This window comes from Propionispora sp. 2/2-37 (genome assembly GCF_001298735.1).
In the GTDB taxonomy this organism is placed as follows: Bacteria; Bacillota; Negativicutes; order Propionisporales; family Propionisporaceae; genus Propionispora.
In genome coordinates this window covers 1-115,343 of sequence record NZ_CYSP01000011.1, presented here as the reverse complement: position 1 = coordinate 115,343, position 115,343 = coordinate 1, and the positions used below count along the sequence as shown (strand labels likewise).

The 115,343-nt window shown below is 47.8% G+C and carries 106 protein-coding genes, 1 riboswitch and 1 other annotated feature (1 of these 108 running past the window's edge); of the genes, 91 read left to right on the top strand and 15 right to left on the bottom strand.

Annotated features, from left to right (window positions below; all coding sequences use genetic code 11):
- The 9 genes from P22_RS13015 to P22_RS21200 all read left to right on the top strand — a co-directional run.
- A protein-coding gene (locus P22_RS13015) for a methyl-accepting chemotaxis protein (RefSeq protein ID WP_054260679.1) crosses the window boundary here: on the top strand, positions 1-1,226 show its 3' portion. The gene continues 85 nt to the left of window position 1, outside the view; 1,226 of the gene's 1,311 nt are visible here — the last part of the coding sequence; the start codon falls outside the window, past its left edge; it ends in the stop codon at positions 1,224-1,226.
- 143 nt (positions 1,227-1,369) lie between these two features.
- Positions 1,370-2,032, top strand: a complete 663-nt coding sequence (locus P22_RS13010) for an MBL fold metallo-hydrolase (RefSeq protein WP_054260678.1) — start codon at positions 1,370-1,372, stop codon at positions 2,030-2,032.
- Positions 2,033-2,133: 101 nt separating this feature from the next.
- Positions 2,134-4,161: a nicotinate-nucleotide--dimethylbenzimidazole phosphoribosyltransferase gene (gene cobT / locus P22_RS19955; RefSeq protein ID WP_069972821.1), complete on the top strand. Its 2,028-nt coding sequence runs from the start codon at positions 2,134-2,136 to the stop codon at positions 4,159-4,161.
- A gap of 153 nt (positions 4,162-4,314) precedes the next feature.
- Positions 4,315-5,004 carry an HAD family hydrolase gene (locus tag P22_RS13000; RefSeq protein ID WP_054260677.1) on the top strand — a complete coding sequence of 230 codons (690 nt, stop codon included), beginning with the start codon at positions 4,315-4,317 and terminating at the stop codon, positions 5,002-5,004.
- A gap of 344 nt (positions 5,005-5,348) precedes the next feature.
- A complete protein-coding gene (locus tag P22_RS12995; protein WP_054260676.1) occupies positions 5,349-6,746 on the top strand; it encodes a PTS mannitol transporter subunit IIBC in 1,398 nt (465 codons plus the stop codon).
- Positions 6,747-6,816: 70 nt separating this feature from the next.
- Entirely contained in the window at positions 6,817-8,913 is a 2,097-nt protein-coding gene (locus tag P22_RS12990) for a BglG family transcription antiterminator (RefSeq protein ID WP_054260675.1), read from the top strand.
- 2 nt (positions 8,914-8,915) lie between these two features.
- Positions 8,916-9,353, top strand: a complete 438-nt coding sequence (locus P22_RS12985) for a PTS mannitol transporter subunit IIA (protein ID WP_054260674.1) — start codon at positions 8,916-8,918, stop codon at positions 9,351-9,353.
- A gap of 2 nt (positions 9,354-9,355) precedes the next feature.
- On the top strand, positions 9,356-10,504 hold the full coding sequence (locus P22_RS12980) for a mannitol-1-phosphate 5-dehydrogenase (protein WP_054260673.1): 1,149 nt from the start codon (positions 9,356-9,358) through the stop codon (positions 10,502-10,504).
- Positions 10,505-10,507: 3 nt separating this feature from the next.
- Positions 10,508-11,167 carry a metal-dependent transcriptional regulator gene (locus P22_RS21200; RefSeq protein ID WP_235814644.1) on the top strand — a complete coding sequence of 220 codons (660 nt, stop codon included), beginning with the start codon at positions 10,508-10,510 and terminating at the stop codon, positions 11,165-11,167.
- A 113-nt stretch (positions 11,168-11,280) separates the two neighbouring features.
- Here P22_RS21200 and P22_RS12970 read toward each other — a convergent pair whose 3' ends face one another.
- Positions 11,281-12,057: a FeoB small GTPase domain-containing protein gene (locus P22_RS12970; RefSeq protein ID WP_054260672.1), complete on the bottom strand. Its 777-nt coding sequence runs from the start codon at positions 12,055-12,057 to the stop codon at positions 11,281-11,283.
- Positions 12,058-12,075: 18 nt separating this feature from the next.
- Positions 12,076-12,321: a FeoA family protein gene (locus P22_RS12965; protein WP_054260671.1), complete on the bottom strand. Its 246-nt coding sequence runs from the start codon at positions 12,319-12,321 to the stop codon at positions 12,076-12,078.
- A 348-nt stretch (positions 12,322-12,669) separates the two neighbouring features.
- Between P22_RS12965 and P22_RS12960 the strand changes: the two genes are divergently transcribed.
- Both P22_RS12960 and P22_RS12955 read left to right on the top strand, forming a co-directional pair.
- Positions 12,670-13,521, top strand: a complete 852-nt coding sequence (locus P22_RS12960; RefSeq protein WP_054260670.1) for a YitT family protein — start codon at positions 12,670-12,672, stop codon at positions 13,519-13,521.
- Between the two features lie 437 nt (positions 13,522-13,958).
- The gene (locus P22_RS12955; protein WP_373432679.1) at positions 13,959-14,657 is read left to right on the top strand and encodes a L,D-transpeptidase family protein; all 699 of its coding nucleotides are present in this window, start codon (positions 13,959-13,961) and stop codon (positions 14,655-14,657) included.
- Between the two features lie 2 nt (positions 14,658-14,659).
- Here the strand turns inward: P22_RS12955 and P22_RS12950 are convergent, their stop codons facing one another.
- Complete coding sequence (locus P22_RS12950; RefSeq protein ID WP_054260668.1) at positions 14,660-16,228, bottom strand: 2-isopropylmalate synthase; 1,569 nt, start codon at positions 16,226-16,228, stop codon at positions 14,660-14,662.
- A gap of 83 nt (positions 16,229-16,311) precedes the next feature.
- Positions 16,312-16,539: a binding site (T-box leader), on the bottom strand.
- Positions 16,540-16,618: 79 nt separating this feature from the next.
- Positions 16,619-17,326 carry an ATP-binding protein gene (locus tag P22_RS12945; protein ID WP_054260667.1) on the bottom strand — a complete coding sequence of 236 codons (708 nt, stop codon included), beginning with the start codon at positions 17,324-17,326 and terminating at the stop codon, positions 16,619-16,621.
- A gap of 102 nt (positions 17,327-17,428) precedes the next feature.
- On the opposite strand from P22_RS12945, the gene P22_RS12940 reads away from it, so the two are divergent.
- The 6 genes from P22_RS12940 (at position 17,429) to P22_RS12915 (ending at position 25,425) form a co-directional block, all read left to right on the top strand.
- On the top strand, positions 17,429-18,115 hold the full coding sequence (locus tag P22_RS12940; protein WP_054260666.1) for a Crp/Fnr family transcriptional regulator: 687 nt from the start codon (positions 17,429-17,431) through the stop codon (positions 18,113-18,115).
- A gap of 82 nt (positions 18,116-18,197) precedes the next feature.
- Positions 18,198-18,749: a 3'-5' exonuclease gene (locus P22_RS12935; RefSeq protein WP_054260665.1), complete on the top strand. Its 552-nt coding sequence runs from the start codon at positions 18,198-18,200 to the stop codon at positions 18,747-18,749.
- Positions 18,750-18,851: 102 nt separating this feature from the next.
- Positions 18,852-21,008, top strand: coding sequence for a DNA topoisomerase 3 (locus tag P22_RS12930; protein WP_054260664.1), 2,157 nt, complete (start codon positions 18,852-18,854; stop codon positions 21,006-21,008).
- Positions 21,005-21,454, top strand: coding sequence for a YaiI/YqxD family protein (locus P22_RS12925; protein WP_054260663.1), 450 nt, complete (start codon positions 21,005-21,007; stop codon positions 21,452-21,454). Before P22_RS12930 ends, P22_RS12925 begins: the two co-directional genes overlap by 4 nt.
- A gap of 202 nt (positions 21,455-21,656) precedes the next feature.
- A complete protein-coding gene (locus P22_RS12920; RefSeq protein ID WP_054260662.1) occupies positions 21,657-23,381 on the top strand; it encodes a methyl-accepting chemotaxis protein in 1,725 nt (574 codons plus the stop codon).
- A gap of 145 nt (positions 23,382-23,526) precedes the next feature.
- The gene (locus P22_RS12915; RefSeq protein ID WP_054260661.1) at positions 23,527-25,425 is read left to right on the top strand and encodes an ABC-F family ATP-binding cassette domain-containing protein; all 1,899 of its coding nucleotides are present in this window, start codon (positions 23,527-23,529) and stop codon (positions 25,423-25,425) included.
- A 90-nt stretch (positions 25,426-25,515) separates the two neighbouring features.
- Here P22_RS12915 and P22_RS12910 read toward each other — a convergent pair whose 3' ends face one another.
- Positions 25,516-26,430, bottom strand: coding sequence for a DMT family transporter (locus P22_RS12910; RefSeq protein ID WP_054260660.1), 915 nt, complete (start codon positions 26,428-26,430; stop codon positions 25,516-25,518).
- Positions 26,431-26,604: 174 nt separating this feature from the next.
- Entirely contained in the window at positions 26,605-27,198 is a 594-nt protein-coding gene (locus P22_RS12905) for a peptidylprolyl isomerase (protein WP_054260659.1), read from the bottom strand.
- A gap of 175 nt (positions 27,199-27,373) precedes the next feature.
- Between P22_RS12905 and P22_RS12900 the strand changes: the two genes are divergently transcribed.
- The 5 genes from P22_RS12900 to P22_RS12880 all read left to right on the top strand — a co-directional run bounded on the left by P22_RS12900 (position 27,374) and on the right by P22_RS12880 (position 33,108).
- Positions 27,374-28,426, top strand: a complete 1,053-nt coding sequence (locus P22_RS12900) for a GNAT family N-acetyltransferase (protein WP_054260658.1) — start codon at positions 27,374-27,376, stop codon at positions 28,424-28,426.
- Between the two features lie 42 nt (positions 28,427-28,468).
- Complete coding sequence (locus P22_RS12895) at positions 28,469-29,839, top strand: amino acid permease (RefSeq protein ID WP_373432677.1); 1,371 nt, start codon at positions 28,469-28,471, stop codon at positions 29,837-29,839.
- 99 nt (positions 29,840-29,938) lie between these two features.
- Positions 29,939-30,119, top strand: a riboswitch (Lysine riboswitch).
- Between the two features lie 103 nt (positions 30,120-30,222).
- Entirely contained in the window at positions 30,223-31,650 is a 1,428-nt protein-coding gene (locus P22_RS12890) for an amino acid permease (protein WP_054260657.1), read from the top strand.
- A 234-nt stretch (positions 31,651-31,884) separates the two neighbouring features.
- Complete coding sequence (locus P22_RS12885; protein ID WP_054260656.1) at positions 31,885-32,550, top strand: TMEM165/GDT1 family protein; 666 nt, start codon at positions 31,885-31,887, stop codon at positions 32,548-32,550.
- Between the two features lie 129 nt (positions 32,551-32,679).
- Positions 32,680-33,108: a cysteine hydrolase family protein gene (locus P22_RS12880; RefSeq protein ID WP_054260655.1), complete on the top strand. Its 429-nt coding sequence runs from the start codon at positions 32,680-32,682 to the stop codon at positions 33,106-33,108.
- A gap of 56 nt (positions 33,109-33,164) precedes the next feature.
- Here the strand turns inward: P22_RS12880 and P22_RS12875 are convergent, their stop codons facing one another.
- Positions 33,165-33,680, bottom strand: coding sequence for a hypothetical protein (locus P22_RS12875; RefSeq protein WP_054260654.1), 516 nt, complete (start codon positions 33,678-33,680; stop codon positions 33,165-33,167).
- A gap of 301 nt (positions 33,681-33,981) precedes the next feature.
- Between P22_RS12875 and pgm the strand changes: the two genes are divergently transcribed.
- The 6 genes from pgm (at position 33,982) to P22_RS21395 (ending at position 41,445) form a co-directional block, all read left to right on the top strand.
- A complete protein-coding gene (pgm, locus tag P22_RS12870) occupies positions 33,982-35,634 on the top strand; it encodes a phosphoglucomutase (alpha-D-glucose-1,6-bisphosphate-dependent) (RefSeq protein ID WP_054260653.1) in 1,653 nt (550 codons plus the stop codon).
- Positions 35,635-35,759: 125 nt separating this feature from the next.
- A complete protein-coding gene (locus P22_RS12865) occupies positions 35,760-37,055 on the top strand; it encodes a hemolysin family protein (RefSeq protein ID WP_082378490.1) in 1,296 nt (431 codons plus the stop codon).
- 177 nt (positions 37,056-37,232) lie between these two features.
- On the top strand, positions 37,233-38,912 hold the full coding sequence (locus P22_RS12860; protein ID WP_216598077.1) for a spore germination protein: 1,680 nt from the start codon (positions 37,233-37,235) through the stop codon (positions 38,910-38,912).
- Between the two features lie 36 nt (positions 38,913-38,948).
- On the top strand, positions 38,949-40,193 hold the full coding sequence (locus P22_RS12855) for a Ger(x)C family spore germination protein (protein ID WP_054260651.1): 1,245 nt from the start codon (positions 38,949-38,951) through the stop codon (positions 40,191-40,193).
- Positions 40,194-40,210: 17 nt separating this feature from the next.
- Positions 40,211-41,317, top strand: coding sequence for a GerAB/ArcD/ProY family transporter (locus tag P22_RS12850; RefSeq protein ID WP_054260650.1), 1,107 nt, complete (start codon positions 40,211-40,213; stop codon positions 41,315-41,317).
- 2 nt (positions 41,318-41,319) lie between these two features.
- Positions 41,320-41,445, top strand: coding sequence for a hypothetical protein (locus P22_RS21395; protein ID WP_255351803.1), 126 nt, complete (start codon positions 41,320-41,322; stop codon positions 41,443-41,445).
- 59 nt (positions 41,446-41,504) lie between these two features.
- On the opposite strand, the gene P22_RS12845 is transcribed toward P22_RS21395, so the two are convergent.
- On the bottom strand, positions 41,505-42,269 hold the full coding sequence (locus tag P22_RS12845) for a DeoR/GlpR family DNA-binding transcription regulator (protein WP_054260649.1): 765 nt from the start codon (positions 42,267-42,269) through the stop codon (positions 41,505-41,507).
- Positions 42,270-42,638: 369 nt separating this feature from the next.
- Here P22_RS12845 and fsa point away from each other — a divergent pair, with 369 nt between their 5' ends.
- The 5 genes from fsa (at position 42,639) to P22_RS12820 (ending at position 46,044) form a co-directional block, all read left to right on the top strand.
- Positions 42,639-43,283: a fructose-6-phosphate aldolase gene (gene fsa / locus P22_RS12840; protein WP_054260648.1), complete on the top strand. Its 645-nt coding sequence runs from the start codon at positions 42,639-42,641 to the stop codon at positions 43,281-43,283.
- A 244-nt stretch (positions 43,284-43,527) separates the two neighbouring features.
- Positions 43,528-43,980, top strand: a complete 453-nt coding sequence (locus P22_RS12835) for an RpiB/LacA/LacB family sugar-phosphate isomerase (RefSeq protein ID WP_054260647.1) — start codon at positions 43,528-43,530, stop codon at positions 43,978-43,980.
- A gap of 204 nt (positions 43,981-44,184) precedes the next feature.
- Positions 44,185-44,919, top strand: coding sequence for an MBL fold metallo-hydrolase (locus P22_RS12830; RefSeq protein ID WP_054260646.1), 735 nt, complete (start codon positions 44,185-44,187; stop codon positions 44,917-44,919).
- Positions 44,920-44,945: 26 nt separating this feature from the next.
- On the top strand, positions 44,946-45,308 hold the full coding sequence (locus tag P22_RS12825) for a VOC family protein (RefSeq protein WP_054260645.1): 363 nt from the start codon (positions 44,946-44,948) through the stop codon (positions 45,306-45,308).
- Positions 45,309-45,588: 280 nt separating this feature from the next.
- On the top strand, positions 45,589-46,044 hold the full coding sequence (locus P22_RS12820) for a hypothetical protein (protein WP_054260644.1): 456 nt from the start codon (positions 45,589-45,591) through the stop codon (positions 46,042-46,044).
- Between the two features lie 159 nt (positions 46,045-46,203).
- Here the strand turns inward: P22_RS12820 and P22_RS12815 are convergent, their stop codons facing one another.
- Positions 46,204-46,578, bottom strand: a complete 375-nt coding sequence (locus tag P22_RS12815) for a helix-turn-helix domain-containing protein (protein WP_054260643.1) — start codon at positions 46,576-46,578, stop codon at positions 46,204-46,206.
- Positions 46,579-46,735: 157 nt separating this feature from the next.
- On the opposite strand from P22_RS12815, the gene P22_RS12810 reads away from it, so the two are divergent.
- The gene (locus P22_RS12810) at positions 46,736-46,993 is read left to right on the top strand and encodes a hypothetical protein (RefSeq protein WP_054260642.1); all 258 of its coding nucleotides are present in this window, start codon (positions 46,736-46,738) and stop codon (positions 46,991-46,993) included.
- Positions 46,994-47,208: 215 nt separating this feature from the next.
- Here the strand turns inward: P22_RS12810 and P22_RS12805 are convergent, their stop codons facing one another.
- Positions 47,209-47,748: a hypothetical protein gene (locus P22_RS12805; protein WP_054260641.1), complete on the bottom strand. Its 540-nt coding sequence runs from the start codon at positions 47,746-47,748 to the stop codon at positions 47,209-47,211.
- A gap of 275 nt (positions 47,749-48,023) precedes the next feature.
- Between P22_RS12805 and P22_RS12800 the strand changes: the two genes are divergently transcribed.
- From P22_RS12800 to P22_RS12695, 23 genes are all read left to right on the top strand, one after another.
- Entirely contained in the window at positions 48,024-49,055 is a 1,032-nt protein-coding gene (locus P22_RS12800) for a SpoIID/LytB domain-containing protein (RefSeq protein ID WP_054260640.1), read from the top strand.
- A gap of 197 nt (positions 49,056-49,252) precedes the next feature.
- Positions 49,253-49,690: a YwiB family protein gene (locus P22_RS12795; RefSeq protein WP_054260639.1), complete on the top strand. Its 438-nt coding sequence runs from the start codon at positions 49,253-49,255 to the stop codon at positions 49,688-49,690.
- Between the two features lie 4 nt (positions 49,691-49,694).
- Positions 49,695-51,365, top strand: coding sequence for an arginine--tRNA ligase (gene argS / locus P22_RS12790; RefSeq protein WP_054260638.1), 1,671 nt, complete (start codon positions 49,695-49,697; stop codon positions 51,363-51,365).
- A 77-nt stretch (positions 51,366-51,442) separates the two neighbouring features.
- Positions 51,443-51,796: a DNA-directed RNA polymerase subunit delta gene (gene rpoE, locus P22_RS12785; protein ID WP_054260637.1), complete on the top strand. Its 354-nt coding sequence runs from the start codon at positions 51,443-51,445 to the stop codon at positions 51,794-51,796.
- 152 nt (positions 51,797-51,948) lie between these two features.
- Positions 51,949-53,574 (top strand): CTP synthase, encoded by a 1,626-nt coding sequence (locus P22_RS12780; protein WP_054260636.1) that lies wholly within the window; start codon positions 51,949-51,951, stop codon positions 53,572-53,574.
- Positions 53,575-53,651: 77 nt separating this feature from the next.
- Positions 53,652-54,602: a signal peptide peptidase SppA gene (gene sppA / locus P22_RS12775; RefSeq protein ID WP_054260635.1), complete on the top strand. Its 951-nt coding sequence runs from the start codon at positions 53,652-53,654 to the stop codon at positions 54,600-54,602.
- Positions 54,602-55,186 carry a Yip1 family protein gene (locus tag P22_RS12770; protein WP_069972820.1) on the top strand — a complete coding sequence of 195 codons (585 nt, stop codon included), beginning with the start codon at positions 54,602-54,604 and terminating at the stop codon, positions 55,184-55,186. Before sppA ends, P22_RS12770 begins: the two co-directional genes overlap by 1 nt.
- A 27-nt stretch (positions 55,187-55,213) precedes the next feature.
- Complete coding sequence (locus P22_RS12765) at positions 55,214-57,544, top strand: hypothetical protein (RefSeq protein ID WP_054260634.1); 2,331 nt, start codon at positions 55,214-55,216, stop codon at positions 57,542-57,544.
- A gap of 161 nt (positions 57,545-57,705) precedes the next feature.
- The gene (locus P22_RS12760; protein WP_054260744.1) at positions 57,706-58,113 is read left to right on the top strand and encodes a response regulator; all 408 of its coding nucleotides are present in this window, start codon (positions 57,706-57,708) and stop codon (positions 58,111-58,113) included.
- Between the two features lie 126 nt (positions 58,114-58,239).
- Entirely contained in the window at positions 58,240-58,914 is a 675-nt protein-coding gene (locus P22_RS12755; protein WP_054260633.1) for a hypothetical protein, read from the top strand.
- 214 nt (positions 58,915-59,128) lie between these two features.
- On the top strand, positions 59,129-60,040 hold the full coding sequence (locus P22_RS12750) for a peptidoglycan DD-metalloendopeptidase family protein (RefSeq protein ID WP_054260632.1): 912 nt from the start codon (positions 59,129-59,131) through the stop codon (positions 60,038-60,040).
- 97 nt (positions 60,041-60,137) lie between these two features.
- The gene (locus P22_RS12745; RefSeq protein ID WP_054260631.1) at positions 60,138-60,515 is read left to right on the top strand and encodes a hypothetical protein; all 378 of its coding nucleotides are present in this window, start codon (positions 60,138-60,140) and stop codon (positions 60,513-60,515) included.
- Between the two features lie 29 nt (positions 60,516-60,544).
- On the top strand, positions 60,545-60,784 hold the full coding sequence (locus P22_RS12740; RefSeq protein ID WP_054260630.1) for an anti-sigma-F factor Fin: 240 nt from the start codon (positions 60,545-60,547) through the stop codon (positions 60,782-60,784).
- A gap of 113 nt (positions 60,785-60,897) precedes the next feature.
- On the top strand, positions 60,898-64,191 hold the full coding sequence (gene mfd, locus P22_RS12735) for a transcription-repair coupling factor (protein ID WP_054260629.1): 3,294 nt from the start codon (positions 60,898-60,900) through the stop codon (positions 64,189-64,191).
- Between the two features lie 105 nt (positions 64,192-64,296).
- Positions 64,297-64,863 carry a stage V sporulation protein T gene (gene spoVT, locus P22_RS12730; protein ID WP_054260628.1) on the top strand — a complete coding sequence of 189 codons (567 nt, stop codon included), beginning with the start codon at positions 64,297-64,299 and terminating at the stop codon, positions 64,861-64,863.
- Between the two features lie 143 nt (positions 64,864-65,006).
- Entirely contained in the window at positions 65,007-66,611 is a 1,605-nt protein-coding gene (locus tag P22_RS12725; protein ID WP_054260627.1) for a putative polysaccharide biosynthesis protein, read from the top strand.
- Positions 66,612-66,627: 16 nt separating this feature from the next.
- Entirely contained in the window at positions 66,628-68,103 is a 1,476-nt protein-coding gene (gene mazG, locus P22_RS12720) for a bifunctional methyltransferase/pyrophosphohydrolase YabN (RefSeq protein ID WP_054260626.1), read from the top strand.
- A 109-nt stretch (positions 68,104-68,212) separates the two neighbouring features.
- On the top strand, positions 68,213-68,485 hold the full coding sequence (locus P22_RS12715; protein WP_054260625.1) for an HU family DNA-binding protein: 273 nt from the start codon (positions 68,213-68,215) through the stop codon (positions 68,483-68,485).
- Between the two features lie 89 nt (positions 68,486-68,574).
- Positions 68,575-69,267, top strand: coding sequence for a response regulator (locus tag P22_RS12710; protein WP_054260624.1), 693 nt, complete (start codon positions 68,575-68,577; stop codon positions 69,265-69,267).
- 145 nt (positions 69,268-69,412) lie between these two features.
- Positions 69,413-70,168: a phosphate ABC transporter ATP-binding protein PstB gene (pstB, locus tag P22_RS12705; RefSeq protein WP_054260623.1), complete on the top strand. Its 756-nt coding sequence runs from the start codon at positions 69,413-69,415 to the stop codon at positions 70,166-70,168.
- A gap of 186 nt (positions 70,169-70,354) precedes the next feature.
- Positions 70,355-71,014 (top strand): phosphate signaling complex protein PhoU, encoded by a 660-nt coding sequence (phoU, locus tag P22_RS12700; protein WP_054260622.1) that lies wholly within the window; start codon positions 70,355-70,357, stop codon positions 71,012-71,014.
- A 67-nt stretch (positions 71,015-71,081) separates the two neighbouring features.
- Positions 71,082-71,213 (top strand): hypothetical protein, encoded by a 132-nt coding sequence (locus tag P22_RS21390; protein ID WP_255351802.1) that lies wholly within the window; start codon positions 71,082-71,084, stop codon positions 71,211-71,213.
- Positions 71,214-71,387: 174 nt separating this feature from the next.
- The gene (locus P22_RS12695) at positions 71,388-72,353 is read left to right on the top strand and encodes a metal ABC transporter substrate-binding protein (RefSeq protein WP_054260621.1); all 966 of its coding nucleotides are present in this window, start codon (positions 71,388-71,390) and stop codon (positions 72,351-72,353) included.
- Between the two features lie 103 nt (positions 72,354-72,456).
- Here the strand turns inward: P22_RS12695 and P22_RS12690 are convergent, their stop codons facing one another.
- Both P22_RS12690 and P22_RS12685 read right to left on the bottom strand, forming a co-directional pair.
- Entirely contained in the window at positions 72,457-73,842 is a 1,386-nt protein-coding gene (locus P22_RS12690) for a PhoH family protein (RefSeq protein WP_054260620.1), read from the bottom strand.
- 150 nt (positions 73,843-73,992) lie between these two features.
- A complete protein-coding gene (locus P22_RS12685; protein ID WP_054260619.1) occupies positions 73,993-75,795 on the bottom strand; it encodes a sensor histidine kinase in 1,803 nt (600 codons plus the stop codon).
- A gap of 216 nt (positions 75,796-76,011) precedes the next feature.
- On the opposite strand from P22_RS12685, the gene P22_RS12680 reads away from it, so the two are divergent.
- From P22_RS12680 to P22_RS12585, 20 genes are all read left to right on the top strand, one after another.
- Positions 76,012-77,166, top strand: coding sequence for an MGDG synthase family glycosyltransferase (locus P22_RS12680; protein WP_054260618.1), 1,155 nt, complete (start codon positions 76,012-76,014; stop codon positions 77,164-77,166).
- 24 nt (positions 77,167-77,190) lie between these two features.
- On the top strand, positions 77,191-77,919 hold the full coding sequence (locus P22_RS12675; RefSeq protein ID WP_054260617.1) for a zinc dependent phospholipase C family protein: 729 nt from the start codon (positions 77,191-77,193) through the stop codon (positions 77,917-77,919).
- A gap of 49 nt (positions 77,920-77,968) precedes the next feature.
- Positions 77,969-79,837 carry a GGDEF domain-containing protein gene (locus P22_RS12670; RefSeq protein WP_235814643.1) on the top strand — a complete coding sequence of 623 codons (1,869 nt, stop codon included), beginning with the start codon at positions 77,969-77,971 and terminating at the stop codon, positions 79,835-79,837.
- Between the two features lie 163 nt (positions 79,838-80,000).
- Complete coding sequence (locus P22_RS12665) at positions 80,001-80,873, top strand: phosphate ABC transporter substrate-binding protein (RefSeq protein ID WP_054260616.1); 873 nt, start codon at positions 80,001-80,003, stop codon at positions 80,871-80,873.
- 149 nt (positions 80,874-81,022) lie between these two features.
- Positions 81,023-81,931: a phosphate ABC transporter permease subunit PstC gene (gene pstC, locus P22_RS12660; RefSeq protein ID WP_054260615.1), complete on the top strand. Its 909-nt coding sequence runs from the start codon at positions 81,023-81,025 to the stop codon at positions 81,929-81,931.
- A gap of 1 nt (position 81,932) precedes the next feature.
- A complete protein-coding gene (gene pstA, locus P22_RS12655; RefSeq protein ID WP_054260614.1) occupies positions 81,933-82,811 on the top strand; it encodes a phosphate ABC transporter permease PstA in 879 nt (292 codons plus the stop codon).
- Between the two features lie 188 nt (positions 82,812-82,999).
- A complete protein-coding gene (locus P22_RS12650; RefSeq protein ID WP_054260613.1) occupies positions 83,000-85,054 on the top strand; it encodes a methyl-accepting chemotaxis protein in 2,055 nt (684 codons plus the stop codon).
- A 256-nt stretch (positions 85,055-85,310) separates the two neighbouring features.
- The gene (locus P22_RS12645; RefSeq protein ID WP_054260612.1) at positions 85,311-86,285 is read left to right on the top strand and encodes a SpoIID/LytB domain-containing protein; all 975 of its coding nucleotides are present in this window, start codon (positions 85,311-85,313) and stop codon (positions 86,283-86,285) included.
- Between the two features lie 125 nt (positions 86,286-86,410).
- The gene (yabP, locus tag P22_RS12640) at positions 86,411-86,692 is read left to right on the top strand and encodes a sporulation protein YabP (RefSeq protein ID WP_054260611.1); all 282 of its coding nucleotides are present in this window, start codon (positions 86,411-86,413) and stop codon (positions 86,690-86,692) included.
- Between the two features lie 31 nt (positions 86,693-86,723).
- Positions 86,724-87,458: a lytic transglycosylase domain-containing protein gene (locus tag P22_RS12635; protein WP_054260610.1), complete on the top strand. Its 735-nt coding sequence runs from the start codon at positions 86,724-86,726 to the stop codon at positions 87,456-87,458.
- Between the two features lie 199 nt (positions 87,459-87,657).
- Entirely contained in the window at positions 87,658-88,152 is a 495-nt protein-coding gene (gene yabQ / locus P22_RS12630; protein WP_054260609.1) for a spore cortex biosynthesis protein YabQ, read from the top strand.
- 91 nt (positions 88,153-88,243) lie between these two features.
- A complete protein-coding gene (locus P22_RS12625; RefSeq protein ID WP_054260608.1) occupies positions 88,244-88,534 on the top strand; it encodes an FtsB family cell division protein in 291 nt (96 codons plus the stop codon).
- Positions 88,535-88,642: 108 nt separating this feature from the next.
- Positions 88,643-89,092, top strand: coding sequence for a S1 domain-containing RNA-binding protein (locus P22_RS12620; RefSeq protein WP_054260607.1), 450 nt, complete (start codon positions 88,643-88,645; stop codon positions 89,090-89,092).
- A 272-nt stretch (positions 89,093-89,364) separates the two neighbouring features.
- Complete coding sequence (gene spoIIE / locus P22_RS12615; RefSeq protein ID WP_054260606.1) at positions 89,365-91,797, top strand: stage II sporulation protein E; 2,433 nt, start codon at positions 89,365-89,367, stop codon at positions 91,795-91,797.
- A gap of 180 nt (positions 91,798-91,977) precedes the next feature.
- Positions 91,978-92,736 carry a threonine/serine exporter family protein gene (locus tag P22_RS12610; RefSeq protein ID WP_235814642.1) on the top strand — a complete coding sequence of 253 codons (759 nt, stop codon included), beginning with the start codon at positions 91,978-91,980 and terminating at the stop codon, positions 92,734-92,736.
- A 20-nt stretch (positions 92,737-92,756) separates the two neighbouring features.
- Complete coding sequence (locus P22_RS12605) at positions 92,757-93,218, top strand: threonine/serine exporter family protein (protein ID WP_235814641.1); 462 nt, start codon at positions 92,757-92,759, stop codon at positions 93,216-93,218.
- Positions 93,202-94,626, top strand: a complete 1,425-nt coding sequence (gene tilS, locus P22_RS12600; RefSeq protein ID WP_054260605.1) for a tRNA lysidine(34) synthetase TilS — start codon at positions 93,202-93,204, stop codon at positions 94,624-94,626. Before P22_RS12605 ends, tilS begins: the two co-directional genes overlap by 17 nt.
- Entirely contained in the window at positions 94,619-95,158 is a 540-nt protein-coding gene (hpt, locus tag P22_RS12595; RefSeq protein WP_054260740.1) for a hypoxanthine phosphoribosyltransferase, read from the top strand. The genes tilS and hpt overlap by 8 nt, the downstream gene beginning before the upstream one ends.
- Positions 95,159-95,282: 124 nt before the next feature.
- A complete protein-coding gene (ftsH, locus tag P22_RS12590) occupies positions 95,283-97,205 on the top strand; it encodes an ATP-dependent zinc metalloprotease FtsH (RefSeq protein WP_054260604.1) in 1,923 nt (640 codons plus the stop codon).
- Between the two features lie 91 nt (positions 97,206-97,296).
- On the top strand, positions 97,297-98,292 hold the full coding sequence (locus tag P22_RS12585; protein ID WP_054260603.1) for an asparaginase: 996 nt from the start codon (positions 97,297-97,299) through the stop codon (positions 98,290-98,292).
- Positions 98,293-98,355: 63 nt separating this feature from the next.
- Here P22_RS12585 and P22_RS12580 read toward each other — a convergent pair whose 3' ends face one another.
- From P22_RS12580 to P22_RS12570, 3 genes are all read right to left on the bottom strand, one after another.
- Positions 98,356-99,033: a hypothetical protein gene (locus P22_RS12580; RefSeq protein ID WP_054260602.1), complete on the bottom strand. Its 678-nt coding sequence runs from the start codon at positions 99,031-99,033 to the stop codon at positions 98,356-98,358.
- A 106-nt stretch (positions 99,034-99,139) separates the two neighbouring features.
- A complete protein-coding gene (locus P22_RS12575; protein ID WP_235814646.1) occupies positions 99,140-100,546 on the bottom strand; it encodes a sensor histidine kinase in 1,407 nt (468 codons plus the stop codon).
- Entirely contained in the window at positions 100,546-101,223 is a 678-nt protein-coding gene (locus tag P22_RS12570) for a response regulator transcription factor (protein WP_054260600.1), read from the bottom strand. The genes P22_RS12575 and P22_RS12570 overlap by 1 nt, the downstream gene beginning before the upstream one ends.
- Before the next feature lie 216 nt (positions 101,224-101,439).
- Here P22_RS12570 and P22_RS12565 point away from each other — a divergent pair, with 216 nt between their 5' ends.
- From P22_RS12565 to lysS, 14 genes are all read left to right on the top strand, one after another.
- Positions 101,440-102,423 (top strand): biotin--[acetyl-CoA-carboxylase] ligase, encoded by a 984-nt coding sequence (locus P22_RS12565; RefSeq protein ID WP_054260599.1) that lies wholly within the window; start codon positions 101,440-101,442, stop codon positions 102,421-102,423.
- Between the two features lie 50 nt (positions 102,424-102,473).
- Positions 102,474-103,238, top strand: coding sequence for a type III pantothenate kinase (locus P22_RS12560; protein ID WP_054260598.1), 765 nt, complete (start codon positions 102,474-102,476; stop codon positions 103,236-103,238).
- Between the two features lie 404 nt (positions 103,239-103,642).
- On the top strand, positions 103,643-104,935 hold the full coding sequence (locus tag P22_RS12555; RefSeq protein ID WP_054260597.1) for an NAD(P)H-dependent oxidoreductase: 1,293 nt from the start codon (positions 103,643-103,645) through the stop codon (positions 104,933-104,935).
- Between the two features lie 439 nt (positions 104,936-105,374).
- Positions 105,375-106,337: a sugar-binding transcriptional regulator gene (locus tag P22_RS12550; protein ID WP_054260596.1), complete on the top strand. Its 963-nt coding sequence runs from the start codon at positions 105,375-105,377 to the stop codon at positions 106,335-106,337.
- A gap of 16 nt (positions 106,338-106,353) precedes the next feature.
- Positions 106,354-106,758, top strand: a complete 405-nt coding sequence (locus P22_RS12545) for a transcriptional regulator GutM (protein WP_054260595.1) — start codon at positions 106,354-106,356, stop codon at positions 106,756-106,758.
- 161 nt (positions 106,759-106,919) lie between these two features.
- Positions 106,920-107,447 carry a PTS glucitol/sorbitol transporter subunit IIC gene (locus P22_RS12540; RefSeq protein WP_054260594.1) on the top strand — a complete coding sequence of 176 codons (528 nt, stop codon included), beginning with the start codon at positions 106,920-106,922 and terminating at the stop codon, positions 107,445-107,447.
- Positions 107,448-107,534: 87 nt separating this feature from the next.
- Positions 107,535-108,506 carry a PTS glucitol/sorbitol transporter subunit IIB gene (locus tag P22_RS12535; protein ID WP_054260593.1) on the top strand — a complete coding sequence of 324 codons (972 nt, stop codon included), beginning with the start codon at positions 107,535-107,537 and terminating at the stop codon, positions 108,504-108,506.
- A 124-nt stretch (positions 108,507-108,630) separates the two neighbouring features.
- A complete protein-coding gene (locus P22_RS12530) occupies positions 108,631-108,987 on the top strand; it encodes a PTS glucitol/sorbitol transporter subunit IIA (protein ID WP_054260592.1) in 357 nt (118 codons plus the stop codon).
- A 196-nt stretch (positions 108,988-109,183) separates the two neighbouring features.
- Positions 109,184-110,149: a tRNA dihydrouridine synthase DusB gene (dusB, locus tag P22_RS12525; protein WP_054260739.1), complete on the top strand. Its 966-nt coding sequence runs from the start codon at positions 109,184-109,186 to the stop codon at positions 110,147-110,149.
- 225 nt (positions 110,150-110,374) lie between these two features.
- Entirely contained in the window at positions 110,375-110,896 is a 522-nt protein-coding gene (locus tag P22_RS12520) for a hypothetical protein (RefSeq protein ID WP_054260591.1), read from the top strand.
- An 11-nt stretch (positions 110,897-110,907) separates the two neighbouring features.
- Positions 110,908-111,813: a hypothetical protein gene (locus P22_RS12515; RefSeq protein ID WP_054260590.1), complete on the top strand. Its 906-nt coding sequence runs from the start codon at positions 110,908-110,910 to the stop codon at positions 111,811-111,813.
- Between the two features lie 14 nt (positions 111,814-111,827).
- Entirely contained in the window at positions 111,828-112,922 is a 1,095-nt protein-coding gene (locus P22_RS12510) for a shikimate dehydrogenase (RefSeq protein ID WP_054260589.1), read from the top strand.
- A 216-nt stretch (positions 112,923-113,138) separates the two neighbouring features.
- Entirely contained in the window at positions 113,139-113,615 is a 477-nt protein-coding gene (greA, locus tag P22_RS12505) for a transcription elongation factor GreA (RefSeq protein ID WP_054260588.1), read from the top strand.
- 61 nt (positions 113,616-113,676) lie between these two features.
- Positions 113,677-115,173, top strand: coding sequence for a lysine--tRNA ligase (lysS, locus tag P22_RS12500; RefSeq protein ID WP_054260587.1), 1,497 nt, complete (start codon positions 113,677-113,679; stop codon positions 115,171-115,173).
- Positions 115,174-115,343: the final 170 nt, after the last annotated feature.

Here is a 115,343-nt window from a genome sequence, read left to right as displayed (position 1 = left end):
GTTATTATCTGTCCAGCAGTGCTTTGACCGCCACCAGCATCCCTGAAGCCGAAGCGGCAGCCGCTATCGCTGCGCTGACGAATTCACTGCTGGTTGCGTCAGTGGTGCTGCTCCTGCTGGTGGTTGTATATATTACGGTGATGAGCAAGCGGCTGGCTGCGCCGATTGCCCTCTTACGGGATGAGTGCCTGCTGATTACGCAGGGAGATTTACGCGAGCGTCCGGCTAAAGTACAGTCCGGGGATGAGATCGGTCAGCTGGCTAAGGGCATGCGTGATATGCGGGCGGCCCTGCATTCTTTGGTGGGACAGGTATTGACGCAGTCCGAGCAGGTAGCGGCTTCCAGCGAGGAGTTGACGGCCAGCGCCCAACAGTCGGCCGATGCGGCCAACCAAGTGGCGGGCTCCGTTACGGAAATTGCCCAGGGAACCCAGCAGCAGGCCGATTCGGCGGAATATATCTCAATGATAGCGGAGGCCATGGTGGAAAGTACCAAGGAAATCGTTGCGGTTGCCGGCAAGGTTTCCGAAATTGCGCGTAATACCTCTGCCGAGGCTGAACAGGGCCGTCAGGTGGTGGAAAAAACGATTGAACAGATGAATGTAATCGGGGAGGGTTCGGAGGCCGTTCAGCGGGCTATTGCGGAATTGACGAAGGGTTCGAGGGAAATTGGTGAAATTGTCACACTGATTTCTTCAATTGCCGGTCAGACGAATCTTCTGGCACTGAATGCGGCTATTGAGGCTGCACGGGCAGGAGAACACGGCCGGGGATTTGCCGTTGTGGCCGAGGAGGTCCGCAAGCTGGCGGAAGAGTCGAATCAGGCGGCACAGCAAATCGGTACACTGATTCAGCATAACCAGGTCAATATGGATCAGGCGGTTAAGGCGACGGAGGCCGGAGCAACCGGCATTCAGCAGGGAATCAGCATGGTAAACGCCACCGGTGAGGCTTTCAGCAAAATTGTGGATTCCATCGTGGTTGTTTCCGACCAGATCAACGGAATTGCCGATTCCATTTCCAAGATGGCTGTGGGCAGCGAAGAGATGGGCGTAGGCATTCAGGATGTTGCCAGAATCAGCGCCAGTACTTCTGCTGAGACACAAAGCGTGTCGGCAGCAACGGAAGAGCAGTCTGCTTCTATGCAGGAAATTGCTTCAGCCAGTCAGAGCCTGGCACAATTAGCAGCCGATTTGCAAAATCTGGTTTCTAAATTCCGTGTCTGAGCCGTTTGTACGGTTTGACAAAAGCAGGGAACATGGAATATGATAAAAGCAGCACAACCCGCCAAGCCGCTTTTGGATGCGTGCCAGGGCGGGTTTGTTTTTAGACAAGCTCTATTCGGTACATACAGTAAGGCGAGGTTGCAATGGTTAAGATTCATACTCTTACGCTGGGGTTTGCCAATGCGTTGCTGGTGCAGGCGCAGGGGATTATTCTTGTGGATACGGGGATACGGGTTTCGCAGGATAAATACAGAGCGGCGTTTGTCGAACTGGGAATACATATGGAGGATATACAGCTCATTGTGATTACCCACGGTCATGCCGACCACTTTGGCCATGCTGCCGACTTGCAGGAATGGACCGGTGCACCGGTGATGTGTCACCGGCTGGCGGTTAAGGCTTTGGCGGGAGGCGAGCAGGCGCCGGTAGTGCCGCGTAATGCGCTGGGAGAGAGGGCCCTTAAATTGTTGCGTCCCAATTTGCCGCTTTTGGCGCGTCCGGTTCAGCCGGATCTTGTTATGGATGAGGCAGCGTTTGACCTGCATCCTTACGGTATACCGGGAGAGATCATAGCCACGCCGGGGCATACCGACTGTTCTCTTTCGCTGCTGCTTGACTCCGGAGAGGCTATCGTGGGCGATATTCTGGTTCCTTCGCCTTTTAGCGGGGAGCCGTGTCTGGCATATTTTGCCACAAATGAGCAGGCTTTGCTGGCCAGTATGAAGCGGCTTTTGCAGCAGGCCCATACCTTTTACGGCGGTCATGGCGGGCCATTTACAAAGGACGAAGTTTTAAAATTATTATGAAGGTCTATCCAAGCTCGTGGCGGATGGAAGGGGGAAATCCCTTTTCCTGGTGCGACGGGCTTTTCCTTATGGTTTTCAAGCATATTTAGCGGAGGTAGTGCATGAGTGTATTAAAAGAAACCCTTGCGAAAATAGGAGATATAGATCACCGGACGGCAGAAGCCGTTAAAGCCCGCTTAGAAGCAGGGGGAGCGGCGTTTGCCCAAGTCGGGAGACTAAAAGATTTGGTGGTACAATATGCCGGTATAACAGGGCAGGCGGAACCGGCACTGCCGAAAAGCTGTATGGTAATTGCCTGTGCCGATCACGGTGTGGCCAGACAAACTGTCAGTGCTTATCCGATTGAAACAACGGCGCAAATGACCAGAAATTATGTATGTTCACGGGGGGCCAGTGCCAATGCGCTGGCTAATTTCTGCGGTTCGGAAATGGTAGTTGCCGATGTGGGGGTTGCCGCAGATTTAGCAGAGGTTCCCGGTCTGTGGCACCGTAAAATCGCTTACGGCACCAATGACTTTACGCAGGGACCGGCCATGACCAGACAGCAAGCCGTACAGGCTCTGGAAACCGGCATTGAAATCGTCACCGACCGGGTTAAGGCGGGAATTACCTGTTTTAGCCTGGGGGAAATGGGCATCGGCAATACGACGGCCAGTGCCGCTATTGTTTCTTTATTTACCGGCATTTCGCCCCGGCAGGCTACCGGGCGGGGGACCGGGATTTCCGATGAACGGCTGGTAGTGAAAATCGGTCTGGTGGAAAAAGCGCTGGCGGTCAACAGGCCGGATGCGGCCGATGGCCTGGATGTGCTAATAAAAATCGGCGGGTTTGAACTGGGTACGCTTGCCGGGGTCATTCTGGGGGCTGCCGCCAATCACTGCATGGTAGTGATTGACGGTCTAAATACGACGGCAGCGGCACTGCTGGCCTGCGCTATTGCGCCGGACAGCAGGAAATATCTGGCTCCATCGCATCTTTCCGGGGAACCGGCGCATATTGTGGCATTGCGGTTCTTAGGCCTGACCGCTATGCTGGATTTAGGCATCCGCTTAGGAGAGGCTGTTGGTGCTTCCTTTGTTATTCATATGCTGGGATTTTCGGTTAAACTGCTGCAGGGCAAGTTGCAGGAGGAGCACGGCACCTCCTGGTTTACTAAAAATACCCAAAACCTTTTGGCGGGACCTTTGCCGCCCACTGTTCAACCGTTAAACAGGCAGGCCATGGATCGCTGCCAATTACGGATTGACAACCTGACCAAACCGCTGGGCTGTCTGCACGCACTGGAGCATTTGGCCTGTAAGTTGGCGGGAATTACCGGTCAGCCCAGACCGCCGCGTATGCTGAAAAGGAGTATTTTGCTGTTGCAGGAGAGAGGACGGGCTGGAGATTGCGGCTTAACAGCCGCTTGCATAGCCGCGGAGCATGTCGGGGCTAACCTGGTCATGGTTGAAACGAATCCGGCTTCCGGCTGCGTTACCGAATCCGATCTGAGGCGGGCTATTACTCAGGGAAGCAGTCTGGCGGCTGCTCAAACTGCAGCCGGAGCGCGCATTATCGGGATAGGAACCCTGCAAACGGCGGAGGTCGCTGCCGCCCTTGCTGTAATAGCTTATTGTACAGCTGCCGACATAGATACATTGACCCCCGAAGAACTTCCTCCCGGCGTGGCCGGCAGGGCAAAACAACTCTATCATACTTTGCAGGAAAGAAAACTGCCGCAAGACCCTGTTGCTTTACTGGCAGCGGTAGGCAGCCGGGAAATGGGCATTATGCTGGGAATCATTCTTGGCTCTGTGGCCGGAAAAGCGGCCGTGGTGCTGGACGGAGTGATTACGGCCGCTGCTGCGCTGCTGGCGGCCAGAATGGTACCGGCGGTACAGGCCTATCTGGTCGGGGCGCATTATTGTAAGTTGCTTGCGCAGAAGACCGCCTTGGCTGAGCTGGAAGTTCCGGCCTATCTATATCTGGATATAGGCTTTCATGAGGGGGTTGGCGCTGCTTTGGGTATAGGCATTCTGGATGCTGCCTTGCATATGCTGAACGATATGAAAACCTTTGGCGAGGCGGATGTTGCTGTCGCCCAGGACGGCATCGGCGCGGGAAGACAGGATAAAAATGTCCGGGATTAGCTTATGCCTGCCGATTCTTCGTTATTGACTTGGAGAAATGGGTACTTTATACTGTGAAATAAGAGAAAATGAGGGGGCCGTATTGGCGGTTACAGCAGCATGTTTACGAATCATCGGATGGTGCTGCTGCAGAGGATGAGATAGGAGAGTTATATGAGAAAAAAATACTCGGGAATTATTTTTGACTTTAACGGCACGTTGTTTTTCGATACAGATAAGCAAACCGAATCCTGGAGCGTGATGGCGGAAAAACTGAGGGGCTGTCCGGTAAGCGACCATGAAATGGCTACGTTTATAATGGGCAGGCCTAATAAGGTAACCATAGAGTATTTGCTTGGCAGGCCGGTGTCGGACGAAGAAGGAGACCGGCTTGTTCAGGAAAAGGAAATCATCTACCGTGAATTGTGCCGCCGGGATGCGTGCCATGTCAGGCTGGCTCCGGGAGCGGTAGAACTGCTGGATTATGTAACCGATCACCATATTGCCTGCACCATTGCCACCGGCTCGGAAATCAGCAATGTTAACTTTTATTTTGAAATGTTTCAACTGGAAAAGTGGTTCAGCTTTGATAAAGTGGTCTATGATGACGGACTGCTACCGGGAAAACCGCACCCGGAAATCTATATAAAATCCGCTGAAAATCTGGGACTGACCCCTGAACAATGCATCGTGTTTGAAGATGCGGATGCGGGTATTGAGGCGGCACGGCGGGCCAATATCGGCAAAATCATTGCCATCGGACCACAGCAGGTGCATGGACGCCTGCGCGAACTGGCCGGTGTGCAACTGGTGATCAGTACGTTTACGGAATTTGATAGAGAAGGTCTTTTAGCAGCAGGCTGATCAGGGGGCGTAAGCAGCGTACGCTAACGACTGCCGCCGCGCAGACGGATCTTTTCAAATTCCTGGTTTCTGGTGACTCCCAAAGTATTGATTATCAGGAATGGTGAACTGCCCCGATGAATGGAACATGAATAAAAAATCAGAGTAAGAGCAAAATATGGACAAAGTATGGTGCACCCTATATGACTGCAGGGTGCTTTTTTGTCGCTAATTTAAATTTTGTCAACAAGTTTTGTGACGAAAACCGATTTTCATTTGCTTGATAAGCTATTTAGAATAATTTATAGTTATAAGTGAAGGAGGCTATTAAATCTTGTCAACAAATTAAAGGGGGTAAATGAGAAATGCAGAATTCTTCCATTGTCCAGACCGAGCAAGCTGGGGCGCGGGTGGCCATTCAAAAGTTTGGCAGGTTCCTGAGCAGTATGGTTATGCCGAATATTGGCGCCTTTATTGCATGGGGGTTTATCACGGCTTTATTCATTCCTACCGGATGGATTCCCAATGAAAGTCTGGCAAAACTGGTTGGCCCGATGATTACCTTCCTGTTGCCGCTGTTAATTGGTTATACCGGCGGCAAAATGATTCATGATTCACGCGGCGCGGTCGTCGGTGCGGTGGCTACCATGGGGGTTATCGTCGGTGCGGATATTCCGATGTTTCTTGGCGCTATGGTAATGGGTCCGCTGGGCGGCTGGGCAATTAAAAAGGTGGATAAGGCCTTTGAGGGAAATGTCCGCTCCGGTTTTGAAATGCTGGTTAATAATTTTTCAGCAGGCATTGTTGGCGCAGTTTTAGCACTTTTAGCATATAATGGAATCGGGCCGGTTGTCGCAGGCTTAAGTAAGGCATTGGCTGCAGGCGTTGCGGTCATCCTAAATGCAGGATTATTACCGTTAGCCAATATTTTTATCGAACCGGCTAAAGTTTTATTCTTAAATAACGCAATTAATCATGGCATTTTAAGTCCGATCGGGCTGGATCAGGCAGCTAAAGCAGGCCAGTCTATCATTTTTTTGTTGGAACCAAATCCCGGACCCGGACTTGGTATTTTACTGGCCTATTGGCTGGTCGGCCGGGGCAATGCCAAACAATCGGCTCCAGGCGCGGTCATTATTCATTTCCTTGGTGGTATTCATGAGATTTATTTCCCGTATATTCTGATGAATCCCCGCTTGATATTAGCGGCTATGGGTGGCGGCGTAGCCGGCACACTTACTTTTCAGGCACTGGGGGCCGGTTTGGTGGCCGTTCCTTCTCCGGGCAGTATTTTTGCCTTGATTGCCATGGCACCTAAAGGCGGGTTGATGTCAGTGCTGGCCGGTGTTACTGTGGCTGCAGCCGTATCCTTCTTCATCGCTTCGGCTCTGTTGAAAATGGGTGGACAGGCTGAAGAAGAGAATTTGGATCAGGCTACAGCGAAAATGCAGGAATTAAAGGGTAAAAAAGTTCAGTCAGTATCGGCAAAAGCGGTAAATAAAGTAGTGTTTGCCTGTGATGCGGGCATGGGTTCGAGTGCCATGGGCGCTTCCATTCTCCGGAAAAAATTTAAGGATGCAGGTTTGAACATCACCGTGGTCAATACTGCCATTAATGAACTGCCGGCAGATGCCGATATTGTTATTACCCAAAAAACATTAACCGAGCGTGCTCAGGGGAAGTTGCCGGAGGCCGAGCATATTTCCATTGAGAACTTCTTAAACAGTCCGGAGTATGACGAATTAGTGAAACGCTTATCATAATAAAAAATCACGCTAGTTGTCTTTTTCAGCTAGCGTGAGCTCTTTTTATTTATTGGTGAGGTAGATTCTTATGAGCGTCAGTTCAAGACAACGCATGATTTTAAATATTTTGCTGGATGAACCGCGGGAAATCACGATCAAGGAAATTGCCGAGCGGGTTGAGGTCAGTACCCGTACGGTGCATCGCGAATTAAACGGAATGGAACCCTTACTGGCAACATATGGGCTGCAGCTCATAAAAAAGTCCGGCATTGGGGTCGTACTGGAAGGGGCTGCAGAACAGAAAGAGGAATTGCAGCTTTCTTTATATAATCAGACCGCGGTGGAATATCTGCCGGAAGAACGAAAATTACTGATTCTTTGTCAGCTTTTGGAAGCCACCGAACCAATTAAACTGATTTCCTTAGCCTATGACCTGAAAGTCACGACGGCAACCATCAGCTACGATTTGGATGAAATTGTGAAGTGGCTTGACCGCTATGATTTGTTGCTGATCCGGAAACGGGGCTATGGTGTCGAATTGACCGGAACGGAATCGGCCAAACGGAAGGCTATGGGCGACCTGATTGCTGAAAACCTTGGCGAGTTTGAACTCCTGGAGGTTTTAAAAGATAATATCCATGGCAAATCCATGGGAAATATTAATACGGTATCCGAGCGACTGCTGGGGTTAATTGAAAAAGAAAAGCTGATTATGATTGAAAATTCGCTGCGCAATCTGGAACAGGAACTGCCGTATCCGCTGGCAGACAGTTCGTTTATCGGGCTGGTTATTCATCTGGCCCTGGCCATTGAACGCATTGAAAAGGGTGAACAAATTACATTTGATGAAGTTTATTTGCAGGAACTGAAGGGGACATCGGAGTTTGAGATAGCGGAGACCATAATTCAGCGATTGCGCAGCATGTTTCAAATGGATATCCCCGATTCGGAAATTGGTTATATTACCATGCATTTACGCGGAGCCAAATTAAGAAGCTCCCATGAAGACTGGTTTAACTTTAAAAATCTGGAACTGGCGGCAAAAGTTAACCGGATGATCCGCTACTGTGAAGAACGGTTGGGTGTATCCTTTCATGAGGACACCACCCTGACTCAGGGCTTGCTTACTCACATTGAACCCGCCCTGTACCGTATTCAGAAAAACATGAAGATCCGTAATCCCCTGCTGGATGAAATAAAGGGCCGGTATAACCACTTATTTATGGTGTTAAAAGAAGCGGTGGAAGACGTCTTTGGCGACATCTCCGTCCCGGAGGAGGAAATCGGGTATCTGGTGATGCATCTGGGAGCGTCGCTGGAGCGTATGGGTCAGCATGCTTCCCGCTACCGGGCGCTGGTCGTTTGTTCCAGCGGGATCGGGTCTTCGAAAATTTTAGCCAGCCGGATTGAAAAAGAATTGCCGTATATCGGTCTGGCAAAAAATATATCTTTGTTTGATATCGATAAAATACCGGAACAGGATTATGATTTGATTATCTCCACCGTACCTTTGTCACTTAGGAAAAAAGACTATGTGCTAGTAACACCGCTGCTGACTAAGGAAGATATTCATAATATTAATCTGTTCCTTAGAGAGGTAACACAGCGGTCTCCGCAATGGAAAGCATCCGAAAATCCCGGCAGCGAACAGTTGCTGGGGGAATTGAAAGCCTGGCAGGCATATATTGCCCATACCTTCTCCGTTATTGAAAATTTTCGTTTTGATACAATCTGCAATCAAAACATGCATATAGAAGAAGTGGTTGACCGGATTTGCCAGCAACTACAGCAGGAAGGAAGCATCCGTGATAAAAATCAAGTGATTGCCAAACTGCTGGAAAGGCAGAGAATGGGCGGTCTTGGTATCCCCCATGCGCAAGTGGCGCTGTTTCACAGCAAAACAGAGGCGGTGGTTACACCGGTGGTCCGGCTCTATTATCTGGAGATGCCGCTGTCTGTCAAATCAATGGATAAGACGTGCATCGATGTAGATAAAATCCTCGTATTGCTGGCTCCGCAGAGTATTGCCAAAGAGGGGCTGGAAGTATTAAGCGAAATCAGCTCCCTGCTGATTGAGGAAGAGGTTGTGAAAGTGCTGGCATCAAGGGATGTCCGGCAGATTACGGCGTTTTTGGTAACCCAATTGCACAAATATATTTTAGCAAAGATAAAAAAGGAGCGATAATCATGAGCCAGATAGCGATAACCAAAGATAACATTAAATTAAATGCCAGTCCGGCCGATAAAAGGGAAGCCATTGCTCTGGCCGGACAGCTTTTGGTGGATGGCCGGCATGTGACCGGCGAGTATATTGAAAAAATGTATAAACGGGAAGAACTGACGACGACCTATATCGGCAACGGCGTAGCGATTCCTCACGGTACCAACGAATCCAAACCGTTTATTAAATCGTCCGGGATTTCCATTGTGCAGGTGCCCGGCGGCGTGGATTTTGGCGAGGGGAATACAGCCTATCTGCTGATCGGCATTGCCGGTGTGGGTGATGAACACCTGGAGATTTTGTCCAATATTGCTATCGTCTGCGCGGAAGAGGACAGTGTAAAAAAGCTTGTCCAGGCAACGACGAAAGAAGAAATTATCGAGCTCTTCGAAAGGGGAATGTAAGCATGCTGGCGGTTCATTACGGTGCCGGTAATATCGGCAGAGGGTTTATCGGGCAGCTGCTGTACCGGGCAGGCTATGAAGTTTGTTTTGTGGATGTTAATCAGGAACTGGTGGAAGAAATAAATCGGCGGAAAGAATATACCGTTATGCTTGCTGCAGAAGACCATGCCGCTTGTACTGTAAAAAATATCAGAGCGATTGACGGCAGGGACGAAGAGGCGGTTGCCCGGGAGATTGTGGCTGCAGACCTGGTAACAACGGCTATCGGTCCTAATATTCTTAAATTTATTGCTCCGATCATTGCCAGGGGGATTGCCCTCAGGCTGCAGCAGGGCGGTAAGCCCCTCAATGTAATTGCCTGTGAAAATATGATCGGCGGCAGTTCGACCCTTAAGTCCTTTGTCTATGGGGCATTAAGTGAGCAGGAGAAGAAAACGGCAGCGGAGAAAATCGGTTTTCCCGATGCTGCCGTGGACCGCATTGTGCCGCTGCAGAAAAATGAGGATAAACTGCTGGTAACGGTTGAGCCGTTTTATGAATGGGTTGTTAATCAATCGCAGGTCATCGGAAAAGTCCCGGCTATTGAGGGTGTTACCTATGTTGATGATTTGAAACCGTATATTGAACGCAAGCTGTTCACGGTGAATACCGGTCATGCAACAGTTGCTTATCTGGGATATTTATACGGTTTTGACAGTATCGACAGGGCTATTCAAGATACGCATATTTTGTCGCTGACAGAGAAAGTGCTTCAGGAGACAGGGGCCATGCTGGTGGCCAAATATGGTTTTGATAAAGAAAACCATCAGGCTTATATTAATAAAATCATAAACCGGTTTAAAAATCCGCACATCACTGACGAAGTCACTCGCGTGGGGCGTTCACCCCTCCGGAAATTGTCGCCAAACGACCGTTTGGTAAGTCCCGCCGTACAAGCGCTGCGTTATGGCATTTCTCCGTCCGGACTGGCAATCGTCATTGCCGCCGCCTTGTCCTTCGATTATAAACAAGACCCGGAAGCGGTGGAAGTACAAGTTTCGATCCGTGAAGCAGGCTTGGAAAAAACCATTGAAAAATATACGGGTGTTGCAGCGGATTCACCCTTATTTACGGACATCGTTGAAAACTATCAAAAACTGAAAGCCCGTTAAACGATGATTGGCAGCCTGGCAAAACAGCAGCATATAAGCTGCCAATATCCTTGTTTAAACCAACAAGTCCGGTTCGGTTCAGTTTCCGGTTCAGAACTGCATAGTGGCTACCGGCAGCATTCGCTGACGCAGTGTTCCGGGGCAAGGCGTGGGGGAAGCATAATTGTTGAAGCTTTTTCATATGTTGATAAAGGTGATGTAGAATCGCTGAAAGTGCGCTACTACTTTCCTGGAGGTGACATTATGCTCTCCCCCAGCTTAGAAGATTACCTGGAGGAAATTTACCGGTTTACCGCTAACCGTCATGTGGTACGTGTTACCGATATCAGCCATAAGCTCGGGGTATCCCTTCCTTCGGTGACGAAAGCCATGGGCAAACTGCGGACTGGCGGTTATATTACTTATCAAAAATACGGCATGATTGATCTCACCGATAAAGGCCGGCAGATGGGCTGTTATCTGGTTGAACGCAATACCCTGCTTCAGGATTTTCTGCGGACTTTGTGTGCCAACTGCGATGTGGCGGCCGAAGCGGAGGCGATGGAACATTATCTGTCCCAGGCAACGATTGTTTCCATCCGGCGGTTTATGGTTTTTATTCAGGAAAATCCCGATGTTTACCGGAGGTTTTTAGAGTATGTTCCGGCGGTGCGGCAATCGTAAATAATAATAAAGGACTGCGACGTCCCTTGGGGAGGTTGCAGTCCTTTATTCGTGAAAAAGACTTACGCAGGTTTGTTTGAAAGCAAAAGAAAAAGAAGGCAACGGACCAACCGTTATAAAGCGGCTACTTTAAGTAAACCGGGGGATTCCTGCAACTCGATATACTGATTAATGCTGGCGATAAACGATTTATCACCGTCCAAAAGCCGTAAGGCCACCCAGCGGGGATTGAGTTTGGTTCCGACCAGCCGGCTAATATCCGGCAGCAGTTGTTGTACGGCTTCTTCCACCTGTGAAGAGTAACGAAGCTGACGGGGCTTAGTTTTGCGCAGACCGGTACTAACCTGATAAACCGCATCCTTTAATGAATGCAGACCTTCGCCTTTGCGGGCGGCAGTAGCTACAACGGGCACCCCCAGTTCGGACTCCAGCCCCTGCAGGTCAATGGTGATCTGTTTTTTTCTGGCTTCATCCATCAGATTGATACATACAATGCACTTGGGAGTGATTTCCATAATTTGCAGCGCTAAATTTAGATTGCGCTCCAGGCAGGTGGCATCCAGAACCACCAGCGTGGCATCAGGCCGACCGAAGCAGATAAAATCGCGGGCAACTACTTCTTCCACCGTGTGGGCCAGAATGGAATAGGTTCCCGGCAGGTCAACCAGTAAAAAGGGCTGTTTCAGGTATTCAAAAGAACCCTGTGCATTATCCACGGTTTTTCCCGGCCAGTTGCCGGTGTGTTGATGCAGGCCGGTCAAGGCGTTAAATACGGTGCTTTTGCCGACATTGGGATTGCCGGCCAAGGCAACGACATATTGATCCGGCTCCGGATGTATTCCAAAAAGGCCGGGCAGAGCACGGGATATTTTCCTTGCTTGCAGATCCACCGTTGATCACCTCCGGCATTAAATGGGATGAACTCTAATCTGTCTGGCATCATGACTGCGCAGCGCTATCGTTGTGCCGCGCACGCGATAGGCAACAGGATCGCCGGCAGGACTGCGGCGAATGCATTCCACGGAGGTACCGGGGAGAATGCCAAGATCCAGCACTCTTCTTTTTAGTAGACCATCCAGATCAACAGAAGAAATTTTACAGGTCGTTCCAATGCAGATATCGGCTAACGATACCGGGTTATTCGTTTGATTCATGTGGCCATCTCCTTTTGCTGTTAGCTGTACTGGGCATCTTTAGGGTTTATGCCGGGGTTAGCTAAAGCTAACACTGTTTTTTTATCCCTATGGTATAGAATATGGCGCTGCCGGGAATTTGGTACCCAGGCCGGCAGGAATTTTTATCGCTGTGTCAGCCGGTGTTTTCCGGTATGAGGAGGATTAATGTATTGACAGAAAGAATTCGATAAGTGGTTATGTTGTAAAGGAAACCGGCATATTCCTGGACGATTTTTTCAGATTTTTGACGGAAGAGGTTTAAAGCGTATGGCAAGGTAGAACACTAACCAAGATAAAAGAAGAGTATGATAACCAACGGAGGAAAGTATGAAAAAAAAAGTATGGCAATATATTGCCATAGCCATTGGCTGTTTTATCTGCAGTATTTCCATCAATCTGTTTTTAGTGCCTCATCAATTGCTTAGCGGTGGAATCAGCGGGGTTGCCATCATCCTGTATTTATTATTCGGCTTGCCGATCGGGATACAGACCTTTGTGTTTAATATTCCCTTGATCTATGCCGCTTACAGGCAACTAGGCCGGACTTATACCCTGACAACCATTTATGGAATCATCGTTTTTGCTGTCGCGGTTGACGCCACCCAGTTTTTGAAAGGGTACCATCCTCTGAGTGATCCGCTGCTGTCGGCTATTACCGGCGGCTTTGTCAGTGGAATCGGGTCCGGACTGATATTCCGGGTGAACGGCAGCGCCGGTGGTCTGGACGTGGTTGCAGCCATCATAAAAAAGCATTATTCGTTTAATGTGGGAGTCGTTGGCTTCAGCTTTAACTTTATCATCATGCTTGTTGCCGCCTGGCTTTTCGGATTGCAGCTGGCTGTTTTAACCTTAATTTCCATGTTTATTGCCGCCAATATGACCGATAAAGTGATAGAAGGCTTTAACCGCCGCAAAGTGGTGTATATTATTTCCTATAATACGGAGGAAATTTCCCGCTCCATTTTGCAGGAAGTAGGGCGTGGCGCCACTATTTTACGGGGGGAGGGCGCTTTTACCCGTCAGGACAAGCAGGTGATTTTTGTGGTTGTCAGTCTGATGCAGATTGCCAAGCTGAAGTTTTTAGTACAAACAGCCGATCCCCAGGCATTTATGATTGTCAGCGATGCGGCGGAAGTGCTGGGCAGGGGCTTTACCCTGCCGGGGACCAAAGGAATTTGAACTGCTGCCAAAGAGAACATTTTCCAGGTGGACGGTTTCCCTTTTCCGGGTGTTTTGCGGTGTAATGGGTATACTAGGAAGGAAGGGAGTGACTCAATATCATAGCCAATGGAAAATACTCTCAGGTAGCATCCTATACCCTGCCGCCGGAAGAAGTAGAAAGGTTGCTGGCAGAAAAGTATGGCGACAAGCTGGAACCGGTGGATACCGTCAAACTGGCCCAACAAAATCTTAAACGGCAAAAAATGGAGCGATTTGCCCAATAGGTTTTTGGATTTATGAGAATGCAGCGCAGGAAAAGCCGCTAGCTGAAGCGGTTTTTCCTGCGCTGCGTTTTGTACTGGAAAATGATCGTTTAACGGAAATATCCTGACGGGACCACGCATATAGTTGTTAAAGAACGGCATAACGGTAAGGAAGTGTTGAATTTGCAGTCCATGCTGGTAAGAAAGAACCGTTTTTATTTTGCCATAGCTTCATTGATTTTTGTCAGTTTGCTCGCTAGTTTGATCGGGTTTGAATTTTGGGATGAACAGGAGCTCGCGGCCATCCCCAATCAGCCGGCAGTTCCCCCTGCCGGCAAGGTTTCCCTGGTGGTAAAGGTGCAGGAACGGATGCTGGAGGTATATGATGACGGTGTTTTATATAAACAATACCGCATTGCCGTAGGCGACAGCGATACGCCCACGCCGGTCGGCGACTGGACGGTAATCTGGAAAGCGCACCGGTCAGGTGATATCATGGGTACCCGTTTCATGGCACTTGACGTTCCCTGGGGAGGGTATGGTATTCATGGCACCAACCGGCCCTGGAGTATTGGACATTTTATCAGCAAAGGCTGTATCCGGCTGCGCAACCGGGATGTGGAAGAACTGTTCGAATGGGTACCGGTCGGGACTCCGGTGCGCATCGTGGATAAACCGCAGCGCATTGGGCGGATTTTGCGTTATGAGTCAATGGGAGCCGATGTAGTAGAGCTGCAGCGTAAATTAAGAGCGCTGGGATATCTGGAAGGGCGTGCCGACGGCTTCTTCAACCGGGATACCGAAACGGCTGTCAAGCGGTTTCAACATGACCGGGGACGGAAGCCTTCCGGCGTGGTGGATAAAGAAACCCTGAATTTACTGGGGCTTTGATATTAGGGCAGTGCAGCTTTATTTTCCTTTTTCCAGTTTTCCAGCAGCACCTGATTGAGGGCATTCAAATAGGCTTCGGCGCTGGCTTTAATAATATCCGTATCAACGGCTTTGCCGGAATGGATCATCCCCTGATGATTTATTTTTAAATGAACCCGGCCTAAGGCTTCATTGCCTTTGCTGATACTGCTGATCTTGTATTCCAACAGCTCTGCATCCAGGGCTACAATATTATTAATAGCCTGATACAAGGCATCGATAGGCCCGTCGCCGACGGCGCTGCCCATATGAAACTGATTACCGTATTTGAGTTTGATGCTGGCGGACGGGAAGAGATCGTTGCTGATTACCTGTAAATTGACCAATTCGTACAAGTTCTGGCTTGACACGCAAGGGCTTTCTTTCCGTGCGGCGAAATGGGCTTCGACAAGGTGGTATACGTCATGATTATAGACTTCTTTTTTCCTGTCTGCCAGTTTTAAAAAGCTTGCGAATAATTGTTCAAAATCGGTTTCGGGCAGTGGCTCCCGTAAAAACTGGGAAACGGCACTTTTAAAGGCATGACGTCCCGAACGGGCTGTCAGGATCAGTTCCATGCTTTCTACACCGACATCTTCCGGCCGTAAAATCTCATAGGTGCTGCGGTCTTTTAAGAGACCGTCCTGATGGATTCCGGAAGAATGGGCGAAGGCGTTATCACCGGTTACTGCTTTATTGACCTGCACCTCCAGACCCATTAAGTTGCTGACCAGGGTGGAGGTGTTTTTGATTTCTTTAGTTACGATATTGGTGTAGGCTCCGTAATAGCCGGAACGGAGCTTTATGCCGACAACCACTTCCTCCAGAGCCGCATTGCCGGCGCGCTCACCGATTCCGTTTAACGTACATTCGATTTTATCGGCACCGTTTTTCACGGCGGCCAGGGTATTGGCAGTAGCTAAACCGGTGTCGTTATGACAGTGGACGCTCAGCAGGACACTGTCGTTTATATTTTTCATGCGGTAGTTTATTTTCCGGATTAGCTCGCCAAATTCTTCCGGTACGGCGTAACCGACGGTATCCGGCACATTAATGATGGTAGCGCCCGCTTTTATGGCAGCTTCGATGGTTTTCCACAGGTATTCAAAATCGGCTCTGGTGGCGTCCTCGGTAGAGTATTGCACGTCGGGCAGTAATTTTTTTGCATATTTGACAGCCTCGATGCCCAGTTCCATAATTTCTTCTTTTGATTTTCGCAATTTATTTTCAATATGGGAATTGGAGACTCCCAGGACAATGTGGATCAGCGGCTGCTGTGCCTCTTTGATACTTTCGTAAACCGCGTCAATGTCGGCCTTGACGGCACGGGCCAGTGCCGTTATGGCCGGACCGTCGACGATTTCTCTGGCGATATGCCTTACTGCCTCGAAATCGCCCTGTGAGGAAATGGGGAAACCGGCTTCGATGATATCGACCTGAAGCGTTTTTAACTGCCGGGCGATTCGCAGTTTTTCCTGGATATTCAGTTTGGCTCCGGGAACTTGTTCGCCGTCCCTTAAGGTGGTATCCAAAACGGTAATTTTCCTTTGCATACGGGCATTCCTCTCTTCATTTTATATTTTTGCTCGGTTGGTGGTCAAATGAACAGGGCAGACACAAAAAACCCGTCTCTATGTATAGAGACGGGGTAAACTCGTGGTACCACTCTAATTGGTTCAGTTAAGAACCCTCTTTTTCGACGGCTAACACCATCTATCCCTGTAACGGTGGAACTCCGGCACACCCTACCTTATCGGGCTGCAGCTCACAGGTGAGTTCAAAGTTTACCATTTACCGAATCGCACCAACCTCCGGCTCTCTGAAAACATAATAAACCTCTACTAATCCCGGTCATTGCCATTTGCTGTATATCTTAGCTTACAGTCTAAAGCATACCGGAAAAACTGTCAATAGCTTCCCGGAAAATAAACTGGAGAATGGTGTCAGCATTCTTCAACAAGGCGGCCGTCAGTGCCGATAATGACAATACGCCAGGGAATCACCGCACCGCTGGCAGTCAGGGCGGCTTTAACCGCATTGGCCAGGCCGCCGCAGCAGGGTACTTCCATGCGCAGCAAGGTCAGGCTTTTAATGCTGTGCGCTTTCAATATGGCGGTTAATTTTTCGGCATAGTCGACGTGATCCAGTTTGGGGCAGCCGATCAGAGTGATTTTATTGCGCATGAAATCGTTGTGCAGGTTGGCATAGGCATAAGCGGCGCAGTCGGCGGCAATCAGGAGCTGTGCATTCTCAAAATAGGGAGCGTTGACCGGCACCAATTGAATTTGGCAGGGCCATTGCCTAAGCTGAGATGCCTGCTGTACGGCTACTGCCGGTGAAGGGGCAGCCGCTTCCTTGATGAGCCGGGCGCGGCTGCCGGGACAGGAAAAGGTGCCGGCAGCTTTTTCCTGTTTAGCGGCCAGGTGTTGTTTTACCAGAACCTCGTCAAAAGCAGCCGATTCCCGTTCTTCAATGGTGATGGCGCCGGTGGGACATTGCGGCAGGCAGGCTCCCAGCCCGTCGCAATAAGCATCGCCAATCAGTTGGGCTTTACCGTTAATAAGCTGCAGGGCTCCCTCGTGGCAGGCCTGAATGCAAAGTCCGCAGCCGTTGCATTTTTCTTCCTCTATAGCTATGATTTTTCTTAACATGGTCGACCTCCTGGCTGTCAATTGTTTTTGTAATCTCATTGTATTATACTATAGATAAAAAATCGGTAGCCGTGGCTACAGAAAACGGAGTGATTGTATCCTATGGAGAAGCAATTGTTGACGATATTGTCTCAAGCACCATTGTTTAGCGGAATTTCCCTGCCTGAATTGGATGCGATGCTTCGTTGTCTGCGGCCGGCGGTACGCAATTGCCACAAAGGCGGTTATTTGACGCGCGAAGGAGAAAGTCTTGACGGATTGGGACTCTTGTTAAGCGGTCAGGCGGCGGTAACCAAAGAAAATGCCGCAGGCAGCCGCAGTGTGATGGCCGTATTGCACCCCGGAGATATGTTTGGTGAAATGGTTGTTTTCTCCAAAGTGCGGTCATGGCCGGCCACGGTTGTGGCGCAAACCGATTGTTCGGCCGCTTTTTTGCCGCCGGAAAAAATGATGAGCGGCTGTACTGCGGTGTGTGGCGGCCACAGGCAGATGATATACAATTTGCTGCGTCTGCTGTCGGAACGGGCGCTGCAACTCAACCGCAAAGTGGAGTATCTGACCATCAGGGGTATGCGGCCCAAACTGTGCAGCTATCTTTTGGAACAATATAAACATTTTAGCAAAACGACCTTTGTTATGCCTCTTAACCGCAATGATCTGGCGGACTTTCTTCATGTTTCCCGTACGGCGATGTCACGGGAGTTGGGACGAATGCGGGATGAAGGTTTAATTGAATTTCACCGCAGTTCAGTTAAAATTAAGGATTTGGAGAGGTTAAAGAGGATGTGAGGAGTTTGTCGCGAATAATACCGTATAGCAAACTATTCAGAAAGGAAGGCAATTACCGTTCAGGAAGTAGCCGTTCAGTGAAATGAATGTTGTAGCCATAGATTTTGAAACCGCCAGCCGCAGCCGGTCCAGCGTCTGCAGTATGGCTGCCGTTACCGTGGAAAACGGGCAATTTGTGCGATCGGCATACGCGCTGATCCGACCGCCGGTCCTGACGTTTGATTATTGGAATACGCGGATTCACGGCATTACAGCCAAGGACGTACGGGACAAGCCGACGTTTGCCGAATTGTGGCAGCGTATTAAGCCCCATCTGGAAAATAAAATTGTGATTGCCCATAATGCCGCTTTTGATATCGGCGTGCTGCGCAGTGTATTGCAGGAATACCAGCTCGACAAACCTTCCTTCCGTTACGCCTGTACCGTAGACATTGCCAAAAAAGCCTGGGCCGGGTTGGAAAACTATAAACTGTCAACATTAGCGCAACGTTTTGCCATTCAGTTTGACCATCATCACGCCTTGCATGATGCACGGACCTGTGCCATGATTGCCCTGCTGGCCGGACAAAGCGTGCAGGCGGGAAGTTTTCAGCAGTTAGCCGCTGCCTTACAGGTGAAAGTGCGCGATTTTTGATCTTTTCTCTTTACGCGAAAAGATTTTTTTTATGTAATACAAAAACGAAACGACAGGGGTGCCAGGTTGCCGGTATGCTTGTCTGAAGATAAAGGAGTCAAGATGAGGTTATTTATTGCCGAAAAACCAAGTATGGGAGCGGAAATTGCCAAATGCCTGCCCGGACCGCTAATCCGCCGTGACGGCTATATTACTACCGGTGCCGGGATCGTGACCTGGGGCTATGGGCACATACTGCGGCAGGCTGAGCCGGAGGAGTATGATGCCCGTTACGGGAAATGGCGGCTGGAAGATCTGCCGATTATTCCCGCGGAGTGGAAGCTGGTGATAGCGGAATCCTCCCGGAAACAGTTTGAGATTGTCCGGGGACTGATTGAACAGGCCTCGGAGATTGTTCATGCCGGTGACCCCGACCGTGAGGGACAGCTGTTAATTGATGAAGTGCTGGATTATGTACAGAATACCAAGCCGGTTCAGCGTATTTTATTGCATGCACTGGATGAAAAAAGCATAAAAAAAGCTATTGCCAACCTGAGGGATAATCGCGATTTTTCTAATTTGAAACAGTCGGCACTGGCCAGGTCACGTGCCGACTGGCTGATTGGCATGAATTTGTCACGGGTGTATACGCTGGCGGCACAGCAGGCCGGCCACCGGGTCACTTTACCGGTGGGACGGGTCAAAACGCCAACGCTTGCCCTGGTGGTACGGCGGGAACGGGAGATTGCGAATTTTAAACCGGCTGACTATTTTACGGTCAAAGCCGATTTTAAGCATGAAAACGGTCTGTTCACAGCCTACTGGAAACCGGCTGAGGCCCAGCCCGGCTTAGACAGCGAAGGCCGGCTGGCGGATAAGACCATTCTGGAAGCGTTAACTGGTAAACTTTCCGGCGCGGCTGAAGCAGCCCGGATCGCCGCTTGTGACACTGCAGAGAAACGTGAACCCCAGCGGCTGCCGTTGTCATTATCGGCCCTGCAGGTCATTGCCGGAAAACGCTACGGCTACAATCCGCAGAATGTGCTGGATACGGCTCAGAAATTATATGAAAAAAAGCTGACCAGTTATCCGCGTTCTGATTGTGATTTTTTGCCCGAATCCCAGCACAGTGACGCCGGCGTTATTGTCGGCAATCTTCAAGCCATTGCCCAGCCGGAACTGGCCGGATGGTCCGCCGGTGCCGATACAGCCATAAGGAGCCGGGCCTGGAATGATAAAAAAATCACCGCCCATCATGCCATTATTCCTACGGTGGAACCCTGTGATTTCTCCAGGTTAAGCGATATGGAAAAGCATATTTATTTTCTGATTGCCCAGGCCTATCTGGCTCAGTTTTACCCGGTCCATTTGTACAGCCAGACGAAGATTGAAGTAACCTATGCAGGCGAGACCTTTACAGCCAGCGGACGCATCGTCAGGGAAGCAGGCTGGAAAGCACTGTACGCTGCCGAAGCGGAAGAAAAAAAGGAGGAGGAAGAAAGCCTGCTGCCGGTTATGGCGGAAGGTGACCCTGCCGATTTTGTCCAGGTTACGGCCGATAAAAAAACCACCCGGCCGCCTTTGCGGTTTACAGCGGCTACCTTGCTGGCAGCCATGAAGGAAATCCATAAATATGTTAAAAACCCGGAACTAAAAAAACAGTTAAAGGATGTCAGCGGTATCGGTACCGAGGCCACCCGGGCTACTATGATCAAGGAACTGGGACAGCGCGGTTTTTTGAAGGAAGAGGGGAAAAAACGCTATTTAGTGCCCACGGATTTTGCCTATCTTTTGATTGACGCCTTGCCGGATGATTTGACCTACCCTGATTCCACGGCCTTATGGGAACGTATACTCTATGATATGACCAACGGACAGGCCAGCTTAAGCGGCTTTCTGGCACAACAGATTCAGTTCACGCAGTCTATTTGCCGTACGGCAGCCCGGATTTCTTTTCCGCTTCAGGGAGAACATCCCTGCCCGCAGTGCGGGCAAGGTGTCCTGCAGCTTAAAAAAGGCCGGAACGGTAATTTTTGGGGCTGCTCCCGGTATCCTGCCTGTAAGGCTTCTTACGACGATCAAAACGGCCAGCCGCAAAAGCCGAAGTATAGCTGTCCGCGCTGCAAACAGGGGGCGCTGCAATTGATCAACGGCAAAAACGGAGCATTCTGGGGCTGTACCCGCTACCCTTCTTGTCGGGTCACCTTTAACGACAATCAGGGAGTTCCCGCCGCCCTGCTGCCGCCTGACGGAAAAACCAGGGAGGCCGATGGCGGATGAAAATCATTGTAGATGCCGATGCCTGCCCCAAAACCGTTCTGAGTATTTGTAAAAACATAGGCGGACAGTATGTCGTTCCAGTTTGGACGGTAGCCAGTTTTCATCACGTGATTGAATCGGATCATCACATTGTGGTTGGCGGAGATTCGCAGGAAGCCGATCTGAAAGTTATCAATCTGACGCAGGCCGGAGACCTGGTTATCACCCAGGATTGGGGGCTGGCTGCCATGGTGCTGGGCAAGGGAGCGGCTGCTTTAAGTCCGGGAGGACGGGAGTACCGGCCCGGACAGATGGATTTTATGCTGGAGGAGCGGGAACTTAAAGCCAAACTCCGGCGCAGCGGCGGCAGAACCAGGGGCCCTAAAAAACGGACAGCGGAAAACGATCAGGCTTTTGAAGCCGCTTTGGGGCGATTACTGGAAAAACTGCATACAACAAATTTGTGAAATACGTTCATCACAAAATAAGAAGGGAGTGTCTCAGCGGGTCTTAAGCCTGCTTCGGGACACTCCCTTCTTGGCTTAGCTAAGTAGGGAAACAAGGTGGCTGTTAAAAAATAAACCGATTCGTATTAAAGGAATTTTCAGAACTTTTAGCGAAATGGAAAATATTAGCTATTGAATTTTGAAAGGGGAGGAGTCTTGCGGGATGAAGATGGCAGCGGCTAAGATCTGGAAAAACATGCGGGGCGGGGCCTTCGGCAGGTCGTTAAAATTAAAATTTATTGCAGGTTTTATCGTTATCTCCGTTATTTTAAGTTCCATTAGTTTGGTAACCTTTTATATGCTGAAGTCGGCGATGGGCAAGCTGGACACCATGATCCAGATAACCATCGAAAGCAATGAGATTTATAATAAGGCGAAAGAATCGGAACCTTATCTGGCAGAGTTTTTAAATCTGAAAAAACGGGAGGACAAGCAAGTCATTGCCGATAATCTGCTGGCGATGCAGCGTCATCTGGATTATCTGGAGACTATCGTCAAACACAGTGAAAGCCAGAATAAACTGGGGTCGGTCCGGGCATTGACAGATAATTATGCAAGCCGTGTTCAGTCGCTGATCAGCTTGAACGAAGCCGGGAACTTATCGCAGGCGATAGTCGAACAGGAGAATATCGCCAAAGTGACAATGTTTTTAAAGGAAAGCATTGACGAGTTCATTGCCGTCGAATTGAGCAATGACAGGATCATCAAGGAAAGGATGGATCAGGAGGCCAAAATGACCGGTGCCGTGGGAATGGTGCTGATTCTTATGGTCGCCTGTGCCAGTGTTGCCGGGGCTGCCATGTTCTCGAACCGCGTAGCCAACGTGCTGGCCCGCATGGCCCGATATGCCCAGGACATTGCTGCGGGCAATCTCCTGACGGAAAAGCTGGAAGTGAAGACGAGGGATGATATCGATGTGCTGGCGCAGGCTTTTAATCAGATGACCGGAACGCTCCGGGAGGTTATTGGAAAAATAAATGCAACCAGCGGGCAGGTGGCCGGTTCGGCCGAGATATTAAAAACGGCCATACAGCAGAATTCTTCCGCCGTAGAACAAATTGCAGTATCCATACAGCAGGTATCCAGCGGCACCACCGAGCAGTTTCAGGCCTCGGAAAAGTCGGCCGCTATTATTGGGCAACTGTACGAGCGCAATAAAATTATTGCAGAAAATGCCGCCAGTGTTACCGATGCCGCCGGCAAGGCTATGAAAGCCGCCGGAACCGGCAATGAAAAAATGAGTGTACTGCTGCGGCAAATCGGCGTTATCGAAGAAAAAATTGTTGCCGCCAAGGATATTACCGACCACTTGCAGACGCGTTCGCAAAATATCAAAAAGGTTCTGGATGCCATTGGCAGTCTGGCCTCGCAAACCAATCTGCTGTCACTGAATGCCTCGATTGAAGCGGCGCGGGCGGGAGAATACGGACGGGGTTTTACCGTCGTGGCTGATGAAATCAGGAAATTGGCTAATAATACCTCCGAAGCCGCCAAAGAGATAACGGTTATGCTTCAGGACATTCAGAATCAATCAAAGTCCATTGCCGGCAGTATGGCGGCAGGAGTGGATGAGGTCAGGGAAGGCATGCAGATGGCCCAGGAGGCTATTGATTCCTTTGGCAATATTGTTAATACCAGTGAAAATGTACATGGACAGGTCAATATCATTAAGCAGGTTATTGAAGATATAGCCCAGGATATTTATCAAGTGGAAGAGGCCAGTAAACATATTGTCAAGATGGCCGGGGAATCTTCCCGTGGCAGCACGGAAGTAGCGGCCGCCGTGGAAGAACAGAGTGCCAGCATGCAGGAGATTCTTTCGTCAACAGCCGTTGTAGCCGACATGGCCGAGGAATTGAAGAACTGCGTGTTAAAATTCCAGATATAAACGGCTGAAATGGAACCCTGTTTTCTTTGACTCCTCTTTCCTTTAGTGATAGAATTTTTTAGCAGGATCAAAATGATGGCCGCAAAAAAAGGCGGCCGTCCTACTGATTTACGCAATATTAACCCGGTAAAGGATTTTAGATGTTATGCATATCATATCAATAGAGGAACTTAGCAAAAGTTATGGTGAGCGGATATTGTTCCGGGATATTACTTTAGGTATTGAAACAGGCGATAAAATCGGCCTGATTGGTGTGAACGGAACGGGAAAATCAACTTTTTTAAAAATCATGGCCGGACTGGTAACGGCAGACGGCGGACGGCTTGTAAAAGGCAGCAGCATACGGGTGGAATATCTGCCGCAGAATCCGACCTTTACGGCAGCGGCAACCGTGCTGGAACAGGTCTTCAAAGGACATTCGCCGCTTATGAAAGTATTGAGAGAATATGAGGCGGCACTTGCCGCTCAAAAGCAGGGACAGGCCGGGGGAGAACAGCGCCTGATTGCCCTGAGCCAGCAGCTGGACAGTCTGGATGCCTGGCAGTTGGAAAGCGAGGCCAAAGCAGTCTTGACCCGGCTGGGCATTACGGATTTTTCAGCACCGGTCGGTACCCTGTCCGGCGGACAAAAAAAACGCATCGCTTTGGCCAGTGCGCTGATTACACCGGCAGATATGCTGATTCTTGACGAACCGACCAATCATATCGACAATGCTACCGTAGCCTGGCTGGAAGAATATCTGCAGAAGCGTAAGGGAGCCTTGTTAATGGTTACTCACGACCGGTATTTTCTTGACCGGGTAGCCAATCGCATTATCGAGCTGGACCAGGGAAGGTTATATACTTACACCGGTAATTATAGTGTTTTTCTGGAGAAAAAAGCCGAACGGGAAGAGTTGGCGGAGGCCGGTGAACGTAAACGGCAAAACCTGCTGCGCAGGGAACTGGCCTGGATTAGGCGTGGTGCCCGGGCGCGCAGCACCAAACAGAAGGCCCGCATCGACCGTTTTGAAGAATTGAGCCGGGAGAAGAAGGATTTTCCGGAAGGAAAACTAGAGATGACGGCTGTCTCCAGCAGGCTGGGACGTAAAACCATCGAACTTGAGCATATTTATAAAAGCTTTCAGGGGACTTGCTTCATCCGGGATTTTAATTATATTGTATTACAGCGGGACCGGGTAGGGATTATCGGACTTAACGGACGGGGCAAATCGACGCTGCTAAACCTGATTGCCGGGAAACTTGCGCCGGATTCCGGGCAAATTATAACCGGGCAAACCGTTTCCATCGGTTATTTTTCACAGGAGAGCAGGGATATGGACGAAAGCATCCGGGTTATTGATTATATCAAAGAAGCCGGGCACGTAGTGGCCACCGGAGACGGCGGCACGATTACGGCGAGTCAGATGCTGGAGCGGTTTTTATTTCCGACTGCCCTGCAGTGGGTGCCGATTGCCAAATTGTCCGGCGGCGAAAGGCGGCGGCTGTATTTGCTGCGGGTGTTGATGGCGGCGCCCAATGTGCTGTTACTGGACGAGCCTACGAACGATCTGGATATTCAGACCTTAAGTGTTTTAGAAGATTATCTGGATAATTTTCCCGGTGCGGTCATCACCGTATCACATGACCGGTATTTTTTGGACCGGGTGGTGGACAAGATTTTTGCCTTTGAAGGACAGGGACAAATTAAGCTGTACAACGGCGGTTATTCCGATTATCAGGAGCAGGCCGGACCGGAGACAGAGAGTGATTTGACACCGTCAGCCGCCAAGATATCCAATCCGGCAGCCATTCCGAAACCAAAAGAAAAAAAGCGCAAACTTTCGTTTAAAGAACAGCGGGAGTACGATGAAATTGAGGATGTCATTGCCGGGGTGGAGGCTGAACTAAAAGCGGTTGAAGCAGGCATAGCGGCAGCGGGCAGCGATTTCAGCACACTGCAGGAATTAACGGTCCGGCAGCAGCAACTGGCAAGCCGTCTGGAGGAATTGCTGGAACGCTGGACTTACTTAAACGAACTGGTGGAAGCCATCAAGCAGCAATGAAGGATAAGTCAGTTCAAAGGAAGGAGATCACAGGGAGGGAAGAACTTTTTGCTTAGGCAGTTTGCCCCTTACGGACTAAAAAAATGCTGACTAACAGCTTTCTTTGGGCTGGGAAACCGGAGATTTTCCGGAAGAAGTCAAATTTCTAAGCTGGGAAAGCAGCATGCCGCTCAACATCAGGGCACAGCCCCACAGCTCTCTGGTTCCGAGAACTTCCTGAAGGAAAAAATAACCGCCGATAGTGGCAAACACCGTTTCCATACTAAGAATAATGGAGGCATGAGCCGGTTCCGCATACTTTTGTCCGATGATTTGCAGCGTATACGCAATGCCAACGGAAAGCAGGCCGCCGTAGAGAATGGGAATTCCGGCCAGTAAAACCCCGTTCCAGGTAATGGTTTCTAAAGATATAGCGGTTAACAGGCTCAAGCCCGAACAGGTGGCAAATTGGACCCCGGCAAGCTTCAGGGTATCCAGCTTAGCGGAGTAACGGTCGATCAGGATGATGTGGGCTGTCCAGAAAAAAGAGCCGGTTAATTCCAGCAAATCACCGGGAGACATGGTGAAATTTTCCTTAACACATAGAAAAAACAATCCGCTAACCGCCAGCATGCAGCTCAGCCAGGTGACTACATTGGTCCTCTGTTTGAGAAAGATACCGGCAATGGGTACAAACACGGTGTATAAACCGGTAATAAAAGCCGCTTTGCCGGCGGTTGTATACAACAGCCCGATTTGCTGGAAGGAAGCGCCGAAAAATAAAATGCAGCCGGCAAGGACACCGATCCGGACAGCGGATTGTGCCGGGTAGGGCGCCCCGGCTGATTCTTTTTTGCGCTTACGGAAATAAAGCATCAGGGGAATCAGGGAAACGCTGCCCAGGGCGAAACGGATGCCGTTATAGGTAAACGGACCGATATGTTCCATCCCTGCCTGCTGGGCAACGAAGGCGAACCCCCAGATAGCGGCGGTCAATAATAGTACCAGGTTGGCTGTTGATTTCATAATAAGGACTCCTTATGTAAAATAAAAACTACTTATATACAATATCATTATTATATATAAGTAGCTTATGTACTTCAATCTTTTTATCCAGGGACTACATTTTCAGATGGGGTTGAAACCCTGCCTGCAAATGAGTTTTCTTTATTTTCCGACGCTTGAGGCCAGGCTTTCCGATTAATTCTCCAACGTAATTTTCTGGATGACAACATCTTCCAGTGGTTTATCGTTTGCGCCCGTTTTCACATTACCAATGGTTTTTACCACATCCAGCCCCTCAATGACCTTACCGAAGATGGCGTGTTTGTTATCCAGCCAGGGCGTCGGTTCCAGGGTAATAAAAAACTGGGAACCACCGGTATTCGGTCCGCGATTGGCCATGGAAAGAATGCCTGCGGCATTGTGCTTCAGGTCGGGATGAAATTCGTCGGGGATAGTATAACCCGGTCCACCGGTTCCATTGCCTTTCGGGTCCCCGCCCTGGATCATAAAGCCATCAATGACCCGGTGAAAAATCAGGCCGTTAAAAAATCCCCTGTTAGCTAAGGAAGCGAAATTTTCAGCTGTTTTGGGAGCTTTATCGTCAAACAGCTCGACCTTGAAAGAACCTTTGGAAGTTTCAAATACGGCAATGCGGTTTTTCACAACCGGTTGTTCCTGCTTTGCCGGTTCCGGGGATTCGGAAGGCTGGCTGGCCAGTGAGCAGCCTGTTCCGGCCAAAAGCAGAAGCAATAGTCCCGTACAGCATAACATCATTACTTTTTTGTTCATGTTGGTCTCCTTTGGATCATGGTAGATTGCATGGCAGCCGTGCTATTCTTTAGCATAAATTCTGGCAGAAGAGTTGTCAAGTTATGTCCGGATTTTAGCGTGATGCCACAATTTTACTTTGTTAGTTCTCCGGTTGTGGCACATACTATCAGCAAAAATAGGCGGTGATTACAATATGCTGTTTACGCAGGCAGAAATCACTATCAAGCAGGTACGTTATGCTGATTTAAAAATATTGGAGGATATGTTCACCCGGGAGTTCGGTGGTGAACTGGACAGTAGCATCATTCGGCAGCGCATTCACCGGCTGCATCAGTTCTATTTTCTTTTGCTGCCTTTACGTCAGGTTTCGCCTTGGATAAAAAACTTTTTTACTATCTACATTATTCGGGTCAGAGGTCATATTGCCGGATTTTTGCAAATTTCCTATCTCAATCACCGGCAAATCCACCTGGATTATTTTACCATAAGCAAACACTACCGTGGACAGGGGATCGGAAGTCAGGTATTGCAGAAGTTTTTAGCCGAAGCGGCAGATCAACAAGGCCATGATGTTGTCCTGGAAGTACGTACCGATAATCCCGCCTACCGCCTTTACAGGCGGCTGGGATTTTCCAGTCAGGCTCAGGTCATTCATTACAGCATACAGTTCCCCAACACCGGCGCTGATCGGCCGGTAGAAGCTCTTGACGGATTTCGTGTTTTGCAGCCAAGTGACCGCCCGCAGCTTTTCGGACTGTACCGGGCCAGTATTTCACGCCGGCTGCAGCGCTTTATCCGGCGCTGTTACCGCGAATTTAACCCCAGCTTGTTTATACGCAATCTGGAGTGGATAAAAAACCGGCTGATGCACAATACCAAAAGAGAATATGTGCTGATACGTGATGACCGGACGGTTGCTTCGCTGGATATACGAAGTTACGAAAAAAGCCATACTCATTTTATCAGCATGATGCTCCATCCGGCTTACGAGAAGCTGCGCGGGGAACTGCTGGGGCAGGTACTGACCATTTTGCAGGCAAAATACGGTCAAGGAACAGCGTACACCACCGTATACGATGATATGATTGATAAACAGCAGGCATTGGAACGAATGGGGTTTGTGCGCCAGGATACGTATTATGTCATGCTGCGCCCTATGATTATGGAAAATTTTAGGAATGGCAAGGGGTTGGGCAGACCGGTTCCGTCAAAACAGCGCTTTACTTTACATCGCAACGATAGTTAGGTATAATGTAAAATCGCTTGGACTTTACATGAAGGGTACGTGATGGGGCAAATGGAAAACCAAACTTCGAATGAGCAGCATATCCAGAGGGGGCTTAAGAATCGCCATATCCAAATGATCGCTTTAGGCGGTGCCATCGGGACCGGGTTATTCTACGGCTCCGCTTCAGTCGTAAAAACAGCGGGACCAGCCGTTCTGTTAGCCTATTTGGTCGGCGGTGCAGTTATTTTTTTTATTATGCGGGCATTGGGTGAGATGTCGGTCGATAATCCGGTATCAGGCTCTTTCAGTCATTATGCCTATCAATACTGGGGAGATTTGCCCGGATTCATGGGAGGATGGAACTACTGGTTCAATTATATTGTTGTCAGCATGGCGGAGCTTTCTGTTGTCGGAACATATATTAACTTTTGGCTGCCCGACATTCCCATATGGATTTCCGCCCTGGCTTGTCTGATTCTGGTAACCATGATCAATCTATTTCACGTCAAGGCCTACGGTGAGTTGGAGTTTTGGTTTGCGATTATTAAGGTACTGGCTATTATTGGCATGATTATTTTTGGTTTTCTGATTATCGTTTTTGGCGTTGGCAATGGGGGTCAGCCGATCGGATTCAGTAATTTATGGCAGCATGGTGGATTTTTTCCCCATGGACTGCAAGGCGTGATTCTGTCTTTAGTCATGGTCATGTTTTCTTTTGGCGGCGTGGAGTTAATCGGGATAACGGCCGGAGAAGCGGAAAATCCGCAGAAATCCATTCCGCAGGCCATCAATCAGGTGGTATGGAGGATTTTGCTTTTTTATGTGGGGGCGTTAACGGTTATACTGGCGATATTCCCCTGGAATCAGATCGGCCTGACAGGCAGTCCTTTTGTACAGATTTTTACCCATGTAGGTATTCCGTCGGCGGCGAATGTATTAAATGCCGTGGTTCTGACTGCTGCGCTGTCGGCCTATAACAGTGCCTTGTACAGTAACGGCAGGATGCTGTACGGTTTGGCGGTTCAGGGTAATGCCCCCCGTATATTTGCCCGATTGAATTCTTCCGGGATTCCGGTTGCCGCGATATTGACCTCAACCGGGTTTACCTTGATCGCAGTCCTGTTAAGTTATCTGAATCCGGAAAAAGTATTTTTATATCTAATGGCATTGGCAACGATTTCCATTATTATAAACTGGGCCATGATACTGATTGTGCAGTTGAAATTCCGCCAAAGGAAGGCGCAGGGACAACAAAAATTAGCGTTCAGGATGCCCTGGCATCCGGTGTCTTCCTACATTAGTTTGCTGTTTTTGTTGTCCATTCTGGGAATCATGGCCTTCATTCCCGACATGCGCTACTCTCTTTACATTGCTCCGGTCTGGCTGGTATGCCTGTATGTCGGGTATCAAGTAAAAAAGCGCAGGGGGTAAGCGCGGATAGAAAATTGTATTGAAAAAACGAACAAAATTATGATAAGTCTCTTCTAAAAAAACATGTTATCAAGTATAATAATAAAGTAAATGAATATGGTGATGTATAGAGGAGCGAATATTATGAGTATCTGCAGTGAGCCGGCCGGCTGAAGCTGCAGGGAAGGGAATGTTCGCCGAAGCAGGATGTTTTAGCCGGAAGATTCTGCTGGGGTTGTATTGAAGAAATACAACACTGTCATTCAATTATCCCATTTTTGAATGAAGCGCTATCTCACGCAGGGATCTTGCCAGTATGACAAGGTATGCTGTGGTTGTGAGAGTGTTCACGGCCATTTTTTTTTTGCCCGGGAAGAGAGACAGTTATATTGAGGAGGTTCTTTATGGACAAGCAGGTCAGTGTGCTGGAAGCAATCTGTCCGGTAAAACCGGAACTAAGAAGGGATATGAAATCCCGACATTTAATGATGATTTCCATTGGCGGGACCATTGGTACCGGGTTATTTTTAGGTTCCGGCCAAACGATCAGTCAGGCCGGGCCGGCCGGTGCCATTTTGGCTTATATGGTGGGCGGCTTTATTATGTATATGGTCTTATTGTGCCTGGCTGAGCTTTCGGTAGCTATGCCGGTATCCGGTTCGTTTCAGAGTTATGCTACCCAATTTATTTCACCGGGGGCCGGTTTTACCACCGGCTGGCTGTACTGGATCAACTGGGCGGTGTGCATTGCGGCCGATTTTACCGCCGCCGGAATTATTATGCATAACTGGTTTCCGCAGGTTCCCGTTTGGATTTGGTGCGGCATTTTTGCCACCATGCTGGCCCTGCTGAATGTGATTTCGGTTAAAGCCTATGGCGAGGCCGAGTTTTGGTTTGCCGGAATCAAGGTAGTGGCCATTGTTTCTTTCATCATTGCCGGCGCCGGCCTCATGTTTGGTTTCACCGGACATGAGGGCGCTATCGGATTCAGTAATTTTTCTACCGGAAGCGGTATTTTCCCCCATGGTTTTTCGACGGTGTTTTTGACGATGATCGCTGTGGCCTATTCCTTCCAGGGGGCTGAACTGGTAGGCATTGCAGCGGGGGAATGTAAGGAGCCGGGAAAACATGTGCCACGGGTAATACGGGGCATTACTTTTCGTATTGTTATTTTTTATATTTTAGCTATAGCAGTTTTGTCCGCTACCATCCCCTGGCAGGAGGCAGGTGTGCTGGAAAGTCCCTTTGCCCAGGTTTTTGGGCGGATTGGGATCCCGGTTGCTCAGGATATTATGAGTTTTGTCGTACTAACCTCCGCGTTATCTGCCGGTAACTCGGCCCTATACGCCTGTTCCCGCATGTTATGGTCGATGGCCAAGGAAGGGATGGCTCCCCGTTTCCTTGCTACCGTAAATGGTAACGGAGTACCGTTTTACGGGGTAGTGGCTACCCTGATTCTGGCCTGTTTATCGCTGCTGACCAGTGAATATGCAGCCGATACGGTCTATTTATGGCTGATGTCCAGCACCGGGCTGACCGGCTGTTTAATTTGGGTAATTATTGCCTGGTGTCAGATGAATTTCCGGCAAAGGTTTTTGCAAGCCGGCGGTTCACTGCAGGAACTGGTATTTTGCACCCCGTTTTATCCGATCGTTCCACTGCTGGCCCTGGGGCTGAATCTGGTGGTTATTTTCAGCCTGTATTTTGATGAATCCCAGCGTATTGTATTATATACCGGCATTCCACTACTGTTTGCCATTTATGGTTATTATGAATTGTTCCTAAAGCATAAAGTCAAAAGCGAATGCCGTCCGGAGGTATCCAATTCATAATCCGTGGCAGCAAACGGATTGACGATTGCAGGAATATAGGTTACACTTATGAAATGATACCGCAGTTTTTTAAAGGGGAGTAGCTCGGGAAACAGAGTCAACATACTGATGGTGAGCAGCCGTCTGGTTCTGTTTATTGATATCATGTCAATTAGCGAGACCTTTAGCATGGTTTTTTTTGCTATGCTAGGGGTCTCGCTTTTTTGTTACACTATGCTTAAAGGGGGATTTTACATGGCTTTTTTAACTTCGCTGGTGTTTGTCATTCTGGCAGAGATGGGTGATAAGACACAATTGTTAGCCATGGCGTTTGCCACACGTTACCGCTGGCAAACGGTTATGTGGGGTGTGTTGGCTGCTACCGTTTTGAATCATTGGCTGGCAGTGATGGCCGGTACTTATATTACCCAGTTCATTCCCATGAACTATGTGCGGATTGCAGCCGCAGCCGCCTTTGTTCTTTTCGGGCTGTGGACAATTCGTGGCGACGAACTTGACGGCGAGGATAAAGCAACGAAGTACGGTCCGTTCTGGACGGTGGCGACCGCGTTTTTTATTGCGGAAATGGGAGACAAGACCCAGTTGGCCACTGTCACTTTGGCGGCGCAATTTGATCATGCCTTACCGGTATGGCTGGGAACAACCATGGGTATGATGGTCGCTGACGGTTTTGGTATTATTGTTGGCATTGTTATGGGAAAACACATACCGGAGCGGGCGGTACAGTGGTTTGCAGCGGTTAGTTTTATCTGTTTTGGCCTTTTCGGTTTGTATCAGTCGTTGCCGGGTAAGTTATTAACCGCACCGATAATCGTAGGGGCGCTGATTATGCTGACGGCGGCGGTCTGTCTGCTGTCCCGTATGCGCAACGGGCCGCCCGACCCGACAATGGAAAAGTAGGGGCAGGAGAGCTATTGACGATTTTTCCTGTAAATGGTAAAATATTTATATCTATCTATATTTGATTGAAAATCAGTTTCTGGTTTTACTAGGAACAACGCTTCAATTCATTGCAGGGAGGACGTCCGGATGAATAAAGCATTGCTGGTCATTGATTATACGTACGATTTTGTTGCCCCGGACGGTGCTTTAACCTGTGGTGAAGCGGGACGGCGGCTTTACGGGCCGGTGAAAAAAACGGTGGACGAGTTGACCGGTAATGATAAAATAGAGGAGCAGGCAGGGCTTTTTCACTTTATTGACAAGAGCCGTTATTCTTCGTTTGCCGGCAACGACCTGGCATTGCGGTTGCGGGAACGGGGTATCCAGGAAGTCCATTTGACCGGTGTCTGCACCGATATTTGTGTGCTGCATACGGCGGTAGATGCCTATAACCTTGGTTTTAACATAGTTGTTCATGCCGATGCGGTTGCCAGCTTTGATCCGGCGGGGCATGCCTGGGCTTTGCGGCATTTTGCCCGGGCACTGGGGGCAACTGTTGAGAAGGCCATACCATGACTTTTCAGACAAAAAACACCTGCGCGGCGGAGCAGGTGTTTTCTCCATAACCGGTGTTATTCTACCGGTTCATAGTGAATTTCCCAGGTCAGGGTTCCCGGACGGGAAGAATCTTTAAAAATCCTTCTTTCGTGCATGCTGTAGCCAACGACGGTAATACTGATTGCTCTTCTTTCCGGTGCGAAGGTTTTATTTTTGCTTCCGGGAGGAATCATGTCGGTTTCACCATTTTCCCAGACAATTTTAATCATGGATTTATCGGCATGTTCACCGTCGGCTTCGAATGCAATGATGCTGAGGTTTTTAGCGAAGCGTCCGTTCAGGGACTGGGTAAAGGCAGCTGTTCCTTCAAAGGCGACATGGTTGCCGCTGAGAATCCGTAATGACGGCAGGGGAATAACCGTTACCGCGTTGGGGATATCCGGCCCGTTCGCGTTGGCGGATTGTTCCGTCGCCGGCGGTAACCCGGCTGTTGACTGTCCGGGGAAATGACCGGGGTATAAAAACAGCCCGTAGAATAAAACGAACATCATCAGGGAACCGGCAGTGAAGGATTTCCAATGAAGTCTCATAAGTTTCTCCTTGCAGTTGGTATAAAAATTCGGATACTATAATCATATATGATATTTTCGCCGATAACAATCGGCAAGGGAAAAATCCGGACAGGAAAAAGAATGAAAAAAATCAGGGCCTTTCCGTAATCGGCAATGGAGCTGTGGCCGGTTATTTGTTTTGTCGGCGGCAGTAGATTTTTTTCTGAAATATTTTCAGGTAAAAATCTGGAGGTAAACTAAGATTTGGTTTTGAACGCTACAACTACCGGAGCGGTCAAAACAGGAATATATCCCTAATTTACATGGAGGTGTGTAAGCAATGTCTGTTCATGAATTAGCAGGTAAAAAAGCACCTAAAAGTATATTAACCAATATTCCCCGCTTGATCAGTTCTTATTATGTTATTCATCCCCAGGCTGGTGATCCGGCACAGAAGGTATCATTTGGCACCTCGGGGCATCGTGGCAGTTCTTTTAAAGGTACCTTTAACGAAGATCATATTTATGCAATTACCCAGGCTATTTGCTGCTATCGGCAGGAACAGGGCATAACGGGACCGCTGTTTATCGGTTTTGATACACACGCTTTGTCGGAACCGGCGTTTATTTCCGCAGTGGAAGTGCTGGCGGCAAACGAAGTGGAAACCATGATCGCCAAAGACCATAATTACACACCCACTCCGGGAATCTCCCACGCCATTTTGACGTATAACCGGGGACGGAAAACTGGTTTTGCCGATGGCATAGTCATTACACCGTCCCATAATCCTCCGGATAATGGCGGTTTTAAATATAATCCTCCCAACGGCGGCCCGGCTGACACCGGCATAACGCAGCAGATCGCCGATAAAGCCAATGGTTTCTTAAAACACGGCAATAAAGAGGTAAAGCGCATCCCTTATGAACGGGCTTTGCGGTGTGCCTGCATTCATGAGCATGATTTTATCACACCCTACGTGGAGGATTTAGATACCATTCTGGACATGGAGGCCATCCGGTCGGCTGGACTGAAAATGGGTGCCGATGTGCTTGGCGGTGCCGGACTGGGTTACTGGCTGCCGATAGCCGACCGGTACGGGCTTACTATTGATGTCATTAACGGCCATCCGGATCCGACTTTTCAATTCATGCATGTCGACAGTGACGGCAAAATACGCATGGATTGTTCCTCGCCTTTTGCCATGGCCGGGCTGATTGAACTTAAGGACAGCTATGACCTTGCTTTTGGCAATGATCCGGACTTTGACCGGCACGGTATTGTCAGCCGCAGCGCCGGGCTGTTAAATCCTAACCACTATCTGGCGGTCGCCATTTCTTATTTGTTTCAGCACCGCAGCGGCTGGCGCCGTGATGCTGCAGTCGGCAAAACCTTAGTCAGTTCCTCCATGATTGACCGGATTGCCCGTTCGCTGGGGCGGACGCTGGCAGAAGTGCCGGTCGGTTTTAAATGGTTTGTTGACGGGCTGGCCGACGGTTCCTTTGGTTTCGGGGGAGAAGAAAGCGCCGGAGCTTCCTTCCTGCGCAAAGACGGTACCGTATGGACCACCGATAAGGACGGGATAATTCTCTGCCTGCTGGCCGCCGAAATCATGGCTAAAACCGGGAAAGATCCCGGAGAATATTATCGTACGCTTACCGGTGAATTTGGCGATCCGGTTTATGAACGGATTGATGCCGTGGCCAATACCGCACAAAAGACGGTGCTGAGTAAACTGTCGCCGGAGCAGGTGAAAGCCGATGTTCTTGCCGGTGAGCTTATTACCGCTAAAATTACCAGAGCTTCCGGTAATCAGGCCCCTATCGGCGGGCTGAAGGTATGTACTGAAAATGGCTGGTTTGCCGCTCGCCCTTCAGGAACCGAGGAAGTATATAAAATTTATGCCGAAAGCTTTAAGGGGAGGTCCCATCTGCAGGACATTCAAAAGGAAGCCAGGCAGATAATCAGTGATACCTTTACAGCGGCCGGAGTATAGCTGATGGAAGACAATGAAGGAGGTGAACCTACTCTCGTGTCCAGGTAATAAACAGATAACCTGGTTGACAGAGAGCTAGGGATTTATTGGACCCTGCGTCTATTATTTTAAATTTATTTTTAGTAATGGTTCTGGTTTTGTTAAATGGTTTTTTTGTGGCGGCTGAATTCGCCATGGTGAAGGTGAGAGGATCGCGGATTGAAACTTTACTACAGGCAGGTAATACAAGGGCTAAGTTTGCCAAAAATTTAATTGAGCATCTGGATGCCTATTTGTCGGCCTGCCAACTAGGAATCACGCTGGCTTCGCTGGGCCTGGGCTGGATAGGTGAGCCGGCGGTGGCTACACTTTTGGAACCTGTTATGGCCGGGCTTGGTTTTTCTACACAGGTCATTCATACGGTGTCTTTTGCGCTGGCTTTTTCCTTCATTACCGCTCTGCATATCATTTTAGGGGAACTGGCGCCTAAATCGCTGGCGATACAGAAGGCGGAAGGCGTTGCTTTGTGGACTTCACTTCCCTTGATTGGTTTTTACCGGTTGATGTATCCGTTCATTTGGATTTTAAATACGATTGCCAATATGGCTTTGCGGGTCCTTGGTATTGAATTGGCCAACGAACAGGAGGCTGCCCATACTGAAGAAGAAATCCGCATTCTAATGGAAGAAAGTCATAAACAGGGTTATATTAATAAAACGGAACTTACTTTTGTGGATAATATTTTTGAATTTGCTGAAAGAAATGCCCGGGAAGTGATGATTCCGCGTACGGATATGATCTGTCTGTATGCGCAGGATACTTTTGATGAAAATCTGGGCAAGGCTTTACAGGAGCAGCTTACCCGCTATCCGGTCTGTGATCCGGATAAAGACAATATTATTGGTTTTGTGCATATTAAAGACTTACTGGCGGCAGTAGCCCAGGGCAATAAGCCGGAAATCCGCTCCATGGTGCGGGAGATTACTGCCATTCCGGAATTTATGCCGATTAGCGAATTGTTGAGGCTGCTGCAGAAAAACCGCTCACAGATAGCCATTGTTGTGGATGAATACGGTGGAACGGCCGGCCTGGTTACTGTCGAGGACATTTTGGAGGAAATCGTCGGGGAAATCCAGGATGAATTTGACGAAGAACGTTCGGCGATTGAATTTTGCGGGGAAGGCAGCTATTCGGTTGACGGCCGTCTGCTGCTGGAAGAGCTGAATCATACGCTGGATATTAAACTGGAATCCGACGATGTCGATACCATTGGCGGCTGGGTATATTCCCAGGTTGAAATGCCGCCGCAGACCGGCCAGCTGATAGAACATGAAGGGTATCAGTTCGTCATTGAAGAAGTGGATCATATGCGGATTACCCGGATTGTAATCCGTAAACTGGAAGTTGACGATATCGTGCCGGAAGAGAATAAAGCCGTCTGATTAAGAAAAATGACAGTCTGGATATTGCCTGCCTGTGTGCAGCAATTCCAGGCTGTTTTTGTTTGTCTGGCCTGTCGGAAGACAGAGGCGATCATTATTCCGGATACAAACATAGAAAATGAAAAATTATCAATACTATATATGCGGATAGATTCTTACAGGGAAGGAAGGGTGGGAGTGGGCAAAAAAACGGTTCGGTATAAAACGCTGAAAAAATTATCGGAATCACTGCCTTGTGCTTCCCGCCCCCGGACCCTGCGGGCCCTCAATACTTTGCAAAAAGTGATCAAAGACAGTTCGCGGGCCGCGGATACCATGGAAAGCGTGCTGCTTACATTGCGGCAGAGCATCCTGAACCGGTACAGCATATCGGGCAATCTGCGGGATAACGAATTATTTTTAAAGCATGTTTTAGATAAATCGTCTGATTTGGTTTACCGCAGTTTTCAGGTGGGAAATACGCCGGGATTGCTTATTTTTGTAGACGGGCTTACCGACAAAAGATTAATCAATACCGATGTTTTACGGCCGCTCATTCAATACGGCAAAGATGTAAAGCCGGAAGAAATGCTGCAGAACCGTGACCTGAAAGAGATTTTGCAAAACCGGGTTATCACTTCGGCGCAGCTCAGCGCCGGAACCATGCTGGGCGAAGCCGTGGACAGAATCCTGTCGGGTGATGTGGCCATTTTTCTCGACGGTATGGAGCAGGTGCTGTTTGCCAGCCTGCGGTCCTGGGACAGGCGCAGCGTGGAAGAACCGCAGGTCGATCCTGTAATCCGGGGGCCGCGCGAAGGGTTTACGGAAAATCTAAGAACCAATACCAGCATGATTCGCAGAAGACTGAAAACTTCCGACTTAAAAATGGAATTGCTCCAGGTTGGCCGCCTCTCGCAGACCAATGTTGTGATTGTCTACCTTGCCGGTATCCCGGACGATGCCCTGGTGGAAGAAGTCCGTAGAAGAATCGGCAGGATTGAGGTTGATGCAATCCTGGAGAGCGGTAACATTGAAGAACTGATTGAAGATGATCCGGCTTCGATTTTTCCTCAGTTTGCTTATACTGAACGGCCGGATAAGCTGGCGAGCAGCTTGCTGGAAGGTCAAATTGGGATACTGGTTGACAATACTCCGTTTGCCTTGATTGCACCACAAACTTTTTTTCAAATGATGCAGGCGCCTGATGATTATTATGAACGTTCGACGGTCATGACGTTTATCCGGCTGATTCGGTTTGTCTTTTTATTTATTGCTTTACTGCTTCCGGCCTTATATATAGCCGTATCGACTTTTCATCAGGGGATGATTCCCACTACGTTATTATTCTCCATGGCGGCTTCCCGGGAAAACATTCCTTTTCCTGCTTTTGTTGAGGCCATGATCATGGAAATTTTCTTTGAAGGCTTGCGGGAGGCCGGTGTCCGGTTGCCGCGTCCAATCGGGCAGACAGTGAGCATAGTAGGAGCGCTGGTCATCGGGCAGGCTGCCATACAGGCCGGTATTGTGTCGGCGCCCATGGTCATTACGGTATCGATAACGGGTATTGCCTCCTTTATCATTCCACGCTTTAATCAGGCGTTAGCTATTCGTGTGCTGCGTTTTCTGCTGATGATTTTGGCGGGGACGTTGGGATTGTATGGAGTGTTTGCAGGGTTTTTAGCCATTTTGATTCATATGGCCAGTTTGCGGTCCTTTGGCGTGCCCTATTTGTCGCCGGTGGCTCCTCTGGAGTGGAGAGCGCTTAAAGATGTATTTATTCGTGTCCCCTGGTGGGCGATGATTACCCGTCCGGATTTTGCGGGTTCTGAAGGCGACCGGCGTATGGACGCTGCGTTGCGGCCCCGGCCTCCCCGATAGTCCGTTTTTTCAGGCTGAATAGGAGATGCGAATGCGGTGAAAACAATCGGAATTTTCTTACTGGTAATGATGAATACGGTGATGTTGTCCGGCTGCTGGGACCGGATGGAAATCAATGATCTGGCGATTGTTACGGCTGTGGGGATTGATAAAACGGAAAAAGGTGAAATTTGCCTTTCGCTGCTTATCCCTACTCCTAAGAGGTTAGCCGGCAGTAGTGGTGGAAACGGAGGAGGTGGCAGCGGCGGGGGTGGCAACGGCGGAGGCGAGGATACAGCCCCGACCATTCTGATTTCCGAATGTGGTGAAGGCATTGTTGATGCTTTTCGCAAGCTGCAGGGGAAGTCCTCGCGTGAGATTATGTTTTCGCATGTGCGGCTCATTGTCATCGGCGAACGGCTGGCCAAAGATGGCGTTGCAGATGTGCTGGACTTTTTTTCGCGGTACCGGCAGTCAAATCTGAGAGCGCACATTTTATTTTCGACAAACAATATTGATGAAGTGCTGGAGAGTGATCCGGGGATCGAACAGACAGTGTCGGAACTGATCAGGGAAGAAGGGGAAGAGGGGGTAGGGATCCGGACCGATCTAAAAGACTTTATTCGCATGCTTACCGAGGAAGGAATAAACCCCATTGCAGGCCAGATTGTCATGCTTCCGCTGCTTGCGAAACATGACGACAATGCCGCGAGGGAGAAACCGAAAGAAGAGAAGTCGTTTAGCTCCGTCAGAGGCGCGGCTGTATTTCGTAAAGACGTCCTAGCCGGCTGGATCAGTGATGCCGAAACACGGGGCATATTGTGGCTGCGCGGTGAGATAAAAGAAGGGGCCGGTGGGATTACGGTGGATATCCCGGAGGACAAGGGGGGAGGGAAAATTGCCGCCCGTGTGCGCGGCGCCAGGACGAAGCTGCAGCCTGACATTCATGATGGCAAATTAAGCATAGCTGTGTCTATTGAAGCACAAGTCGTTATTTATGAGAGTTCGTCCAAAATAGATTTAAGCGATCCCAAATCCATTTATTATATTGAAAAATTGTTGGCAGATGATATCAATGAAAAAATTGCAATTGCCTTAGAAAAAACACAAAAACAGTTGCAATGCGACGTGGTAGGCTTTGGAAATGCCGTTTATCGTAAGTATCCTGCAGAATGGAGAAACCAATACAAGGAGAGCTGGCCTGAATACTATCCCGGTCTTGATATACAGGTGGCCAGTAAGGTCTGGATACCGAGGGTCGGCTTTGTCACAAACTCATTAGTACGCCAGGAAGATAAATAATACCATAAGAGGTCCATATGGAGAGAATATCGAGTTATCAGTTGTTTGCTATCACTGTGTTATTTCAAATCGGTACAACTATTATTTTTGGGTTTTCCGCATCTGCCGGACGCGATGCGTGGATTTCCGTCTTGCTCTCCACTGCACTGGGGATAATGGGGATTTCTTTATATCTGGCTCTCATGAAGCTGCATCCGGGATTAACGCTGGTGGAATGGTATCCGCGGCAATTCGGGCGGTGGCTAGGCACGCCGATAGCCTGGCTGTACCCCTTGCTGTTGATTTACGATGCCGGCCGTGGTCTCGGGGATTTGCGGGATTTGATACCGACAACCATTTTGCCGGCAACTCCCCATGTGGTTATTTTAGGGATTTTTATGATGTTAATTGCTTATGTCCTGTTCTGCGGTATCGAAACCCTGGGACGGCTGGGGGAGGTTTGGCTGCCCATACTTTTTATAACGGTGATTATCGAAATTGTATTAATCATTGGTTCGGAAATCGTGCAAATTGAGAGCCTGCAACCGATTGCCGGGCAGGGGTGGGAGAAAATATGGAGTACCGTCTGGCCTCTCGGCGTGACGCAGACCTTTGGGGAAACCATCGGTCTGGCCATGATCTGGCCGTTGGTCAAAGAATCAGGAAAGATTGTGAAAACAACGTTGGCGGCGACCATCCTGGTGGGTTTTTTTATTGCCCTTCTGGATGCCGTGGCGATCAGTGTGCTGGGAGAGGCGACTTTTACCCGCAGTATCTATCCGCTGTATGTATTGATCCAGCAAATTAATGTGGCTGATTTTATTCAGAATCTGGATGCTCTGGGAGTGATGTACTTTTTGACAACGACTTTTTTTAAGCTTTCCATTCATCTTTTTGGTGCCATTTATGGAATGCAGAAGCTCACCCGGGTCAAAAACAGCCGTATTTTTATTTTGCCTGTTACCCTGATTGTGCTGTACCTGGGATTAAAAATGGCCTCCAGTGTCTTAGACCATATTGATACCGGTCTTAAGGTCCTGCCTTATAATTTATGGGTGCCGCTCTTTTATGTATTACCAACTATCCTGTTTGTGGTAGCCTGGTGCAGGCAGAAGCTGACAAAAGGAAAGAGGGAGATGAGGTAAACATGGATAAATATCTATTCCCCTGGCAGTCGCATATTATGAAAGAATATCCCTGGGAGATGCCGTTATTTATGGTTGTTCTGGCGATCATGCTTTCAGTGGTAACCTGGATGCGGCAGAAGAAATAAAGGAAGCTGCCGCCGGCATAAAGACGGTAGCAGCTTCCTTTATTCTGATAGCATAAGCGCTATTCACAAACGATAACCTCAATACCGGCTTGCCGGTATTTCTCCAGACAGTGTGCCGGAGCCTTGGCATCGGTAATAATGACATCCACCTGGTTGGACCGGGCAAAACTGGCAGTCGAGTTCCGGTCAATCTTTAGGTAATCTAACAGAGCGACCACTTTCTTTGCTTTGGACATCATCAGCTTTTTAAGTTCGCATTCATGCAAATTAAAATCGGTCAGGCCTTCTTCCAGAGTGAAGCCCTGAGCGGAAACAAAGATGATGTCGGCGTTGATTTGGTTAATCAGGTTTTTGGCCAGCAGCCCTTCCAGGGAGCCGGATTTCGGGCGGACGATGCCTCCGGTTAAAATGACGTTGATATTGGGGTTGTCTTTGAGTTCGATTGCTGTATAGATTCCGTTGGTTACCACCATAAGCCGCTCAAAGTCCCGCAGATATTTTGCCAGTGTTAAACAAGTGGAACTGGCATCAATGATGATGGTGCTGCCATTATGGATAAAATCCAGGGCTTTTTGGCAGATGATATCTTTCTCCTGTTTATTGATTAACTGGCGTTTGGAAAAACTGAAATTTTGCTGAATGCTTTGGGGAATAACAGCACCGCCATGGGAACGTTCCACTAAGCCGTCTTCTTCCAGTTTGCGCAAATCATTGCGGATGGTGCAGGCGGATACTCCGAGTAATTTTTCCAGTTCGTTTGTGGTGATTTTTTTTTGTTTATATAAAACATCTAAAATTTTTGTTCTTCTTTCCAGAGGAAGCATAGGTATCCCTACTTTCTAAGATGTCTCAATTTTAGCATTTTAGCAAATGAAAAAATAGTCCTAAAATAAATTGTAACAAAAAAATGATAATATGAAAATAACGTTTTGAATAATATATGAAAACATGATAAAAAATAATGAAAAAAATAATAAAAGCAAAAATATGAGAATTAAAAAGAAAATAAACGATAATAAACGGCAATATAACTTAAACAAACAATATTAAAGATTATTGAATTTTTACAAAAAAATAGTTCGGTGTTACTATTTGATTAAGAAAGATACATGAAATGAACGGCTCTCCACCCCATGAAGAAGCTGTTTACGGCGTGTATTTTTGGAAAACAAAGAGTAGAGAGGTGTGCTGCTATGAAACTATTCATCGACACAGCGAATGTGGAAGATATTCGCAAGGCCAATGATATGGGCGTTATCTGCGGTGTAACGACAAATCCGTCTCTGATTGCCAAAGAAGGAAAAGTGTTTGAAGAAGTCATTAAGGAAATCGTATCCATCGTTGACGGTCCCATCAGTGCGGAAGTTATTGGGCTTGAAGCGGATCAAATGGTTAAAGAAGCAAAAGAACTAGTAAAAATTCATAAAAATATTGTTATTAAAATTCCGATGACGGCGGAAGGACTGAAAGCTGTCAAAATACTTTCCGCTAACAATATTAAAACCAATGTGACTTTGATTTTTTCGGCAGCACAGGCTCTTCTGGCCGCCCGGGCGGGTGCCACCTATGTAAGTCCGTTCCTGGGACGGCTGGATGATATCGGTGACGAAGGGATGCGGCTTATTGGAGAAATTGCCGATATCTTTGCTATTCATGATATTCCGACCGAAATTATTGCTGCCAGCGTCAGAACCCAGATTCATGTGATTCAGGCCGCAAGACGCGGCGCGCATATTGCGACCGTTCCTTATAAGGTAATTGCCGAAATGGTGAAACATCCGCTGACAACCGCCGGCATTGAAAAATTCCTGAAAGACTGGGAAAGCGTACCGAAATAAAAGGTTTTTCGCAGGCAGCCCGTTTGTAAAAAATTCCGGGGGTTACAGGTTCCTTTTAGAGTGTTCCGGCGTTTTTCGGATATAATACTCTACGGTAGACACCAAGGGAATTCCGGTATTTACCGAGAATCAGCTTTTGATAGACAAAAAAGGAGAGCGGTACGGAGGAGCAGGGCTGCCGTAAATTTGGTTTAGTACAGTTTTCGCAGTTAGCAATAAAAATATGAAATTAGAGGTGAAGAAAATGAAAATTGCTATTGGTAGTGATAATGCGGCATTTGAATTAAAAAAAATCTTGATTAAACATGTTACGGAGCTGGGACATGAAATTACGGACGTGGGTATCGACTCACCGGAGGATGCTACCCATTACCCGGTAATCGGGGAAAGAGTGGCGCTGGCTGTTAAAGAACAAGGCTATGACCGGGGGATTCTGGTATGCGGCACCGGTATCGGCATGTGCATTGTTGCCAACAAGGTTCCGGGCGTATGCGCCGCTTTGTGTCATGATACTTTTTCTGCCGAAAGGGCAATCAAGAGCAACAATGCTCAAATCCTGACCATGGGTGCCCGGGTTATCGGGCCGGAATTGGCTAAAAAAATAACCACCACCTGGCTGGAGTCCGTCTTTACTCCCGGTCCTTCTTCGCCGAAAATTCAATTGGTTGCCGATCTGGATACCAAATATAAAAAATAATCATTTTATATAGCTGAGGTATAACCACATCCCCTGAGTCATTGCAGTAGGTTCCATTTAAAACCGGAACCCACTGCAATGACTCAGGGGATGTTTTATTGGGAGGAATGGGGTGCTGGACAGTTTATTGACAACCCGAAACGGATGGTATATAAATGAAGTAATAGTGTTTTTAAAAAATACGGTTTGTCGGAGGAGGGCCGGATGAACTACATACTGTCTCAACTGACTGAAGGGACATATGCCGTCGTTGTTGATGACGCCCATTCCTGGGGGGTGCCGTCTTATGCCAATATCTATGTGATAAAACGGGGAGAAAAAGTCATTCTTATTGATGCCGGTGCCAGGGAATACCGCAGCATCATGCTGGAGGCGCTTGTCAAAATCGGAGTTGATCCGGCAGCAGTGGGCTATTTGCTCCTTACCCACGGGCACTGGGACCATGCGGCCGGGAGTGAAATGTTTTCCAAAGCCCGGAAATTTATCCATAGTAAGGACTTAGCTTTGCTTGAACCCGCTCTTGCTGCGAATTTTACCCCGTTTTCTCCCGGAACGGCAGAACACAGAATGCGGCAGCTGGCTGATTTACCGGAGATCGACATTGTTCATGTCAATACTCATACGCCGGGTTCCGTGGTTTTTTTTGACCGGGAAAGCAAAATTCTTTATATGGGGGATTTTTTCTGCTTCTTTGGGGAACCCTTGCCGGAAGGCAGGCTGATTTCCAATAGCGAAGTCAGCCGCCGGGGAGCCAGCCAATATGTGGCCGGGCAGGCTGCCCGGGGCGGCGAAGAGTTTGAGCGCTTTATGAAGGGGTTAAGCAGGCTGCTTGATTTTGAGCCGGAGTTTTTTTGTACCGGCCATGGCGTGATTTTGCAGGGAGATATTCAGGGCTACCTGCAAAGCCTGTGGCAAAGCGGCCGGCAAAACAAGGAATAACCTTAACGGTATAGGGAGGAATAAGCATGAGTTTTGTATTTGCACATAACAATTTGAATGTGTTGGATTTGGATAAAAGTCTGGATTTTTATAAGCAGGCCCTGCAATTGGAAGAAACCCGCCGTATTGACAATCCGGACTTTACACTGGTCTTTCTTGGTGACGGAAGGACACCGCACAAATTGGAACTTACCTGGTTGAAAAACAGAAAGGAGCCTTACCATCTAGGGGACAATGAATTCCACTTGGCTTTTACAGCCGATAATTTTGACCAGGCCTATGAACTGCACAAATCGATGGGCTGTATTTGCTATGAAAATAAACATATGGGCATCTATTTTATTGCCGATCCGGACGGATACTGGCTGGAAATTCTCCCGCAACGCTGATCCCGTGACCGATGGTCCGCGAAGCTGCTGCGATCGGATGTTGTGAGAATAGCGATGAGGCAATAATTTTTTATTGGTATAAAAGTTTTTTATGATATAATTGAATTAAGCATCGAAGCTCAATGCGTTAGCATTGGGCTTTTTTGTTTAACCGGGTTAAAAAAGTGTAACGGTACTAAGGGGAGAGTTTCCTGCCGTAACCTGGAAGTTCCGGCCAGGTGAGCAATATAACTGGATATTTTGTGGAGTATCAAATTAACAGTAAGGAGTGAACGATGCAATGCAGATAGGTGAACCCATTGATATGCATTTTGTTAAACATGCAGTGGCCGACTGCTGCTGCAGTGTTACCCACTGTGAAAGCTGTGCCGGCAGGCAATGCCTGATTGGTTTTGCCAAGCTGATTGCGGAATATGCCACTACGAAAAAAACATTGTCTATTCCTAACGGAATGACTATGGCCCCGTTACGGGATACTAAAACCTATGATATTGATAATGTGATCATGGCTTTGGCGGCGATTAATTTGTCCTGTAAGAACTGTATGGACAACCATGACGACAACTGTGCGGTCAATATTCTGCGCTATTCCCTGGAGGTGGCTTTGTTAGGACAGCATATTGATTTTGGGGGTAACCCGCTTTCCTACATCCTGGCTATAGCGAAAATTGACGCGGAGACTGGCGATAAGGTGTTACGGGATTACAACCTTCTCAAGCAGGGGCTGGGTGCCTGAGGCAGAAAAATTTTTTTACTGAAGAAATAATGTGGGATTTCTTGGGTAAAAAAACAAATCTCCTAAGACAAGAACATTTTGTCTTAGGAGATTTTACGTTTCAATAGCTGTTTTTCCAAAACGGATGGAAACCCAGGTAAGAAAATGTAGAAGTTTGTTTTATTTTTCATATTTAAGCAGTATGAAACTAATAAACTCATCAATCATCCGCCTGGCCTCGGCCGGCAACTTTTCCAGACGGCTATTGTCTATCGGCGGCTGAGAGTGGTAAGGAGGTGCGGTTTCTGCAACCCGGTGCTGTCCGGTTGTTGGGTAGCTTAACAGGCCGGTGGCGGCGGAAAAAGGCAATTTATAAAAATCCAGCAGCGCTTTTAAGACATTAACGGTAATATTGGTTCTGGCTCCGTTTTCGATCATGCTTAAATAGGATGCGGACATACGAATAGCGTAGTTTCTTTCGATCATCTTTGCAGCGTCTTCCTGACTTAGAACTTTCTTTTCGCGTGCGGTTCGTATTATTTCGCCAAATTGCATGTTATCACCTACTGCTTAAAATTACACACAACGGAAAGAGAAGCCTGTTAACCTTTAGTAAAATTAGTTAACTATCAGTTATTGACTTGTAAAAAACTACCTGATAAAATACAGATAAAAGTCGAAAAAGTATTACTAATAGCGGGAGGTATTTGACATGTTAACGGAGAGGATGTATTCTACCATACAGCATATCCGGCAGGCAGAGGAATCCGTACAGCAAATGTACAAATTGAGCAGCAATAAGCCGGCACGCAAGAACTTTACATCGGAGGAGTGGAATCTATTTGTTGATTCTTTTCAGGAACTGTTGCAGCTGGAATATTCTTTGCGTAAGTTAAAGTATAGTATTGCCGATCGGTACGGACTGCATAACAACCGGCAGTTTGCCGTGCTAGATAGTCATTTGGGTTAGTATGCTTGCTTACTAGCAGTTATTTTTAGTCAGAGAGGCAGAAGGCTGCCAATAAAGGACGTCGGACCTTCTGCCTCTCAAGATGGAAAGAGCATTATGCTGGCAGCAATGAGGTATTCCCATAATAACCGGCGGATAACAAAAATCGGAACCAAAAGCGATAAGAGAAGCCGGCGGCATTTTTTGCCGCCGGCTTCTTCTTTATCATTGGTATGTTAGAAGGTATAGTTTGCTCCGAACCCTACTCCGTCAATGGTTGAAGCATGGTCTTCCTTATAGGATTTGTAGCCCAAAGTTAGGGCCGTTTGCTTGTTTAGTTTATAGTTTACGCCAGTTTGCCATTCAGTGGCAATACTGCTGTTGGTAACCGATAAGTAGCCGTCCAGTTTCGGGGCCATGTTTACTGTGGCGCCAACGCCGTAGAAAAATTTATTAGGCCCGTCTTCATAGCTGCGGTTGCCGGCAATTAAACGGACATTGGGGTCAAGTTTATACTGGGCATAGATATCGGTGGCAGATTCGCCGTTTACCGGGAAGGCGCTATTATTTTCAAGGCCTAAAATCAGTTTCGGTGCCACCGCGCTTTCTAAATAAAAGCTGTCATCTTTTACATCGCTCCAGCCGCCGCTCAGATTGTAATGGGTATAACCCAAAGTGGTTTCCCCTTCCTGTAAATCAGTTAACGGTGCAGCGAAAGCCGAAGTAGCCATCAACATGGTACCGGCGGCTAAAAAAGTACAGATTTTCTTTTTCATATACATTTCCCTCCTGTTTATTCTATTACAGCGTTTACATATGTAGAAGACTATATGTAAACGGCCGGCTATGCATCAGATTATTGGCCAAGAAATTAGGCTGATGATTGCTATAACAAACCGATGCTGTGCCGACCGGTTGATGGGTATAGAATAGCGTAAAACTATGACAAAAATATGACAGCGGAGGAGTGAAGCGGAATAGCTGTGCCGGTTCGGTTGGAAAGCGAATGAAGTGTGAAACAGGTGATCATACTAAGCCTGAGGTGGGGGATATGACAAATAAAAAGAATTTCTATACGGCAGTCTTTGCTTTGCTGGCCGTTTCGGTAGCGGCCGGCTTGTATTGGAAAATGAATCCCCCGGCAGCTAAACCGCTTGCGGAGCGCCCGTCGCCGACGGCCCATCAATTTGCTCCGCCGGTGCGCACCATGATGTCGGTCATTGTTCCGGGGACTTTTCGTTTTCCTGTCGATAAGTATAGGCAGGAACCGGTTGTTCGGGTGTGGATGGCCGATAAAAAAATAGTGGAAAGCATGCCGCTGGAAACTTATCTGGAAGGCGTCATTGCCCAGGAGATGCATAATGACTGGCCGCTGGAGGCATTGGCGGCGCAGGCAATTACTTCCCGTACGTTGACACTGAGTGCTATGGAAGCAGGTACCATCAAAAAACTGCATAACGTCGATGTCAGTACCAGCAAGGAAGAGCTGCAGGCTTATGCGCGGGATAAGGTCAACGATACGGTGCGGCAGGCGGTACGAATCACCAGGGGGCAGGTACTCATGTATGCCGGACATTTGCCATATGCCATCTATAGTGCCTGTAATGGTCAAATAGCGGCCACCAGGGAGGAGAGCTTTCCGGAGGAAATACCGGTTGACACTCCGTATTTTCAGCCAATAAAGGATAATTGTTTCTGGCACGCACCGCTGGCTCAACAAACCTGGTCGGTCAGAATTCCGGCGGAGGAAGTGGCCAGCGTTATCGGTTATGAGGGAAATCCGGCGGACATTCATATCTTGGAAAAGGGAGCCTCCGGACGTATCTTATGGATTGGGGCAAAAGATAAAAAAATGTATGGCTCGGATTTTCGCAAACAGGTGGGGTTTGACAGATTAAAATCCACCTTGATTCATTCTATGGAGTATGACGGCAAAGATTTTATCTTTCAGGGCAGCGGCTGGGGCAATGGAGTGGGCCTTTGTCAGTGGGGAGCGTATACCTATGCGCTGCAGGGCTGGAAAGCCAAGGAGATTGTCAGATACTATTATGTCGGTGCCGAAGTCCAGCAATTATGGCACTAAGGGTGGGCAGAGCTGAAGCGCCACAGTTCATCGGGAACTGCGGTGTTTTGGCTTTTTTTTACAGCCTTCCCCTCGCTGAGACAGTATTTTTTATTTTGCGAACAAAATTGGCAAGCCGCTGAGATTGCGCTATAATATATTCATGTTTATCAGCAGAGTGTAGATCCGTACATACAGAAATGGGACAGAGGTAGGGCATGACGAAACAAATCAATAAGGTGGTCATAGCGGTCACCGGCGTTCAGCGTGATGCGGCGGGCGAAGAGACGCGGATTGAACTGGTGACAGTGGGGAAGTATTCCCGCAAAAACGGCACGGATTACCTTTTATATGATGAAAGCGAAATTTCCGGCATGGAGGGCACGAACACCGCCCTAAAAATATATAACAGCCATGTTGTACTGCTGAGGATGGGGAAAATCGAGCAAAAACAGGAGTTCCGGCTGGGAGAGAAAACATACGGCACGTATATTACACCCTTTGGCAGCATACCTATGGCTGCGCTGACCAGCCGTTTGGAGATAACCGTTTCAGAAAACGGTACCCTGGGTGCCGTATATATTGAATATGATTTGGAGCTGGATGGTCAGTGGCAAAGTACCAATACACTGGGGATTATGATACGGGAGGATTAAAACCATGGATATAAAGAAAGTTCTGCAGCAGGCAATTCAAAATGCTGTTCAGGAGGCTGTCGAGGAGGGGCTGTTTACTGCTGATATGGACCGGCTGCCGGCTATTGTGCTGGATGTGCCGCCGCAGAAAGAATTCGGTGATTATGCGACTAATTTTGCTATGCAAACGGCCCGGCTGGTCAAAACCAATCCACGGATTATTGCGGAAGCCATTGCAAGTAAAGTAAAGGGTGAATGGCTGGACAAGGCCGTGATTGCCGGTCCGGGCTTTATTAATTTTTATTTGCGGCCGGATTGGCTGTACGCTATGCTGAAAGACATACTGCAACAGGGGAACCGTTATGGAAATACCCATACCGGCAAGGGAAAAAAGGTTCAGGTTGAATTTGTCAGCGCCAATCCCACCGGTCCGCTGCATGTTGGACACGGGCGCGGGGCAGTCGTCGGCAGTGCTCTTGCCAATCTGCTGCAGGCGGCGGGATATGATGTCAGCAAAGAATTTTATATCAACGATGCCGGCAATCAAATTGACAATTTGGCAGCATCGGTTAATGCCCGTTATCTGGAATTGTTGGGGCGGCCGGTGGAATTTCCTGAAGACGGTTATCACGGACAGGATATTATTGATACTGCACAACGGATTATTAACCGCGAGGGCGACCGCTATCTGAACATGGAACCGGACAAACGCCTGGCAGTGTTTAAGGAATTGGCTTTAACGGAGAAACTGGCCGGCCTGAAAGCGGATTTGGCTTCCTTTAATGTAACGTTTGATGTATGGTTTAGCGAACGGACGCTCCATAACAGCCATGCTATTGAAGAGGTATGCCGCATTTTTAAGGAAAAAGGGTATATGTATGAACAGGATGGAGCCCTTTGGCTGCGGTCGACCGCTTACGGTGACGATAAAGACCGTGTGGTTATCCGCGATAACAGCGTACCCACTTATTTGGCCGCCGACATAGCCTATCACCGCGATAAGCTGTCGCGTGGTTTTGAAACGCTGATTAATATTTGGGGGGCCGATCATCACGGTTATATCCCCCGGGTACGGGCGGCGATCGCTGCTTTGGGCTATGATCCGGACTGTCTGGAAGTTCTGATTTTGCAAATGGTCAGCTTGTATCAAAACGGGGAATTGGTAAAAATGTCCAAACGGACAGGGCAGGGGGTAACCCTGCTGGAACTGATTGAAGAAGTGGGCCGGGATGCGGCACGGTTTTTCTTTGTTATGCGGTCTATTGACAGCCAACTGGATTTTGATCTTGATCTGGCCAAATCACGTTCCAACGAGAATCCGGTTTATTATATCCAATATGCGCATGCACGGATTTGCAGCATTTTCCGGCAGGTTAAAGAAGCCGGGATTGCTGTCGACGGTTTGGCGGAAGGGAAGCTGGACTGTCTGCAGGAAACTGTGGAAATTGATCTCATAAAAAAACTGGGAGACTATCCGGAAGAAGTGGCCAATGCAGCCCAAGAACGGGCGGTACACCGCATAGCACGGTATGCCCATGAACTGGCCGGATTGTTTCATGCTTTTTATAATCAATGCCGTATCATCGGGGTGGATAGCGATCTGCAAAAAGCCCGTCTGGCGCTGGTTACCGCTGTGCAGAACACCATTCGACATTCGCTGGGAATCTTAGGAATAGATGCACCGGAAAAAATGTAAAAAAAGAGGAATTCACTGATATTCTGGTGAATTATAGCACATTCAGAACAGTTGATGATGGCCGGGGGAGATGACGAATGACAAATCAAAATAGTGAAATTGAAATGGTGCATGCGATTTTACAGCAACATAAACAGCCTATGTATTTTAAAGAACTGATAGTGAAAGCGCTGGAATCAAAAACAGGCAGCACCAGGGCATCGGCTTATGCGATTGCCGGCGTCCATACGCAAATCAATATGGACAGCCGGTTTGTACATATGGGCAAGGGCATGTGGGGACTGGCGGAATGGACGCCCCGGGCTGCCGGAAAAGCCACGGCCGGGGAAGAGGCTGCGGTACCGTCGGCTTCCCAGCGCCGTCGTAACCGGTTGCTGGAAGAATTTCAACAGGACTCCTTGGAACAAACCGAGGAAATCGACACGGAATGACTTGACACCGGTTATGTGGCAAGTATAAAATTATCAGCGTGATAAATTGAAGTCCGGGACATAAGCTGCGTGTTTATGACACGCTCTTAGTCATGTTAAAACTATGGCAGCGGGATATAATATTGCAAGAGGTATTGCTAGGAGGATTTAGAATGACGAAATACATTTTTGTTACCGGGGGGGTTGTTTCTTCACTTGGTAAAGGGATTACCGCGGCATCATTGGGCCGGCTTCTGAAAAGCCGTGGATTGAAAGTCACCATTCAAAAATTTGATCCGTACATAAATATTGACCCGGGAACCATGAGTCCCTATCAGCATGGAGAAGTGTTTGTTACCGAGGACGGCGCGGAAACCGACCTGGATCTGGGCCATTATGAACGTTTTATTGATATCAATTTAGGTAAGAGTTCCAATGTTACAGCCGGGAAAATCTACTGGTCGGTCATCAATAAAGAAAGAAAAGGCGATTACTTAGGCAGTACCGTGCAGGTTATACCACATATTACCAATGAAATTAAAGACCGCATCTACCGGGTCGGCAGGGAAGATAATGCGGATGTTGTCATAACCGAAATCGGCGGTACGGTAGGCGATATTGAAAGCCTTCCTTTTCTGGAAGCCATCCGGCAGGTCAAAAAGGAAGTCGGGCGCGACGGTGTGCTCTATATTCATGTAACGCTGGTGCCTTATATTACTGCTGCCGGGGAACTAAAAACCAAACCTACCCAGCACAGTGTCAAAGAACTGAGAAGTATCGGCATTCATCCGGATATCATTGTCTGTCGCAGCGATCATGATATTTCACCGGAAATGAGGGAGAAGCTGGCACTTTTCTGTGATATAGACGTAGATGCCGTCATTCAAAATAAAAATGTGGCGACTATTTATCAGGTTCCACTGATGATGCAGGAAGAAGGGCTGGATTATATCGCCCTGGAAAAGCTGAATTTAAAAGTTGCCGAGGCTGATATGGCCGACTGGTCGGCCATGGTAGATAAAATTTTGCATCCTTCCCGGGCGGTTACCATTGCCATTGTCGGTAAATATGTAGCCTTGCAGGATGCCTATATGAGTGTGGCCGAGTCGCTCAGGCATGCCGGGATTGCGAACGATGCGGCAATTAATATCAAATGGGTTAATGCCGAAGAGATTGAAAAAGAGACTGTGGATCTTGGCGATATTTTTGAAGATGTGCAGGGTATACTAGTACCGGGTGGTTTTGGGGACCGTGGTGTGGAAGGAAAGATCCGGGCCATCCGTTATGCCCGTGAGCATAAGGTGCCATATTTTGGTCTGTGTCTGGGCATGCAATGTGCGGTGATTGAATTTGCCCGCCATGTCTGTGGTTTGGTTAAGGCGCACAGCAAGGAAATGGATCCGGATACGCCGCATCCGGTGATTGATTTAATGCCTGAACAGGTCGATGTACAGGATAAAGGCGGTACCATGCGTTTGGGAGTGTATCCCTGCAAAGTGATGGAAGGCACGCTGACTTATCAGGCATACCAGGATGAGATTGTGTATGAACGCCATCGCCACCGGCTGGAATTTAATAATGCGTACCGAGATCAGCTAACACAGGCGGGGTTGGTCATTGGCGGAACGTTGCCTAACGGGCGTTTGGTTGAAATAGTTGAACTTAAGGATCATCCCTGGTTTGTCGGAACACAATTTCATCCGGAATTCAAATCCCGTCCGACCAATCCGCACCCGCTGTTTAGAGATTTTGTCAAAGCGGCGCTAAACGAGCGATCATTCAGAAAACTGTCGGACTAACCCGGCAGTTTCTTTGTATCCTTACCGGCAGGTTATATTTTCAGGCGGTCTAGATAAACCATAATTGGAGGAAAGCCATGTATAAGAAGACGGTAGTATTGGTTATTGTCGGCATCATCGCGGTATCGTTACTTGCTGCAGCCTTTATTTTTCCACGGTTTCACCAGAAAGAACTGACAGAAAAGCCGACCATTGCCGTTATTTATGTGGACGGTGTTATCATGGGCGGGCGCGGGCAAACTTCCTTGTTGTCCGAGTACGGCAGTACCGACAATCTGATCAAACAACTGCATGAAGCCAGGGATGATAAGGCCGTGCGGGCCATTGTGCTCCGGATTAACAGCCCGGGCGGCAGTGCGCCGGCTTCCCAGGAGGTGGGCGAGGAACTGCAGAAGATCAGGCAGAGCGGCAAGGTTATTGTTACTTCGATGGGCGACATGGCGGCTTCCGGCGGGTACTGGCTGGCAGCCTGTACGGATAAAATCTATGCCAATCCCGCCACCCTGACGGGCAGTATCGGCGTGTATATGCCGTATGCCAACTGGGAGGAACTGTATAAGAAAATTGGTATTCGGCAGGGGAAGATTAAGAGTGGACCGCATAAAGATATCATGTCGCCGGACCGTCCGATGACGGATGAGGAGCGGGCCATCATTCAGGCTATGGTGGATGATATGTATAATCAGTTTGTCGAGGTGGTTGCCACAGGAAGGAGTATGGAACCGGATAAGGTACGTCAACTGGCCGACGGACGTATTTATACCGGCAATCAGGCTAAGGCCGCCGGCCTAGTGGATGAACTGGGCAATATGTACGACGCGATTGAAGGTGCGGCGAAACTGGCCGGCATACCGGGAAAACCACAAATCAAAGAGTATGGCAAGCTGTCCCCCTGGTCCATGCTGCTTGGTGCCACGGGCAGCATGGATATAAAGCAACTGCTGTTGGATCGACTGCAGAACGGACTGCAAAATGAACTGCCGGTTGTTGCACCGCTGGCCATGCCGGAAAAATGGCAGGTGGAATAATGGATACGCTGTTTGAGAATGTGTATGATGTGTTGTTCCGGCCGCAGGAGGCCATGCGCAAAATTGCGGACAATCAAAATATCCTGCAGTCGGTATTAGTGGTCTTCGTTAGTGTGCTGATTCCGATGTGGGCACTTTATTTCAGCCTGAAAACCGGCGGCTTTCAGCAGGCGGCAGGGGTTGTGCTGACCTTCGAACTGCTGGGCAGCTTGCTGGTCTGGATTTTAGGAGCCGCCGTCTGGCACCTGGTTGCGGAGTTTTTCGGCGGACGGGGTAGCGTATTGGGACTGTTGGCTGCTTTAGGGTTTGCCCACTTTCCCCGGGTGCTGTTCGTTCCGCTGTGGGTATTTTCGTCGTTAATGCCGGAAGTCATCCGGCCTGTTTTACTGGCCGTTTCCTTTCTGGTTATCATATTCTGGAACCTGCTGCTGAATGTGTATGCCTTTAAGGGGACCTACCGTATTTCGACAGCCAAGGCAACCTTGATACTGCTTACGCCCATGCTGGCCGGTATGGTGATTGCAGCCGTGCTGGTGGTTCTTGTTTCCGCCCTGGTGATTCCCTGGCCGTCGACTGTAATATAGATTTCGATAGAAAGCAAGGTCGGATAGATGATGAGATCACATGTGATGGTGGCAGCGCTGTTAACGGCGCTGCTTTTTGCCGGCTGCGACAGGGTAAATTCCGGCCGGCCGGCGATGGCCGGACTGACCCCGGTAGATCAGTCGGAGGTGACGCAACTGGGCATTATGGACCGGATTAAAGAGGAAGGGAGCGGTAATGTAGTCCGGGAACTGCGGGAAGCGGACAAACCGGATACGCCGATCGTGGAACTGGCTGCCGGCAGGGAGGGAAAGATTGAATATGCTCTGGAGCTTAAGGCGGATGTAACGGCTGCTTTTCACATCAGTATCGAGTTTTTGTCCACTCAGGGAACCGGACAGCTTGTGGTGACGGCTTTGGATCAGGCCGGCCGGGAAATAGGCAGCGTCGGTTATGTCTATACCGGCACATTGGCTGCCGGAAGTTCGCAGGAAAAATGGCTGGACTACCGGAGGTGCGACAATTACGAGGGGCGTCCGGAAGTGATGACGGTTGAGCCGGAACTGCTGTTGAAAACCCATATTCCGGGATATAATCCGGCTGTTGCTGCCATCTACCGCCTGCGGGTTATCGTCGGGCAGGGGCAGCATACCTATGTGCGGGACATGTCGGGCTATGAGGACAAAACCAAAGCTTTCCGTTTGTCCGGGCCGCAGCAGCGCTATGACGTCAGTCTTGGAGACACGGTAGTACTGGAAGCCGATTTGACGAATATCAGCCGGAAGCCGCAGGAAAACATAGAAGCGGCCTTTAAGGAACCTGAAGGGTATGGGCTGCTGGCGGAGGGTGAGAACAGTCAAACCATACGGCAGCTTGCTCCGGGAAAGACCCAAAAGCTGATCTGGCGGATTAAGGCGCAGCGTCCGGATGCCGTGAATTTTAACCGACCCTGGCCGGTGGTGCTGACCGTCAATGACGTTGCCTATCAGGTCTCTTCTATTGCGGTTACGGATAAAGAACCGGGGAAAATCTATTATGTCATGACGGAAGATCTGGAACCCATTGATTCGGCGGGCTACCCGGTAGCCTGGGGCAATGCCAACGGCTGGCTGGACCCGGAGGAGTTCAGCGTGCAACTGCTGCAAAAATCGGAAAGATTAAATGCAATAGCCGAAACATATGGTGCAAAATGGACCCATTATACTGCCTGGCCGGCAATGAAAGGAGCCGAGTGGGCGGCAACCCGGTCTGTTAGCGGAGAATGGCCGCGAGTCATTGACCGGATACGCCGTTCGGTTCAGGAACAAAGCAAACACGGCCATGAATATGCCGTCCATCTGCATCTTGATTATGACCCTGCCCTGCCGGGCAATCATTTATCCTATGAGCCGGCTGTAAACGGGTTCTGGGGCAATCATCTGCACCACGGCTGGGCTCATTCGGAATCAACTGAAGGTGATTTTTCCGATTATGCCAGCCGTACCGGGACACTGTATGCGTACCAGCGGATTATGGACGAACTTTCTGCCGGATCGGGGCAGGGGCAGTTACTGTCGGAGCGTGCCGGGTCTTTTGATTTTGGTAACGGCAGTCAGGATGAACAGATGAGCATCCGGGCTTGCCGGAAGGTGGGGCTGTGGGGGTCCGGCGATGCTGACGGCAATATGGGCGGTCCTATTGCCGGAGATTATGGTAAAGAGATCTATTTTACTAAAACGGATGATATCAACACGCCGGCGGAAGAGTTTTCGCAGATCGGGATGGTGGAATTTAAACCTACTCCCCGGCAGTGGATCGCCTATGACAGGGACCCGGCGGCTGCCATGAATGAAAAAGCCGATCAGGGAGTACGGTATTTTATGGACGGTGGCAGCGTAAAACCGGGAGTGCATGCCATAACCGGTTTTACGCACGCTATGTTCATCATGGGGCAGAGTGGCTGGAAAAGTCTCGAAGGAGGCCAATTTAAAGCATTGGAAGACCATCTGGCCTATTTGCGCCGGCAGTATGCCGACCGGGGGATCATAACGTTTGCTACAGCCAGTGAATTGGTACGGGCGTATATTGATTATTACACCCCGGACCTTGAGGCCGTATATGGCGAGCGGTTGTCTGATTCTTTTGGGGTAGCCGAGTATGCTGTCCGGCTATTGGGAAAGGGAATCCCCCGGGATGCCGGTCACATACATACCGTCCGCATGAAATACCCCCTCTATCTGCGGGACAGTGCCTATCGTATCAGTATTTTGAAAAACGGCCGCTCGGTTTACAGTACCTGGGGGCTGCCGACTCCTTTCAATGATATAGAGTTTACAGTGGACAAAGATGCCGTATATACCATGAAGGTATATCACAGTGGGGCTGTCTATCAATTGCTGTCCTGGCTGCAGGGCCGCTAACAACATCATGTCCTCCTGCCGGTTCGCTGACTGAAGATACAGAAACTTTTTAAAAAATACAATTATTTCCAAATGGCGGAAGGATATTTGTCATTGAGTGCGAATAACTATAAATAATGAATATTTTAGTAAAATATGAAAATAGAGGCAGGGTGAAAAAAATGTCAGCAAAGACTGCGGCTAAGTCCAAAGTACTGGTTATTGACGACCAACCGGGAATCAGGCGACTGTTAACTGAAGTATTAACGGATGAGGGATATGAAGTTATTACTGCAGGCAATGGCTATGAGGGCGTGCAACGGGCGAAAGAAACCAATCCGGCAGTTATTTTGATGGACATGAAAATGCCCGGCATGGATGGAATTGAAACTCTTAAGGAGTTGCAATCCATGCATCAGGAAGAAAAAGTCATCATGATGACGGCTTATGGTGAACTGGAATTGGTTAATCAGGCCCGGGAGATGGGAGCTTATGCTTATATCACTAAACCGTTTGATATTGTGACGGTGTGCCGGATGATTGCGGATAATATAACCGGCAGTGCAGCAAGTGAACTTATGATTGGATAAGTGTGCTATCGTTAACAAGCCTTGTGACCGGATATGGCGTTTGGCCTTTATCCGGTCCTGTTTATATATTCAGGCAGGAATTTTAGCATTCTTGGCGAAGATGTAAGGCAGAGGAGGGGATATGGTGTGGTTATCCGTACAGTGTTCTCACTGGCGTTGTATTGTTCACGCTGTGGCAAGATTCATACGCACGATATTTCGGCGTTTGCGGTAAAAAAAGCACAGTCACGGGATTTGCTCTGCAGTTGTGGCCAGATACAGGCAACCATTACCGGTGTTTGTCATAGCCAGTATTTATTGAAAATTCCTTGTGTGGTTTGTGAAGTCAGTCATATTATTTGCCTTGACAGCAAAGCCATCGGGCGAAAATATACCGACAGGGACAGCGTTCATAAAATATATTGCCCCAATGAAAATATAGAACTGGGATTTATGGGAGAGCGTGAAGTGCTGGAGGCCATTATTGCCGACCATAAACAGGAGTTTGAGCGAATGATTCGCGAAAACAGCTGTAATGGGCTGGACAGTATGGACGGTTATGATGAAAATATCGAAAATCCTCAAATCTTATTTGAAATTCTCAATAAAATACATGATATTGCGGAAAAAGGCCATATTTATTGTCTCTGCGGTTCTACCGAAATTGAGGCTATCGTTCTGCCGGATTGCATAGAACTGCAATGCCGGCATTGCAGTGGCCATCAGACAGTACCTGCGGCTTCGGAAAAGGATTTGCTGCAGGCGAAAGAATTGGAAGTGATTGAACTCATTCCTTCCAAATGCTCGCGACATAATCAATAGCAAAAACGCAAAAAGTGTGAGTTCGGGTCTTTGTGAGAGAATACAGGCGGTTTACTTCTTCTGTGCAGGTTGCAGAAGTGGTGAACCGCCTTTTCGTATTTTCCGCTATCTGGATAATTGGGAAAATGGAACCAATTTTATGCATAATTAACCAACGTGTCGTTCATCATATACGAAGGAGTAAACTTATCTAAGTTCGGGGATGATCGTGATAATGCGTTACCAATCTTTACGCAGGATAAAAAAGCAGGCGATTGCCGCTATGCTGCTGGCGGCTTTATGTATGGGAACGGGCTTGCTTATACTCCATAGGGAATTTATGACTCCTATGACTCCGGTGCCGGCAAAGCAGCCATTAAAAGGCGAAGTCACGGCGTCGGCGGCGCCTGTACAAACAGCAGTCTCCGGCATAGCACCTATCCGCCGGCATATTGTTGTCCAGGGGGAAACCCTAAGCGGTATAGCCGAGCAGTATCATATTGATGTTGCTACGATCATGGGGGCAAATGAAAATGCCGGTGAAATCTTGCAGGTAGGCCAGGAATTGCTCATTTTACCGGATAAAGGGGTTATCCACACTGTCCGTTCCGGTGATACCCTGTGGGATATAGCGCATAGGTATGAAGCCGATCTTACGGCTATTTGCCTGGCTAATGGCAAGATCAATCAGGACGATACCATCACGGAAGGGGAACAGCTTTTTATACCGGGCGGCAGGCGCCCTTTGCGGCAGTTGCAGCCGGCCTCCAGAAGTCAGGGTATCCGCTTTGCCTGGCCTGTGCAGGGAGAAATTTCTTCACCGTTTGGTTACCGCTGGGGACAATTGCATGCCGGAATTGATATTGCCAATGATGCGGGGACTCCGGTACGGGCGGCGCTGGCAGGAAGGGTGATTTACAGCGGCTGGTATGGCGGTTACGGGAAGACCGTGATATTGGAACATGGACAGGGCTATACTACGCTGTACGGACATCTTTCCCAAACGGCAGTTGATCAAAAACGTTATATAGAGACAGGGGAACTGGTCGGCTATATGGGCAGTACGGGGCGTTCGACAGGACCTCATCTGCATTTTGAGGTGCGAATCAATGATGTACCAATTAATCCGATACAGGCATTGCCCTAATAGGCTCAATCGACAAGCAATTTAGGGCCATTGAGGCAAGTATAAAGTCTGGTCAGGCCGGACATAATGATAATGTCATTTTTAAGGAGAGGTAACGATGGCCTATGTGATTGCCGGTTTAATGGCAGGCTTAAGTTTTCTTCTTAATAAAGCGTTGCTGAAGCTGGTTGGGATTAAAACGGTGATTACCTATAGTCCCGCGATTGAAGAAAGTGCCAAAACCTTGCCGGCATTTTATCTGGGGGCCGACGTATTGGCCACACATGTTCTGTTTGGTCTCATTGAAGCCGTTTACGACCTGATGGCGGGCGGAACAAACCGCTACCGTGCGGCAGGCTGCAGTATTGCCGGACATGCTTTGTTTGGTCTGTTGACGGCTATGCTGCTGTTTCTGAGCGGGAATGTGTGGCTGGCGCTGCTGGGAGGAATAGCAGCACATTTAATATGGAATGCACAAATGGTAAGAAGGGTGTAGCTGCCCGGTATATATTGGAGGACGGTTGAGTGAAAATCTACTATAGCTGTGAATGCTGTGGTGAAGCGATTGCGGAGATAGAAGTAGATAAGGTGGATGATGCAAAGTTCGGTTTTGATTGCTTGACTGGGCAGGAACGCCAAGATATAATTAAAGTCGATACGGATGCCAACATCATGTATGTGCAGTCCCTGTGCGATAGCTGTATTGAAATGCTGGGTTTAAATGATGAGCAGCCAATCGCTAAGACGGTCAGATTGTTGCATTAGAAAATGATACATCCAAGCTGTTAATAGCCTGCATCTGATGAAAAAAAGATGCATATACTATTTAGGGCTTTAGCATTGGCTAAAGCCTCTTTTTGCTGTGGGACGAGGTGCTTATGAAAAAATTATTCGATATGATAAAAACAGATACGTCCATAGTTCAGGCCATAACCGGACTTACTGCTGCGGAAGGGCAAAGCCTTATTTACGGGGTTACGGCAAGCCAGAAGAGCCTGATGCTATCCGCTGCGTTTAAAGCCATGCCCCGGACTATGGTTGTGGTTGCCGGAACGCATGAAACAATAGACCAGTTGGAACGGGATTTGAGCACCCTGCTGCCGGATGTGGAAGTCGTTGAGATGCCGGTGGTTGATGTTGTCAATTTTACGGTGACTGCCAAGAGTACCGAACTGTTCGCCCGTAAAATGAATGTTCTGGGGAGAATTGCCCGGGGCGAAAACATTATCGTTTTGGTAACAGCGCAGGCGGCCATACAAAAAGTTCCCCCCCGCCGGGAGTTTTTAAACAGCAGGCTGACGTTGGGTGTCGGTGAAGAAGTTAACCGTGAACAGCTATTGGCCGGACTGGTTGCCTTAGGTTATGAACGGGTTGATCAGGTAGAAGGATTAGGTCAGTTTTGCGCCCGCGGCGGTATTGTGGATGTATTTGCCGTGAACCATGACCTGCCTCTGCGGTTGGAACTGTTTGGCGATGAAATTGATTCGCTGCGGGAATTTGAGCCTGCTACGCAACGCTCGGTCAACAATTTGCAGCAACTGGATATTTTACCGCTGGTTGAACCGGTCTATCAGGGAAAACCGGCTGCTTTTGTATCCTATCTGCCGGCTAATTCCGTTGTTGTTTTTGATGAACCGGCAAGAATTCGTGAGCATATCAGTCAGGTCGTAAAAGAAAATCCTGAATTGAAGCGAATTTTGTTTAGCTGGGCCGAGCTTGCCGGTGCCGCTAAAGTTTATCCCGTTGCCTATATTTCCTTAATGCTGCAGAAAACGCCGGGGACGGAACCTGGAAAAATCGTCGGTATTACTGCCAAAGCCGTCGCTCCCTTTCAAAAACAGATGGAAATGTTTGTGAGTGAACTGAGGACCTGGCTGGAGCGCAGATATTCCCTTGTTTTGCTATTGTCTTCACGTGATAAAGCGTTGGCTTTGCAGCAAAATTTAGCCAGGGAGAACATCAAGGCCGATTACGTTGAAAATTTGGATTCCTTTATGCCGGAAACGGTGGTAATCACAACCGGTTTTTTAACAGCCGGCTTCGAATTGCCCCAGGCCCGTCTGGCAGTGATTACCGAGCTTGACATTTTCGGACGGCAAAAGAAAAAACCGCGCCTTCGTGTGTCTAAGGAGCGCAAGATTACTTATTTCCGTGATATTAATATCGGCGATTATGTCGTGCATGTCAATCATGGCATTGGCAAATATGTCGGTGTGGAAACCCTGGATGTCGGGGGCATCCATAAGGATTATTTGCATATCCGTTATGCCGGTGAGGATAAACTGTATGTCCCTACGGATCAGGTGCATTTACTGCAAAAATATATCGGAGCGGAGGGAGAAATACCACGGCTGCATAAGATGGGCGGCAGCGACTGGCTAAAGACCAAAACCAAAGCCAGAGCGGCTGTGGCGGACATCGCGAAGGAACTGGTGGCACTGTATGCACAGCGGCAGGTTATGCCGGGGTTTGCTTTTGAGGCCGATACACCATGGCAGAAGGAGTTTGAAGACGCTTTTCTTTTTGAGGAAACGCCGGACCAACTGGAAGCGGTTCGGGAGATAAAGGCTGATATGGAAAGGCCTCGTCCAATGGACCGCCTGCTGTGCGGTGATGTAGGGTTCGGCAAGACGGAAGTGGCTATCCGGGCGGCCTTTAAGGCCGTTATGAGCGGTAAACAGGTGGCCGTACTGGTGCCAACTACCGTTCTGGCCCAGCAGCACTATCAAACCTTTAGTTCGCGTATGGCCGGATTTGGTCCAACCGTGGATGTGATCAGCCGTTTCCGCAGCCCCCGCGAACAACGGGAAACACTTAGCAAACTGGTGGAGGGTCAGGTGGATATTTTGATTGGTACTCACCGCCTGCTAAATTCGGATGTTGTTTTTAAAGATATCGGTTTATTAATTGTTGATGAAGAACAGCGTTTTGGAGTAACACAGAAAGAAAAACTAAAAAAATGGAGTGCCGGAATCGACGTACTTACCCTGAGCGCCACTCCTATCCCCCGCACGCTCCATATGTCGCTGGTCGGGGCCCGCGACATGAGTATTATTGAAACGCCGCCGGAAAATCGTTTTCCGGTGCAGACTTATGTTGTAGAATACAATGATGATATCTTGCGGGAGGCCATCAAAAGAGAGCTAAAACGTAGCGGGCAGGTATACTTCGTATATAACCGGGTGCAAACCATTGATAAAATGGCCCGCCACTTAAGCGATATGCTGCCGGATGCCAAGATTAAAAGTGCACACGGACAAATGCCGGAGGAATTATTGGAACAGATCATGCTGGATTTTTATGAAGGTGAGGATGACATCCTGGTTTGTACCAGTATCATTGAAAATGGACTGGATGTACCCAATGCGAATACCATCATTGTCTATGATGCCGATTACTTCGGATTGTCGCAGCTTTATCAGATGCGTGGCCGGGTAGGCCGGTCCCATCGTATGGCGTTTGCCTACTTTACGTACCGCCGGGACAAGGTGCTGACTGAAGTTGCTGAAAAACGGCTGCAGGCCATTAAAGAGTTTACCGAACTGGGGGCCGGATTTAAAATTGCCATGCGGGATTTGGAAATCCGCGGTGCCGGAAATCTTCTGGGAGCACAGCAGCACGGCCATATTGTGAGCGTTGGTTTCGAAATGTATTGTCATATGCTTAATGAAGCCATTCATGAACTGAAAACCGGACGGACTGTGGAATGGGTGCCGGAACCGGTACTGGAATTTAATATGGAAGCCTATATCAGCGGCGATTATATTAATGATGCCATGCATAAAATAGAAATATATCAGCGAATTGCCGCCAGTCGCAACGAACAGCATTTACAAGAACTGCTGGACGAACTGATTGACCGGTTTGGTGAACCGCCGCAGTGCGTCATGAATTTACTGACTGTTGCCCGGATTAAGAATATCTGCCGCCGGATTGGCATCCGGGCCATTATCCAAAAACCGAATTATTTTGATATTACTTTTCAGGATAAACCCAACGTGGAGATTGATAAAGTGTTGGCACTGCAGGAAAATCTACCGGGAAGGCTGCTGATATTCCCCGGGCCTCCGGAAAGCATGCAGATCAAAACCTTTAAAATAGCCGATAAGAATGTCTGCAAGTGGCTGTTAAAACAGCTGGAAACGCTGGCGGCGGCAGACGGCTCCGCTTAAACAGGCAAAATTTTCGATGGTAGTATCCAAGTGAATAAAAAAGTTATACCGGATATATACTATCACTGAAATGATGTAAAAAACTGTAGAAAAGGGGGGATACTGGTGAAAGCGACTGGTATAGTGAGAAGGATTGATGATCTGGGCAGGGTTGTAATTCCCAAGGAAATTAGACGTACATTAAGGATTCGTGAGGGTGATCCGTTAGAAATATATGTTGACCGCGAGGGTGAAGTCATATTAAAGAAGTACTCGCCAGTAGGAGAATTAGGCGATTTTGCAAAAGAATATGCCGATTCTTTGTATGAAGCTATTGGTCAGATTATTCTGATTGCCGACCGGGATAACATAGTTGCCGTTGCCGGTGCTTCAAAAAAGGAGTTTCTTAATAAGCCGCTGGGAACTGCAGTGGAAAAAGTAATGGAAGACCGTAAGGTTGTAGTGATTAACAATCCCGGCGAACATAAAAACTGCCAGGACTGTGTCACGGTCTGCGAAGAGGGGGAAACCTGTAAATTTACGGCAGAAGTGATTGCGCCGATCATCGTGGAAGGCGACGCTATTGGCGCGGTGGTTATCTGTTCGAAACAGCCGGGGGCGCAGATGGGGGATATGGAAACCAAACTGGCAGAAACGGCGGCAGGATTCCTTGCCAAGCAAATGTCACAATGAGATAAGTCTGAGCGAGTAGCGAACTTTGGTTCGCTACTTTTTTGTTAAAGCAGTAACCGTACCGGAATTTTTGTCCTGCGGGATATTTTTGTCATAGAATATAAATATATTATAAGGAGGTGGAAAGAGAAAGGGAGAATCATGTGAGTAGAGACAGCTTTTTACGCGGAGCGCTAATCCTAACTGCCGCCGGCGTCGTGGTGAAACTGATCGGTTCGGTAAACCGTATCTTTTTATCGCGGCTCTTGGGTGGCGAGGGGATCGGCCTGTATCAGATGGCCTACCCGATTTATTTGCTGGCCTTAAGCATTTCCTCTGCCGGTATACCGATAGCGATTTCCATCATGGTGGCGGAAAAAGCGGCAGTGGGTGATTATCGCGGCGCCAGCCGGATTTTTCGGATTTCCTGGTCCATTTTGGCAATTACCGGTCTTTTGTGCAGCAGTTTATTATATTGGAGTGCCGGCTGGCTGACAGAACACAATTGGGTTCGTGATGAGCGGGCGTATTATGCGATAGCGGCACTGGCTCCGGCTATTTTTTTTGTTACCGTTCTTTCCAGTTACCGCGGGTTTTTCCAAGGGTTGCAAATGATGACGCCGACAGCCGTTTCGCAGATTGTGGAACAACTGGTGCGGGTAGTGGTCATGGTGGCTTTAGCCTATATATTTTTGCCTATGGGACTGGAATATGCCGCCGCCGGAGCCAGCTTTGGCGCTGCTCCCGGAGCGGCCGCTGCTTTGGCCGTATTGATGGCGTACTATTGGCGAAGACGGTGTTATATACAAAGACGGATGCTGCCCGGTCCGGCAGTACCTCAGCAGTCCAGCTGGGCCATTATGAAGCGGATGATCAAATTGGCGCTGCCGGTATCGCTGGCTTATATTATGCTGCCGGTGGTATCCAGCATTGATTTGATTATCGTACCGGCCCGGCTGGAAGCCGCCGGCTACACCGTTCAGCAGGCGACGGAATTGTTTGGTTATCTTACCGGTATGGCAACGGCACTAATTAATTTGCCTACGATTTTGACCGGTTCTTTGGCCACCAGCCTGGTACCTTCTATTGCCGAAGCGTTTACACGTAAAAATCATGCCCTGATTTGCCGCCGGTCGGCTACCGCTATACGGATTTCCAACACCATTACCATTCCCAGCTTTGCCGGCATGTATCTACTAGCCGAACCGATTTGCCAAATGCTGTATGACGCTCCGGAAGCAGGAACAGCTGTTTCCATCTTGGCACTGGGAGTAATTTTTTTAGGAATTCATCAGGTAAGCACCGGCATTTTGCAAGGTTTAGGACGTACGGCCATTCCTTTTATCAATATGCTGGTTGCCGCTGCTGTAAAAATTATCCTCAACTGGTATTTGACCGCTATGCCTGCCTGGGGGGTTAAGGGGGCCGCCTGGGCAACCAATGCAGATTTTGCTGTAGGAGCGCTCTTAAATATGTTGTTTATCTATCGTTATACCGGATTCTGCTGGCGGATAACGGATACGTTAAAAGCAGTTCTGGCTACTTTCATGATGAGTGCTGTGGTATTATATGTATATGATACGGTCATGCTGGCAACTATGTATAACACGATAGCCACCCTGGCTGCCATTGTGTCAGGCTGTATCGTATATGCGTTTTCCCTGCTGCTGCTGGGTGGAGTGCAGGAGGGGGATGTGGAAAGAATACCAGGGGGGGGCGGCATACTAGTCGTCCTGCTCAGGCGATTGGGTATTTTTAAGAAAAAATAAAGGAGATTATCATTTGATGGGGGATATTACTATCATCGGGCTGGGGCCGGGGCCTTTTGGCCTTTTAACGGTGGAAACGCTGGAAAAACTCAAGGGGGCGGCCAGGGTCCTGCTGCGTACAGCCAAACATCCTACCGTGGACGAACTGGCGCTGCGCGGTATACGGTTTGACAGCTATGATTATCTGTATGAGGAGAAAGGCAGTTTTGCGGAAGTGTATGAAGCGATTGCTGCCGACTGCCTGAAGAAGGCGGAAAACGGGGAGCAGGTGTTATATGCCGTGCCCGGAAGTCCGCTGGTTGCCGAGAAGACGGTAACCTTAATCCAGGAGAACGCGAAAAAAGAAAAGATACCGGTGCACATTCTTCCAGGAATGAGTTTTTTGGAGGTGCTGTATACCCGCCTGCGGGTCGATCCTATTAACGGTGTTACCATCCTGGATGCGGCGGATATAAGTAATTTGCCGCCGGACGGTAAGACTGCCTTGGTGATTACACAGGTTTACAACCGGCAAGTGGCATCAGAGACCAAATTGTCGTTAATGGAGAGTTATGACGACGATTTCTTAATTACCGTGGTACGTAGCCTGGGGTTACCGGATGAAGAAATTGCCGTTATTCCCCTTTATGAGCTGGACAGGCTGCAGCAGATTGACCATTTGACCAGTGTGTATGTGCCGGCGCCTGCCGCTCCTGTACAGCGGTTTTCAATAGATCCGCTGGTGAAAGTCATGGCTACCCTGCGCTCGCCGGGAGGCTGTGTCTGGGACCGGGAACAGGATCATGCCAGCTTACGCCGCTACCTGTTGGAAGAGGTATATGAAGTACTGGAGGCCATTGAACTTAGGGATAGCGGTAAGTTGTGCGAGGAACTGGGGGACTTGCTGCTGCAAATCGTATTTCATGCCCGGGTGGCGGAGGAATGCGGCCATTTCGCCATGCAAGATGTCATTGACCAGGTGACCACCAAACTCATCCGGCGCCATCCGCACGTGTTTGGCGATATTACTGTAAAGGATGCTGCCGAGGTGGTTCTAAACTGGGATGCGATTAAGAAGGAAGAAAAAGGCCATGAACGAAAATCCGTGCTTGATGGAGTTCCGATACATTTTCCAGCGTTAGCGCGGGCGGCAAAATTACAGGCAAAAGCCGGTAAAGTTGGCTTTGACTGGGATAATATTGCTCCGGTTTGGGAAAAATTATATGAGGAGCTGGCCGAATTACAGGAAGCTGTGAAGCGAGGCAGTCAGCAAGCTATGGAAAGTGAACTAGGAGACATTCTTTTTGCCACAGTTAATTTGGCACGCTTTTTAGCCATTGATGCTGAAATAGCGCTGAATGTCACTAATAATAAATTTATTAAGCGTTTTTCCTATATTGAAGAACAGGTTGCTGCAAACAAACTTCAGTGGGACAAGCTCACGCTGGCAGAACTGGATAGCTTTTGGAATGATGCTAAGAAACGCGAGGTGGGAGCGGCATTTACAAAATAATATAAAAAAAAAGAGTTATTTATGGTAATTTTTTCTCGGCTAGACAGGAATAAATGTATGAATAGCGAATAATGCTATTCGTAACGATTTTCGTGAGGAGGATGGATTTGTGAATAAAACTGAATTAGTTGCCAGTGTTGCCGAAAAATCCGATTTAACCAAGAAGGATGCTGAAAAAGCAATTAACGCCTTATTTGCCACTGTGGAAGAAGCTTTGGCCAAGAACGACAAGGTTCAAATTATCGGTTTCGGTACCTTTGAGGTTAAGACCCGTGAAGAAAGAAAGGGACGCAACCCGCAGACCGGTGCTGAAATTACCATTCCGGCATCAAAAAATCCGGTATTTAAAGCTGGCAAAGGCTTAAAGGATGCTGTAAACTAAAATAGGATGTATAAAAACCAGGTCATGACCTGGTTTTTATTTAAATGACAGTCATTAGGAAGCCTGGCAGGGAGTAGGTGAGTGATATAATGATCGGTACGATTCTTGTGGTCGATGATGAAGTGTCGATACGAGAACTGGTAACCTTTAATCTGCAGAAAGAAGGATACACCGTCATTGAGGCTGATAACGGAATGAGCGCTGTAAGCATTGCAAAAACCAATAAACCTGATCTTGTTGTTCTTGATTTGATGCTGCCGGAGATGGACGGTTTGGAGGTATGCCGCACATTAAAGGGCCAACAGGATACAACCGCGATTCCGATTATTATGCTAACCGCAAAAAATGAAGAAATTGATAAAATCATCGGTCTGGAATTAGGGGCGGATGATTATCTGACCAAACCTTTCAGTCCGAGAGAACTGGTTGCCCGCGTCAAAGCGGTGTTACGCCGCAGTCATAAAGAATCAGCTCATACCGGTGAACTGACAGTAAGCCGGCTGCGGTTCAATTTTAGCCGTTACGAAGTGTATCTGGGCAAGACCAAACTGGAGCTTACGCCCAAAGAATATGAACTTTTGAAACTATTTGTAACGAATATCGGCAAGGTGTATACCCGCGAGCAGCTTCTGGAAAAGGTATGGGGATATGAATACTTTGGCGATACCCGTACGGTGGATGTGCATGTGCGGCATTTGCGGGCCAAACTGGCGGAAGATACGCAGATTGCCGAAGCCATTGAAACGATACGGGGTGTCGGCTATCGTTTCCGGGATATTTGAGAATAGCCTTTGCGGCAGTGTCTGCAAAGGCCTTTTTGCTTTTTTTAATAAAAAATTAACAATACAGGGTGCTGATCTGTGTTATAGTGCAACATATAGGCGGGCAGTATGGATATAAACGCAATAGCAGGAGGCGTGATTTACGATGAATTATAAGATTCAGGCCGATAAGTTGAAACTATATTATGGCGATACGCTGGCTTTAAAAAAAATCTCGATCGGTGTGGTGAAAAACAGTGTACTGGCGCTAATCGGTCCATCAGGTTGCGGTAAATCTACTTTTATTAAAACCATTAACCGCATGAATGATTTAATTGACAGCGTTAAAATAGAAGGCGAGATTTTACTGGATGGTGTCAACATTTTGCATCCCGATACCGATGTGGTCATGCTTCGCAAGCGGGTGGGTATGGTTTTTCAGCGCCCGAATCCTTTTCCCATGTCGATCTATGATAATGTTGCCTATGGTCCGCGCATTCATGGTATCAACCGCAGGGCGGTTCTGGACAATATTGTGGAAAAAAGCCTCAAGGGGGCGGCGCTGTGGGATGAGGTCAAGGACCGGCTGCATACATCGGCCATGGGAATGTCCGGCGGTCAGCAGCAGCGCCTGTGTATTGCCCGCCTACTGGCAGTTGAACCGGAAGTGTTACTGATGGATGAACCCTGTTCGGCGTTGGATCCCATATCGACGATGAAAATTGAAGAACTGGTTATGGAATTAAAGACCAATTACACTATTGTGATGGTCACCCATAATATGCAGCAAGCGGCCCGTGTGTCCGATCATACGGCTTTTTTCCTAAACGGAGAATTAATCGAACATGATAAAACGGATGCCATTTTTACCAAACCGCAGGATAAACGCACCGAGGACTACATCACCGGCAGATTTGGTTAGCAAAAATTAGTACAGTGTCAAGCTTAAACCTATAAGTATAGTGGCGAGGAGATTTTCCGTAAAACAAGGCGGAGGAGTGAGGCATACCGGATGTATGCCGATTGACGACAATGCAGTTTTACGGAAAATGTACCGCCAGAATACATAGGTTTAGGGTTGACACTTACTCAATAGGAGGGGGAAGAAATGCCAAGCACCAGGCAAGGTTTTAACTTGGAGTTGGAAGCGCTGCGCCAGGAGATACTGGCAATGGGTAATATGGTTATGAAATCAATTGATGAGGCAGTTTTGTCTTTGTCCACAGGGGATAGTGCACTGGCCCGCAAAGTCATGACCGGTGATGATGAAATTGATGCTATGGAAGTGGATATTGAAGATAAATGCATGATCTTGATTGCCCGGCAGCAGCCGCTGGCCCGCGATTTGAGAATTCTCGGGACAGGCCTTAAAATAACCACTGACCTTGAGCGTATGGGCGATCATGCCTACGACATTGCAAATATTACCTTAAAGATTCATCATGAGCCGCTGATTAAGCCGCTGGTTGATATCCCCCGGATGGCTCAAATGGGTAAAGATATGCTGCAGAATTCACTGGAGGCGTATTTAACGCTGGATGTGGCTATGGCGGAAAAAGTATGTCAGGCCGATGATGCGGTAGATGATTTATACCAGCAGGTAGTGCGTGAATTGTTAACGTACATGATGGAGAAACCCAATACTATCAGCCAGGCAACGCAGATATTGTTTGTGGCCCGTTATCTGGAACGTATTGCCGATCATGCAACCAATATTGCGGAATGGGTTATTTACCTGGCGACAGGCGAACGCCTGCGTAAAAAATAAACGCCATTTTTTTACTCGGCTGTCATTGTGAATTATGGGACACAATAACCATGAGGAGGTGATGTTCATGTTTGCCAGCAGAAAACGTCAATATTTTTCTCGCCGGGATTCCAATATAACCTCAGTCATTAAAATGGCGGCAGCAGGAGTTCTATTGTATACGGCGGCTAAGTATGTGATGGATGAATGGATGGATTGACGATCCTGAACACACACCTTCACCGGGACACCCTGGCATTACGCCAGGGTGTCCCTTTACATAAAATTACTAAAATTTCCAGGTTATGCTTGACTGGAAAATTTTTTTGTTTTATACTCTAATAAGAATATTCCTATTAACGGGGTTTGTTGATAAAATAAGACGAGGAGGATCATGATGAGAGTAATGCGGGTGATGAGCATTGCCGCCATCGTTGCGGCGAGCTTTATTTTATTGCTGGCAGGATGCGGTAAGCAGGTTGGCGGAGAACAGTCCGGCAATGCAAAGACAAGGGTAATTGCCACAATTTATCCGGTCTACGAATTTGCCAGGCAGGTAGCAGGCGATAAGGCCGAGGTAACGATGCTGGTTCCACCGGGAGCGGAGCCGCATGACTGGGAACCCAGCCCGAAAGATTTAGCGCGTATAAAAAACGCTAAGCTTTTTCTTTACCATGGAGCGGGAATGGAACCTGTCGAGAAACTACTGACTAAAGAGGTACTGGGTGAGGCCAAACCGGTAGAGGTCAGTCGGGGCATAGAGCTGTTGCAGGCTTCAGAGGAGGAGCATGAACACGGCCATCAAGACGAAAAAGAGACGGAAAGTCATGAGCACGGGCATGTCGATAGTCATGTATGGCTGGACCCGGTGTATGCCCAGCAAGAGGTGGAAAATATCGCCTTGGCTTTAATAGAAGCCGATCCGGTAAATAAGGAATATTACCGCCAACGGGCCGATACATATAAACAACAGCTGGCGGAGCTTGACCAGGCGTACCAGAGGGCTTTGGCCAATACGGCAAGAAGGGATATCATAACCAGCCATGCGGCTTTCGGTTATTTGTCCAAACGTTATCATTTACAGCAAATGCCGATTATGGGACTGAGCCCCGACAGTGAGCCTACTCCGGATAAAATGGCGCAGATCGTGGAGTTCTGCCGGGAACATCAGGTTAAATTCATCTTTTTTGAAACGCTGGTCAGCCCGAAGTTAGCGGAAACCATTGCCAAGGAAACAGGAGCGGGGCTTTTGGTACTGAATCCGGTGGAAAGTTTGGGTGAACAGGAAATGCAGGAAGGGAAAACCTATCTGTCGATTATGAGGGAAAATCTGGCTAATTTAGAAAAAGCGCTGCACTAAAGGTAACAGCCTGCTGTAGCTGAGTATATAATAAAGGGGGTATCTCGAAACAGGTTAAAAACCATTTGAGATACCCCTTTATTTGGATGAAGACACTGTAGTATTACAAGCGTATCGCCGCTTCGGCGGCAAGCGGGGAGCGTTCGCATTCATCGTGCTGCAGGGTGACCTGAAAACACAGGTGAGAGCCGCGCATTTTTTCACTGGCATAGGAAAGGCCATTGGAGCGGCTGTCCAGAAAGGGATGGTCAATTTGTTCGGGATCGCCCAGCAGGATAATTTTGGTACCTACTCCGGGACGGGTGATAACTCCTTTAGCCTGACGGGGTGTGGAGTTTTGCATTTCGTCGAGAATCATCCAGTACTTTTGCAGTGACCGCCCACGCTGGTAAGCCAGGGCCTCCGCCTGAACCGTCCGTTTGTCAAACAACATCTGGACGGTATCCTCCGCCTGGGCGATTTCCTTGGCTTCCGTCATATTGTGACCGGCCATTAATGTGAAAATATTGTCGCGCACGGCCCGCATATACGGATCAATCTTGTCTTTTTCGGACCCGGGCAAATAACCGATATCCTCATCCATGGGAATGTTGGGACGACAGATTAAAATATGATGGTATTCACGCGGCCGGCACTCCATCTGCTTATAAAGGCCTACTGCCAGCGAATAGAAAGTTTTGGCAGTACCGGCCGGTCCTTTGAGAATAACCAGTGGTGCTTCTTCAGCACTCATCATCAGGCATTCCTGCATGAAGATTTGTCCAATATTTCGCGGTGTAATACCAAACGGATTCCGGTGGGCATAACGCAGGTGGACAATTTTTTTACCGTCAAACCGGCCTAAAGCGGTGTGCCGGTCATTATCGGTTGATTTTATCAAGAGAAACTGGTTAATTTCCATAACCGCAGTGGTTAAGGAGTGAGTTTCATTATTATAAACCAGTACAGCATCCGGAGCTATGGTATGGGTATCATCATCATGAAATTGGTTGATCACCGCGGAGGAAGTGTATACAGTCAAGCGGCCGGTATATTGCTGTTCAATGCTCACGACCTGATCATTGCGGTAATCCTCGGCCTGTATTTCCAGGATGGTGGCTTTGACCCTCATATTGGTGTCGCGGCTGACTAAAATAGTGGGATGGCCATGTTCCATAAAACCCTTGCATACCTGAAGAATCCGGTTATCTCCTTTGCTGCGGTCCCAGTGCGGCGGCATGGCCGTTTCCAGGTGGTTTGTTTCCACACGCAGCATACCGCCAGATTCATTTAACGGGACACCGGCCAGCAAATTGCCCTGTGTCCGGAAACGGTCAATAATGCGGCTGACTTCGCGGCTGTTGGCGCCACGGTCACTGGACTCCGTTTTAAAGCGGTCTAATTCTTCCAGAACAACTTCGGGAATAACTACCATGTGCTCGTTAAAGGCAAATAGTGACTGGGGTGAATGGAGCAATACGTTCGTATCAAGGACGTAATACTTCTTCAATAAAATCCCTCTTTCCTAAGAATAATGACCTGCCTACTATTAGTATATGCGATACCTTTTGTCCATGAATTACGATTTCTTTAAGATTGCGTAAAAATGCAAAAAGCGAAACAAACTAACAAAATGTTTCGCTTTTTGCCTGTATATTGTCTAATCTATTTCCCTATCGCTTGTGGCTATGGATACAGGGAGAAAAAAGGTAAAGGCAGTGCCGGAGTTCACTGCACTTTCGACACTAATCCGACCGCCGTGCATTTCGACGATGAATTTGACGATGGCTAAACCCAGGCCGGTCCCGCCGCTGTTGCGGGTTCGGGCCCGTTCTACCCGGTAAAAACGGTCAAAAATAAGCGGCAGATCTTGTGCAGGAATTCCCAGTCCGGAGTCTTTGACCCGGATAAAAGCTCTGTCCGCTTCCTTCCAGTAGCATACACTGATCTTTCCGGACTTGGGCGTATATTTGATGCTGTTGTCGAGCAGGTTGACCAGTGCCTGTTTTAACCAGTCGGGGTGGGCTGAGACCAGCAATTCCTCTTCGCCCTCAAGCTGAATGGTTTGCTGCTTGTGTGCCGCATGAGGGGAAAGTTCTTGAATTACCGCTTCAATCAGCGGACGCAGGCTGGTAGGCGACATCGTAATATGCTGCAGGTATTCCTGTGAATTCAGCTTAGCCAGCTGCAGCAAGTCTTTGACCAGACGGTGCATGCGTTCCGCCTGGTTGTGTATAATAGTAACAAATTTAGTGCCGAGAGCGGGATCCTGGAGGGCACCGTCCAGCAGTGTTTCGGCAAAGCCCTTAATGGCGGTAAGCGGTGTAGCCAGTTCGTGGGAGGCGTTGGCAACGAATTCGGCCTGACGTTCGTGGATTTCCTGCAGGGCGGTGATATCATGAAATACGGTCAGGACGCCGGTAATGTCGTTTTCCGCTGACATGATAGGGGCTACAAACACCTGGAACACACGTTTGTTGCCGCCAACACTGGTTTTTAAATCAATGGACTTATTTTCCATGTTCAGAATGGTTTCCTGGATGGCTTGGCTTAATAAACCGTTGCCGATGACATGCAGATTATGTTGTCCCATCATGGTATTGGTGATGGTGAACAGGTCGCGGGCCATTTTATTGGCGGCCGTTACGCGTCCGTAACGGTCAAGCAGAATGACCGCATTATCCATATGCTGTAAAATCAGCGAAAGTTTGTGAGTTTCCTCCTGGGCTTCGTTGATTTTGTCATCCAGATTAGCTGCCAAATTATTTAATGTCTGTGATAAGAATTCCAGTTCGTCACCGGTACGGATATGGATGCGCCGTTTTAAATTACCATGGGCAATATCCAGCGCGGCGTCGGTAATCATTTCCAGAGGGGCGGTGTAATGACGGGCAAGGCGCAGACTGATGATGACGGTTAACAGGGAGATGAGTAATATGGCGGCTAAAACGGCGGATCTGATCTGACTGAAACCGGCCTCCACATAGGACAGGGTGCTGGCAGTCCGCACCACTCCCAGCAACTGCCCGTCCTGACGGATCGGAATGGCGGCATATAATAAATTTTGTCCGAGGGTGGTACTGTAGCGGATGGCGGTTCCCTGCCCGGTTTCCATGGCGGCGGCAATTTCCGGCCGCTGCAGATGATTTTCCATAACCTGCGGATCTTCCCAGGAATCGGCCAGTATGGTACCGTTGGCATCCATTACGGTTAAGCGCAGTTCATTTTTTTTGGACAGGTCTTTAATCTGAGGATCAATGGCGGCCCTGCTTTCCGGATCATGCATATAGTGCAGCAGTAACTGTTCGGTAATTTGAGCCTGGGTCAACAGGTGAGAGGTTAGGCTTTCCAGATTGTGCCGGTAAAAATACCAGAGTATGTATCCTCCCAGCATAGAAATGCTGACAATACCTAACAATAAGAATGAGATAAGCAGCCGGGAACGGATACTCCACTTCAGCATAATAAAAACCTCCGGAAAAGTAATAGTCAGCAAACATTATATAGCGCATTAAGACACTGTGCAATCATTTCGGCAGTAAGAGAGTATTAATTTTAAATTTACAGGGATTTAACACGGATTAATATTGCCTTAACAAGTGGTACAAATCATGCATGGTATGCTATGATTGTAATCATAATAATGCGTAATGTGAAAAATAAGGAGGGGCAGTACGATATGTCGGCAAGCATCAAAAACATATTGATTATATCGGCTTCCATTGGTTCGGGCCATGACCGGGCAGCCAACGCCTTGGCAGACGCTCTGCAAAGCCGATATCCTCTGGCGCAGATTACTGTGGTCGATTTTATGGATGGAGACAGCTCTTATCTAAATAGCTTTATGAAAGAAACATACCTGAAAATGATCCGTTTGTCACCCAATATTTATGATTTGCTATATCGCTGGTCGCATACCGGACGGCAGGGGACGGAGATGGGAAATTTGATGGCCAGGATGATGAAAGCCAGTATGAAAAAGCTGATAAAACGCTATCAGCCCGACTGGATTATTGCCACTCATCCCTTTCCCTGCGGGACAGCCGCCTACCTGAAAAAAACAGGGACCATTCATACGCCGCTGGCAGGAGTCATTACCGATTTTGCCATCCACCGGTTATGGGTGTATTCCGAGGTGGACTGTTATTTCGTCGCCGCCCCGGAAATGCGGGACGATTTATTAAAACAAGGAGTGAGTGCCGGGAAAATATGTGTGACCGGCATTCCGATTGATTCCCGGTTTTCCGCCAGCGTGGACCGGATGGCAGTCCTTCGTGATCTGGGCTTGACGGAGGACCGGTTTACCGTGCTGGTTATGGGGGGCGGCATGGGGTTGGGCGGCTTACAGCAAGCCATGGAAGCCCTGAATAGCATTCCGGTTAACCTCCAGATGGTGGTAGTGGCCGGTAAAAACCACAGCCTGTATCAGCAGCTCCAGGCTGTGACGGCTTCTTTTGTGCAGGAGGTCAGAGTGCTTAGCTACACCAACCGGGTTCCGGAATTGATGGCGGCGGCCCACGTTTTGATTACCAAACCGGGAGCGCTGACCATCAGTGAGGCATTAACGATGAAACTGCCGATGCTGTTATATGAACCGATTCCCGGGCAGGAAAAGGAAAATGCAGCCTATCTGGATGCCAAAGGAGCTGCCTTCTGGGTAAAGGATGAAGTGGAGTTGTGCCGCTTGCTCATGGAGATGATGGCAAACTCTCCGGTGGTGGCCGGTGTACAGGAAAATGCCGGGAAGCTTGGTCAGCCCCGGGCGGCGGAAAATATCGCCCGGATCATCAGCCGGCGTTTTGATAAACAGCGGGGTATCGTAGCCGGTTTTTGATCATTTCTGTGAGGAGGGACGAATTTGTTAAATGGAAGTACGTTTCCTCAGACTTCAGTGGAAATAGGAGCAAAACTGCTGCTGACCGTGGTGAGTCCCTTGCAGGGGATACTGGATTCCCCGGGAGTTACCCATGAATTTTGCAATCGTCAGGCAGTCACCATTTTGACGGAGGACGGGCTGGAACGCTGTGCCGCTTTTTTCAACTGCTATTTGCAGCAATTGAATGCAGGCGTATATTGGGCGGACAGCGGCTGGAAAAATATCAGTCATTACTTTGAGCCGGTGACGGCCAAAGGTCTATGGAAGTTTAAGAGCGCGATGGAAGAATTCCGGATTTATTATCAGCAGGCGCTGCAGTGGATGGATAAGCAAAATCCTGGCCGGGCGGTTTTTTTTCTGGGAGCGGCAGCTCATCTGCTGCAGGATCTGTGTGTGCCGCATCATGCCCGCAGCAAACTGTTTGGCGGCCATAAGGACTATGAACAGTGGGCGGAAAAGCACCATGCTGATTATGCCATAACGATGAACGGACGGTATGAAGAACTTCAAAATCCCCAGTTGGGACTGCTGAAGAATGCGCTTATTGCTGCCGATTTATGGGAGTGGGTGAATGAGACGGCAACCGGAGACTCTTATCACCGGGCTACGGCTATTTTATTACCGCTGGCACAGGCCTCCACCGCCGGATTGCTGCACAAATTTTTCGAAGCGAGCGGCGCCCGGAGTTTCCTGCCACGGAGCACTGGCTGAGGGTGGTTCAACGGTTACGGCACTTATATATAAGGCGGTTACATAGCGTATGGCGTTGATAATGGAGGAGAGCAGCGTGCTTGCACTAAAGTGGGAAGACGTACTGAATTCAACTAAACGTGCAGTAGATGACGCAGCAGACAAATTTATGATGACACCGGAAATAGCACAAGAACTGGACAGCATTTTAGATAATAAAAATATTAAGCCTGTTTTTCAGCCGATCGTATCCCTGACCGATGCGACGGTTATTGGTTATGAGGCCCTGAGCAGAGGCCCGCAGAATTCCAGTCTGGAGCGTCCTGATGTTCTGTTTCTGGCCGCCGAGAAAGCAAATAAAGTATGGGAACTGGACTTTTTGTGCCGGGCAAAAGCGCTGGAAAAGGCTAAATATCTGCCGCCAACCAAGATGCTGTTTATTAATGTCGACCCGAAAATTATGAATGACGGCCGGTTCGAAAAGGGTGTTACCAAAGAAATACTGGACGAATACCATATCGATGCCACCAACATTATCTTTGAAATTACAGAAAAGACCTCGATTGATGATTATAAAAGTTTTCGCAAAGTGTTAGATAATTATACCAGCCAGGGTTACAAGATTGCCATCGACGATACCGGATCAGGGTATTCCGGCCTGAAAATGCTGGCGGAAACCCGGCCGCAGTTCATCAAAATCGACATGGACCTGGTGCGCAACATTGACAGGGATACGCTGAAACAGGCCTTGATGCGTGCTTTTCAAGAGTTTGCCGTAATCACCAATATGAAGATCGTTGCCGAGGGCATTGAAACCATTAGTGAATTAAACACCTTAATTGACATTGGAATTCCCTATGGGCAGGGTTATTATCTGCAGAAACCGGCACCTGAGTTCCTGGAAATTTCGCCGGCCATCAAAAGCAGCATTTTAACCAAACAGGAACAAAAGAAACAGGAGTCGTTCCACACTCCGCTGACCATTCCCATTGGTGAAATTGCCAGGCGTGATCCCTGTTTTGAGTATGATACTCTGGGGTGTCAGGCCATGGAGTTTTTTGAACAGCATCATAATCTTATGGGTATTACCGTTGTACAGGATCAATGTCCGGTAGGGCTGTTAATGCGCAATACCTTTTTCGGCCAACTGGCCACGAAATACGGACTGGCGGTCTATATGAACCGACAGGTCGGCCTGCTGATGGACCGCAATCCGTTAATTGTCGATTATTATACCCCCCTGGAGCAGGTATCGAAATCGGCCGTTTCCCGGCCGGAAAAAAATCTGTATGATTATATTGTGGTCACTAAAGATGGTCAATATTTTGGCATTATTACTGTAAAATGCCTGTTGGAGAAGACGACGCAACTAGAGGTGAACCGGGCGAAACACTGCAATCCGCTCAGCGGACTGCCCGGCAATATTCTGATTGAACAAAAACTCAGGCAGGAGTTGGAACGGGGAGGCGATTTTTTCGTATTGTATTTTGATCTTGATAATTTTAAAGCCTATAATGATACGTACGGCTTTGAAAACGGCGATAAAGTTTTGTCAATACTGGCACAAATTCTTAAACAACAACTGGACGGCCCGGACGATGAGGACCGTTTTGTCGGCCATATTGGCGGCGATGATTTTATTGCCGTACTGAAAAAAGTTGATGTTGCCTTGTTATGCCAAGCAGTTATTGAGACCTTTGACATCCGAATCCGGGATTTTTATACCGAGGCCGATCAACTTGCCGGCTACATTACGGCAAAAAATCGGCATGGGGTGGAAGAACGGTTCCCGCTCATGACCCTGTCGATTGCTGTTGTCAGCAATACTTGCGGCCGCTTTAAAACCATCACGGCACTGGCCGAAGCGGCGGGAGTCGTCAAAAAACAATGTAAATTGCTCTGGAAAAGCTGTTATTTCATTGGCCCTGGAAACGGTTAGATACAAGCACGTTGAATTTAGTTTCAACGTATTTTTTGGCAGGTATGATTACCAGATTTAGCTTCCAAATTAACGTAAAGTTTACAAGGACTTAACACATGGGTGTTTACAATGCTTTACAATTTAAATGTGTTAAACAAAAAAATTAGGAGGTCTCAATTCGATGAAAGTAATTCAAAAATCGAAAGTGTTGGCAACTGCGTTGTGCCTGGTACTGGGGATGAGTTTGGTTGCAGGGTGCGGAGGCTCTAAGACCAGTTCGGATGCTAACAAAGAAGCTGCGGTAGAAGTAGAAGGCACGGTTACGGCTTCTGGCTCAACTGCTTTGTTGCCGCTTTTGAAACCGGCCCAGGAAGAGTTTCAGAAGAAACATGCCAAAGTTACTATTAACATTGCCGGTGGCGGCTCTTTCACAGGAATGAACCAGGTTGCGGCAGGTTCCGTTAATATTGGCAACTCCGATGTAGCGCTTCCGGCCGAATATAAAGATAAGGGGCTTGTTGACCACCAGGTTGCCGTAGCACCTTTTGTGTTTATTGCCAATCAGGACGTAAGCGTGGATAATCTTACCATACAGCAATATGTAGATATTCTTACCGGTAAGGTTACCAACTGGAAAGATGTTGGCGGCAAGGATCAGAAAATTACCCTGATTCACCGGGCAAAATCCTCCGGGTCCCGCGCCACCATCAGCGAAGCTGTTCTTAAAGGCGCCGCTTTCACCGACAATGCGGTCATTCAGGATTCCAACGGTGCAGTACGTTCGGCGATTGCCAGCACTCCCGGCTCTATCGGTTATGTGGACGCCGCTTATGCCGACAGTTCGGTAAAAGCGTTGGCTATTGATGGTGTGAAGTACAGCCCGGCAGCCGTTATCGACGGCAAATACAAAGTATTCGCTTATGAACATATGTACACCAAAGGTGAAGCTACCGGCGCAGTCAAAGCATTCATTGATTATGTTATGAGCAAGGAGTTCCAGGAAACCTATGTGGAGAAAAACGGATTTATTCCGGTAACCAAAATGAAAAAATAAATATGGCTATGGAATATAAGGGGCCGTGCCTGGAGGCGCAGCCCCTTGTTGTGATTTAACATAAACTTAACAAAGCGTTAACAAAATGTTTTTCGCAGATGTTTTATAATGGAACTTGTAGGGGGATTAAAAATAGAGGGTGTGAGGTTATGGAGTTGGCGGAGACTTGTACGAATACAATCGATAAGGGTCATAAATGGAAACTGATGTGTGACCGGTATGTCCGTTATTTATTTGTTGCCAGTGCCGGCCTGATGACGGTTATCATTTTATCAATTATCTTGTTTGTAGGGCAGCAAGGTCTGTTGACTTTTAAAGAAGTCGGTCCGCTGGAATTCTTTTTTTCCACCAGATGGGATCCGATGGAAGGTCATTACGGCGCGTTCAGTTTTATTGCCGGGTCCATATTGGTTACTGTCCTGGCGATCTTATTCGGAGCGCCGCTGGGGCTGGCGGGAGCCATGTTTATGGCCAAAATTGCTCCGGCCAAACTGCGGGAAGTTATGCGGCCGGCGACCGATTTATATGTTGCCATTCCCTCGGTAGTGTACGGGTTTGTAGGAATGACTATCCTTGTGCCGTTTATTCGTGAACAGTTTCATGTAAGCTCCGGATTTGGCTTACTGGCTGCGGCCATCATCCTGTCCGTTATGATTTTGCCGACCATTATCAGCATATCCGAAGATGCTTTACGGGCAGTGCCGCGTACCCTGGAGGAGGCGTCGCTGGCATTGGGCGCCACCCGCTGGCAAACGATTTGGAAAGTGTTGGTGCCGGCGGCACTGCCGGGAATTTTGACCTCGATCATTTTGGCCATGGCCAGGGCAGTCGGGGAAACCATGGCGGTGCAAATGGTGATCGGTAATACGCCGCAGCTGGCAAAATCTTTGTTTATGCCGACTTCGACCTTACCCAGTGAGATTGTTGTAGAAATGGGTAATACCCCCTTTGGTTCCGCCTGGGGCAATTCCCTGTTTTTAATGGCCTTGGTGTTGCTATTGCTTTCACTGGGCATGATTCTTGTCATTCGGCGCATTGCACGGGAAAGGGTGGGATGAAATGTCGTCCGCTTATTTGAAACGGTCACACATAGTGAATAATCTGGCGACCGCCGTCATGTGGTTTTCCGGGTTTGTCATTATGGGTATTCTGGTGGCTTTTTTGTTATATATATTGTACCGGGGACTACCGGTGCTGTCCTGGAATTTTGTCAGCGGCATGCCCAGTGATATTAATCCCGGAGGCGGAGTGGGACCGCAGCTTTTTAACTCCTTTTATATTTTGGTGCTTTCGCTTTTATTTTCCATTCCGGTAGCGGTGGGAGCCGGTATATACCTGGCTGAGTATGCGGCCAACAACCGGTTAACCGATATGATACGCCTGAGCACAGAAAGTCTGGCCACCGTTCCCTCCATTGTTTTGGGCTTGTTTGGCATGATTATTTTTGTCAATATGCTGGGCGCGGGCTTTAGTATCATTGGCGGGGCGTTGACACTAACACTGTTAAATCTACCGGTATTGGTACGGGTTACGGAGGAGTCCATCCGTACGGTGCCCAACGCCTATCGGGAAGCCAGCCTGGCTTTGGGGGCTACAAAATGGCAGACTATCTGGCGGGTAGTCCTGCCCAATGCGCTGCCGGGTATCATCACCGGCATTACGTTAACTGCCGGGCGGGCCATGGGAGAAACCGCCATCCTGATTTTTACCGCCGGTACGACCGTATCACGGCATGTACCCGACTTTGACGTAACGGCAGCCGGCGAAACCCTGGCCGTGCATATGTGGTACGTTATGGCGGTTGGGCTGGTCCCTGACCGGATGGACATTGCGAACGGCATTGGCGCTCTGTTGATTATCACGATTTTGGCGTTTAACCTGATGTTTACCATCCCCGGTAGAATACTGCAGCGAAAGATGGGAGCCAGCCGTCATTAAGCTGGCAAGGAAACATAAAACCACAGGCAGAAGTGTCGCCGACGCTTCTGCCTGTGGTTTTATGTTTCTATTAGTGACCCTGTTAAATTTCTGTTAATATCCTGTAAAATATGTGTTTTTGGTATATATATACAAAAAGAAAAATGCTACTATGTAAACAAAATATATAAACCAAGCGGAGGCGGATAATGGGCAATCGATTCGAGGTTTGGAAAAACAAACTGTTACGCTGCATTACAGGCTTGCCGAAAACATTCCACCGGGAGGCTTTGTTGCGGACTGTCCATTCCTTGGTAACAAGGGCAACAGGTTTTATTATTCTTACTTGTCTGATCCCCATGTTTGTGATTAGTTGGTATTTCGCCGGACAAACAGTGCAGAGTCTGACAGCAGCGGCTGTGGATAAAAATAATAAAGTGGCTGAGCGGGTGGCCGGGGACTTGGGGCGATATCTGCAGAATAAGCGGAATTTTATTATGGTTGCCGGCGGCCATCAGGAAGTTCGTACGCTGCAGCCGGCAGAGGTAGAACAGTATCTGGGTAAGCTGCAAGCTTATTATGGTGGCAATGATCCGTTGTTTGTGACCAGGAAGGATGGCGTACAAATGGGTTCCGGTAATTACCGGCATTTGGATAATATTACCGGTCAAAGTTATTTTAGCAGTGCAATGAACGGGCAAACCCAGTTTTCCGAGCCGGTGCGTACAGCCGGTGATCAGCTGAATATCATCCAAACCACGCCCATTTATGATACAAACAATCGTATTCAGGGCGTTCTGGGAGCTTTCATCTCACTTACTACCCTGCAGACCATGGTGGAGGGCATTTTAGCACAAAATCCGGGTTATGCCGTCATCATTGTGGACAGCAACCGGATACCGCTATTTTATCAGAACGATACAACCGCCGTTACAGAACGTAAGGTCCTGGAGGATGATTTTTATCAAAAGGCGGTTACGGAACAGACCGGAGATACGGTGGGCATTATGCGGGGACAGGAATATCTTGTATCTTACAGGCCTATTGCCGATACGCCATGGCTGGTTATTTCGGCCTATCCCAAGCGGCTGGCCCTGCAGGCGGCTGACGACATGGTCAGCAACAGCATTCTGGTGGCCGCATTATTAACGCTGCTGTGTATTGTGTCCGGCTTTTTTGCCATCCGCAAAACCTTGGCGCCGCTTAAAGGGCTGGTACGGGGGGTACAAAACGTGGCCCGGGGGGATTTGGCCTCCCGTCTGGATACCGGCCGTAAAGATGAACTGGGTTATGTGGCGGGTGCTTTTAACGGTATGGCGGATAACTTACGGCAAATTGTCCTGTCAGTTAAAGAATCTTCCGCCATGGTTCTGGATTCATCGGGTCAGGTGGCGGCGTTATCGGAAAATTCCAAAACGGCCAGTACGCAGGTAGCCGCCTCGATAAGCGACATAGCCGGGAAAATGACCGAGCAAAGCCGGGATACACAAACCACCAAATTGCTGCTGCAGGAGTTGGTCGATATTACGAAAGAAGTTACCGATAATATGGAGCAGCTGGCACATTCGACAGATATTTGTTCGTCAGCAGCGATGGAAGGGCAGTCGGTTATTGAAGAGACGGTCGATACCATCCATAATATAAAAGCGCTGGTGGACAAAACGGCCGGTACTGTTGACGTTCTAGTTGCCAGTACGCGGGAGATTGGCCAGATTACCCGCGTCATTAAAGAGATCGCGGATCAGACTAATTTGCTGGCGTTAAATGCGGCGATTGAAGCGGCACGGGCCGGTGAGGCCGGCCGCGGCTTTGCCGTGGTGGCTGACGAGGTGCGCAAACTGGCAGAGCAGTCAACCAAGTCGACCGGAAATATTTCCGACATCATCGGCAGAATCCATGAGGAGGCGGAAGGAGCCACGGCAGCCATGCAGCAAAGCCTGAACTACGTTGATAAAGGTGTGAAAATTGCCCAGCACAGCGGGGAAGCCTTTGAAAACATAGTGGAAGGAATTCGCCAGGCGCAGCTCCAATCGGCAACGATTACGAAAAAAACGGCCAACCAATTACTTCTTTGTGACCAAGCCATGTCAGCGGTGGAGCGAATTCACGATGTAGCGGCCGCCAACAGCAGCGGAGTTCAGGAAATATCCGCTATATCGGAAGAACAGACGGCATCGGTGCACGATATTACACATTCTCTCGGACAACTGAAAGTTTTGGCACTGCGGTTGGAAAGTATGGTACAAACATTTAAAGTATCGTGAAAGTCGCCAGCAATCCTAATTCTGTGATACTGACGATATTTTCCGTAACCCCGTGTTGCCGCAATCGGCATACGTCCGGTCCGCCTCGTTCTTCCCCACTTACAAGGGAAAAATCCTGCAATCTAATATAATGTTTTAAATGACGCATGTTGCTAGGCTAGAATAGGAACCGTTTGGTTAAATACATGCAAGTTTATGATAAATTTTCTGCATTCCTGCCATACTAATAGCAGTTATTGCTGAAGGAGGAAACAGGATGCAGAACAAAAACCGAAGATATGTACTCATGATGGCAGGGGTTATGGCCGTAATCATGGCCATAGGCGGGTGCAACTGGTTTAAAGGGCCGCAGCAAAAGCCGGAGAACAAACCGCCTGCACCTAAACAGCAGCAAGCCGGCAGCGAACCTGATATTTCCGTATATATGCATGAAACCGGAGAAAAAAAATCAATGAGGATGGAAGAGTATATCGCCGGAGTTGTGGCCGGGGAAATGAAAAACGACTGGCCGCTGGAAGCGCTGGCGGCTCAGGCGATTCTGGCCCGGACCTTTACTCTCCAGAAAATTGAAGAAGAAGGTGGCGTACCGGCGCGGGGAACGCAGGCTTCCACCGATATCAAGGAATTTCAAGCTTACAGTGCCGGGGATGTCAACGATAATGTCCGGAAAGCCGTGGACATGACCCGCGGTATGATTTTAACCTATCAGAATCGTCCCATTCGTGCCTGGTTTCATGCCAGTGCCGGCGGTATTACCGCTACAGCCAAGGAAGGGCTGGAGTTTAAGGAGGATGAACCGCCGTATATCCAAAGTGTTCAGTCACCGGATGATCTGGCACCTGACGATGTAAAGAACTGGACGGCGGAATTTACAAAACAGGAAGTTATGGAGGCTATGCGTGCTAAAGGAAAATCCGTGGAGGCCATTGACCGGATAGAAATACAGAAAAAAGGTCCCTCCGGACGGGTATTGAGTTTTCTGGTGAATGGAAACACGGAAATTTCAGGGCCTGAGCTTAGAGTCGGTCTGGATAGCACCAAGCTTAAATCCATGTTGCTGGATAAGGTGGATATTACCGGGGATTCGGTCCTTTTTACCGGTAAAGGGTATGGTCATGGTGTCGGGATGTCCCAGTGGGGAGCGTATCGGATGGCCAAAGAAGGAAAGAAACCGGAGGATATCGTTAATTATTACTTTAAGAATATCACGATTGAGAAGCGCTGGGAGTAAAATATAAACGGCAAATAGCTGTCATGGCTATTTGCCGTTTATATTTTATGGAGAGTTTGGTACTATTTGTCCGTCAACAGGCATATACATCAATAAGTTTATTGATAAACTGGGAGGGAAAGGCAATGCCGGTTGATAACAGAACGCCGAAATGGCAGCATCAGTTGCATCTGGTGGAAAGAGAAGAGTTATCTATAGAGGGAGTCGTCAGTTTGGGCAGTTATGATGAAACTGAAATCATCATGGAGACAGAACAGGGAATGTTGGTTGTCAGGGGTGAGCAACTGAATATAAAGCAGCTTAATCTGGAACAGGGAAGTCTTGTTGTGGAAGGAATGGTCAAGGGAATCAGCTATGATGATGCCGTACATCAGAAAAAGGGGCTGCTGGACCGGTTTTTGAAATAAAAGTATTGCTGAGAGGCAGGGAGGAATACCGTTGCGCCGTAAGTGGCTTACCATTTGGCGTGTTGGTGTGGGACTGTTGGTGGTGGAACTGGTTGTCTATGGGATGCTTCAGGTGTTTAGTTTCGGTTGCCGCAGCCTTGCCTGGAGACAATTTAATGCCGGAGTTAACAATGAGAAGCGTCAGGTTGAAGAGATTCCTTATGCTGAGCTGATCAATTATTGGTCGGAACAGGCCGGAATCAGTCCGGAACTGGTTGCAGCCGTAATTTATGCGGAAAGCTCTTTTCAGCCCAAAGCGGTGTCGCCGGCCGGAGCCAGAGGCTTGATGCAAATCATGCCGGACACCTGGCAGGTGATAAATAAAGAGATTCAGGCCTGTAAATTTCACCATAACGGTAAATGTACAACGGCATGCTATGAAGACGCCGGCATGAATATCCATATTGGGACGGTTTATCTCGGCCGCTTATTAGAAAGATATAACCAAAACGCGGTTTGGGCCCTGGCAGCTTATAATGCCGGCCCTGCTGCAGTGGAAAAGTATCAGGGAATACCGCCATTTACGGAAACGCAAAGTTACGTTCAGAGAATTATCCTGTACTGGTTTGACATACATAAAGCCGACAGCTTGCTGTATGAAATGGGGATGCGTGAACTGGATTCTGTCTATCATTATATTCGCGGAATGATGGCGGTCACCTTGAGTTTGGTGGCCTGCGCGCTCTGGCGTTTAGTCAAAGAATACCGTTCCTGGCATTGGTACTAACTATAGCATACCCTAAACCCATGTAAGTACTGTGGGATACATATTTTTGGTAAACTGCGCTGTCGTCGACCGGCATACGTCGGTATGCCTCATTGTTCCGCCGCGTTTTACGAAAATCTCTTCGCCATGGTACTTAACGTTTTAAGGCGGACACTTACCGGCACTGTATCAACAGGACGGCTCTAAAGAAGGTGACAGGATGGAACTAAGCGGACAGGCTGCGATCTTTGGCATTATGCTGGCAACAGGAATGGCTTTGGGAATTGTATTTGATTGCTATCGTGTCATGCGTGCCTTGCTGAGGCTGAAGAAGGTTGCCACGGCAATTGCTGATATTTTGTATTGGCTGTTGGCCACGGGTCTTGTTTTTTTGGTGTTAATGCTCAGCAACTGGGGTGAACTCAGGTTTTACGTATTTATCGGCCTCATTACAGGGGTATTTTGCTATTACCGGTTATTCAGCTCCGCCGTAATCCGTCTATTGATTCAGGCTACGCGAATGCTGGCCGCTGCCGGAAGATACGGTAAACTGGTTTTGGTTTTTCTGCTGATAAAGCCGCTGCGGCTGGTAGCCAGAGTGGTGTACTTTCCTTTTGGCTTTGTTGGCAGAAAGGTGAGGAATATCAAAAACAGCCTAAAGAAAAACTGGAACAATCACAAACCGCCGGACGGCAAAGAAATACCACCGCAATAGGCAGGGAATTACGGCCTAAAAGAAGGAATGTCGATATGACCGGCGAATTCATTTTACGTACAGATACTATGGACGATGGTGGTGCAGAGTTATGAAGCAGCGGCGCAAATACCGGATCAACTGGTTCCGTCTGGTGATGGTAGGACTGATAGCGTATTTTGCCTATTTATCTTTTGGACAACAGGCCCAGTTGAATATGATCAATCAGGAGGCTGAAAAAGCCCAGACCCAGTTGGAGGAAGCCAAACAGCTAAACATCAAGCTTAACGAAGAGCGCAGCCGTCTGCATGACCGGGCTTATGTCGAAAAAATTGCCCGCGAAGAACTGGGGTTGGTGAAGCCCGGAGAAGTGCCTTATGTCCCGGCCAAGGAGGAGCAGTAGCCGTTTATTAAGGATTTTTTAAATTGTGGCAGTATTTCTTGACACCTTTTCATGGTCAAGAGTATAATATGGTTGCAAAACGAGTTTTTAAGGAGGATAATTGTTAGTATGTCCATTGAAATTGGCAGTGTGGTAGAGGGCGTTGTAACCGGAATTACAAATTTCGGTGCGTTTGTTGAACTGCCTGGAGGAAAAGTTGGTCTTATTCATATTTCTGAAGTTGCTGATGTGTATGTCCGTGATGTAAAAGATTTTCTTAAGGAACAGGATAAGGTTAAGGTAAAAGTACTGTCGGTTGATGAACGCGGCAAAATCGGGTTATCCATCAAGCAGCTGCAGGTGCCTAATCCCAATCCGGTTGCAGGTCCCAAACATATGCACGCCAATGACAATCGGCGTCCTGCCAATGACAATCGGCGTCCCAACAAGTTTAACACATTATCTTTTGAGGATAAGCTCAGTAAGTTTTTAAAAGATAGTGATGAACGTCTGGGAGATTTGAAACGCAACACAGAATCAAAACGCGGCGGCCGTGGTGCTGCCCGTAGGGCTGAATAATCAGCAGGGCCTTCCCCCGTTGGGAAGGTTCTTTTTTTGTCGCGAAAAACGGGCCTTTCTCCGGTTATATCGACAATTTGCCGCGGGCTTATGTCCCCGGCGGGAAGAGTAACGGCGTAAGCTGTGTTTGTATTTGTACTTTTGCTTTAGGATATGTCGGAATATTTTATGGTGGGGCTGACTTGTTCAGACAAACATTCATTTCTGTTTTATGTAAAATGTTAGTACGATATAGTCCTTTTTCTGGACGGATAACAGAGGTGGATGATTTTATGTTAAAAGCAACAGTGGCTTCGTTGCCGGAAAAAACACCGGGTACGGTGGAATGTGTAGAAGAAATCCGACAGATGCCGGTCGTCAGGAAGCTGGCAGCCAAAGTGGTTGTACAGAAAATCGCCAGGCAGATTCTTGCTGTGATAACGCCTCAATATATACTGATTAATACGCTGGCCTTTCTATTGTCCAGAGTCACGATTCTGGGTGAAATATCGCCTTTCGGCCTGGCCTATTTTGCCGCGGTGGCCCAGTTCCTGCCACGACAGGCGGTGCCCACCGGTTTTTGGGTAGTCGCCGGAACCCTTTCGGGCGGGTATTATAGCGAAGCATTACTTTCGGTCTTTTCGGTATTGGTATATATGCGACTGGCAAAGCGCCTTACTTTGCTGCATAAAAAGCTGTTGGCCGTTCCTATGCTGCTCTTTGCCACCATATTGACGGGCGGATTAGTCTTGGCTCTGCTTTCTTCCGAGCAGTTTGTTTTATATCATATCCTGGAGGTTACGCTTAATGCCGCTATGGCCATGTTGCTGGCTTATGCATTCATGTATGCGCTTCCGGTGCTGGCATCGGCAAAAACTTCCGGGGCTCAGCAGGTGTCCAATGAAAACTTTATGTGTGTTGTTTTATTGGTTGCTGTGGCGATAGGCGGTTTGGAACGGATCGTGCTGTTTGATTTTAACCTGCAAAACATAGCCAGCAGCCTGTTTGTGATGGCCTTGGCACTGGCCGGAGGCGTCGGCCCGGGAGCTGCCGGCGGTGTTGTTGTTGGTTTAGCTTCGGCTCTGCTGGCGGGGGTGGACTTAAGTATCGGTTATTACGCCCTGGCAGGAGCGCTGGCCGGAATGTTTCATAAATTTGGTAAATTTGCCGTTATTTTGGGGTTTGAATTTGGCGCTGTATTGACGGTTTTATTTTTTGGACAAGCCGGTGAGCTCATAAAAGTGGTCAGTGAGTCCTCCCTGGCGGCCGGGCTGTTTTTTCTTTTGCCGGTACAATGGCTGGGCATATGGCCGGGACGTCTGTTTAAAAACGTGCACGGTCTTTCGGCTTCACTGCGGATTGCTGCGGCGACTGCCAAATTAAATGATGTTGCCGCCATGTTTACTGATTTGGCCGCAAGCCTGCAACAACAGAATACCCCCCGCATGGAGGGGCTGACGGAGGAAGAAGCCGCCAAAGTTCTGACGACAGTCGGCGAACAAGTTTGTTTTCATTGTACAAGAAGGGAAATCTGCTGGAAAACAGATTTTTATCGAACTTATCAGGCGCTGATGGATGTATGGCTGGCAGCGGACGGCCCCATAAGACCGGATGCTCTGCCGCAGCCTTTACGGGACAACTGCAGCCGCAAACAGCCATTGACCGACATGATGAATGCTGTCCTGGCGCATCATGGCTATTGGCAGCAGAAAACAGGTGATCAGCGGCGTCTGGTTGCTGACCATATGAGAGCACTTGCCGGTATTGTCGGCAATTTGGCGCAGGAGATAAACCAAGAGACCAACCGGGCCGAAAGGCTGGCAGAAACCCTTTCCGCCCATGCTGAAGGGCAGGGAATCGCTCTTTCCGGAATTGGTGTTATCGGTGAAGAAGAAAATCTGGTAATCCGGATCGAAAAACAACCTTGCCATGGACAGCATGAATGTCGTGAGTGCCTCTTGCCGCTTGCCGCCAATCTGACACAGGAACAAATGAGTTTGCATACACAGTGCGGCAATATCAGGCGCCGGCAAAACTGCCGTATTGTCATTCAATCCGCCAGGCGGTTTGAGGTTCAGTCAGGTATGGCCAGCGCGGCTAAAGAGGCCAGGGGGGTTTGCGGTGATACTTGCAGGGTAACTAAGCTGCCGCAGGGGAAAATACTGGTACTGCTTAGTGACGGTATGGGGATTGGTTATGCTGCCGCCAGCGAAAGCGGTACGGCGGTACAGGTTATGGAAAGGTTGTTGAAAGCGGGCTTTGCGGTGGATGCAGCTGTAAAAACAGCAAATGCCATGTTGCTTCTGCAAGAGCCGCAGGAGACTTTTGCGACAATGGATATGGCCATTGTGGATACGTGCAACGGAGAAGTGGAATTTCTCAAAATTGGCGCATCACCCAGTTTTGTAAAACGCGTACATGAAGTAGGTATGATCAGGACGGCTTCCTTGCCAATTGGTATTTTGCAGCAGATTGAAATCGAACCGGTGAAGGCACAGTTGGTAGCAGGAGATATTATTGTAATGGTCAGTGACGGGGTGTTTGACGTCCAGCCTTCTCAACCGGGGAAGGAAAGCTGGCTGGCTAACTTTTTACGGCGGATGGCCAGTAATAACCCGCAAGAAATCGCGCAGAGAATTTTAGCTGAAAGCCGGCGGTTGTCCGGCGGGCAGATTAAGGATGATATGACGGTGTTGGCTGTGCGGCTGGCGGAAAAGACTGTATAATGCCTTGCATTACATGGTCGTTGTTAAGGGATGCTGAGAGGAATCAGCATCCCTTTCCTGTGAGTTCTTTTTGATTAATAAAGGCCGGTAAAGGCTATAATATCCAATATTCGGTTTATGGCAGGATATTTAAAGCAGCAGGCGAAATGATAACAGGTAGGAAAGGTGGGAGCGGAAGTCTTGAAGTCGCAGTTGGAAAGTATTGCCCTACTGGCGGTGTCGGCCGGAGAAATTATGCTGAAGAACGGAGGCGAAACCAGGCGGGTGGAGGAAACTATGGAGCATGTGGCCCGTGCTTGTGGTGCGGCGAGGGTGGAGAGCTTTGTCATCCCTACCGGCGTATTTTTAACGGTAAGTGATGAAGCCGGGCAATCATTAACCATGATCCGGCGGGTACGTGACCGGACGATTAATCTGGACCGCATAGCGAAGGTCAATGAGCTTTCCCGCCGGCTGGTAGAGCGGCGGATGGATTATCAGAATGCCAGAGCTATTTTGGAACGGATTGCCAAAGAAAGAACGGGCTTTGCTCTTATGGGATCACTTGCAGCCTCCGGTGCCATCGGGGCTACGACTGCAGTTATGCAGAACGGCGGTATATTTGAAGTGCTGGGTGCATTTGCAGCTGCCGGGACAATACGTTATTTGGCTCATATCGTCTCCAGACTGCATGGCACAACGGTTGCCTACGAGTTTTTGGGGGGCATGGTGGTGGCGGCCATGGGAACGGCATTCTATTATGTCTGGCCATGGTTGTTACGGGATGTTATTATTATCGGCGGTATCATGCCGCTGGTGCCGGGTATGGCTATTACCAATGCCTTACGGGATTTTATGGTGGGCGATTTAGTCAGCGGGCTGTCGCGGGGCATGGAAGCTTTACTTACTGCCGTAGCCGTTGCTATGGGTGCCTTTATCGTATTAGCAACCGTTATGTAGCGGGAGTCGGGAGGTTAGTCATGCTGATTGTTTTTAAACTGATTGCCGTATTTCTAATGTCCTTTTCGGTGGGAATACTATACCGTATTCCGCGTAGCCTGCTGTGCTATGTCGGTGTTGTCGGTGTGGCTGCCTGGGGTGTTATGCATACGGCGGGTGCTTTTGGGGCCAATATGATACTGGCTAATTTTCTGGGCAGTATCGTAATTGGCGGTGGTGCCGAAATGCTAGCCCGGCTTTTAAAAAAACCGGCAACGATTTTTATCATACCCGGATTTTTCCCCCTGGTGCCGGGCGGGGAGGCTTATACCACCATGCTGTATATGGTTAAAGGGCAATATGTCGCGGGAATATCGATGGGCATGCGCACCCTGCTGACCGGGGGAGCCATTGCTTTTGGCATATTTTCCAGTTCTATGGCATATCGGTTGATAACGAATTATAAAATAGGAAGTAGCATGAAACATGATCAAAAAGGTTAAATTGTTTATTGACCGCTATCATTTGCTGGCGGCAGATGATATTGTGGTGGCAGCCTGTTCGGGTGGAGCGGATTCCCTGGCATTGGTGCATATCTTGTGCGAATTGCGTTCAAGCTATGCTATAAGGTTAATCGTTGCTCATGTCGATCATATGATTAGAGGACAGGAAGCGGCAGCCGATTCGGATTTTGTGGCGGAATTTTGCCGGCAGCGCGGTCTTAGCTGTTTCCGGACCAAAATTGATGTGCCGGCTTTTGTAGAGGGCAGCGGCCGCTCGACGGAAGATGCGGCCAGAATGCTGCGTTACCGTTACCTGCGTCAGGTAGCTGCCGAAGCGGGCGGGGCGAAAATTGCCACAGGGCATCATCTTGATGATCAGGCCGAAACAGTGTTGCTGCATCTTTTGCGTGGAGCCGGCGCTGATGGATTGAAGGGCATGCAGCCTTATTCGGAAGGCGTGATCCGGCCTCTTCTCGGTGTAACCCGTGAAGAGGTGGAGGACTACTGCCGCCGGCAAGGACTCTCGCCCCGTCTGGACAGCACCAATTTACAGACGGATTATCTGCGTAATTCCATCAGACTGGAACTTTTTCCCTATCTGGAAGAGCGGTATAATCCGGCCATCAAGGCTTCCTTGTGCCGCACAGCGGCCATTATCGGCGATGAACATGCTTATATCCGCCTGGCGGCACAGGGGGTTTGGCAACAGGTAGTAAAACAGGGGGAAAGTCCGGATAGCCTGCTTTTGGATAAACCTGCCTTTGTTAGGCAGCATGTTGCCCTGCAGCGGGAATTATTTCGCATGGTTGTCGAAAAAAAACAGGGCCATCTAAGAGGAATAAGCTTCTATCATGTGGAAAAAATGATAGAGATGATGTTATATGGCCGGGTGGGCAGCGAATGCTTGCTGCCGGGCGGATTATTGGTTCGTAAAACCTATGCCGGACTGGAAATAGGAGCGAAACCGTGCAAACAGTCAAGTTGTGTCTGGGACAATGTGCCGGAAATTCTCCTGGAAGTACCGGGAGTAACCGTAGTAGCTGAATTAGGTTGTATAGTTCACGCACGTTTTATAAAAGCTACTGTTACAGACAAAAATTTGGAATCAGTGGTGCTGGATGCCGATCAAATCACCCCGCCGCTGATGATCAGAACGCGACTTCCCGGAGACCGTTTTACTCCTGCAGGGATGAAGAATGGCAGCAAAAAAATTAAGGATTTCTTTATTGATGCAAAAGTTGCGCGCGAGAAGCGCAGCCGGATACCTATTGTTTGCGATGCGGAGGGGATACTTTGGGTTTGTGGTTTTCGTCAGGCTGAACGCGCTAGAGTAACACATCATACGCAAAAATTTTTACAGCTGACAGTGGAGAGACGGGAGGAAAAAGATGGCACAGACAATGGTTGATGATGTAGAAAGAATATTAATCAGCACAGAAAAACTCAGGGAGCGCATTGGTGAAATGGGCCGGCAGATCACCGAAGATTATGCCGGTAAAGAAATTTTGATGATCGGGGTGTTGCGCGGGGCCGTCATTTTTATGGCTGATCTGGCGCGGTCTATTAAAGTTCCGGTGGCAATCGACTTTATGGCTGTTTCCAGTTATGGAATGGGAACTGCTTCCAGTGGTGTGGTACGCATCTTAAAAGATTTGGATGAGTCAGTGGAAGGAAAGCATGTTTTGGTTGTGGAAGATATCATTGATTCCGGACTGACGCTGAATTATTTGCTGGATAATATCAAATCCCGCAAACCGGCCAGCATCCGTATGTGTACGTTGCTCAACAAACCGGAGCGCCGTAAGGTGGATGTCCATATTGATTATAATGGTTTTACCATACCGGATGATTTTGTTATTGGTTATGGACTGGATTATGCGGAAAAATATCGCAATCTTCCTTTTATCGGAGTGCTAAAACCAGAGGTATATCAACGTTGATTTTTTTACAAACAAACGTTTTTGCAAATTGTTAAACACTTGATTCTATGCTATAATGTTCTACTATGGAGGCATTTGACTTTGAGTAATAACGGTTTTGGCTCTAGTGAGAGGAGGGCGACTTTTGAATAAATTTTTTCGTAATGTCAGTTTTTATTTGTTGATTATCATTATTGCAATTTCGATAATTGACTACTATTCCTCACGTACTACCAACAAACAGGAAATCAGTTATACGCAGTTTCTGCACCAAATTGCGGATCAAAAGGTGGAGCATGTCACTATTGTGGACAATTCGATCCGTGGCAGGCTGAAAGATGGTCAGGAGTTTACGACGGTTACCCCCAATGACCCCACACTCATTAATACATTACGGGAAAAAAATGTTGATATTAAAGCCGAGCAGCCACCGCAACCGCCTTGGTGGACTACCATTTTTTCCTCGGTATTGCCGATGCTGCTGTTAATCGGAGTATGGTTTTTCATTATGCAGCAGACGCAGGGCGGCGGCAATCGGGTTATGTCTTTTGGCAAAAGCCGGGCGAAGCTGCACGGTGAAGATAAAATTAAGGTTACATTTGGAGATGTAGCCGGTGCGGATGAAGCGAAACAGGAACTGGAAGAAGTCGTTGAATTCTTAAAACATCCGAAGAAGTTTAACGATTTGGGCGCACGCATTCCCAAGGGAGTTTTGCTGTTTGGACCTCCCGGAACAGGTAAAACCCTGCTGGCACGGGCAGTAGCCGGCGAAGCCGGAGTACCGTTTTTCAGCATCAGCGGTTCGGATTTTGTTGAAATGTTTGTCGGTGTAGGTGCCTCACGTGTTCGTGATCTGTTTGAGCAGGCCAAGAAAAATGCTCCGTGTATTGTTTTTATTGATGAGATTGATGCTGTCGGCCGTCAGCGCGGTGCGGGATTAGGCGGCGGACATGATGAACGGGAACAAACTTTAAATCAATTATTGGTGGAAATGGACGGTTTTGGCGTTAATGAGGGCATTATCATTATTGCCGCAACCAACCGTCCGGATATCCTGGATCCGGCACTCCTGCGTCCGGGACGTTTTGACCGCCAGATTGTAGTGGATAAACCGGATGTTAAGGGACGTCTGGAGATTTTGAAAGTTCATACCAAAGGCAAGCCGGTAACCAAGGAGGTTAACCTGGACGTTTTAGCGCGGCGCACACCAGGTTTTACCGGGGCGGATTTAAGTAACCTGGTAAACGAAGCGGCCTTGCTTGCCGCCCGCCGCAATAAACGGCGGATCGAAATGTTTGAACTGGAAGAAGCAGTAGAACGCGTTGTTGCCGGGCCGGAAAGGAAAAGCAAGGTCATCAGCGACAAGGAGAAGAAGCTTACGGCTTATCATGAGGCCGGTCATGCCTTGATCGGTATGCTGCTTACGCATACTGATCCGGTGCATAAGGTCTCCATAATTCCGCGCGGCAGAGCCGGGGGTTATACTCTCATGCTGCCGAAGGAAGACCGTTACTATGCCACCCGCTCGGAACTTTTAGATCAATTAAAGACGCTGCTTGGCGGACGTGTGGCGGAAGCCGTGGTACTGTCCGAGATCAGTACCGGAGCACAAAATGATTTGGAACGGGCTACCGAACTGGTCCGTAAAATGATTTGCGAATTTGGCATGAGCGAGGTATTGGGACCGATTACCTTCGGACGGCGTCAGGAACAGGTGTTTTTAGGCCGCGACATTTCCCGGGATCGTAACTACAGTGAGGAAGTTGCTTCGGCTATTGACCAGGAGGTGCGCCGGTTAATAGAGGACGCGTATGCGAAGACGGAAGAAATGCTGCGTACGAATCTGGATAAGCTTCATTTGATTGCTCAGGCACTGATCGAACATGAAACGCTGGAAGGCGAACAATTGCAGCAGTTATTGGAACAGGGCAGTATTGATAAACCGCAGAAAAAAGAAGCGAATGCAAAACAGCCGGCTGAGGAGCAAAAAAGCAATGAACCGGAGGAAAGTACCGACAATAAGGGTGAAAGTCCTAAAATTGTTTATTTTTCGTATGACGGCGAATAGCATGTCCATGAGTTGCTTGCAGCTTAAATATCACTGTAAGAAAAGACTTGATTATGCAAGTCTTTTCTTACTATGTAGGGAGAGTTGAAACATGAGTGAGGAATTACTTTACTATACCCGGAGCGGTAAGGTGGAATGCATACATCGTGGCAATATTGCGGTTGTTGATGGTAAAGGCCGGCTGCAGTACAGCGTGGGGCAGGCCGAGAAAAAGATGTTTTGGCGATCGGCGGCAAAACCCTTTCAGGTTCTGCCCTTGATCGAACGCGGAGGCATGGAAACTTTTTCGCTCACCCAGCAGGAAGTGGCCATAATGACGGCCTCGCATAGTGGCGAACCCGAGCATGTGCAGCTGATAGAAAGACTTCTGGCGAAACTTGGCTTTACTACGGCTGATTTAACTTGTGGCAGTGCCCGGCCGATGAGTGGAAAAGCGGCCAAAGAACTTATGTGCAGCAACCTGCCTTATCAGGCAGTGCACAATCCCTGTTCCGGAAAGCATTCCGGTATGCTGGCTTTAGCTAAACTGTTAGGCGTTTCTGCCGAGAATTATGCCGCTCTGGAACATCCTGTACAGCAGCATATGCTGGAAGCGGTGAGCCGGGCGGCAGGACTGGAGTCGTCTATGGTAGAGACCGGTATTGATGGCTGCGGGGTGCCGGTCTTCTATTTACCGCTTAAGCATATGGCCCAAGCGTATGCCAAACTGGGAAAACCGGTGGAAAACGATTGGCAGAAGAGTACAGCGGCTGTCACCGTAATTCGTGACGCGATGCTCAAATATCCGCAGCTTGTGGCTGGCAGCGGCCGTTTGGACACGGCTATCATGCAGGTCACCCGGGGTCGTATTTTAGCCAAGGTCGGAGCAGAAGCCGTGTATTGTCTTGCTTTGCCGGCCGATGGGCTGGGAGTCGCGCTGAAGATCGATGATGGCGGCAACCGCCCGCTTGCTCCGGTGGTGCTTAGCCTGCTAAAAAAGATGGAGTGGATTTCGGCAAGTGAGTTTGAGACCCTATCCGATAAATTTCCCTTTACACAAAAAAACCACCGTGGCGATATCATCGGCACAGTGGAAGCCGTATTTTAGCAAATAACAAAGGCGATTTGAGCAGTCCGGTATGGACTGCCAAATCGCCTTTGCTGTTGTAGATTATTTTCCCTCATGCTCGGGATTGGCTCCGGGGCCACGATGATGCGGAAACAGACCACGAATTTCCTGCATATCCTGTTTTAGTGTATCTTGACTGACCCCCAGCGAATCGGCAACATCTTTCCAGGTGTTGTTGATTTTTTTCAAGTCCAACACATCCTGGATATTTTTGCCGGTATTTTTAGCCAATTGGGCAGCTACGGCAATATCGCGGGGATGGTAGCCCTGATTCAGTAGTGTTGTGGCGGTTGCCGTATCAAGTCCTGTTTTGGCGTTAATCTGACCGGCAAACATATTGATATGAGCAGTTTTTATCTGTTCTGTTGTAATGCCCAGTGTTTGCTGAACATCCTTCCAGGTATTGCTATTCGTTTTCAGTTTAATGACCTCTTCAAAAGGTTTACCGCTAAGCTGGCCGAAAAAAGCCGCGGTTACAATATCGCGAGTATCATAACCCGCCTGTTGGTATTTCAGGACAGTGTCTTTACTTATGTTGAATTTATCAGCGATATGCTGAGCTACCTGATCGGGATCCATTTTTTGCTGCTGCCGTACGGGACGATCTTTTGCAGCTTCAGCAGCTTGAACCAAAAGTGGACTGGCTGCCGCACCGGCTAACATGAAGGTGCCGATCACAAAAGCAGCGATTGATTTTCGTGACCATGTTTTAAATTCCATTCGATTCCCTCCTATTATATCCGGCCAGCTGTTACTGGCTGTTAAAGTCAGTATAAACAGGAGGTATGACAAATGTATGACAATTTTTAATATTGTTGCATGTAGTCTATTTTGCGGAACTGATCGGCAGGGTAAAGGTGAATAAGGTTCCCTTGCCGGGGGTGCTTTCTACGGTGATCTCGCCACCCATAGCTTCCACCAGCTTTTTGGTGATGGATAGCCCCAATCCGGTCCCGCCGTCGCTGCGGGCCCTCGATTTATCAACACGGTAAAAACGGTCCCAAATATAAGGCAGATCGGCAGGCGGGATACCATCACCCTGATCACGGATGCCGATGGCGATGAAGGGAGGCAGTGTGTGCGCCGTTAATGTGATGACTGCATTGTCGGGCGAATGGCGGATGGCATTGCTAAGCAGATTGGACAGTACCTGGGAAAGACGGTCGGGGTCAGCCCACACTTTGGGCAACTGTTCCGGTAGCTGCATGGTTAATTCTAAATTTTTATCGGTCAAAAGAGAAGTATATTTATCATTCTCACGAAGCAAAAATTGCTGTAAATCCAATTGCTTTCTTACGATGGATAACTCGCCTGCTTCTAGCTGGGCCATGTCCAAAAGATCATGAATCAGACGGTTGATGCGGTTGGATTCACCGACAATAGTGTGCAAATATCGTTCCTGTTGTTCAGGAGTGTCCGCCAATCCGTCCAATAACGTTTCGGCCAGTGCCTGAATGGAAGCAACCGGTGTTTTTAGTTCGTGGGATACATTGGCTAAAAATTCGCGGCGGTTCTGCTCCGCCCTGGCCAGAGAAGTAGCCATACTGTTAAAAGTACGCCCTAAACCGCCGATTTCATCATCGCCGGTGGCTTTGGTACGGCTGTTGAAATTTCCCTTGGCAAAATTACGGGCAGCCTGCGAGATATCGGCGATGGGGCGGGTCAAGCTGCGTGAGGTGATATAACCCAGGCCGACGGAAAGCAGGGCGCCGACCAGCAGCGAGTAGGACATCAGGCGTAAAAAGCCCTCGATTCCCCGGTTAATACTGGGAAGCGGTGCATATAAAAACAAAGCGGTGGGAATCAGCGTGTCGGGAATAGGAACGGCTACAACGATAGCTGATTCACGCTGATTTTTGCTGGGACTGACCCAGGATTGCGGTATGCCGTCAAATAGTTCGTCCATTTCCTCCCGAGTTTCAAAAAAACCACCATTATCCCAATGGTCGGGAGGAGTACCGGCTAATGCCGTACCGCCGCTGTCCATTAACCAAATGGTTGCACCGGCTAGATTACTCATGATTCGCATGGTAAGATCAGGCGGCAGGCGCCCGTCATATAAAACAGAGGACAGCAGGATAACCGTTGCTTCCCCTTTTTGCAGGAGTTCGCGGCGTTTATTGTCGACAAAGTGTCCTCTAAATAAAAAGGTCATTATAAATCCGAGAGTCAGCGAGCTAACAACGATAACTGCAATGTGAGAGATAAGAACCTTGCCGAAGATCGAACGCATCACTTGGTATTCACCTCGAATTTATAGCCGACTCCCCAGACGGTATGAATATAAGCGTAATGATCATTATTTACTTTTTGGCGCAATCGTTTAATGGTGGCATCAACCGTCCGGTCGTCGCCCTGAAAATCATAGCCCCAGACATTGGTAAGCAGTTGTTCGCGGGAGAAGGCGATTTTGGGATGGCGGGCCAAAAAGAGCAATAGCTCGAATTCCTTTGGCGTTAAGGTTGCCGCCTGGGCGTCGATTTCGATGGTTTGCGTTGTCGGGTTGATGATTAAACCGGGAAAATCCAGGGTAGAGCCGCTGGTTTGCAAGAGCCCGCTGCGACGCAAGACCGCTTTCACCCGGGCGACCAGTTCGCGTGGGCTGAAAGGTTTGGTAATATAATCATCGGCTCCCAGTGAAAAACCGGTCATTTTGTCGCTTTCCGCGCTTTTGGCCGTTAAAAATATAATGGGGACCTGCCGTTCGACCGTACGGCATATATCCCAACCGGACATTTTTGGCAGCATAACGTCCAATAGCAATAAATCGGGTTTTTTGGTAGTTTCTATTAACAGTGCCTGCTCACCATCATGAGCTGCAAATACAGAAAAGCCTTCTTTTTCTAAATATAATTGAATCACCTCGCAAATATTAACTTCATCATCGGCCACTAAAATTTTTATTGACATTTTATCCCTCCTATTGTCCGGTATTCATAAACGTGCTATCATTATGCTGCGTGCTTTTTAAAAAGCAATGCAAAGTTCTTGTTATATAGTTTATTTATTATCTTACTTCGCGATTATGCCAGGACATACCTTCCTATGGACTTTAGGAAAGGTTTTCCTGGTTGTAGTGGATTTTCCGAATGGGTGTACCAGCGTAGCGGATAGGAGGGGATGACGATGCGGGCAAGCATTTTAGGAATGTTGCGGCAGCATCAAGGACAGTTTGTATCAGGTGAGGAGATTTCGCGGCAACTAGCTGTTTCGCGCACAGCTATTTGGAAACATATCCAGACCCTGAAGCAAGAAGGTTACACCATAGAGGCACATTCCCGGCGCGGCTACCGTTTTGAAGCTGCTCCGGATTTGCTCTTGCCTGATGAAATAAAGAATACACTGAGGACTGAAGTGCTGGGGAAAGAGGTACATTGGTTTCGAGGTATTGAATCGACCAGCAATGAAGCGAAAAAACTGGCCGCCGACGGATGTCCCGAAGGGACGCTGGTCCTGGCTGAAACACAACAGACCGGGAGAGGGCGGCTGGCCAGGGGATGGTTTTCGCCGCCAGGAAAAGGGATTTGGATGTCGCTTGTTTTACGTCCGCCCTTTCAGCCTCAAGATGCACCCAAATGTACGCTTATGGCGGCGGTAGCGGTAACCAAAGCCATTCGCCGGACTACGGCCATTGCCTGTGGTATTAAGTGGCCGAATGATATTTTATATCAAGGGAAAAAAATCGTAGGGATTTTAACGGAAATGAGTGCGGAGATGGATGCAGTAAATTATGTTGTTCTGGGTATCGGGATTAATGTCAACATCGAATCCTGTGAATTTCCACGGGAAATTGCTCCAAATGCCGTCTCGCTGGCACAGATTTCCGGCATCAAGATATCCCGGATCGAATTACTGGCGGCTGTGCTTAGAGAATTGGAACAAATTTATCAAAACGTTGTCCGGTGTGGTTTTGCGGAAGTTTTTCAAGAATGGCGTAATTTTTCGGTTACCTTGGGGCAGGAGGTAACGGTTATTGGCTTGGACAGACAATTCAGCGGCAAGGCTGTTGATATAGATCAAAGCGGTGCTTTGCTGGTGCAAACGTCTGCAGGGATGGAAACAGTATTGGCCGGCGATGTATCCCTTCGTTCCGGGCAAAATTCTGTGTGAAAACGGTGTGCCGAAATGGGCCGGGTAGTTCATAAGATGGAGGATGAAGAATGCTTTTGGTTTTTGACATAGGGAATAGCAATATTGTATTAGGATTATATGATGGTAAAACGTTGTTGCAGCACTGGCGTATTTCGACAGACCGGCAAAAAACGGGCGATGAATACGGTATGCTGATTAATAATCTGTTCACTTTTTGCGGCAGGAGCATAAAAGAAATTCATGCCGTCATCATTTCGTCGGTGGTCCCGCCTTTAGTGGTCCCGCTCACGAAAATGTGCCAGAGGTATTTTAAGGTGGAGCCTTTGATTGTGGGACAAGGTATAAAAACAGGAATTTGTATAAGATATGAGAATCCCCGGGAAGTCGGGGCCGACCGTATTGTCAATGCGGTGGCCGCGTATAATAAATTTGGCGGTCCGCTTATCCTGGTGGACTTCGGCACGGCAACCACCTTCTGTGCGATAGCTGTAAATGGCGATTATTTAGGCGGCGCCATTGCGCCCGGAATTGGCATTTCAACGGAAGCACTCTTTCAGCGAACAGCTAAGCTGCCTCGTGTTGAACTGATTAAGCCCAAATCGGTAATTTGCCGTAACACGGTTGCCAGTATGCAATCGGGAATTATTTTTGGTTTTGTCGGTCAGGTGGATGAAATTGTGCGCCGGATGAAAGAGGAAATGGGACAGGATCCTTATGTTGTAGCCACTGGGGGACTAGCCAACCTTATTGCCCAGGAATCACGTACGATTGATGTGGTTGAACATTTTTTGACATTGGAAGGACTGCGGATTATATATGAAAGGAATTCATAATTGGTTTGCCGGTTAAAACTTAAGGATTTAGGATTATATCTGCCGGCACAATAACTATTTTTACCGATAAGTGTACAAAGCTCATCTTTGTACACTTTATTTTTGTTGTTTACGGTAAGTACGGTAAATTGGGAGAATAAAAATAGTGTTTCTGATTACAATAAAGCGTATTTTTATAAAAGTAAATGTAGAAAACAAATGTAAAAAGTAATTACAAGAAATTATAAAGAAAGAAAGATAAAATTATTCAAGAAATTTTAAGAAAATAAAAGCAATGGTTAAACTTAAAATTATTGACTATTTGAAAAAGTTAAACTATAATTAAGTCGGACATAATTAAAAATATTGAACAAATATAAAAGTCGTCAAGAAAAAGACTACCTAAAAAACAGGAGGGGATTCATGTGTTAGGCTTAAACACGAAATTGGAAGAACTGGAACAAACAGGACAAAGTATAAAAACGGCAATCATTGGAGCCGGTCAAATGGGCAGGGGGATGGTTGCCCAGATGATCTTAATGAAAGGCATGATTCCGGCGGTGGTTGTCGATATTCGGATTGAAAATGCAAAAAAAGCTTTTTTGAATGCGGGCATTGCAGAAACTAATATAAAACATGCCAAGACTCCGGCTGAAGCAGATGAGTTCTTGCGAGAAGGCAACTATGTCGTGGCGGATGACAGCAAGGTTGCAACCAACTGTCGGCTTGTACAAGCTGTTGTTGATGCTACCGGCGTTCCTGAAGTAGGGGCAAGGGTTGCATTTGACAGTATCTTTGGCAAAAAGCATATTGTTATGCTGAATGCGGAAACCGATTGTGTTATTGGGCCGATATTGAAGAAATTTGCCGATAATGCCGGAGTTGTATTTACCGGAGCGGCTGGTGATGAACCGGGAGCGGTGAAAGAATTGTATGACTTTGCCGTAGCATCCGGCTTTGAAGTCAGGGTGGTAGGTAAGGGGAAAAACAACAAACTGGATTATGACTGCAATCCGGACACCGTGTTGGAGGAAGCAACCCGCAAAAAAATGAATCCGCATATGCTGACCGCATTTAAGGAAGGCAGCAAAACTATGGTGGAAATGGCTCTGATGTGCAATGCCACAGGATTTGTTCCTGATGTAAGAGGCGGACACGGAATTGCCGGTCAAGTTAAAGAATTGCCGGAAAAATTTCTTCTAAAGGAAGAAGGCGGTATTTTAAGCCGGTATGGTGTTGTTGATTTTGTTAACGGTATAGCACCGGGAGTATTTTTGATCGTAACGAGCCCGTTGGCTGAAGTTCGGGCTGAGATGGAATATGTAAGCATGGGTCCGGGACCTAACTACATTCTATACCGTCCTTATCACCTGTGCAGCCTGGAGACTCCGTTGTCGGTTGCGAAAGCTGTTATTGACCGGCAACCGACAATTGTACCGAAAGCCGGCTTAGTGGCAGAGGTTATTACCATTGCTAAAAAAGACTTGAAAGCCGGACAGAATTTGGATGGGATCGGCGGTTATACCGTATACGGCTTAATCGAAAAATATGAAGTGGCCAAGAAAATCAATGCTCTGCCGGTTTGTTTAATTAACAAAGACACGGTGCTTAAACAAGATGTTAAAAAGGGCGATGTAATAACCTATGATATGGTTGAACTAAATGAATCGTCATTTTTGCTGCAGCTAAGAAGGCTGCAGGATAAATTGTTTAACTAGACTTTTCTATAAAAGGGTGTTTTGCCAAGAAGCAAAACACCCTTTTGGTTTTATTGTTATTTAATGTAAATGATAGGCAGGAAAACATGAAGATTATACGTTTTATCAGTATAAAATGATAATTTGTAGAAAAAACAGAATTATTAGATTTTTTCGTAAAAAAATCAAAACTAATTTTACAATATTGATTGACTATTTTAAAAAATTAATTTATAATAAATCTAACAAATGATTCCGATTGAACAAATGCAAAAATATTTTTTTGCATACCAGTGCGCGCAAAGTAGCGGAATTGTATAGTTGTGCATAATGAAACCTTTAGAGGAAAAGACATAAAGAAATATGCATATGACTATTGAATCTGAGTATTACCGGTTACTTTTAAAACATATTAGATCAAATGGTAACCGGTTAGGCGAGTAGGAGGTCGCAGTGAGTTATGCAAAAAATCGTTGATGACAGCCGATTAATTGTAAAATGCTGCAAGCTATATTATGAAGAAAACTATACACAACACGAAATTGCGAATAATTTAGGAGTATCAAGACCAACGGTGTCCCGGCTGCTGAAAGAAGGCAAGGATTCCGGCATTGTACGGATAGAAATTATCAATCCTCTGAGGAATAATTTCGATTTTTTAGAAAGGCAGATAGAAAAGCAGTTTGGTTTAAAAGAAGTAATTATCGTTGACGACGAAACGGACGATCGTCTGCAAACCATCCAAGCTGCAAAAGCGGCTGCCGATTATTTGATGAGAATTGTAAAACAGGGCAATACTATTGGCGTGTCCATGGGGAATACCGTAAAATGTATTTCCAATTATATTACCAATCAGGGAAAACTGAATTTGACATTTGTGCCTTTTATCGGCGGTGTGGGACAATCCCAGCGTGAAATTCATCCCAATGAAATTATTACCGATCTGGCACGGGCCTTTGGTGGAAGTTTTAAACTGTTGCATGCTCCGGCAGTGGTCAGCAATGAAAATATAAAAAAAGAAATCCTGAAAGAAAACAGCATTAAAGAAGTGCTGGATTATGCGAAATTATGCAATATTGGTCTGGTTGGTGTAGGCTCGCCTACCGACCCGGCCTCGTCGATGATGAGCAGCGGCTATTTTAATTTATATGATACCAGTAATCTTGAAAAAGCCGGAGCTATCGGTGATATCTGTCTTCGTTTTTATGATATCAATGGCAATACCGATAAGTTTGATTTTAACAAACGGGTAGTTGGTATTGAACTGGAAGACTTGAAAAAGATTGAGACAATGATTGGTGTTGCTTGCGGTGATAAAAAGGTCATGGCCATTATTGGTGCGTTGAACAGCAAGCTGATTAATGTATTGGTTACCAATTACAACAACGCAGTGGCAATCAGTGCCTATGCTGAGCAGCGTTAGAAAGGACGGCTGACCAATGGAAAGATGGATGTTGATTATCTTTTGCTTCTATGTATTGCAGATGGTATTGACCTACTTTCAAGTTAAAAATTTGCGAAAAACACTGGCGGAGTCAAGAGGCAAAGGAATTGTTGGTATGGGCAGCAAAAAACGCAAACTAAGTGCCGGCAATGTCGTCATTCTGATTAGTAATGAAGCAGGTCATATTATTGAAGGACGTATGATGCAAGGCATTACGGTATTGGCCCGTTTCAGGGAGATCGCAAATATCAAAGGACATACTGTTACAGAGCTAAAAGAAAAGATTCTAAGTCAATCCGCCAAGAAACAGGATAAAGCTATGCTTGAAGCCATAGAACAAATTGAAAAACAAATAGCCAAATTGAAGGGCAATCAGGATGCGCCTGAATGTACAGCCTAAAAGGATACCTAAGGTATAAGATATAGTGGTCTATATTTTATATAGTATTTTGCCAAGTAGGGTTTTCTAAAAAAAGGAAGGAGGGCAGCAACTAGAATCGACAGCAGATGCAAAAAAGGAAACTGTTAATTTGAGCAAAGATTACAAGGAGGTATAAGTACATGGAAGTATTAGCACATTTAGCGACAGGTTTTATTGCATTGTTCCAAAAAGGCGGTTCAGTTTTTACAGGCCTGGTCACAGGAATTATTCCAACCCTCGTTGTCCTTATCACGGCAGTAAATTCAGTAATTGGTATGATTGGTGAGGAAAAGGTCAACAAAATTGCCCAATTGTGTACAGGCAATATTATTTTACGGTATACTTTATTTCCCGTTATTGCGGTTTTTTTCCTTACTAATCCGATTTGTTACAGTTTCGGTCGTTTCCTGCCGGAAAAATATAAACCGGCTTTCCAGGATGCATCTATTTCCTTCGTTCATCCGATTACCGGCTTATTCCCCCATGCTAACTCGGCAGAATTGTTTGTATGGATGGGCATTTCTCAAGGTATCACCCAGCTCGGTCTTCCTCTTGGGGAGTTAGCAGTTAGATATTTTATTACAGGTGTTATCGTTATCTTGATTCGCGGTATCGTGACAGAAAAGGCGACTCTTTATATGTTCAAGAAAAATGGCATCGAAGTCTAAATACTTGGGGCAGTTTAGCTAACCCATAGTAGCACTATTTGTTAGACAAGCCTGGGTAATATCTAAACTTAGGAGGAATGAATAGCTATGTTTAAGACAGTTAGAATTGATAGAGGTCCGGCTGGTTTTGGCGGCCCGTTGGTAATTACGCCGACTGAACAAAGAAACAAAGTGGTTTGTGTTACCGGCGGCGGATTTCATCCTGTTGCCTTAAAGCTAGCCGAGCTGACAGGCTGCGAATTGGTTGACGGATTTAAAACAGGTTGTCCGGATGATCAAATTGCAGTAGTTGTTGTGGACTGCGGCGGTACGGCACGTTGTGGCGTTTATCCAAAGAAACGTATACCCACTATTAATGTAATGCCCGTCGGCAAATCAGGTCCATTGGCCCAATATATTACAGAAGATATTTATGTATCTGATGTCAAGGTAGAAAATATAAGCTTATCTGACGGTTCCGCTCCAGCTCCGGCTCCCAGTGCAGCACCGGCGCAGGCAGCAAGACCAGCTGCGGCAACTGCACCGGCAGAAAAAGGCAATTTCCTGGCCAGATTCGGTAAGGCCGCCGGTAAGGTCGTCGGCATATTCTTCCAGGCAGGACGTAACACTATTGACATTACCATTAAGAGCATCTTGCCGTTCATGGCTTTCGTAAGTATGATCATCGGTATTATATTAGAATCAGGTATCGGCAATATTATTGCTAATTTCGTTTCCCCGTATGCAGGCAGTCTGCCGGGGCTGTTGGTGATATCGGTTATATGCTCGCTGCCAATCCTGTCGCCTATGCTTGGACCAGGTGCGGTAATTGCACAGGTAGTCGGGGTGCTGCTCGGCGTTGAAATCGGAGCAGGACACATCCCTCCTTCCTATGCATTGCCTGCATTGTTTGCTATCAATCCGCAAGTTGGTTGTGACTTCCTTCCGGTTGGGTTGAGCTTGGCCGAAGCTGAACCGCAAACAATCGAAATAGGCGTACCGACCATTCTAATGACCAGACTTGTTACCGGTCCGTTATCCGTTGTTATTGCATACTTCATGGGAATCGGACTGTTCTAAGACTGGACGAGAAAGTTACTGTTTCATCATACGTAGAGTTAACGCGTGCTTTTTATCGCTTACATTTGCCGGCATCCGTTAACTTTACGTATTACTTTGCCAAAAAAATGAGAGGATAATGCATATGAAATATGAAGTTACAGTTACCAATGTAGGGGAAATCGCGTTTGATTTATTAGCTGATAATGGCTGCTTAATTATTTTTGATAAATGCCCACTAACGGAATTAGAAGAAATAGCTATTATGCACACGACCGGTGAGATTAAAGGAGAAATTCAGGTAGGCGATAAGGTTACTTTTGGAAAGCATCAATACGTTATTACCGCCATTGGTGATGAAGCATTAAAAACCCTGCATGATATGGGACACTGTACATTTTGTTTTAACGGCAAGTCCACAGTGGAACTGCCGGGACAAATCGAATTAAAAGGCGAAAATGAGCCTGAGATTGAAGTCGGTGATAAAATTATCATCGCGTAAATCCAGATGTATATAGATGTATATATTGGATATAAAGTTCTCTTTCGAATGGATTAAAGAATTCGAAAGAGAACTTTTGCTTTTGTTATTACCTTTTATTATAATGTATCTGGTTGTTTTTTTACAACTGTTTGCGTACCCTGTTGTAAAAATATATATAAATCTATACCAAATTAAAATCTTTAGGAGCGTTGGCATGTTAATAGGAAATGTCCGGTTGAGTAATCCGGTCTTTTTAGCTCCCATGGCCGGTGTTACTGACTTACCGTTTCGATTGCTGAGCAGGGAAATGGGATGTGGTCTGGTTTATTCGGAAATGGTCAGCAATAAGGGATTGCTTTATCAAAATACGAACACGGAAAGCATTATGCAAACCATAGAGCAGGAGCGTCCGGTGGCAGTACAGTTGTTTGGCTCTGAACCGGAAGGAATGGCCGCTGCCGCTCGTATTGTAGAAAAAGCGGGAGCAGCAGATATCATAGACTTGAATATGGGCTGCCCAACACCGAAAATTGTTAAAAATGGCGAGGGTGCTGCGTTGATGAAGTCACCGGAATTGGCTTTTCGAATCATGCAGAGTGTAGTGGCGGCAGTACAAGTGCCGGTGACAGTCAAAATCCGTAAAGGCTGGGATGAAAATTCGGTCAATGCGGTAGAGATGGCGGCATTAGCGGAAAAAGCCGGCATTAGGGCCATTGCGGTGCATGGGCGTACACGCGAACAGTTTTATACCGGTAAAGCAGACTGGGACATAATCAGAGCGGTTAAGGAAAGTGTTTCCATTCCGGTAATCGGTAATGGGGATATTCGCAGTCCCGAAGACGCACAAGCTATGATGATGCATACTTCCTGTGACGCGGTTATGGTCGGGCGGGCAGCACAGGGAAATCCGTGGATTTTTAAACAAATCACTCATTATTTGGAGCATGGCGATATATTGCCGCCGCCATCGATAAAAGAAAGAATAACTGTTTTATTCCGTCATTTGGACATGTTGCTTTATTACAAGGGGGATTATACCGGCATTCGCGAAATGCGGCGGCATGCAGCATGGTACACGAAAGGCTTGCCGTATTCAACGGAGATGCGAATGAAATTTAATCAAGCAGAATCAAGAAAAGATTTTGCAGATATCGTGCATTTCTATTTTTCAGATATGTAAGTGAAAGAATAATAGCTGCCACGAAATATAAACTAATATGAAAATATTATGAAACGATTGAGGGGATTTTTACCAGGCGGGGCTGATGCCCCGCCTTTTATTTTTAAATAAAGGGTGGATTTTCAGCAAAATGTGGTTACATGGCGTATGTGCACTGTATTGTGTACATATACTATGTGTGACTCCTGAAGTAAAAGCTGGTGGCACTGTAGTGAGGTAAAAGATATGCTGCTTCGCATCGGTTCGAAAATAATTAATGCAAACAAAATACATCACACTATCGATAATATTCTGGCCATGAGAAGCGGTGGTTCTTCCCAGCACGAAGCTGCGGTATACTTCGGTCTGGATCGAACGGTAATATCAAAACTGGAATCACTAGGGGAAGTGAGAAAAGGAGGAAAGGCGGCGGTAATTGGTTTTCCAATAAAAAATTGTAAAGAACTTGATCTGGTTGCTCAACAGGAAGGAGCTGATTTCTGTCTGTTAATGTCCGAGCAAGAACGAAGAGGTTTTGTTGAACATAAATCAGGAATGGTCTTGATGAACGAAATCATTGGGATTATTTCTCAGCTTCGCAGTTACGACAAAGTCATTATATTAGGATCTAATATGCGTATTAAGGCTCTGGAAAACTTGCTGGACAAAGATGTTGTTGGTATTCAAATTGGCAAATCACCCATTAAGGAAGATCAGTATGTAGACCCGGAAGAGTTGCGGGGAATCATGCGGCAGCTTTTTATATAGGGGGATCGTGAGTGAAACACATTATTAGCATAAGTCTGGGATCATCAAAACGAAATCATCAATCATTTGCATCCATCGCTGGCGAGACTTTTGCTATTTCCCGAATAGGAACCGACGGAAACAAAGAAGAGGCAAAACGCCTCATTCAGGTCATGGATGGAAGCGTCGACGTTTTTGGTTTAGGGGGAACAGACTTATATATTTATGCCGGTGGTAAACGGTATACATTCAGAGAGACTGCTGGTATTGCAGCGGCAGCCTTACAAACACCGGTAGTGGATGGCAGTGGCATTAAAAATACCCTGGAGCGGCGGGTAATTCGTTACCTTGCCGACAATGGGCTGGTGCAATTTCGTGACAAATCGGTTTTATTGGTTTGTGCCATGGATCGGTTCGGTATGGCAGAAACTCTGGTGGAACAGGGAGCCTATGTAGTTTTTGGTGATTTAATGTTTGGTCTGGGGCTTCCTATAGCCATAAAGACTTTGCCAGGGCTGGCAAACTGGGCGCGTGTAGTTGCACCGATTGTGACTAAACTACCAATTGATATTTTTTATCCGGTGGGCTTGCGGCAACAAGAAAATAAACCGAGATTTCAGAATTATTTTCAGTCGGCCGATATTATTGCCGGTGATTTTCATTATATCCGGCGGAATATGCCGGATACACTAAATAATAAAATAGTTATTACCAATACGGTTACAGCCCAGGATATCGAACTACTCCGAGAACGGGGGGTGACCATGCTGGTAACAACTACACCGGATATGGGCGGGCGGTCTTATGGAACCAATATTTTGGAAGGTATATTAGTTGCCTTATCAGGAAAGCCCCCGGGAACACTTTCTGTTCAGGAGTATGAGAATATACTGGATAAGATCAATATAAAACCCAGGGTGGAGACATTACTACATTAGAAAGGAGTACAACTATGGAACGGTTTGCCTTTATTCTTCATCCGCTTACCGCAAAAGATCTTGGCCGGAAATTTCCGTTCGTTAAAAACTGGCCGGATCATTTTATTGAGGGACTGATAAAATATATTCCACCGTTTAAAGTTTCCGATATTACAGGAATTCAATCACCTGGCAATGAGGCGGAAGGATGGTTTATCGGTTGTCCGCTGACTTCGAGGCAAATGATGGAGTTACCGGAAGAATATGTAATTAAGAAAATTATTAAGGCGGGTAAAATTGCGGAGAAGCTCGGTGCCAATGTTGTGGGGCTGGGAGCGTTTACTTCCATCGTGGGTGATGCCGGAGTGACGGTAGCCAATAATCTGAATATTGCCGTTACAACAGGCAATAGTTATACAGTAGCAACGGCTATTGAAGGGGTTCGGCAGGCTGCTAAGGTTATGGATATAAATATAGAGCAGGCAAATGTACTCGTGTTGGGAGCTACAGGTTCCATAGGTTCTGCTTGCGCCCAGATTTTAGCCAAGGAAGTGCGGTTTTTAACTTTGGCAGCCCGTAATGGAGTTAAGCTGGAAAGACTGGCCGGCTATATCTTTAAAAACACCGGTCTGGCTGTACGTGTAACGTCTAATATTAAAGCAGCGCTTAAAACAGCGGATATTATTATTGCGGTAACCAGCGCAGTGGATAGCCTTATTGAACCGGAGGATTTGAAACCCGGTGCAATTGTATGTGATGTAGCCAGACCCCGTAATGTATCCCGCCGGGTGGCAGAATTACGTAAAGATATTTTAGTTATTGAAGGCGGCATTGTTGAGGTGCCGGGACAAGTAAATTTTGGTATTAATTTTGGCTTTCCCGATAGAACCGCTTATGCCTGCATGGCGGAAACTATGATTTTGGCGCTCGAACGGCGCTATGAAAATTTTACATTGGGGCGTGAATTAACTGTTAAACAGGTGGAAACAATAGAGCAACTGGCAAAAAAACATGGATTTAAACTATCCGGTTTCCGTAGTTTTGAACGAGCATTGCTGCCAGAAGAAGTCAGTATGATAAAAAACAATGCTGTAGCGAAAAGTGAGACCTTGAGGAGGGAAATCATCTAGAAATTATTGACAAGATAGGCTTTAATGCCTATAATAAATGCATGATAGTGAGGGTATTCATCAGCCTGTTGCAAAGTGTCAAGTGTAACTTGGCACTATTTATATTGTCTGTCTGATTAGAGTTGCATTTTATTAAAAATGAGAATATGATGCACTACTTATGATTGATCATATTCACCAAGGATAATTTTAGAGGGATAAAGGAGAGCAAATCGTATGGCGGAAAAGCAGACTATCCTTACGCTAGAGGGACTAAAAAAATTAGAGCAAAAGCTCGACTATCTAAAGTCAGTAAGACGGCGTGAAGTGGCTGAACGTATCAAGCAGGCGATAGAGTTTGGTGATATCAGTGAAAACTCGGAATATGAAGATGCAAAAAATGAACAGGCATTTATCGAAGGTGAAATACTTACATTAGAAAAGACCTTACGCAATGCACAGGTAATTGATGAAGGAGAAATCAGCACCGATGTGGTCACAATAGGTGCAACGGTTCTTTTGAAGGATCTTGAATTTTCAGATGAGTTGGAATATACGATTGTCGGTTCTGCTGAGGCTGATCCGGCAGAATTTAAAATTTCCAATGAATCGCCGGTTGGTTCGGCCATTCTGGGACAAAAAGTCGGCAGTATAGTGGAAGTGAATGTACCGGCGGGTATATTAAAATATGAAATTTTGGATATAAAACGGTAGCAATAACCATAAGAGGTTTGTAATTATGCAACATGTAACATCATTGGGGGAGAAAGTGTAAATGTCGGATAATGAACAATTGACTAAACAACAGGATGAAGTTGCGGGCTTGAATGAATTAATGAGAGTACGCAGAGACAAGCTGGCAGCGATTAAAGAACTGGATATCGAACCTTTCGGTCGTAAATATGATTTTACACATCATGCCGCAGACGTTTTAAGCGGGTTTGAACAACTGGAAGGACAGGCTGTGAGGCTGGCCGGACGGCTTATGTCGATACGCGGACATGGCAAGACGTCTTTTACCCATTTAATGGATATGTCCGGGAAAATACAGTTGTATTTTCGTCAGGATGTTATTGGTGAAGCAGAATATGCTAAATTTCATCTTTTGGACATTGGTGATATCATTGGTGTAGAAGGTACCGTATTTAAAACGCAGCGCGGAGAAATCAGTGTTAAGGTTAGCAGCTTTGAATTTTTGGCCAAATCTTTGCGTCCACTCCCTGAAAAATGGCATGGATTAAAAGATGTGGAAATGCGCTATCGCCAAAGATATCTGGACTTAATTGTCAATCCGGAAGTTCGTCAAACTTTTGTTATCCGCAGCAAGATTATTCAAGCCTTGCGCCGCTTCCTTGATGGCAGGGACTTTCTGGAAGTGGAAACCCCTATGATGCATCCGATTGCCGGTGGTGCAGCAGCCCGCCCGTTCATTACCCATCATAATGCACTGGATATGAAGCTTTACATGCGTATTGCTCCGGAGCTATACTTGAAACGACTGATTGTCGGTGGCTTCGAAAAAGTTTACGAACTGGGACGGATGTTTAGGAATGAAGGTATTTCCATTAAGCACAATCCGGAATTTACTATGGTTGAACTTTATCAGGCTTATGCCGACTATGAAGATGTTATGCGTCTGACGGAAGAGCTGGTTTCGTCTACAGCTCAAGAGGTACTTGGCACAATGAAAATTACGTACCAGGGTCAGGAGATTGATCTTACTCCTCCTTGGAACCGCATGACTATGCCTGAGGCAATTAAGAAATATGCTGATGTGGATTTTAACAGTGTTACTACGGTGGAAGAGGCTCGTGCTCTGGCCAGCAAGCTAGGTGTACAGTATGAAGCCAAAGACGGTATTGGCGGCATCTTGAATCACGTGTTTGAAGAGGTTGCGGAAAAGCATTTGATCCAGCCGACTTTTATCACGGGGCATCCTACGGAAATTTCCCCGTTGGCGAAACGGAACAAAGAAAATCCGGATATCACTGATCGTTTTGAAGCATTCATTTTTTCCCGCGAAATTGCCAATGGTTTTTCGGAACTTAACGATCCGATTGATCAGAAGGGTCGCTTTCAGGACCAGGTTTCTCAACGGGAATCGGGCGACGAGGAAGCACATATGATGGATGAAGACTATGTTAATGCTTTGGAGTTTGGGCTGCCGCCTACTGGTGGACTGGGTATTGGGATTGACCGCCTGGTGATGTTTTTGACGGACAGTTATTCCATCCGTGATGTTATTCTGTTTCCGCATATGCGGCATAAATAAAGGGCGAGCGTCAGCTCGCTTTTTATTTATGCCTGTATAGGTTAATTCCGAAAGAGTGCATAGCTATTGCTTGTTTATTTTCAAGCAGGGAATATATTGACAGAGGATTTTCTCTATGGTAAAATATAAAAGTCGCTAAGTTACATGGCGATAAATAGCAAAAAATGGAT

Excerpts from the sequence above, each read along its gene's own strand:
- P22_RS13010 (WP_054260678.1), top strand. The coding sequence starts at position 1,370 with ATGGTTAAGATTCATACTCTTACGCTGGGGTTTGCCAATGCGTTGCTG.
- cobT (WP_069972821.1), top strand. The coding sequence starts at position 2,134 with ATGAGTGTATTAAAAGAAACCCTTGCGAAAATAGGAGATATAGATCAC.
- P22_RS13000 (WP_054260677.1), top strand. The coding sequence starts at position 4,315 with ATGAGAAAAAAATACTCGGGAATTATTTTTGACTTTAACGGCACGTTG.
- P22_RS12995 (WP_054260676.1), top strand. The coding sequence starts at position 5,349 with ATGCAGAATTCTTCCATTGTCCAGACCGAGCAAGCTGGGGCGCGGGTG.
- P22_RS12990 (WP_054260675.1), top strand. The coding sequence starts at position 6,817 with ATGAGCGTCAGTTCAAGACAACGCATGATTTTAAATATTTTGCTGGAT.
- P22_RS12985 (WP_054260674.1), top strand. The coding sequence starts at position 8,916 with ATGAGCCAGATAGCGATAACCAAAGATAACATTAAATTAAATGCCAGT.
- P22_RS12980 (WP_054260673.1), top strand. The coding sequence starts at position 9,356 with ATGCTGGCGGTTCATTACGGTGCCGGTAATATCGGCAGAGGGTTTATC.
- P22_RS21200 (WP_235814644.1), top strand. The coding sequence starts at position 10,508 with ATGATTGGCAGCCTGGCAAAACAGCAGCATATAAGCTGCCAATATCCT.
- P22_RS12965 (WP_054260671.1), bottom strand. The coding sequence starts at position 12,321 with ATGAATCAAACGAATAACCCGGTATCGTTAGCCGATATCTGCATTGGA.
- P22_RS12960 (WP_054260670.1), top strand. The coding sequence starts at position 12,670 with ATGAAAAAAAAAGTATGGCAATATATTGCCATAGCCATTGGCTGTTTT.
- P22_RS12955 (WP_373432679.1), top strand. The coding sequence starts at position 13,959 with ATGCTGGTAAGAAAGAACCGTTTTTATTTTGCCATAGCTTCATTGATT.
- P22_RS12950 (WP_054260668.1), bottom strand. The coding sequence starts at position 16,228 with ATGCAAAGGAAAATTACCGTTTTGGATACCACCTTAAGGGACGGCGAA.
- P22_RS12945 (WP_054260667.1), bottom strand. The coding sequence starts at position 17,326 with ATGTTAAGAAAAATCATAGCTATAGAGGAAGAAAAATGCAACGGCTGC.
- P22_RS12940 (WP_054260666.1), top strand. The coding sequence starts at position 17,429 with ATGGAGAAGCAATTGTTGACGATATTGTCTCAAGCACCATTGTTTAGC.
- P22_RS12935 (WP_054260665.1), top strand. The coding sequence starts at position 18,198 with ATGAATGTTGTAGCCATAGATTTTGAAACCGCCAGCCGCAGCCGGTCC.
- P22_RS12930 (WP_054260664.1), top strand. The coding sequence starts at position 18,852 with ATGAGGTTATTTATTGCCGAAAAACCAAGTATGGGAGCGGAAATTGCC.
- P22_RS12925 (WP_054260663.1), top strand. The coding sequence starts at position 21,005 with ATGAAAATCATTGTAGATGCCGATGCCTGCCCCAAAACCGTTCTGAGT.
- P22_RS12920 (WP_054260662.1), top strand. The coding sequence starts at position 21,657 with ATGAAGATGGCAGCGGCTAAGATCTGGAAAAACATGCGGGGCGGGGCC.
- P22_RS12915 (WP_054260661.1), top strand. The coding sequence starts at position 23,527 with ATGCATATCATATCAATAGAGGAACTTAGCAAAAGTTATGGTGAGCGG.
- P22_RS12910 (WP_054260660.1), bottom strand. The coding sequence starts at position 26,430 with ATGAAATCAACAGCCAACCTGGTACTATTATTGACCGCCGCTATCTGG.
- P22_RS12905 (WP_054260659.1), bottom strand. The coding sequence starts at position 27,198 with ATGAACAAAAAAGTAATGATGTTATGCTGTACGGGACTATTGCTTCTG.
- P22_RS12900 (WP_054260658.1), top strand. The coding sequence starts at position 27,374 with ATGCTGTTTACGCAGGCAGAAATCACTATCAAGCAGGTACGTTATGCT.
- P22_RS12895 (WP_373432677.1), top strand. The coding sequence starts at position 28,469 with ATGGGGCAAATGGAAAACCAAACTTCGAATGAGCAGCATATCCAGAGG.
- P22_RS12890 (WP_054260657.1), top strand. The coding sequence starts at position 30,223 with ATGGACAAGCAGGTCAGTGTGCTGGAAGCAATCTGTCCGGTAAAACCG.
- P22_RS12885 (WP_054260656.1), top strand. The coding sequence starts at position 31,885 with ATGGCTTTTTTAACTTCGCTGGTGTTTGTCATTCTGGCAGAGATGGGT.
- P22_RS12880 (WP_054260655.1), top strand. The coding sequence starts at position 32,680 with ATGAATAAAGCATTGCTGGTCATTGATTATACGTACGATTTTGTTGCC.
- P22_RS12875 (WP_054260654.1), bottom strand. The coding sequence starts at position 33,680 with ATGAGACTTCATTGGAAATCCTTCACTGCCGGTTCCCTGATGATGTTC.
- pgm (WP_054260653.1), top strand. The coding sequence starts at position 33,982 with ATGTCTGTTCATGAATTAGCAGGTAAAAAAGCACCTAAAAGTATATTA.
- P22_RS12865 (WP_082378490.1), top strand. The coding sequence starts at position 35,760 with ATGGTTCTGGTTTTGTTAAATGGTTTTTTTGTGGCGGCTGAATTCGCC.
- P22_RS12850 (WP_054260650.1), top strand. The coding sequence starts at position 40,211 with ATGGAGAGAATATCGAGTTATCAGTTGTTTGCTATCACTGTGTTATTT.
- P22_RS21395 (WP_255351803.1), top strand. The coding sequence starts at position 41,320 with ATGGATAAATATCTATTCCCCTGGCAGTCGCATATTATGAAAGAATAT.
- P22_RS12845 (WP_054260649.1), bottom strand. The coding sequence starts at position 42,269 with ATGCTTCCTCTGGAAAGAAGAACAAAAATTTTAGATGTTTTATATAAA.
- fsa (WP_054260648.1), top strand. The coding sequence starts at position 42,639 with ATGAAACTATTCATCGACACAGCGAATGTGGAAGATATTCGCAAGGCC.
- P22_RS12835 (WP_054260647.1), top strand. The coding sequence starts at position 43,528 with ATGAAAATTGCTATTGGTAGTGATAATGCGGCATTTGAATTAAAAAAA.
- P22_RS12830 (WP_054260646.1), top strand. The coding sequence starts at position 44,185 with ATGAACTACATACTGTCTCAACTGACTGAAGGGACATATGCCGTCGTT.
- P22_RS12825 (WP_054260645.1), top strand. The coding sequence starts at position 44,946 with ATGAGTTTTGTATTTGCACATAACAATTTGAATGTGTTGGATTTGGAT.
- P22_RS12820 (WP_054260644.1), top strand. The coding sequence starts at position 45,589 with ATGCAGATAGGTGAACCCATTGATATGCATTTTGTTAAACATGCAGTG.
- P22_RS12815 (WP_054260643.1), bottom strand. The coding sequence starts at position 46,578 with ATGCAATTTGGCGAAATAATACGAACCGCACGCGAAAAGAAAGTTCTA.
- P22_RS12810 (WP_054260642.1), top strand. The coding sequence starts at position 46,736 with ATGTTAACGGAGAGGATGTATTCTACCATACAGCATATCCGGCAGGCA.
- P22_RS12805 (WP_054260641.1), bottom strand. The coding sequence starts at position 47,748 with ATGAAAAAGAAAATCTGTACTTTTTTAGCCGCCGGTACCATGTTGATG.
- P22_RS12800 (WP_054260640.1), top strand. The coding sequence starts at position 48,024 with ATGACAAATAAAAAGAATTTCTATACGGCAGTCTTTGCTTTGCTGGCC.
- P22_RS12795 (WP_054260639.1), top strand. The coding sequence starts at position 49,253 with ATGACGAAACAAATCAATAAGGTGGTCATAGCGGTCACCGGCGTTCAG.
- argS (WP_054260638.1), top strand. The coding sequence starts at position 49,695 with ATGGATATAAAGAAAGTTCTGCAGCAGGCAATTCAAAATGCTGTTCAG.
- rpoE (WP_054260637.1), top strand. The coding sequence starts at position 51,443 with ATGACAAATCAAAATAGTGAAATTGAAATGGTGCATGCGATTTTACAG.
- P22_RS12780 (WP_054260636.1), top strand. The coding sequence starts at position 51,949 with ATGACGAAATACATTTTTGTTACCGGGGGGGTTGTTTCTTCACTTGGT.
- sppA (WP_054260635.1), top strand. The coding sequence starts at position 53,652 with ATGTATAAGAAGACGGTAGTATTGGTTATTGTCGGCATCATCGCGGTA.
- P22_RS12770 (WP_069972820.1), top strand. The coding sequence starts at position 54,602 with ATGGATACGCTGTTTGAGAATGTGTATGATGTGTTGTTCCGGCCGCAG.
- P22_RS12765 (WP_054260634.1), top strand. The coding sequence starts at position 55,214 with ATGATGAGATCACATGTGATGGTGGCAGCGCTGTTAACGGCGCTGCTT.
- P22_RS12760 (WP_054260744.1), top strand. The coding sequence starts at position 57,706 with ATGTCAGCAAAGACTGCGGCTAAGTCCAAAGTACTGGTTATTGACGAC.
- P22_RS12750 (WP_054260632.1), top strand. The coding sequence starts at position 59,129 with ATGCGTTACCAATCTTTACGCAGGATAAAAAAGCAGGCGATTGCCGCT.
- P22_RS12745 (WP_054260631.1), top strand. The coding sequence starts at position 60,138 with ATGGCCTATGTGATTGCCGGTTTAATGGCAGGCTTAAGTTTTCTTCTT.
- mfd (WP_054260629.1), top strand. The coding sequence starts at position 60,898 with ATGAAAAAATTATTCGATATGATAAAAACAGATACGTCCATAGTTCAG.
- mazG (WP_054260626.1), top strand. The coding sequence starts at position 66,628 with ATGGGGGATATTACTATCATCGGGCTGGGGCCGGGGCCTTTTGGCCTT.
- P22_RS12710 (WP_054260624.1), top strand. The coding sequence starts at position 68,575 with ATGATCGGTACGATTCTTGTGGTCGATGATGAAGTGTCGATACGAGAA.
- pstB (WP_054260623.1), top strand. The coding sequence starts at position 69,413 with ATGAATTATAAGATTCAGGCCGATAAGTTGAAACTATATTATGGCGAT.
- phoU (WP_054260622.1), top strand. The coding sequence starts at position 70,355 with ATGCCAAGCACCAGGCAAGGTTTTAACTTGGAGTTGGAAGCGCTGCGC.
- P22_RS21390 (WP_255351802.1), top strand. The coding sequence starts at position 71,082 with ATGTTTGCCAGCAGAAAACGTCAATATTTTTCTCGCCGGGATTCCAAT.
- P22_RS12695 (WP_054260621.1), top strand. The coding sequence starts at position 71,388 with ATGATGAGAGTAATGCGGGTGATGAGCATTGCCGCCATCGTTGCGGCG.
- P22_RS12685 (WP_054260619.1), bottom strand. The coding sequence starts at position 75,795 with ATGCTGAAGTGGAGTATCCGTTCCCGGCTGCTTATCTCATTCTTATTG.
- P22_RS12680 (WP_054260618.1), top strand. The coding sequence starts at position 76,012 with ATGTCGGCAAGCATCAAAAACATATTGATTATATCGGCTTCCATTGGT.
- P22_RS12670 (WP_235814643.1), top strand. The coding sequence starts at position 77,969 with ATGGCGTTGATAATGGAGGAGAGCAGCGTGCTTGCACTAAAGTGGGAA.
- P22_RS12665 (WP_054260616.1), top strand. The coding sequence starts at position 80,001 with ATGAAAGTAATTCAAAAATCGAAAGTGTTGGCAACTGCGTTGTGCCTG.
- pstC (WP_054260615.1), top strand. The coding sequence starts at position 81,023 with ATGGAGTTGGCGGAGACTTGTACGAATACAATCGATAAGGGTCATAAA.
- pstA (WP_054260614.1), top strand. The coding sequence starts at position 81,933 with ATGTCGTCCGCTTATTTGAAACGGTCACACATAGTGAATAATCTGGCG.
- P22_RS12650 (WP_054260613.1), top strand. The coding sequence starts at position 83,000 with ATGGGCAATCGATTCGAGGTTTGGAAAAACAAACTGTTACGCTGCATT.
- P22_RS12645 (WP_054260612.1), top strand. The coding sequence starts at position 85,311 with ATGCAGAACAAAAACCGAAGATATGTACTCATGATGGCAGGGGTTATG.
- yabP (WP_054260611.1), top strand. The coding sequence starts at position 86,411 with ATGCCGGTTGATAACAGAACGCCGAAATGGCAGCATCAGTTGCATCTG.
- yabQ (WP_054260609.1), top strand. The coding sequence starts at position 87,658 with ATGGAACTAAGCGGACAGGCTGCGATCTTTGGCATTATGCTGGCAACA.
- P22_RS12625 (WP_054260608.1), top strand. The coding sequence starts at position 88,244 with ATGAAGCAGCGGCGCAAATACCGGATCAACTGGTTCCGTCTGGTGATG.
- P22_RS12620 (WP_054260607.1), top strand. The coding sequence starts at position 88,643 with ATGTCCATTGAAATTGGCAGTGTGGTAGAGGGCGTTGTAACCGGAATT.
- spoIIE (WP_054260606.1), top strand. The coding sequence starts at position 89,365 with ATGTTAAAAGCAACAGTGGCTTCGTTGCCGGAAAAAACACCGGGTACG.
- P22_RS12605 (WP_235814641.1), top strand. The coding sequence starts at position 92,757 with ATGCTGATTGTTTTTAAACTGATTGCCGTATTTCTAATGTCCTTTTCG.
- tilS (WP_054260605.1), top strand. The coding sequence starts at position 93,202 with ATGATCAAAAAGGTTAAATTGTTTATTGACCGCTATCATTTGCTGGCG.
- hpt (WP_054260740.1), top strand. The coding sequence starts at position 94,619 with ATGGTTGATGATGTAGAAAGAATATTAATCAGCACAGAAAAACTCAGG.
- P22_RS12585 (WP_054260603.1), top strand. The coding sequence starts at position 97,297 with ATGAGTGAGGAATTACTTTACTATACCCGGAGCGGTAAGGTGGAATGC.
- P22_RS12580 (WP_054260602.1), bottom strand. The coding sequence starts at position 99,033 with ATGGAATTTAAAACATGGTCACGAAAATCAATCGCTGCTTTTGTGATC.
- P22_RS12575 (WP_235814646.1), bottom strand. The coding sequence starts at position 100,546 with ATGCGTTCGATCTTCGGCAAGGTTCTTATCTCTCACATTGCAGTTATC.
- P22_RS12570 (WP_054260600.1), bottom strand. The coding sequence starts at position 101,223 with ATGTCAATAAAAATTTTAGTGGCCGATGATGAAGTTAATATTTGCGAG.
- P22_RS12565 (WP_054260599.1), top strand. The coding sequence starts at position 101,440 with ATGCGGGCAAGCATTTTAGGAATGTTGCGGCAGCATCAAGGACAGTTT.
- P22_RS12560 (WP_054260598.1), top strand. The coding sequence starts at position 102,474 with ATGCTTTTGGTTTTTGACATAGGGAATAGCAATATTGTATTAGGATTA.
- P22_RS12550 (WP_054260596.1), top strand. The coding sequence starts at position 105,375 with ATGCAAAAAATCGTTGATGACAGCCGATTAATTGTAAAATGCTGCAAG.
- P22_RS12545 (WP_054260595.1), top strand. The coding sequence starts at position 106,354 with ATGGAAAGATGGATGTTGATTATCTTTTGCTTCTATGTATTGCAGATG.
- P22_RS12540 (WP_054260594.1), top strand. The coding sequence starts at position 106,920 with ATGGAAGTATTAGCACATTTAGCGACAGGTTTTATTGCATTGTTCCAA.
- P22_RS12535 (WP_054260593.1), top strand. The coding sequence starts at position 107,535 with ATGTTTAAGACAGTTAGAATTGATAGAGGTCCGGCTGGTTTTGGCGGC.
- P22_RS12530 (WP_054260592.1), top strand. The coding sequence starts at position 108,631 with ATGAAATATGAAGTTACAGTTACCAATGTAGGGGAAATCGCGTTTGAT.
- dusB (WP_054260739.1), top strand. The coding sequence starts at position 109,184 with ATGTTAATAGGAAATGTCCGGTTGAGTAATCCGGTCTTTTTAGCTCCC.
- P22_RS12520 (WP_054260591.1), top strand. The coding sequence starts at position 110,375 with ATGCTGCTTCGCATCGGTTCGAAAATAATTAATGCAAACAAAATACAT.
- P22_RS12510 (WP_054260589.1), top strand. The coding sequence starts at position 111,828 with ATGGAACGGTTTGCCTTTATTCTTCATCCGCTTACCGCAAAAGATCTT.
- greA (WP_054260588.1), top strand. The coding sequence starts at position 113,139 with ATGGCGGAAAAGCAGACTATCCTTACGCTAGAGGGACTAAAAAAATTA.
- lysS (WP_054260587.1), top strand. The coding sequence starts at position 113,677 with ATGTCGGATAATGAACAATTGACTAAACAACAGGATGAAGTTGCGGGC.